At 39.7% G+C, this 114918-nt stretch carries 132 protein-coding genes, 1 tRNA gene and 7 pseudogenes (1 of these 140 only partly in view); 57 read left to right on the top strand and 83 right to left on the bottom strand.

Features of this window, described 5'->3' with window-relative positions; translation table 11 throughout:
• The 40 genes and pseudogenes from BMX01_RS06120 to BMX01_RS05935 all read right to left on the bottom strand — a co-directional run.
• Window positions 1-89 carry the 5' portion of a tape measure protein gene (locus tag BMX01_RS06120; protein WP_234946419.1) on the bottom strand. It extends 3139 nt beyond the left edge of the window, so 89 of the gene's 3228 nt are visible here — the first part of the coding sequence; it begins with the start codon at window positions 87-89; the stop codon falls past the left edge of the window.
• A 115-nt stretch (window positions 90-204) separates the two neighbouring features.
• On the bottom strand, window positions 205-390 hold the full coding sequence (locus BMX01_RS06115; protein ID WP_126497614.1) for a hypothetical protein: 186 nt from the start codon (window positions 388-390) through the stop codon (window positions 205-207).
• A gap of 23 nt (window positions 391-413) precedes the next feature.
• On the bottom strand, window positions 414-818 hold the full coding sequence (locus BMX01_RS06110; RefSeq protein ID WP_064082117.1) for a DUF6631 family protein: 405 nt from the start codon (window positions 816-818) through the stop codon (window positions 414-416).
• Between the two features lie 47 nt (window positions 819-865).
• Window positions 866-1612: a phage tail tube protein gene (locus tag BMX01_RS06105; protein WP_074647970.1), complete on the bottom strand. Its 747-nt coding sequence runs from the start codon at window positions 1610-1612 to the stop codon at window positions 866-868.
• Window positions 1612-1791: a DUF7210 family protein gene (locus BMX01_RS06100; RefSeq protein WP_172592909.1), complete on the bottom strand. Its 180-nt coding sequence runs from the start codon at window positions 1789-1791 to the stop codon at window positions 1612-1614. The genes BMX01_RS06105 and BMX01_RS06100 overlap by 1 nt, the downstream gene beginning before the upstream one ends.
• Window positions 1767-2228, bottom strand: a complete 462-nt coding sequence (locus BMX01_RS06095) for a DUF1834 family protein (RefSeq protein WP_064082119.1) — start codon at window positions 2226-2228, stop codon at window positions 1767-1769. Before BMX01_RS06095 ends, BMX01_RS06100 begins: the two co-directional genes overlap by 25 nt.
• A pseudogene (locus tag BMX01_RS06090) lies at window positions 2228-2608 on the bottom strand (gp436 family protein); the annotation flags it as partial. The pseudogene BMX01_RS06090 and the gene BMX01_RS06095, both read right to left, overlap by 1 nt.
• Window positions 2560-2913, bottom strand: coding sequence for an HI1506-related protein (locus BMX01_RS06085; protein ID WP_074647968.1), 354 nt, complete (start codon window positions 2911-2913; stop codon window positions 2560-2562). The pseudogene BMX01_RS06090 and the gene BMX01_RS06085, both read right to left, overlap by 49 nt.
• A 78-nt stretch (window positions 2914-2991) precedes the next feature.
• Entirely contained in the window at window positions 2992-3918 is a 927-nt protein-coding gene (locus BMX01_RS06080; RefSeq protein ID WP_064082121.1) for a Mu-like prophage major head subunit gpT family protein, read from the bottom strand.
• Window positions 3918-4991 carry a phage protease gene (locus tag BMX01_RS06075; protein ID WP_074647966.1) on the bottom strand — a complete coding sequence of 358 codons (1074 nt, stop codon included), beginning with the start codon at window positions 4989-4991 and terminating at the stop codon, window positions 3918-3920. The genes BMX01_RS06080 and BMX01_RS06075 overlap by 1 nt, the downstream gene beginning before the upstream one ends.
• 217 nt (window positions 4992-5208) lie before the next feature.
• Window positions 5209-5643 carry a phage virion morphogenesis protein gene (locus tag BMX01_RS06070; RefSeq protein WP_064082123.1) on the bottom strand — a complete coding sequence of 145 codons (435 nt, stop codon included), beginning with the start codon at window positions 5641-5643 and terminating at the stop codon, window positions 5209-5211.
• A 124-nt stretch (window positions 5644-5767) separates the two neighbouring features.
• Window positions 5768-7102 (bottom strand): phage head morphogenesis protein, encoded by a 1335-nt coding sequence (locus tag BMX01_RS06065; protein ID WP_074647963.1) that lies wholly within the window; start codon window positions 7100-7102, stop codon window positions 5768-5770.
• Window positions 7089-8655 (bottom strand): annotated as a pseudogene (locus tag BMX01_RS06060) (DUF935 domain-containing protein). The gene BMX01_RS06065 and the pseudogene BMX01_RS06060 overlap by 14 nt, the downstream one beginning before the upstream one ends.
• An 8-nt stretch (window positions 8656-8663) precedes the next feature.
• Window positions 8664-10226 (bottom strand): annotated as a pseudogene (locus BMX01_RS06055) (terminase large subunit domain-containing protein).
• Entirely contained in the window at window positions 10226-10795 is a 570-nt protein-coding gene (locus BMX01_RS06050; RefSeq protein WP_064083349.1) for a DUF3486 family protein, read from the bottom strand. Before BMX01_RS06050 ends, BMX01_RS06055 begins: the two are co-directional and overlap by 1 nt.
• A gap of 33 nt (window positions 10796-10828) precedes the next feature.
• Window positions 10829-11122 carry a VpaChn25_0724 family phage protein gene (locus BMX01_RS06045; protein WP_064082126.1) on the bottom strand — a complete coding sequence of 98 codons (294 nt, stop codon included), beginning with the start codon at window positions 11120-11122 and terminating at the stop codon, window positions 10829-10831.
• Between the two features lie 5 nt (window positions 11123-11127).
• Complete coding sequence (locus BMX01_RS06040) at window positions 11128-11457, bottom strand: DUF2730 domain-containing protein (RefSeq protein WP_231087430.1); 330 nt, start codon at window positions 11455-11457, stop codon at window positions 11128-11130.
• Window positions 11454-11681, bottom strand: coding sequence for a TraR/DksA family transcriptional regulator (locus BMX01_RS06035; protein WP_064082127.1), 228 nt, complete (start codon window positions 11679-11681; stop codon window positions 11454-11456). The genes BMX01_RS06040 and BMX01_RS06035 overlap by 4 nt, the downstream gene beginning before the upstream one ends.
• On the bottom strand, window positions 11681-11818 hold the full coding sequence (locus BMX01_RS06030) for a hypothetical protein (protein WP_200769377.1): 138 nt from the start codon (window positions 11816-11818) through the stop codon (window positions 11681-11683). The genes BMX01_RS06035 and BMX01_RS06030 overlap by 1 nt, the downstream gene beginning before the upstream one ends.
• The gene (locus BMX01_RS06025; RefSeq protein ID WP_064082129.1) at window positions 11811-12077 is read right to left on the bottom strand and encodes a DUF2681 domain-containing protein; all 267 of its coding nucleotides are present in this window, start codon (window positions 12075-12077) and stop codon (window positions 11811-11813) included. Before BMX01_RS06025 ends, BMX01_RS06030 begins: the two co-directional genes overlap by 8 nt.
• The gene (locus BMX01_RS06020) at window positions 12077-12313 is read right to left on the bottom strand and encodes a DUF2644 domain-containing protein (protein ID WP_064082130.1); all 237 of its coding nucleotides are present in this window, start codon (window positions 12311-12313) and stop codon (window positions 12077-12079) included. The genes BMX01_RS06025 and BMX01_RS06020 overlap by 1 nt, the downstream gene beginning before the upstream one ends.
• Window positions 12303-12536, bottom strand: coding sequence for a hypothetical protein (locus tag BMX01_RS06015; RefSeq protein ID WP_064082131.1), 234 nt, complete (start codon window positions 12534-12536; stop codon window positions 12303-12305). The genes BMX01_RS06020 and BMX01_RS06015 overlap by 11 nt, the downstream gene beginning before the upstream one ends.
• Before the next feature lie 2 nt (window positions 12537-12538).
• Window positions 12539-13084, bottom strand: a complete 546-nt coding sequence (locus tag BMX01_RS06010; protein ID WP_064083350.1) for an N-acetylmuramoyl-L-alanine amidase — start codon at window positions 13082-13084, stop codon at window positions 12539-12541.
• Between the two features lie 88 nt (window positions 13085-13172).
• Window positions 13173-13595, bottom strand: a complete 423-nt coding sequence (locus BMX01_RS06005) for a Mor transcription activator family protein (RefSeq protein WP_064082133.1) — start codon at window positions 13593-13595, stop codon at window positions 13173-13175.
• Window positions 13596-13763: 168 nt separating this feature from the next.
• The gene (locus BMX01_RS06000) at window positions 13764-14306 is read right to left on the bottom strand and encodes a hypothetical protein (protein ID WP_074647962.1); all 543 of its coding nucleotides are present in this window, start codon (window positions 14304-14306) and stop codon (window positions 13764-13766) included.
• A complete protein-coding gene (locus BMX01_RS05995) occupies window positions 14293-14835 on the bottom strand; it encodes a gp16 family protein (protein ID WP_074647960.1) in 543 nt (180 codons plus the stop codon). Before BMX01_RS05995 ends, BMX01_RS06000 begins: the two co-directional genes overlap by 14 nt.
• Window positions 14836-14838: 3 nt before the next feature.
• Complete coding sequence (locus BMX01_RS05990; protein WP_064082136.1) at window positions 14839-15150, bottom strand: hypothetical protein; 312 nt, start codon at window positions 15148-15150, stop codon at window positions 14839-14841.
• A 32-nt stretch (window positions 15151-15182) separates the two neighbouring features.
• Entirely contained in the window at window positions 15183-15428 is a 246-nt protein-coding gene (locus BMX01_RS05985) for a DUF551 domain-containing protein (RefSeq protein ID WP_064082137.1), read from the bottom strand.
• Window positions 15429-15447: 19 nt separating this feature from the next.
• Window positions 15448-15687, bottom strand: coding sequence for a hypothetical protein (locus BMX01_RS05980; protein ID WP_064082138.1), 240 nt, complete (start codon window positions 15685-15687; stop codon window positions 15448-15450).
• Window positions 15688-15696: 9 nt separating this feature from the next.
• Complete coding sequence (locus BMX01_RS07860; protein WP_169828941.1) at window positions 15697-15870, bottom strand: hypothetical protein; 174 nt, start codon at window positions 15868-15870, stop codon at window positions 15697-15699.
• A gap of 9 nt (window positions 15871-15879) precedes the next feature.
• The gene (locus tag BMX01_RS05975) at window positions 15880-16068 is read right to left on the bottom strand and encodes an ANR family transcriptional regulator (protein ID WP_064082139.1); all 189 of its coding nucleotides are present in this window, start codon (window positions 16066-16068) and stop codon (window positions 15880-15882) included.
• Window positions 16069-16141: 73 nt separating this feature from the next.
• Window positions 16142-16330, bottom strand: a complete 189-nt coding sequence (locus BMX01_RS05970; protein WP_064082140.1) for a hypothetical protein — start codon at window positions 16328-16330, stop codon at window positions 16142-16144.
• A complete protein-coding gene (locus BMX01_RS05965; protein ID WP_064082141.1) occupies window positions 16330-16854 on the bottom strand; it encodes a host-nuclease inhibitor Gam family protein in 525 nt (174 codons plus the stop codon). Before BMX01_RS05965 ends, BMX01_RS05970 begins: the two co-directional genes overlap by 1 nt.
• Window positions 16855-16864: 10 nt before the next feature.
• Complete coding sequence (locus BMX01_RS05960) at window positions 16865-17128, bottom strand: hypothetical protein (protein ID WP_064082142.1); 264 nt, start codon at window positions 17126-17128, stop codon at window positions 16865-16867.
• Window positions 17125-17373, bottom strand: coding sequence for a hypothetical protein (locus tag BMX01_RS05955; RefSeq protein WP_064082143.1), 249 nt, complete (start codon window positions 17371-17373; stop codon window positions 17125-17127). The genes BMX01_RS05960 and BMX01_RS05955 overlap by 4 nt, the downstream gene beginning before the upstream one ends.
• A gap of 12 nt (window positions 17374-17385) precedes the next feature.
• Window positions 17386-17697: a hypothetical protein gene (locus tag BMX01_RS05950; RefSeq protein WP_064082144.1), complete on the bottom strand. Its 312-nt coding sequence runs from the start codon at window positions 17695-17697 to the stop codon at window positions 17386-17388.
• 2 nt (window positions 17698-17699) lie between these two features.
• A complete protein-coding gene (locus BMX01_RS05945) occupies window positions 17700-18617 on the bottom strand; it encodes an AAA family ATPase (protein ID WP_064082145.1) in 918 nt (305 codons plus the stop codon).
• Window positions 18618-18675: 58 nt separating this feature from the next.
• A complete protein-coding gene (locus tag BMX01_RS08010) occupies window positions 18676-19194 on the bottom strand; it encodes a Mu transposase C-terminal domain-containing protein (protein ID WP_231087467.1) in 519 nt (172 codons plus the stop codon).
• A gap of 57 nt (window positions 19195-19251) precedes the next feature.
• Window positions 19252-20658, bottom strand: a pseudogene (locus BMX01_RS05940) (transposase domain-containing protein); the annotation flags it as partial.
• A 9-nt stretch (window positions 20659-20667) separates the two neighbouring features.
• The gene (locus tag BMX01_RS05935) at window positions 20668-20886 is read right to left on the bottom strand and encodes a helix-turn-helix domain-containing protein (RefSeq protein ID WP_064082146.1); all 219 of its coding nucleotides are present in this window, start codon (window positions 20884-20886) and stop codon (window positions 20668-20670) included.
• Window positions 20887-21036: 150 nt separating this feature from the next.
• Here BMX01_RS05935 and BMX01_RS05930 point away from each other — a divergent pair, with 150 nt between their 5' ends.
• The 5 genes and pseudogenes from BMX01_RS05930 to BMX01_RS05910 all read left to right on the top strand — a co-directional run bounded on the left by BMX01_RS05930 (window position 21037) and on the right by BMX01_RS05910 (window position 25793).
• The gene (locus tag BMX01_RS05930; RefSeq protein ID WP_064083352.1) at window positions 21037-21714 is read left to right on the top strand and encodes a helix-turn-helix domain-containing protein; all 678 of its coding nucleotides are present in this window, start codon (window positions 21037-21039) and stop codon (window positions 21712-21714) included.
• A gap of 221 nt (window positions 21715-21935) precedes the next feature.
• Window positions 21936-22466: pseudogene (locus BMX01_RS05925) on the top strand (biotin/lipoyl-containing protein); the annotation flags it as partial.
• Window positions 22467-22477: 11 nt separating this feature from the next.
• The gene (locus BMX01_RS05920; RefSeq protein ID WP_064082149.1) at window positions 22478-23785 is read left to right on the top strand and encodes a sodium ion-translocating decarboxylase subunit beta; all 1308 of its coding nucleotides are present in this window, start codon (window positions 22478-22480) and stop codon (window positions 23783-23785) included.
• 116 nt (window positions 23786-23901) lie between these two features.
• On the top strand, window positions 23902-24225 hold the full coding sequence (locus BMX01_RS05915; protein WP_074647957.1) for a zinc ribbon domain-containing protein YjdM: 324 nt from the start codon (window positions 23902-23904) through the stop codon (window positions 24223-24225).
• 164 nt (window positions 24226-24389) lie between these two features.
• On the top strand, window positions 24390-25793 hold the full coding sequence (locus BMX01_RS05910; protein WP_064082151.1) for a cytochrome c peroxidase: 1404 nt from the start codon (window positions 24390-24392) through the stop codon (window positions 25791-25793).
• 105 nt (window positions 25794-25898) lie between these two features.
• On the opposite strand, the gene yggU is transcribed toward BMX01_RS05910, so the two are convergent.
• The 8 genes from yggU to yceD all read right to left on the bottom strand — a co-directional run bounded on the left by yggU (window position 25899) and on the right by yceD (window position 30779).
• Window positions 25899-26192: a DUF167 family protein YggU gene (gene yggU / locus BMX01_RS05905; protein WP_074647955.1), complete on the bottom strand. Its 294-nt coding sequence runs from the start codon at window positions 26190-26192 to the stop codon at window positions 25899-25901.
• Window positions 26192-26725, bottom strand: coding sequence for a YggT family protein (locus tag BMX01_RS05900; RefSeq protein WP_064082152.1), 534 nt, complete (start codon window positions 26723-26725; stop codon window positions 26192-26194). Before BMX01_RS05900 ends, yggU begins: the two co-directional genes overlap by 1 nt.
• A 138-nt stretch (window positions 26726-26863) precedes the next feature.
• Complete coding sequence (locus BMX01_RS05895) at window positions 26864-27205, bottom strand: YggL family protein (RefSeq protein ID WP_064082153.1); 342 nt, start codon at window positions 27203-27205, stop codon at window positions 26864-26866.
• 80 nt (window positions 27206-27285) lie between these two features.
• Window positions 27286-28035, bottom strand: coding sequence for a tRNA (guanosine(46)-N7)-methyltransferase TrmB (gene trmB, locus BMX01_RS05890; RefSeq protein WP_064082154.1), 750 nt, complete (start codon window positions 28033-28035; stop codon window positions 27286-27288).
• 9 nt (window positions 28036-28044) lie between these two features.
• Window positions 28045-29001 (bottom strand): beta-ketoacyl-ACP synthase III, encoded by a 957-nt coding sequence (locus tag BMX01_RS05885; protein ID WP_064082155.1) that lies wholly within the window; start codon window positions 28999-29001, stop codon window positions 28045-28047.
• 11 nt (window positions 29002-29012) lie between these two features.
• Window positions 29013-30044 carry a phosphate acyltransferase PlsX gene (plsX, locus tag BMX01_RS05880; protein ID WP_064082156.1) on the bottom strand — a complete coding sequence of 344 codons (1032 nt, stop codon included), beginning with the start codon at window positions 30042-30044 and terminating at the stop codon, window positions 29013-29015.
• A gap of 21 nt (window positions 30045-30065) precedes the next feature.
• Entirely contained in the window at window positions 30066-30236 is a 171-nt protein-coding gene (rpmF, locus tag BMX01_RS05875; protein WP_005598552.1) for a 50S ribosomal protein L32, read from the bottom strand.
• 18 nt (window positions 30237-30254) lie between these two features.
• A complete protein-coding gene (gene yceD / locus BMX01_RS05870; RefSeq protein ID WP_074647952.1) occupies window positions 30255-30779 on the bottom strand; it encodes a 23S rRNA accumulation protein YceD in 525 nt (174 codons plus the stop codon).
• 181 nt (window positions 30780-30960) lie between these two features.
• Between yceD and BMX01_RS05865 the strand changes: the two genes are divergently transcribed.
• The gene (locus tag BMX01_RS05865; protein WP_074647949.1) at window positions 30961-32235 is read left to right on the top strand and encodes an HlyC/CorC family transporter; all 1275 of its coding nucleotides are present in this window, start codon (window positions 30961-30963) and stop codon (window positions 32233-32235) included.
• 389 nt (window positions 32236-32624) lie between these two features.
• Here the strand turns inward: BMX01_RS05865 and BMX01_RS08005 are convergent, their stop codons facing one another.
• Complete coding sequence (locus BMX01_RS08005; protein WP_078179347.1) at window positions 32625-33503, bottom strand: YadA C-terminal domain-containing protein; 879 nt, start codon at window positions 33501-33503, stop codon at window positions 32625-32627.
• 422 nt (window positions 33504-33925) lie between these two features.
• Between BMX01_RS08005 and manX the strand changes: the two genes are divergently transcribed.
• The 4 genes and pseudogenes from manX to manA all read left to right on the top strand — a co-directional run bounded on the left by manX (window position 33926) and on the right by manA (window position 37957).
• Window positions 33926-34924: a PTS mannose transporter subunit IIAB gene (gene manX, locus BMX01_RS05855; RefSeq protein WP_074647946.1), complete on the top strand. Its 999-nt coding sequence runs from the start codon at window positions 33926-33928 to the stop codon at window positions 34922-34924.
• A 9-nt stretch (window positions 34925-34933) separates the two neighbouring features.
• Window positions 34934-35734, top strand: coding sequence for a PTS mannose/fructose/sorbose transporter subunit IIC (locus tag BMX01_RS05850; protein WP_064082160.1), 801 nt, complete (start codon window positions 34934-34936; stop codon window positions 35732-35734).
• 14 nt (window positions 35735-35748) lie between these two features.
• Complete coding sequence (locus BMX01_RS05845; RefSeq protein WP_064083014.1) at window positions 35749-36585, top strand: PTS mannose transporter subunit IID; 837 nt, start codon at window positions 35749-35751, stop codon at window positions 36583-36585.
• A 159-nt stretch (window positions 36586-36744) separates the two neighbouring features.
• Window positions 36745-37957 (top strand): annotated as a pseudogene (gene manA / locus BMX01_RS05840) (mannose-6-phosphate isomerase, class I).
• 104 nt (window positions 37958-38061) lie between these two features.
• On the opposite strand, the gene tpiA reads toward manA, so the two are convergent.
• Entirely contained in the window at window positions 38062-38832 is a 771-nt protein-coding gene (gene tpiA / locus BMX01_RS05835) for a triose-phosphate isomerase (RefSeq protein WP_064082161.1), read from the bottom strand.
• 284 nt (window positions 38833-39116) lie between these two features.
• On the opposite strand from tpiA, the gene truD reads away from it, so the two are divergent.
• From truD to yidD, 8 genes are all read left to right on the top strand, one after another.
• A complete protein-coding gene (truD, locus tag BMX01_RS05830; protein ID WP_064082162.1) occupies window positions 39117-40124 on the top strand; it encodes a tRNA pseudouridine(13) synthase TruD in 1008 nt (335 codons plus the stop codon).
• Between the two features lie 5 nt (window positions 40125-40129).
• The gene (gene surE / locus BMX01_RS05825) at window positions 40130-40891 is read left to right on the top strand and encodes a 5'/3'-nucleotidase SurE (protein ID WP_064082163.1); all 762 of its coding nucleotides are present in this window, start codon (window positions 40130-40132) and stop codon (window positions 40889-40891) included.
• The gene (locus BMX01_RS05820) at window positions 40892-41476 is read left to right on the top strand and encodes a YqaA family protein (RefSeq protein WP_064082164.1); all 585 of its coding nucleotides are present in this window, start codon (window positions 40892-40894) and stop codon (window positions 41474-41476) included.
• Window positions 41477-41487: 11 nt separating this feature from the next.
• Window positions 41488-42066 (top strand): LysM peptidoglycan-binding domain-containing protein, encoded by a 579-nt coding sequence (locus BMX01_RS05815; protein ID WP_064082165.1) that lies wholly within the window; start codon window positions 41488-41490, stop codon window positions 42064-42066.
• 84 nt (window positions 42067-42150) lie between these two features.
• Window positions 42151-43269, top strand: coding sequence for a peptidoglycan DD-metalloendopeptidase family protein (locus BMX01_RS05810; protein WP_064082166.1), 1119 nt, complete (start codon window positions 42151-42153; stop codon window positions 43267-43269).
• A 291-nt stretch (window positions 43270-43560) separates the two neighbouring features.
• Window positions 43561-43695, top strand: a complete 135-nt coding sequence (gene rpmH / locus BMX01_RS05805) for a 50S ribosomal protein L34 (RefSeq protein ID WP_005599701.1) — start codon at window positions 43561-43563, stop codon at window positions 43693-43695.
• Between the two features lie 32 nt (window positions 43696-43727).
• Window positions 43728-44099: a ribonuclease P protein component gene (rnpA, locus tag BMX01_RS05800; RefSeq protein ID WP_074647944.1), complete on the top strand. Its 372-nt coding sequence runs from the start codon at window positions 43728-43730 to the stop codon at window positions 44097-44099.
• Window positions 44051-44347 (top strand): membrane protein insertion efficiency factor YidD, encoded by a 297-nt coding sequence (yidD, locus tag BMX01_RS05795; RefSeq protein ID WP_064082168.1) that lies wholly within the window; start codon window positions 44051-44053, stop codon window positions 44345-44347. Before rnpA ends, yidD begins: the two co-directional genes overlap by 49 nt.
• Before the next feature lie 49 nt (window positions 44348-44396).
• Here yidD and glnA read toward each other — a convergent pair whose 3' ends face one another.
• From glnA to BMX01_RS05780, 3 genes are all read right to left on the bottom strand, one after another.
• Window positions 44397-45812 carry a type I glutamate--ammonia ligase gene (glnA, locus tag BMX01_RS05790; protein WP_074647941.1) on the bottom strand — a complete coding sequence of 472 codons (1416 nt, stop codon included), beginning with the start codon at window positions 45810-45812 and terminating at the stop codon, window positions 44397-44399.
• A 219-nt stretch (window positions 45813-46031) separates the two neighbouring features.
• Entirely contained in the window at window positions 46032-46859 is an 828-nt protein-coding gene (gene cpdA, locus BMX01_RS05785; RefSeq protein ID WP_064082170.1) for a 3',5'-cyclic-AMP phosphodiesterase, read from the bottom strand.
• A 224-nt stretch (window positions 46860-47083) separates the two neighbouring features.
• On the bottom strand, window positions 47084-47824 hold the full coding sequence (locus tag BMX01_RS05780; protein WP_064082171.1) for a 4'-phosphopantetheinyl transferase family protein: 741 nt from the start codon (window positions 47822-47824) through the stop codon (window positions 47084-47086).
• Between the two features lie 171 nt (window positions 47825-47995).
• On the opposite strand from BMX01_RS05780, the gene nhaA reads away from it, so the two are divergent.
• Together nhaA and BMX01_RS05770 are read left to right on the top strand one after the other, a co-directional pair.
• On the top strand, window positions 47996-49180 hold the full coding sequence (nhaA, locus tag BMX01_RS05775; RefSeq protein ID WP_064082172.1) for a Na+/H+ antiporter NhaA: 1185 nt from the start codon (window positions 47996-47998) through the stop codon (window positions 49178-49180).
• A 145-nt stretch (window positions 49181-49325) separates the two neighbouring features.
• A complete protein-coding gene (locus tag BMX01_RS05770; RefSeq protein ID WP_231087429.1) occupies window positions 49326-49865 on the top strand; it encodes a lectin in 540 nt (179 codons plus the stop codon).
• A 66-nt stretch (window positions 49866-49931) separates the two neighbouring features.
• Here the strand turns inward: BMX01_RS05770 and dtd are convergent, their stop codons facing one another.
• Together dtd and BMX01_RS05760 are read right to left on the bottom strand one after the other, a co-directional pair.
• Complete coding sequence (gene dtd, locus BMX01_RS05765) at window positions 49932-50366, bottom strand: D-aminoacyl-tRNA deacylase (RefSeq protein ID WP_064082173.1); 435 nt, start codon at window positions 50364-50366, stop codon at window positions 49932-49934.
• A gap of 1 nt (window position 50367) precedes the next feature.
• Window positions 50368-51189, bottom strand: a complete 822-nt coding sequence (locus tag BMX01_RS05760) for a virulence factor BrkB family protein (protein ID WP_078179349.1) — start codon at window positions 51187-51189, stop codon at window positions 50368-50370.
• Between the two features lie 113 nt (window positions 51190-51302).
• On the opposite strand from BMX01_RS05760, the gene mutL reads away from it, so the two are divergent.
• The 4 genes from mutL (at window position 51303) to hflX (ending at window position 55860) form a co-directional block, all read left to right on the top strand.
• Window positions 51303-53099, top strand: coding sequence for a DNA mismatch repair endonuclease MutL (gene mutL / locus BMX01_RS05755; RefSeq protein WP_064082175.1), 1797 nt, complete (start codon window positions 51303-51305; stop codon window positions 53097-53099).
• A gap of 63 nt (window positions 53100-53162) precedes the next feature.
• Window positions 53163-54104, top strand: a complete 942-nt coding sequence (gene miaA, locus BMX01_RS05750) for a tRNA (adenosine(37)-N6)-dimethylallyltransferase MiaA (protein ID WP_064082176.1) — start codon at window positions 53163-53165, stop codon at window positions 54102-54104.
• 62 nt (window positions 54105-54166) lie between these two features.
• Window positions 54167-54472, top strand: a complete 306-nt coding sequence (gene hfq, locus BMX01_RS05745; RefSeq protein WP_064082177.1) for an RNA chaperone Hfq — start codon at window positions 54167-54169, stop codon at window positions 54470-54472.
• Window positions 54473-54549: 77 nt separating this feature from the next.
• Window positions 54550-55860, top strand: a complete 1311-nt coding sequence (gene hflX, locus BMX01_RS05740; protein WP_232008224.1) for a ribosome rescue GTPase HflX — start codon at window positions 54550-54552, stop codon at window positions 55858-55860.
• A 69-nt stretch (window positions 55861-55929) separates the two neighbouring features.
• Here the strand turns inward: hflX and crp are convergent, their stop codons facing one another.
• From crp to coaBC, 5 genes are all read right to left on the bottom strand, one after another.
• Window positions 55930-56607, bottom strand: a complete 678-nt coding sequence (gene crp, locus BMX01_RS05735; RefSeq protein ID WP_172592915.1) for a cAMP-activated global transcriptional regulator CRP — start codon at window positions 56605-56607, stop codon at window positions 55930-55932.
• 90 nt (window positions 56608-56697) lie between these two features.
• The gene (locus tag BMX01_RS05730; protein WP_010944700.1) at window positions 56698-56916 is read right to left on the bottom strand and encodes a YheU family protein; all 219 of its coding nucleotides are present in this window, start codon (window positions 56914-56916) and stop codon (window positions 56698-56700) included.
• 8 nt (window positions 56917-56924) lie between these two features.
• Window positions 56925-57533: a nucleoid occlusion factor SlmA gene (slmA, locus tag BMX01_RS05725; protein WP_064082180.1), complete on the bottom strand. Its 609-nt coding sequence runs from the start codon at window positions 57531-57533 to the stop codon at window positions 56925-56927.
• Between the two features lie 103 nt (window positions 57534-57636).
• The gene (gene dut, locus BMX01_RS05720; protein ID WP_041603414.1) at window positions 57637-58092 is read right to left on the bottom strand and encodes a dUTP diphosphatase; all 456 of its coding nucleotides are present in this window, start codon (window positions 58090-58092) and stop codon (window positions 57637-57639) included.
• On the bottom strand, window positions 58079-59323 hold the full coding sequence (coaBC, locus tag BMX01_RS05715) for a bifunctional phosphopantothenoylcysteine decarboxylase/phosphopantothenate--cysteine ligase CoaBC (RefSeq protein ID WP_074647935.1): 1245 nt from the start codon (window positions 59321-59323) through the stop codon (window positions 58079-58081). The genes dut and coaBC overlap by 14 nt, the downstream gene beginning before the upstream one ends.
• Before the next feature lie 212 nt (window positions 59324-59535).
• Between coaBC and radC the strand changes: the two genes are divergently transcribed.
• From radC to BMX01_RS05675, 8 genes are all read left to right on the top strand, one after another.
• Complete coding sequence (gene radC, locus BMX01_RS05710; RefSeq protein WP_064082182.1) at window positions 59536-60207, top strand: RadC family protein; 672 nt, start codon at window positions 59536-59538, stop codon at window positions 60205-60207.
• Between the two features lie 160 nt (window positions 60208-60367).
• Entirely contained in the window at window positions 60368-60604 is a 237-nt protein-coding gene (gene rpmB, locus BMX01_RS05705) for a 50S ribosomal protein L28 (RefSeq protein WP_074647932.1), read from the top strand.
• Between the two features lie 11 nt (window positions 60605-60615).
• A complete protein-coding gene (gene rpmG, locus BMX01_RS05700; protein ID WP_010944694.1) occupies window positions 60616-60786 on the top strand; it encodes a 50S ribosomal protein L33 in 171 nt (56 codons plus the stop codon).
• 327 nt (window positions 60787-61113) lie between these two features.
• Window positions 61114-62478: a diaminobutyrate--2-oxoglutarate transaminase gene (locus BMX01_RS05695; RefSeq protein ID WP_064082183.1), complete on the top strand. Its 1365-nt coding sequence runs from the start codon at window positions 61114-61116 to the stop codon at window positions 62476-62478.
• 156 nt (window positions 62479-62634) lie between these two features.
• Window positions 62635-64170: an L-2,4-diaminobutyrate decarboxylase gene (ddc, locus tag BMX01_RS05690; protein WP_064082184.1), complete on the top strand. Its 1536-nt coding sequence runs from the start codon at window positions 62635-62637 to the stop codon at window positions 64168-64170.
• A gap of 211 nt (window positions 64171-64381) precedes the next feature.
• Entirely contained in the window at window positions 64382-64714 is a 333-nt protein-coding gene (locus tag BMX01_RS05685) for a MaoP family protein (protein WP_010944690.1), read from the top strand.
• A 119-nt stretch (window positions 64715-64833) separates the two neighbouring features.
• Window positions 64834-65943, top strand: coding sequence for a tRNA (uridine(54)-C5)-methyltransferase TrmA (trmA, locus tag BMX01_RS05680; protein ID WP_074647931.1), 1110 nt, complete (start codon window positions 64834-64836; stop codon window positions 65941-65943).
• Window positions 65944-66048: 105 nt separating this feature from the next.
• Window positions 66049-66138: transfer RNA gene (locus tag BMX01_RS05675), tRNA-Ser, on the top strand.
• Window positions 66139-66250: 112 nt separating this feature from the next.
• Here BMX01_RS05675 and corA read toward each other — a convergent pair.
• Window positions 66251-67204 carry a magnesium/cobalt transporter CorA gene (gene corA / locus BMX01_RS05670; RefSeq protein WP_010944687.1) on the bottom strand — a complete coding sequence of 318 codons (954 nt, stop codon included), beginning with the start codon at window positions 67202-67204 and terminating at the stop codon, window positions 66251-66253.
• A 288-nt stretch (window positions 67205-67492) separates the two neighbouring features.
• Between corA and ubiE the strand changes: the two genes are divergently transcribed.
• From ubiE to BMX01_RS05635, 7 genes are all read left to right on the top strand, one after another.
• Window positions 67493-68272, top strand: coding sequence for a bifunctional demethylmenaquinone methyltransferase/2-methoxy-6-polyprenyl-1,4-benzoquinol methylase UbiE (gene ubiE, locus BMX01_RS05665; RefSeq protein WP_064082186.1), 780 nt, complete (start codon window positions 67493-67495; stop codon window positions 68270-68272).
• Between the two features lie 31 nt (window positions 68273-68303).
• Window positions 68304-68942 (top strand): ubiquinone biosynthesis accessory factor UbiJ, encoded by a 639-nt coding sequence (locus BMX01_RS05660; RefSeq protein WP_064082187.1) that lies wholly within the window; start codon window positions 68304-68306, stop codon window positions 68940-68942.
• Complete coding sequence (gene ubiB, locus BMX01_RS05655) at window positions 68939-70567, top strand: ubiquinone biosynthesis regulatory protein kinase UbiB (RefSeq protein WP_064082188.1); 1629 nt, start codon at window positions 68939-68941, stop codon at window positions 70565-70567. Before BMX01_RS05660 ends, ubiB begins: the two co-directional genes overlap by 4 nt.
• 128 nt (window positions 70568-70695) lie before the next feature.
• Entirely contained in the window at window positions 70696-70920 is a 225-nt protein-coding gene (gene tatA / locus BMX01_RS05650) for a Sec-independent protein translocase subunit TatA (protein WP_010944682.1), read from the top strand.
• A 3-nt stretch (window positions 70921-70923) separates the two neighbouring features.
• Window positions 70924-71412, top strand: coding sequence for a Sec-independent protein translocase protein TatB (tatB, locus tag BMX01_RS05645; protein ID WP_064083361.1), 489 nt, complete (start codon window positions 70924-70926; stop codon window positions 71410-71412).
• Window positions 71402-72151 (top strand): twin-arginine translocase subunit TatC, encoded by a 750-nt coding sequence (gene tatC / locus BMX01_RS05640; RefSeq protein ID WP_064082190.1) that lies wholly within the window; start codon window positions 71402-71404, stop codon window positions 72149-72151. Before tatB ends, tatC begins: the two co-directional genes overlap by 11 nt.
• Before the next feature lie 66 nt (window positions 72152-72217).
• Complete coding sequence (locus BMX01_RS05635) at window positions 72218-72577, top strand: DUF4870 family protein (protein ID WP_074647928.1); 360 nt, start codon at window positions 72218-72220, stop codon at window positions 72575-72577.
• A gap of 65 nt (window positions 72578-72642) precedes the next feature.
• Here the strand turns inward: BMX01_RS05635 and mutM are convergent, their stop codons facing one another.
• The 7 genes from mutM to mpl form a co-directional block, all read right to left on the bottom strand.
• Window positions 72643-73467 (bottom strand): bifunctional DNA-formamidopyrimidine glycosylase/DNA-(apurinic or apyrimidinic site) lyase, encoded by an 825-nt coding sequence (mutM, locus tag BMX01_RS05630; RefSeq protein WP_064082192.1) that lies wholly within the window; start codon window positions 73465-73467, stop codon window positions 72643-72645.
• A gap of 31 nt (window positions 73468-73498) precedes the next feature.
• Window positions 73499-74806, bottom strand: coding sequence for a branched-chain amino acid transport system II carrier protein (gene brnQ / locus BMX01_RS05625; protein ID WP_064082193.1), 1308 nt, complete (start codon window positions 74804-74806; stop codon window positions 73499-73501).
• Window positions 74807-74925: 119 nt separating this feature from the next.
• Window positions 74926-75651 (bottom strand): 3-oxoacyl-ACP reductase FabG, encoded by a 726-nt coding sequence (gene fabG / locus BMX01_RS05620; protein ID WP_064082194.1) that lies wholly within the window; start codon window positions 75649-75651, stop codon window positions 74926-74928.
• Between the two features lie 54 nt (window positions 75652-75705).
• Window positions 75706-76641: an ACP S-malonyltransferase gene (fabD, locus tag BMX01_RS05615; RefSeq protein ID WP_064082195.1), complete on the bottom strand. Its 936-nt coding sequence runs from the start codon at window positions 76639-76641 to the stop codon at window positions 75706-75708.
• A 133-nt stretch (window positions 76642-76774) separates the two neighbouring features.
• Window positions 76775-77521 carry an epoxyqueuosine reductase QueH gene (locus BMX01_RS05610; RefSeq protein WP_064083015.1) on the bottom strand — a complete coding sequence of 249 codons (747 nt, stop codon included), beginning with the start codon at window positions 77519-77521 and terminating at the stop codon, window positions 76775-76777.
• A 39-nt stretch (window positions 77522-77560) separates the two neighbouring features.
• Window positions 77561-78544 (bottom strand): octaprenyl diphosphate synthase, encoded by a 984-nt coding sequence (gene ispB / locus BMX01_RS05605; RefSeq protein ID WP_064082196.1) that lies wholly within the window; start codon window positions 78542-78544, stop codon window positions 77561-77563.
• A 213-nt stretch (window positions 78545-78757) separates the two neighbouring features.
• On the bottom strand, window positions 78758-80137 hold the full coding sequence (mpl, locus tag BMX01_RS05600) for a UDP-N-acetylmuramate:L-alanyl-gamma-D-glutamyl-meso-diaminopimelate ligase (RefSeq protein ID WP_064082197.1): 1380 nt from the start codon (window positions 80135-80137) through the stop codon (window positions 78758-78760).
• 123 nt (window positions 80138-80260) lie between these two features.
• Here mpl and fbp point away from each other — a divergent pair, with 123 nt between their 5' ends.
• Window positions 80261-81265, top strand: coding sequence for a class 1 fructose-bisphosphatase (fbp, locus tag BMX01_RS05595; RefSeq protein ID WP_064082198.1), 1005 nt, complete (start codon window positions 80261-80263; stop codon window positions 81263-81265).
• A gap of 109 nt (window positions 81266-81374) precedes the next feature.
• On the opposite strand, the gene BMX01_RS05590 is transcribed toward fbp, so the two are convergent.
• Complete coding sequence (locus BMX01_RS05590) at window positions 81375-82109, bottom strand: glutathione peroxidase (RefSeq protein ID WP_074647926.1); 735 nt, start codon at window positions 82107-82109, stop codon at window positions 81375-81377.
• Window positions 82110-82236: 127 nt separating this feature from the next.
• On the opposite strand from BMX01_RS05590, the gene oxyR reads away from it, so the two are divergent.
• The 5 genes from oxyR to tyrS all read left to right on the top strand — a co-directional run bounded on the left by oxyR (window position 82237) and on the right by tyrS (window position 88219).
• Window positions 82237-83130, top strand: coding sequence for a DNA-binding transcriptional regulator OxyR (gene oxyR, locus BMX01_RS05585; RefSeq protein ID WP_074647924.1), 894 nt, complete (start codon window positions 82237-82239; stop codon window positions 83128-83130).
• Window positions 83123-83749 carry an HTH-type transcriptional repressor FabR gene (fabR, locus tag BMX01_RS05580; RefSeq protein WP_074647922.1) on the top strand — a complete coding sequence of 209 codons (627 nt, stop codon included), beginning with the start codon at window positions 83123-83125 and terminating at the stop codon, window positions 83747-83749. Before oxyR ends, fabR begins: the two co-directional genes overlap by 8 nt.
• 1 nt (window position 83750) lies before the next feature.
• Window positions 83751-84266 carry a protein disulfide oxidoreductase gene (locus BMX01_RS05575; RefSeq protein ID WP_074647920.1) on the top strand — a complete coding sequence of 172 codons (516 nt, stop codon included), beginning with the start codon at window positions 83751-83753 and terminating at the stop codon, window positions 84264-84266.
• Between the two features lie 61 nt (window positions 84267-84327).
• The gene (rnr, locus tag BMX01_RS05570; RefSeq protein WP_064082202.1) at window positions 84328-86685 is read left to right on the top strand and encodes a ribonuclease R; all 2358 of its coding nucleotides are present in this window, start codon (window positions 84328-84330) and stop codon (window positions 86683-86685) included.
• A gap of 343 nt (window positions 86686-87028) precedes the next feature.
• Window positions 87029-88219: a tyrosine--tRNA ligase gene (tyrS, locus tag BMX01_RS05565; RefSeq protein WP_064082203.1), complete on the top strand. Its 1191-nt coding sequence runs from the start codon at window positions 87029-87031 to the stop codon at window positions 88217-88219.
• A 145-nt stretch (window positions 88220-88364) separates the two neighbouring features.
• Here the strand turns inward: tyrS and rpoD are convergent.
• The 7 genes and pseudogenes from rpoD to BMX01_RS05530 form a co-directional block, all read right to left on the bottom strand.
• Window positions 88365-90218 (bottom strand): annotated as a pseudogene (gene rpoD / locus BMX01_RS05560) (RNA polymerase sigma factor RpoD); the annotation flags it as partial.
• A 129-nt stretch (window positions 90219-90347) separates the two neighbouring features.
• Window positions 90348-92087 carry a DNA primase gene (gene dnaG / locus BMX01_RS05555; RefSeq protein ID WP_064082205.1) on the bottom strand — a complete coding sequence of 580 codons (1740 nt, stop codon included), beginning with the start codon at window positions 92085-92087 and terminating at the stop codon, window positions 90348-90350.
• Between the two features lie 187 nt (window positions 92088-92274).
• Window positions 92275-92490 (bottom strand): 30S ribosomal protein S21, encoded by a 216-nt coding sequence (gene rpsU / locus BMX01_RS05550; RefSeq protein ID WP_010944660.1) that lies wholly within the window; start codon window positions 92488-92490, stop codon window positions 92275-92277.
• Window positions 92491-92642: 152 nt separating this feature from the next.
• Window positions 92643-93527 (bottom strand): glucose-1-phosphate thymidylyltransferase RfbA, encoded by an 885-nt coding sequence (rfbA, locus tag BMX01_RS05545; protein WP_064082206.1) that lies wholly within the window; start codon window positions 93525-93527, stop codon window positions 92643-92645.
• A gap of 24 nt (window positions 93528-93551) precedes the next feature.
• A complete protein-coding gene (gene rfbB / locus BMX01_RS05540; protein ID WP_064082207.1) occupies window positions 93552-94592 on the bottom strand; it encodes a dTDP-glucose 4,6-dehydratase in 1041 nt (346 codons plus the stop codon).
• 75 nt (window positions 94593-94667) lie between these two features.
• On the bottom strand, window positions 94668-95567 hold the full coding sequence (gene lst / locus BMX01_RS05535; RefSeq protein WP_064082208.1) for an alpha 2-3-sialyltransferase: 900 nt from the start codon (window positions 95565-95567) through the stop codon (window positions 94668-94670).
• Between the two features lie 48 nt (window positions 95568-95615).
• Window positions 95616-96299, bottom strand: a complete 684-nt coding sequence (locus BMX01_RS05530; protein ID WP_064083016.1) for an acylneuraminate cytidylyltransferase family protein — start codon at window positions 96297-96299, stop codon at window positions 95616-95618.
• 218 nt (window positions 96300-96517) lie between these two features.
• Here BMX01_RS05530 and erpA point away from each other — a divergent pair, with 218 nt between their 5' ends.
• Window positions 96518-96862: an iron-sulfur cluster insertion protein ErpA gene (erpA, locus tag BMX01_RS05525; protein WP_010944655.1), complete on the top strand. Its 345-nt coding sequence runs from the start codon at window positions 96518-96520 to the stop codon at window positions 96860-96862.
• A 68-nt stretch (window positions 96863-96930) separates the two neighbouring features.
• Here erpA and BMX01_RS05520 read toward each other — a convergent pair whose 3' ends face one another.
• A complete protein-coding gene (locus BMX01_RS05520) occupies window positions 96931-97839 on the bottom strand; it encodes a 1,4-dihydroxy-2-naphthoate polyprenyltransferase (protein ID WP_074647918.1) in 909 nt (302 codons plus the stop codon).
• A gap of 98 nt (window positions 97840-97937) precedes the next feature.
• On the opposite strand from BMX01_RS05520, the gene tsaA reads away from it, so the two are divergent.
• The gene (gene tsaA, locus BMX01_RS05515; RefSeq protein ID WP_064082210.1) at window positions 97938-98672 is read left to right on the top strand and encodes a tRNA (N6-threonylcarbamoyladenosine(37)-N6)-methyltransferase TrmO; all 735 of its coding nucleotides are present in this window, start codon (window positions 97938-97940) and stop codon (window positions 98670-98672) included.
• Between the two features lie 70 nt (window positions 98673-98742).
• Window positions 98743-99456: an SIMPL domain-containing protein gene (locus tag BMX01_RS05510; protein WP_064082211.1), complete on the top strand. Its 714-nt coding sequence runs from the start codon at window positions 98743-98745 to the stop codon at window positions 99454-99456.
• A 72-nt stretch (window positions 99457-99528) separates the two neighbouring features.
• On the opposite strand, the gene BMX01_RS05505 is transcribed toward BMX01_RS05510, so the two are convergent.
• Both BMX01_RS05505 and BMX01_RS05500 read right to left on the bottom strand, forming a co-directional pair.
• Entirely contained in the window at window positions 99529-101499 is a 1971-nt protein-coding gene (locus BMX01_RS05505) for a site-specific recombinase (protein ID WP_074647916.1), read from the bottom strand.
• A gap of 208 nt (window positions 101500-101707) precedes the next feature.
• Entirely contained in the window at window positions 101708-102451 is a 744-nt protein-coding gene (locus tag BMX01_RS05500; protein ID WP_064082213.1) for an MlaA family lipoprotein, read from the bottom strand.
• A 192-nt stretch (window positions 102452-102643) separates the two neighbouring features.
• Between BMX01_RS05500 and metJ the strand changes: the two genes are divergently transcribed.
• From metJ to panF, 3 genes are read left to right on the top strand one after another with little or no spacing between them, the layout of a single operon-like run.
• A complete protein-coding gene (metJ, locus tag BMX01_RS05495) occupies window positions 102644-102961 on the top strand; it encodes a met regulon transcriptional regulator MetJ (RefSeq protein WP_064082214.1) in 318 nt (105 codons plus the stop codon).
• Between the two features lie 59 nt (window positions 102962-103020).
• Window positions 103021-103269: a YhdT family protein gene (locus BMX01_RS05490; protein WP_064082215.1), complete on the top strand. Its 249-nt coding sequence runs from the start codon at window positions 103021-103023 to the stop codon at window positions 103267-103269.
• Window positions 103262-104689 carry a sodium/pantothenate symporter gene (gene panF / locus BMX01_RS05485; protein ID WP_064082216.1) on the top strand — a complete coding sequence of 476 codons (1428 nt, stop codon included), beginning with the start codon at window positions 103262-103264 and terminating at the stop codon, window positions 104687-104689. The genes BMX01_RS05490 and panF overlap by 8 nt, the downstream gene beginning before the upstream one ends.
• Window positions 104690-104798: 109 nt before the next feature.
• Here the strand turns inward: panF and BMX01_RS05480 are convergent, their stop codons facing one another.
• The 3 genes from BMX01_RS05480 to BMX01_RS05470 form a co-directional block, all read right to left on the bottom strand.
• Entirely contained in the window at window positions 104799-107684 is a 2886-nt protein-coding gene (locus BMX01_RS05480; protein ID WP_064083363.1) for a valine--tRNA ligase, read from the bottom strand.
• A gap of 267 nt (window positions 107685-107951) precedes the next feature.
• Window positions 107952-108326 (bottom strand): hypothetical protein, encoded by a 375-nt coding sequence (locus BMX01_RS05475; RefSeq protein WP_064082218.1) that lies wholly within the window; start codon window positions 108324-108326, stop codon window positions 107952-107954.
• Between the two features lie 293 nt (window positions 108327-108619).
• Entirely contained in the window at window positions 108620-109057 is a 438-nt protein-coding gene (locus BMX01_RS05470) for a DNA polymerase III subunit chi (protein ID WP_064082219.1), read from the bottom strand.
• Window positions 109058-109330: 273 nt separating this feature from the next.
• Here BMX01_RS05470 and lysM point away from each other — a divergent pair, with 273 nt between their 5' ends.
• The 6 genes from lysM to cysE all read left to right on the top strand — a co-directional run bounded on the left by lysM (window position 109331) and on the right by cysE (window position 114363).
• Window positions 109331-109774 carry a peptidoglycan-binding protein LysM gene (gene lysM / locus BMX01_RS05465; protein WP_010944642.1) on the top strand — a complete coding sequence of 148 codons (444 nt, stop codon included), beginning with the start codon at window positions 109331-109333 and terminating at the stop codon, window positions 109772-109774.
• A 219-nt stretch (window positions 109775-109993) separates the two neighbouring features.
• Entirely contained in the window at window positions 109994-111295 is a 1302-nt protein-coding gene (tig, locus tag BMX01_RS05460) for a trigger factor (RefSeq protein WP_074647914.1), read from the top strand.
• A gap of 119 nt (window positions 111296-111414) precedes the next feature.
• Window positions 111415-111861 carry a rhodanese-like domain-containing protein gene (locus BMX01_RS05455; protein ID WP_074647912.1) on the top strand — a complete coding sequence of 149 codons (447 nt, stop codon included), beginning with the start codon at window positions 111415-111417 and terminating at the stop codon, window positions 111859-111861.
• 19 nt (window positions 111862-111880) lie between these two features.
• Window positions 111881-112399 carry a protein-export chaperone SecB gene (gene secB / locus BMX01_RS05450; protein WP_064082222.1) on the top strand — a complete coding sequence of 173 codons (519 nt, stop codon included), beginning with the start codon at window positions 111881-111883 and terminating at the stop codon, window positions 112397-112399.
• Between the two features lie 126 nt (window positions 112400-112525).
• Window positions 112526-113536: an NAD(P)H-dependent glycerol-3-phosphate dehydrogenase gene (gpsA, locus tag BMX01_RS05445; protein ID WP_064082223.1), complete on the top strand. Its 1011-nt coding sequence runs from the start codon at window positions 112526-112528 to the stop codon at window positions 113534-113536.
• Window positions 113537-113547: 11 nt separating this feature from the next.
• Window positions 113548-114363 carry a serine O-acetyltransferase gene (cysE, locus tag BMX01_RS05440; protein WP_064082224.1) on the top strand — a complete coding sequence of 272 codons (816 nt, stop codon included), beginning with the start codon at window positions 113548-113550 and terminating at the stop codon, window positions 114361-114363.
• 143 nt (window positions 114364-114506) lie between these two features.
• Here the strand turns inward: cysE and BMX01_RS05435 are convergent.
• Window positions 114507-114918 (bottom strand): EF-Tu C-terminal domain-related protein (locus BMX01_RS05435; RefSeq protein ID WP_459551237.1); only part of this gene is annotated, 412 nt, incomplete at its 5' end.

The raw sequence follows: 114918 nt of genomic DNA, 5'->3' as shown, positions 1-114918 counted from the left end.
GATTCAACACCAGCACGGGTTTTGCCAAGCTTTGATGCTGCCTTATCGGCTTGTTGTGCGTGCTTTTCGGGCAAGCGACCATCGGGCAAGCACTCGGATTAGGCACATTGACTTATCCGTTGATTGCTTTTATCATTGCAATTTTTAGATCGCCTTTTGCATTCTTATTAAGCTTAATATTTGCTCCTAAAATTTAACCTCGCACTATGTCGAGGTTAAATCGTTTAGATAACCGGTCACCTCTTTACCACCATTTACCCCATAAGCTACATCTACCGTGCGCGCAGCTCTTAAACGTCGCTCACGCAAAATCGATTGCTGATAAAACAGCGTTATCTGGCGTGCCGTGTAATACTGAATTTGGTTAAAATCATGTCCGCTTGCAATCAATTGTTCAATAAGCTCTGCCCAGTTTATTTCTGCTTCTGCGCTTGTTGCAGTACCGCTTTTTCTAACATCGGTTGCAGCGCCTGACGGGTAAAAAAATCACTATTGACCGTCCACCACATCATCAATACCGTTTCCGCATTCTCGCCGGTTAAGTTTTGCACCCATTCCAGCGGCTTATTGATAGATAAGCTCACCATGGTTAAAACATCTTGATAATGTTCTGCGAGCAAACTCATCAATGGGTCAAGTCCGAATTGCGTGTCAGCTTGTGAAAGCGTAGTGCGCAAATCCGTCACAAACGGCATAAACAAGGCTCGGTGTTGTAACTGTTGGATTAAAGAGTATTCTTTAACTTCGATTTCTTCACCGGCAATAGTCAATTTTTGGTGCGGGAAGAGTACATTTAATTCATCTTTTTCTTTTTGCATGACTGAAACCTAGAGAAAGCCCCTAAATACTAGGGGCAGAAAAAGCGTTATTTTTTAATTTTAACAACGCGCCCGAATCGACCAAGCGTGCTATCGCCCGTTTTAGTCGTATCGGCTAACACTTTGGCTTTCGCACTTAACGCATCAAGCGCATTTTCGTTGTTGATTAAATTTAATGCTTCCGTTGGGTTGAAGTTGATTTTGTACAACTCAACTAAGCTCCATTCATTCTCTTCAGCAAGGTTGATTCCCTCGAAACGCAGGAATAAGTCTTTCGGATTGGTGGTTAAAAGTGCAATCACATCAACATCACCGTAGTTATAGGCAACGGTTAATTTCTTGCTTTTTTGTTCTTTTAAAAACTCAATCGTCCCGAAAATCGCATCAACAACAAAATCCGTGTTTTCTTTTAATTCAGCAATTTTTACATCGCTCACATTTTGATGTGCCCACGCAATACGATCACCAACTTTAATATCGTCAGGCAATGCTTCTTTTGCCACATTACCCGCTTTGATTGTGCTGGCTTCGCCTAAGAGCATTAAGCTCAAATTCTCTTTGCTCATCTCGTGGAATTTAACGGAAACTTCGCCGGATTTGCCGGTGATAATTTTGCGCACTTCTTGGCGATTGCCCGAGTATGATTCTTTATGGGTAAAATCCTCGACGGTCAGTGAGACATTTAACTCTGATACATCACCGACCCAGCGAAATGCGCCAGCTTGCCCGTTTGGTAAACGTTCTGCAAGATAAACTTTACCTTGACCGTAGCTGTAAGTTTCGTTGCGTGCCATTATTCTTGATCTCCTTCTTTTTTGTTTTTTGCCGCTTTCGCTGCTTTCAAAGTTTCGCCGATTCGGTTTTTAATGATAAAATCGGCGTCTGATTGTTGTACGTCAATTACATCGCCTATTTGATATTGCTTGCCTGCGTGCGTATGCGCCACAGTCAACATGATTTTAATTTGTGCCATGATGTTAACCCCCCGTAATTTGGCATAGGTGCCTTGAAATACATACCGTAGACCGCAACGCCCATACCGCTTTGTGTGTCCGACCACAAGTTTTGTACGCTTAATAACTCAAAGGTACCGCTTGGCTCAAGCCGATAGCGGTGTAATCCCGCGCTTAACCGCTCAACCAATTGATAGATACCGATATTGTCTTCGCGCTCACCATCTAGTACATTCGCGACCAAATATATTGCCCAGCGAGCTTGTACAATACGCGGGTTTTCACCGGGCATATGTCCAAGCCAGGCAATATATGCAGCAGGCGGATTACTTACGATACGAGCCACCGCCGCATCATCCCAGTGCCCGGAATGTGTCGTTACTTCGTTTAAGACGTTGCCGCAAAGTGCTCTAATTCGCGCTTGTAATGCGTCACTGGTTTTAGCAATATTACTCATCAGATAAACCCCTTTGACTTATCTCGCGCCCAAATCGAGGGTGATGACTGTATAGTGATGATATTGTCACTCTCTATTGCATTACCGTCTTCGCTAACACCTAGTGATATAGTACCATTTGCCACTTTTTCTAAGTATTTAATGGTATCTTCGTAGTCGCAGCGTGCTTGCTTAGTCGCGATATTTTTTTCCAAAAAATAGCGTGCGATATAGCAGCAATGACGTTCTAACACCGCCGGCACCCTTTTTAAGGGCAGGCTATAACGTCCTGCTAAATAGCTATCAATCGTCTGCGACGCATCTTGCAGTGCTTCGGCAACTTTGGGACTATCTACGCCGCCGGCAAGCGTATCAAAGACTTTATCGCCATACCGTTTAACTCCGTTAGTTTCACTTTAAGTTGTTCTACGGTTAAGTCGGCTGGTAATACACCTTCTGGAAGCTGTTTGCCTTGTGTAGATGCAGTCTTACCATTTTCAGATAGCCTTTTGCTATCTTTTTCACCGCTTGCGGGTTCGGCTTTTTTAACCACCAAGCGTGGGTCGGCTTGGAGTTGTGCAAGCTGGTTTTCGGTGATGCCTTCAATTTTGCTTTCACCCGCTGCGAGACAGAGACCAGCACGGCGATAACCGTGTTTAATTTTGTTCGACACCACGACATCGTATAACGAAGTAGGGTTTTCCATTTCATTTAAATCCTCTTTAAATCGGGTTTAAAGTGCAGTCAAATTTGCAAAAAAATCACAAATTTCGACCGCTTGAGATTAGAGATACTCAGCAACAATCAGCTCTAAACGACCTTTAAATTCATTGTCTACCGTTGCACCGTTTTCGACACGGAATTCACGCTCTAAAAGCTGAGTAGCTTCTTTCTCAAGTGATGGCGGAACAACTAACACAGTCGGCTTGATACCTAAACGATGATCACCATCGCCACGCACCGCACGCATTGCAGTAATAGCTTTCCACAAGTTTTCAGCAGTTAATTGGCCTTTCACTGCATGAGCTTGTTGCCAGAATCCATAACCAACATTACAACGGCTATCCACACCATAGGTGTACACGTCCTCCTCAAATACTTTTTGAGCATTTGCATCTGTCATTTGTGCTGGTGTAGGTGGTTTGCGCTCTTGGAAAATAATCGGTTTTAATGCACGAGATGTGTCTAACAAATACCACGCATTTTCTTCCGTAACTCCAGTCCCATCATCCGTAATATTGCTCACAGATTTTGGTTCTGTTCCATCTACATTAGCCCCGACAGGGTGATCAGTGTCGAAGAAATACTGACCGTCATAACATGCCGTACTAAAACCCACCCTCAATGCGCCGAATACAAGCTCATCAGGTTGCGTACCTGCTGCTAGTCCCAAATCTTCAATAAGTGGGCTATACACGCCTTCGTTATCGTCTTCTACATCCGTGCGTTTAATTTGCACCCCGTTTGCAAAAGATTTATTTTCAATTGAATAACCGTGACTTTGGATTGCGGTAATCGTACGTTTACCAACCCATTCCGTCAGTTTCGGCATTTGCCCCAACCACGCATAGGAATTACTTGCCGTGCTTGATTTCACCACAGTTGCAATCTTGGTATATTGGCTAGGCGCTTTTGCCAAGCCATTTTTAAAGTTTTTAGCAAAGCCTACAAATAAGGCTTTTACAATTTCAGGAGTGACATTCTTAGCCATTAGTTACCTTCCATTTCTTCTTTTTGTTTCAAAAAATCCGCTTCGCTAAGACCTAAGCGTTGCGCCATATCTTTTTCAACTGCACTTAACACAGCAATCCCTTTTTCGGTTTTTTCCACCTTTTGAGTTTGGGTTTGCTGTGCAGATAACACTGCAATTTGCGGGCGGGCATCAAGCATTGCCGATAATGCAGCAACGCCTTGCTGTTTGCCGAATTGCTTCAGATAATCTACCTCCGCTTCAACTGCGCGTCCTTCATTACGAGCCTTACCGACTAATGATTCAATTTCGGTTTCTGTATTTTGAGCCGACAGTACTGCGACTTGATTAACTACAGCGTCATAAGTTGCTTTCGGCACATAAGCACTTAAGTCAACTTCTTTTGCGGCAGCACTTAATGCGGCTACTTTGTCATCAGCTGCGGTTTTATCAGCTTGCAAAGTTTCAAAAGCAGAAAAGGCAGTTTGTGCTTGTTCTTCCGTCAGTTCTGCACCTTCGGCGACTTCAACACCGAGTTTTGCGAGTAATTTACGCAATGATTCTGGCATTTTTGTGTTCTCCAGTTGTTCTGTGATTGCCGAAAGTACTGCAAGCCGTTTCATACCCGTAATACCGGGGTCATTTGTCAGTGCAGCCATTCGGATTTCGAGGGGTTCGCCATTTTCATTATAAGGGGAAACAGCACTTAAGAAAGCGTACTCACCATCTTTAATTTGCTGATAGGCTTTTGGTGTCCAGCGAGGCTTAACAAATAAGCCTTGTCGCTCTTCATCATCAAACCACTGCATTTCAACATTATTAAACCAACCCGCAGCGACTACATCCCCCTCATCAAGACCTTTTTTTGCCTTAAAAAGAGTGCCATGGTCATAATCGACTAAAATATCTTGCTTGATAGTTTTAGCTCTCTGGATTAGACGATTAGCAATGGTTTCATCTAAAAACCAATGCGGCACGTCATCTGGTCTGCCGTCTCTTGCTCTAAATTCGCCTTTAGGCAAAAGTTGTTGCCAACCGTCTGGACTGGTTAATTGTGCGGTTAAAACCGCAATGGGGGTTTTCTTTGCTTTCATGCAAACTATTGTGGCTTAAAAATCAGAGAGGTCTGTTTGCGATATATAAAATCAAAAAAGCCCACATTTCTGTGAGCTTTTAAACAATGAAGGGATTTAATAAACAAGATGGCGGTTAAATCGAATTTATAGCGTTTAAATAAATTAAATCTAAAACTATGCTTATTAAATTTAGAGCGTGCTTAGATTGTTTCTGAGGCGTTTTTCACATTCTACACTAAGATTGTACCGTTTTCGATAATTCTCGGTTTAAAATGGCTTTGATTTCTTCAATGCCATCATAGCTTAAACCTAAGAATGCGCGGGCAGGCATATTCTTTGTTCCGAACTGATGGTATTGACCGTAAGTTTCAGATACTCCAACAATGGCAATATTATCGGCATAATCAATATTTAAGCTTTTCACAAGGTCACCGGTTACTTGGAGAATATTGCCGGTATATCCAGCCGCATAACGGCGTTTCTTATAATTGCTATTTAGTTTTTCCCATTGTTCACCGTTTGGTGATGCTTCATTATCAAACGCACTTTCGGCTTCCTGTTGCAGTACACCTGCGACTTTTCGCATAATATGTGCGTTATGCTTCAGCATTGCAACCCGTTTTAAGGCTTGGCGAAGTTCATCGTCGTCGAATTCAAATTCAAAGTACATATATTGACATCCTTTAAAAATTGGCGTTAAATTAAGAATATTAAGCGGGCTTGTTGTCTAATTGGTAGGACAGCGTTTATTTTTAAATGCTCTGTGCGACTTCGATACTCGCCAAACCCGCAAACTATTCTTTTCCTTCCACAATTTTATATACACCAGAACGAATCTTATTTAACACATCACTATAATCAACTTTATACGCATTAATCACGGAATCGACATTCTGAGCTGGTTTTAATTTATCATTGCTCGGAGAATCAACGACAACTTTTATTGTTTTATCATCATTAAAATAAATTAAATTATGGTGACCACGTTCACTATCCCAAACAACTAAACTAGGATTTGCTACAATCCGTGAAATACTCGCATATTCTTCCGCGCTTAATCCAACACCTGTTTCGTGGTGTTTAATACTATTAGCGTGTGCTAAGCGTTTCTCACTCATTACTAACACCAATTCAGGTATTTTTTCACCATTTGAAAGTGCGGTCACTTTCTCAGCGATTTCTGTGCTTACAAAGCCTGCAGAAATATAACGATGGCTTGCGCCACGGTTGCCTAAATTAGATTTTACCCAGTTTTCAAATGCCTTATGTCGTGCTTCGCTATTATTAATAGCTTGTATTGTTTGGCTGCGTAAATCACGATTTGTAATTTGCTGTAGTTTACGCATTACTGCAATATCTGTGCCGAAAGCAGCTGAACCGACATTATAATTCCAGCCAGCACCCACTTTCATTTCACCTTGGTCAGTTTTAATTTTACTGACCGTAGTTCGAATTTCTTCACCTGTGTTTTTATTGATGCCGGCCACGGCAGTTTCTGTACTCATTTGCCCTTGGCTGTCAGATACCGCTAATCCTTGCTTTTTAAGTGCAAACTCACTTAACGCACGCACACGACAGCGACAATTCCAATCATTTGGTGGATACATTGTTTGCCAAATCGGATCATCAAGACGATATACCTTGCCATGTAAAGACAAATGGCTTGCACGTGTACGGCTATCTTTCAGTGCTACATATTGCCAATAGGGTTGCTCGTCGGCATTCTCCATTTGCTTAGCATAACGTGCGGCGTGAAATGCCGTAGATTTATTGGTGCGTAAAATCGTTTTTAAACGACGGGGGCTACCGAGTTGCACGGTGTTTCCGTCTTCATCCACGGTTTTCCCCCACCAACCCAGCGTTTTTAGCATTGGTTCAAGGTTTTTAATATATTCGCGCTCAGGCATACCTTCAGCAATCGCTTTCTCTGTCGCCCAACGTAGCGTGTCTAACACTTCTGCACGGGTGGCTTTGGCAACTGTAAACGCACGGGCGTGGGCTGATTCGAGTTGCTCGTGCCAGTCCCACGTAATATTTACGCCTTTTGCCCGCAAATAATCGACCGCTAATTCAGGCTCAAGGCGTAACACATACCCCATATCAATGCTTTTTTCGTTATCGGTTGGCATTAGCGCGTCCTAGTAATTCACTTACAAAAATTGCACGAGTTAGCATTTTTTCCAACTCATTATCGTCCATATCGGCATAGAGCGTTGCAATGCGTTCTTGCGCAAATTCGTAACCGCCTTTTTCCAATGCTTCTACTACAGGTTTTAGTATTGGGTCGATGATTTCTTGGTATGCTTCTGCCGTTGGCTCAAGTTCATCTAGTAAATCATCAGGATCACGGTTTACCGACAATATTGCCATTTTACCCCTGTCTTGAGCGGATAAAAGTGCGGTCGAATTTTGCAGATTTTTTCGTTCTAAAATTTCTTCATTTTCAGCCGCAATCGGCACTTGTAATTTGTCGTGCGCCCACTGTTTCGGAATTCTAAAACCCAAATCAACCAATGCCCCAAGACCAGTCCCAAAGCTCGTAATATCTTCGCTTTCAGAAATATCAAACTCAAAGCGCGGAATACGGCGAGCGTCATTAAATGACTTACAGTTAAGTGCATAAAGTGGATAAACCAAATCCCGTGTAAGTGTGGCTTGTAAGCGTTTTAAGTCTGCATTGCGAATTTCTGACCGCACTTCATTATGCACATTGCCAAGGGCATTAGTTGAGCTTGCACCATCGGCTTGTGATGTGAGCGTGCCACCTAAAATGGATTTACTCATTGACTTTTCAGCCCACTCAATCATCGTCATAAAAGCGGTGCTGTCGCCTTCTGCAGCTTTTTCAAATTCAATATCCATGCCTCGGGGAATAATACCACCTGCGTTATGCCCAATGCTCATTACAGCACGGAGCAAGGTGTTTTTCTCATTTTGCGTTGCCCCTTCGGGATATTTACCCAAACGTAATGGCAAGCCGTAGATTTCTAAAAATTCGGCAAAATCCCGAGCTGAGTAATTTTTATAAATAAACGGCCATACCAACGAACGTACTAAACCAATACGAGAAAGATAGCCTGTCTTCGCCTTAGCGATATGGTTCACCCAACCAAAGGGCTGTAAATCCACACCATTGGTTGAGCCGTCACGCAAACGCAGACTATTTCGCTCAAAAGTAGGCGTCATAAACCACGCCGGTTCACGCCAATGTACGTTTTTAATCAGTTTTAGGCCCCCCCACTAAACCTTGTTCCCACTCAATTTCTTGACAGCTAAAGCCTTTTAAAATGGCGTCGGTCGCATCAAAAATACAATCATCTAACCACACAGCGTCTTGTAGGATTTCATTTAGCATATCCGTATCACGCTGTTCTTCGGTCGTGGCATTGCGTGGGGCGATAATTTGCCAATCTACCGCCTGAATAGCGTTGCGACGCTTGCCAATTTCGGACTGCAAATGGGCATCTTTTTCTTCCATATCTTCCGCAAGTTCTGATTGCGCTACCAAATCGCCTTGTTCTGCCGCTCGCAAGATACTTGCCGCACGAGTAGGCGTTAGCCCACTGGTGGGGTGTTCGCTATAATGTTGGTGTAAATACCCCAACTGGCTATTATTTTCCGTTTGCACATCATCATCGAACACAAAAGGATTGCCGTGAATATCTAAAATTTTACTTTGCATAATTTGCCCTATACATTATCCCAATCCGAGCCGAATTGGGCGTTTAAATCGTCTATTTCGGCAGGATTGTAGAAAAAAACCTGCTCATTTTTGACCGCACTTGTATGCTTGGCTGGCAATGGAATATAGTCAATTTCACCACCGGTCATATAACTTGCTCTAACAGCCATACAGTACGCTACCGCCGAGTCGCCATGGCGTTTGCCTGATTTGCCTTGATTGCGAGATTTATCAATTTTTGGTACGCCGTTGATTACGACAATATGCCCTTGGTCTAAGATAGTTTCTTCATCTTTGGGAATACGGATTAAATCCGACTCGTAAAGTGCTTTATATTTTGGCATCCATTCCCAATACCATTTGTCATTAAGCATTACGGTTTCCACCATTGATGAGCCATAACGCAACAAGGCACTTTCTGCTAAATAACCGCCATTACCGGTAGCGTCAAATGCTGCCCCGATAAAACGGGGGAGTTTGGGTAAAAGAAACAGCATAATTTGCTTTTGCTGGTCGTAAGGGCAGTTACGAATTTCAAGGGTTAATTCAATATGGCGAGCGGTATTAGGCAAACAGGCACAAATACTAAATACACTCAAGTCGCCACTTCGTGCAAAGTCCACCCCAAAACTATGCCGATAATCTTTATTTAAGTTTTCAAGATGTGGCAAAACGTCTTTCAATAACCATTCCGTGGTCATCACAACACGTTCGTCTTCTGAATAAGTGATAAACTTATCATTGCATTCAAAGCGTAAAATCACCTTGCTTTCATCGGCTGCACGGTCAATCAAAGGGCGGGGGATATAGCCACCCGAGCTTTTCTTCGGCACACAGTAATATTCCTCCAGTGCGTCTTCTTCGCTTGCGGTATCTCGCAATAAATCATGTTTCCACGCCTCTTCTTTGGCTGGAGTCCATTCTTGCTTGCTTACTTAGCAAATGCGTTGATACAAGCCTTCACGACACGCATCATCGAGCGTAATGGTATGGATAGAGTAGCGTTTTCGCCCTGCACGGCTATCTAAAATCAGCTGATTAAATAGATTATCCACGCCATTATGGGTAGATATTAATCGCACTTTCGCACCCCACATTGTAAGAGCCAACGCCGCTTTTAAGACTTCGGCTAATTTTTCGTGGAAAGCGGCTTCATCAATACAAACCACCCCTTGCATACCACGTAAGTTCTTAGGGTTAGATGATAGTGCTTTAATTTTGAAACCTGAAGCAAAGTAGATAACGTAAGTTAAAATATCCTTATCTTCATCTTCGAAAATTTCTTCTTGAATTTGACCGGTTGCACGGTTGAATTTACTTGCCCACATTGCACAGGCGTCAATAAACTCACGTGCCATCTCTTTATTTGAACCGATGTAAAACACATCTGAGCCACCATCGGCTTTATTTCGGCTCGCAATCAACACATCATCCGCTGCCTCTGCCCACGTTAAACCCGTACGGCGAGATTTTTCGGCAATTTTGAGCTGGCTGTCATCAGCAATCCAACGTTTTTGATAACCGAGCAGCAATTCGTTAGGGTCAAAAGGGATAAAATCTGGTAATCTCATTACGCAATTCCTAAAATTTCGGCTTTAAGTTGATCTACGGTAGATTTAGATATACCCGCTTGCACAACCACTTTTTCAGCGGCTTCTGCTGCCTGTTGAGCCACCTCTTTGCGAATTTTTCGTTCACGTTCATAGCTTAAAGAAGCTGCGGCTTCTAATCGCTGTACTGTTACCGCAAGCATGGCTAATTCTTTCGGCTCTGCAATGCCGTTTTCCGCATATTGGGATGACATTTCAAAGGCAAGGTGTTTGACCAATTCAATCACCGTTTTACCAATATCAGATTGGGGCATTTCGCCAAATTGTTTCGTCCAGATTTCAGCCACTTCTCGGGCTTGACGAATTTTAACCCCGACTTTTTCCATTCGACTGGCATAACGATTTAAGCCCGTTTTGCTTAATTTCATTGCATCGGGTAGCCCGCAATCACGGATCAAGTCGTTAATTTCTTCTAAAATTTCAGCTTGGGAGAATTGCTTATCACGCAACATCATCGCAAGCTGAGTTTTGATATTCGGTGGGAGTAAATCGACTTTACTGGCACGTCCACGGGTTGTTTTTTCTGCCATTTAAACGCTCCTTAAATTTTGTTTAACAATCGTTTAAATCTTCGGGCGAGGACGTTTAACACCATCCACAAAGGCTTCGCCATTGGCAACATCTAACCCTCGCTGAGTGATTTTTGCGACCATAAAGTGACCTGATAAACGTTCAATTTGTACCAGTCCTTGTTCTTCCAGCCAATTTAAGTGATTGCGAACAAGATCTCGACTAATCTTATGCCCATAAAGTGCCAGGCAATCATCTAAAATACTTTCATTAGCGTCATAACCTGCGTCAGCTAAAGAGCGTAAAATAACTAAGCGTTGGTCTTGTGTTAATACTTCTTTAAGCATTTTTATTATTCCTTCAGTTTTGCTTCTAATAACAGCCCCAACTGGTGGCTTACGGCATCCATTTGTCGGCTGGTGGCTTTGGTGTCGCCCTTGACATCTGTGACCAGCGTTTTTAGACGTTCCACATCCACCGCTGTGGGTAAGTTTTCCACTTGCTTTTCGAGCATAGCAATACGGCTGTCGTGATTTTTAGCCACTTCCAGCAATTGCCCAACATCGTTTTTTTTCGCATATTTGCTGTCAAGCTTCAGCCAAAAAGTGCCTGCAACCACAGCAGCCACCGTGGAAATCACCCCAAAATTGGCACGCACAAATTCAAACAAATCATTCATCATCGTCCTGCCTCCCAGTCCTCTTGGCAACTGATACAGCGGTGTGCCATTGGCTCTACACGTAAACGTGCCGTAGGAATCGGTAAACCACATTCGCTACATTGACGGCCTGCTTGTGCAATGGCTTCGATTTCATCATCAGAGAGCGCCGTGTCTAAGTGTGGCGCAAGTTGCATTTCTAAAATCTGCTCTTCACGTTCAGAAATGCGGTCAAATAAATCAGGCATTACTTATCCTTTTGTGCTGCGTCTTTGCAGATTTGGCGATAGGTGGTGTTATGCACAAGGATCTGCGCTAACGTTTCGGTGGTGTCTTTACGACTTGCTTTAATAATACCAAAGCCTGCACAAGACGTATTAGTCACGTAGGTCTTTGTTGGCGTGCAAGCGCTCAATAACCCCGTCACGGCTAGTGCTACTAATGTTTTCTTCATTTTGTTTTCTCACTTCAAAATTCTTCACTTTGGTTTCAGCGACCACTTTAGCTGTTTTTAACTGTTCATTTTTCTGCAATAGCGCTTGATTTTTCTTTTTTTCTCGGCTGACTTGTACACTTTTAAATACGCCCCAGCCTCCAAGTAATGCCACCACCGATACAATAGCGGCAAGTTGAGTTGTAAACATTATTCTTCCTCCGTGTTGCTGTTGCGAGAACGCTGAAATGCGTTTACTGCGCCTTTTGTGGCAGCAGTGCCAACGCACGCAAATAAAAACGTGCTAAACAACTCTGGCACATACGATTTATCCATCCATACGCAAAACAGCATCACCACTAAAGCGGCTAAAAAACCAAAAAACTGGATGGTTGCCGTGGTCGATAAACGCCCGTCTGCGTTTGAAATTAGCTCTTTAATTGCCATTTTTTCCTAACTTTGTTTTCTCTAACGTACATTCATACACGTTATTCATCGAACTAAAATACCCAAAATCTTCACAATCTTGTGCTTTGCTTGTCACAGTGACTAAATAAGTTAATGCAGCAATCGCCACAAACATTGGTATATACCAAGGATCATCATAGCCAACTGACAAAATCAATGTCGCAACGATGCTTGCAATTAAAAGAAATACTGCAAAAACCATACTTATCCCTTAAATAAATGTTCTACGTTCACGACTTGCTCAGAATCAAGCCAAGACCATACGTCAAAACACGGACAGTCTTTTACCCATTCATTTGGGGTAATTGAGCCGTCGCCATTTAAATCGGGGGAGAGATCACGATGACCGCAGATTCGGGCATTAGGGTGTTTAGCTTCCAGTTCACGTAAAAGTTTGTGCAATGATTGCCACTGTGCTTTGGTATATTCAGCGTGATTTTTACTGCTTGCAGTAACACCACCGATTAAGCAAATACCTACAGAATTGCTGTTATGACCTTTGACGTGCGCCCCGATTTCGCCCACTTGGCGACCGGTTTCAATCTTGCCGTCGATGTCAATCACAAAGTGGTAACCAAGGCTAGTTAAATGTGAGTTAAAGGCTTTGATTGCACTTGTTGTGCGCTTAAAACCACGCTGTTTGTGCCAGCCGTCGAGAACTTGCGCAGACGTTTTATCCGCTTGTTTTAGTGATTTACCGTTTTGCGTTGCCGAGCAATGCACTACGATTTTGAAAATAGGCAAGGACATAAAAAAACTCCAACTATCAATTTTGTGTTGATAGTTGGAGTTTAATCTGTTGTAAGATTAGTTAAGTTTGCGACATATCAGTTCAAAGTTAGAATAAATCCGGTTGATGTCGCTTTCTTTGTAATGCACGTTGTTGGCGTAAGATCGCATAAATTGTTGTTTGAGACAATCGGTATTTTCTAATCAGTTCCGGAATATTTTTGCCATCAAACTCTTGATAAACTTGTACATCGCGTAATGCTTCTTTGATTTTATCGCCTGCCGGCAGATAAAACGACTTGCCACCAAAGTAATGTGCTATAACGCCGGCAAGTTTGCAAGCGGTCAATTTTGCATTATCTTCTGCAAATTTTTGACGAATAAGTTCTGCTTGCATCACATCAATTACTTCCGCTAACAACTGCGGCCAGCGATTCTGTACTTCACTTTCTGGGATATTATCTAAATTATCAAATAACGCCCCGATTTCCGCATGCTCATCATCAAAAAGTTCTGCTTGTCCTTTCTGCATAAAAAAATGCCTCAAAATCCATCAACTCATGGAACAAATTATAGTAATTTGTTGTGCAATAGAGTGAAAAATTTTAAGGCGATACGAGTTTAATGATTTATATATCATTGATATATATGATAAAAAAGGCTATTTTAGTAATTTTTAATTGCTTATTATTTAATCGGCTTATCTGTTGTTATATTTCAACCAAATTTGATAATCTGGGCTATTTTTAACAAAATCTTCTCGCCCTAAATCAACAAATCGTTGCACATATAACACCGCATTTCTAATTTGTTCTTCTTCAGCCTGTTGCGCTTTAACTTCTTCGCTCTGATGTTTACCTGTTCTCACTACCGCAAAATGCGGCTTTTGCGTTTCATAGACCGATTTTAAATAGTTATGATTAGTAAGCGGTTCGATTTTTTGCCCTGTTTGCAATGCTTGCTGGCGTTTTTTGCGGATACTTGCCACCGTTTCAGAGAGTGCGTGCGCCAGTAATAACGAACAAGAGTAAAGCGCCAAGACTTCATTCACAATTTTCAACGCTCGGGCGTTGTTAAGGTTGCTTTTGGTGGGTTTAAACAAGCCTAAATAAGCGACCATTGGTTGAGCAGTGCCGTGTGTCAGTTGGCTAATTTTACCAAGCAGTTCTCGTCCTGCATCATCTTCGATTAAGCCTTCTAAGTGAATATCGCTGTGGCAAATCGGGCATCTACAGAGTTTCATTGTAAGCCTCCACCATTAAATCGTAATCTTTACCCACTAACAGTAGCCCTTTTTCTTCTAATGTTTTTTTCATTACTCGAATGTGCCATTGTTTCAAGATTTCAAGAATTCTGCTTGCGTCATTTGCGTCTAACGCACCGACATTTAGCACTAATACCGTGCGGTTTTTATTGATGATTTTACGCACATACGCATTTAAAGCTTGCTCACTTGAATCTTTTAAAAAACCATGTTTACCCATACTGATCCAAACCGCTCTAATTTTGTGCGCTATCTCACTTTTTACTGGGGTTTCACCGGTAGCAGGGCTATAGGCGGTCGGTTTTTTCGTTTTTTTAGCAAACCATTTTACTTTTGCGCCTTTCTTTTGCAGTTCGTGTAACACTTTGTGTAGTTCTACGATAGTGCATTTTGTTGAGCTTTCTTTATTTGTTAATCGTTTAAGTATCTCACGATAGCTTGAGTCATCCACATTCAACTGACTTTTAGCTATGTGAATAAGTTGAATAAGTTTAGCCTTGTCGGTCATGCGTTATTCCTCATCATCAAAATAGATTTCTTCAGTATCTACGTACAATCTATATTGAATTGTTGCTTTATGTAGTTCCCATTCTTCATCACCGTATTTTCTTACAATGAGATACACATAATCATCTTCATCCCACATTTCCCAATTGTTATATCTCGCTTCAAGAATTTTTTGTGCAATCTCTTCTAACGAAGTGCTTATGTGGTAAGAAAAGAATGTCCATTCTCTTTTATCAGCTACGATTTCTAAGCACTTATCTTTTGTTGGTTCGTCGTCTTCAAAAACCGCTATATATTCATATAATTCTACTTTCATATTTCACTCCTATTTTTAAGAAAATAATGTACTTACTTCGTAGGTGGTTTTGGCAAATATTGCCAGTGGGTTACTTTGTAACATTCTCCATTTTCACTGTAGAATCGATTTCCAGTTATCATATAACCAATAAATTGATGCGGAATATCGTATTCTTCCTCTAACCCATACAATAAACAATCGCCTGTTTTCTCAAAAAATTCATAAATTGGGTTAATTTCTGGTAATGTATCTGTAACCGATATCCAGTTACTATTTTCTTGTTCTAACCATTGCATAACAGCTCCTTTATAAGATTTATTCTTTCGTAATATCCTTTCCAGCCCACCGCAAAAATGACTTAATTGATACGGTTTTTAGCGTAGCAACAATGCTGCAACTACATTTATTTCTACGTTCTTTTACTTCGCAATAAGTTACTAAGCCATCATCAGGATAAATCTTAAATATTTCTCTTTTTCCGAGTAAACTTTTGGTGATTTTCCCTGTTTTAGCGATGTATTTATGACCTTCGATTAAATCAGTTTCTTTTAACATTGTTAGCTCCTAATATTTTGCTAATACCATTCTCACTTTTGGCAACTGGTTTTGTGCATTGCCAATAAAGATTGCAGCGTGGGTAAATTCGTTTTTCCGAAGTGATTTTTGTGCTTGTTGAAGCTGTATAATTACTTCGTTTAGCTGGGTTTCTAACTCGGTTTTGCGTGAATCGGTCATCATAATTCATCCTTAAAATGGTTTATCTCGCATACGTTCGCAAAATGCTTGTCGTTGTTCTGTCCATTGAATATTGTTTCCTTTAGCTGACAGTCTGGCGACTTCCCATTTGAAGGCGGCTTCGGCATAATTGCCCTGCGCTTCTAGCTTTGCAGCCCCTTCTGAATAGTATTTGTAGCGGTCAAATTTTGGTGTACTCATAATGTTCTCCCGTGGTTTAAAACTTATTATGAACGCCCCTTAAAATTAGGTTTAAAGAGCGTTTAAATAGGCTTTAATCTTTTTGACCGTCATATTTTTGCTCTAACGCCATAAGTACCGCTCTTTGTAACCAATCAAGTTCCACAGGATTTTCGTATGCATACTTGATTTCGTGTAATGTTTCACGCTCTTGATCTGATATGCAGTACACTTGTAATAACTTCTCGGCTCTGTCATATTCGCCTTTTGTCGGTTTCCACATTATGCCGTCTCCTGCTCAAATGGTTTAATCACAAAATCTTCTACACCTTGCTTAATCGTAACCCCAGCAATCCCTTTTGCCACTTCAGGCTCAAGGAGTAGGGCTTCTTTGTTGATCTCTTTTTTGGTACGAATAAAGCGGTCAAATCCCATACGTTGCATAAACTCAAGCACAGCATCCGCTCCACGAATTGCCACCGACGGTGGACGTTGTCGCCATTGCACCTCACCTATCACAAAATTTGCTGTTTTACTTTTGCCGTTCTCAGTCAATTCATCTCGGTTTGCTTCACAGTATTCCTGCACTGCCTTTCGCAAAGGTTCGATTTCAGCTTGTAAACGCTTCAATTCTGGGGCGTAACGCTCGCTTGTTTCGGCGATTAAGTCATTCATTTCTGTGCTGAGGCGAGTATGCTCACGGCTTAAATCGCCAATTTCCTTAATTGCACTTTGTACTTGTTCTTCAGTAGTAAAACGCAACTTTGCGGGTTGTTTTACGCGTGTTTTAGTGGGTTGTTTTGCCATTTTTTATCCTTTATTCGTTATCAAATAATCCCATTGCTTCTGCCATATTCAACATGGCTTCGTACGTAACCAAACAAGATTTATCTTTTCCCTTAACCTTAATTTGCACACCAATTCCAATTCTTTCGCAAACTTCCACTTTAAAAGTTCTTCCGTGTAATTCTGTTGTTGCATTGCAAATATGTTTACTTATTGCGATTGGCAATTTTTCATACATTACCCCCAATTCTGTAAGCTGATTCTTACACTCTTCTTTTGTGATTTGCTCACTCATTTTTTACCTCCTAATGCTTCCAAAGCATGGATAAATTCGCTTGCTTCAACGGTGTTATCAAACACTCGTGCGGACTGTGCTAACACGAAGAAATAACGGTTTGATTTGTCTATTTTTTGCATTCTTACGCACCAATCACCTGCATCAGTGGTATCGATTACCGCATATTCATTACCGTCTTCAATGTCATCCCATAAAAGCGGTGGTGTAACGGCAAATTTGCCTATAATGACTTGTTCTGTCATGGTGTTCTCCTATTAGTTAATTGATTGTTTCCAACACACCCGAATGCCCTCAAGCATGGTGTAGTAGCCTTCCCATCTGCCTAAATCCTCACTTTTACCGAAGCTATAGCGATAGGCTTTGTTCTCTGATATAAGAATTTCAGCAATATGTTTGTTATTACCAACTTCCACTTCAATGCGTGGTTTAATACGAGTAAAATCAATGTTTAACACCGTAAAACCAAGGCTATTAAGGCGGATAATTGCTTTTTGAGTCTGTTTTAAAAATCTGCACGCCACTTGGTTTGTGCGGTTAATATTGTGGTTTGGTTTTAATGCTTTCATTGTTAATCTCCTTTCCCTAGTAACTCTTGGCGAGCTTGGATGATTAAATCTGCAGTAATTAACTTACCTGATCCTTTCGCTACCATGCCTGCAAGGCGTAGTGTTTGAGTTAAGATACGTAAGCCGCCACCGGTTTCGGTAATTGATTGCATGACTTTAAGTGCATCGCTGTCGTCGTCTAATCCCCATGCTTGAGCTACGGCTTTCGTGTCTGCTTGTTTCGTGCGTTGGATGCTTGTATTTTTCGCCACACGGCTCCAAAGTCGGGCATATTCGTGGTGAGGGCTAATACCGCCTTTCATTCGTGTGTACACTTTGTCGTTACCGACTAATACTAAGCCGATATTGGCTTCTTCCTGCATAATGCGTAACTCTTCGAGTGCTTCGTATGGCAAGTGATCCGCTTCATCAATAATCAGTAAGCCCTCTGTGCCGTTAATCTTGCGAGCGATTAAGCGTGATAACGTGCCCTTGCGACGTGGTGCGTCTGAAATACCTAGCTCAAGAGCGATTTCGTATAAAATCTCACTTAGGCTTGAGCGGCTTGGGCTTGCCGTAACTAGCCAAACGTTGGCACGACCTCTTTTAAATTCCTGAATCGCTTTCGTTTTACCTACACCGCTCATGCCGTAAACGGTCGCCATGCAGTTAGCAATTTGGGCAAATTCAAGGGTTTTAAAAATCTGTTTTGCTGTTGCGGTTTCAATAAACGCCGGTGCTTCTACAAACTCACGTGCTTGCACTTCTTTTTTCTCAAAGTAAGCGGTTAATTTTGCTTCTAAATTTGCAATATCTCCCTGATAATTACCGTTGAGATAGGCCGATAATGCGCCTGCATTAATGCCTGCTTCTTTTGCCAGTTTTGCCTGTGAGCCGTTGGTCTCGGCGATGTGTTGTTTGATTTTGTTGATTAATTCCATGTTTAAACTCCATTTAAATGTTCGTTTAAATGTTTAAATACAGTTTAAAGCGTTGTATTTACTTGCTTTTCATCGCAACCGCTTTCATAAATGCCTGTTCAAATTCGCTAATGTCTTCTTCCTCTTCTTCAACCGCTTGCACCGTTTGTACTTTGCGCATGACGTTGCCGTCTTTGATTGCCATTTCGATGATGTTCGGCTGAAGTTTCGGTTCTTCTTTTACTTCAGGCTGGAATTGCGCCACTTCGTTGGCTTCCATCAATTCCATATCTTTCGCAATACGTTTCATATTTTTAACGATACGTTCACGTAAGCGTTTTTGTGTACGTGCTGCTTCAGTATCGCCAAAGCCTTTTGCTTGATTACATTGCGCTTCTGCCAAAAACACGCCGTCTAAGCTGTACACATACACGGTTTCGTGGAGTTTCTCGGGGTCAAACCGCACCACCACTTCTTTGTGATGTGTGCCACGCAAACTTTCTGCAAAGTAGCTATTGGTTCTGCCGTACAACTTGCCACCGGCGTTGAGCGTGAACTCGCCATTTTTGGTTAAGCGTTGTTTTTCGCTGGTTAGCATTAACATTCTTAACTGCTCAGGGCTGGCTTTTCGTACGGTGGCTTGGGCGTAATCTCTTGCAAACACTTGGTCAAAGCTGAAAATTCCTTGGCAAATTTCGGTGTTTCGCCCCTCTCGGGTATTGAAGATTTCTACGCCTCTGGCAAGTGCTTGCATAAAGGTTTCGTAATCCACACCGTCTTTACCGCCGTTATAGTTATCAGGCTTGTCATACACATTCGCACCAGCGTAAAACCCTGCTAAGGCTGGGTCTTTATCAACTAATTCGCCCACACCACCGTGACTAAATGCACGTTCAATCGGCTTGGCTTGCCCGTGACCTGTGCCGGCGATTACGCTCGTCCAGTGCAACTGAATACTGAGTAGAGGAATAATCCCTTTTGGGTCATCAGGCTTCACTTTGAAGCGGTAGCGGTTTGGCACACCGCCTGTCATCCATTTATTCGCTGCTGCTCGGGTGTTATCTATCGTGATATGGCGTGGTATGCCATATTTGTAGATAACATCCATGAGTGCATAGCGTATGCTGTCTGTGTTTTCGCTAATATCGCAGCGATAACCCAAAATTTTTCTTGTGCGAATGTCTTGCCAAAACCACGTTTTAGGTCGAACAATTTCGCCGTTTTTCCACCGCACAAATACGTTGTGCTGATAACCGTCCCCGTTAATCCATTCCATTGCTTGAATATCTGCCACGGTTCGTTTCAAACTTGGCACTAATTGGGTGAGTGCATATTCTCCCTCTCGTTTTAACACTCGTACTTCATACGGCACATCACGTTCTAATTTGCGTTGCACCGTTTGCTAGCTTGGAATTTGCCAACCCATTTCTTGTGCTGAACGTTTAAGGCGTTCATAACAAGCAGCAAGTGTGGGTTTTTCCGGTCTGAGATAATCCGCCAAAAACACGTCCCAAGCTTCTAAATCAAATTCGGCTTTTAAGTGTTCCTTTGCCGTTTTGCCACTGCGTGTAAGCAAGACTGCAAGCCAGTCAGACTGCTCAAAGTTGCGTACTTTGTAATACCAATTTTTTAAAGAACCGATAGAAACTGCTTGGGCGTTTGCCACAATCTCGAGAGCTTCCATTAATGGAGTTTTCTCTCTCACTAAGTTTTCAACCGCCACGCAAGCGTGGTATTTAGTTTCCGCTTTGCTTTTCTGTTTTGCGGTTGCTTTATCAAACGGCTGCCATAAAGCTTCTTTTACATAACGTTCGGCTTTGCCTTTTTCAGCTTTATCCGTCACGTTTATTTCTGTTTTTAGGCTCTTCGCATATTGAATTTTGAGGGCCTGTTGGGTTTCAGGGGGAAGGCTGGTGAGGAGGTATTCGTATGCTTTGCCCTGTTTCCCTTCTTGCTGTTTCTTTTTCCATAGTTCCTGTCTGGCTTTTTTATTTACGCCTTGTGGAGAACTTGGCATTCCTGCTAAACCAGCTAGATCAGTAGCTGAGAACCATTCGTTCATAAAGCTCTCCTATTCGTAACGAGAAGGCCAAATCTCCTGTGGCGTTTTGCCAATTGCCTTTGCGATGATTTGCTCGCCTTTTGGATATTTCCGTTCTAATGCGTTATTCAGTGTTCTCGGATGTAACCCTGCTTCTGTTGATAGCCTTGCAAGAGTTGTTCCAGCCTTTCTTACTGACGCAACAATATCTGCTCGATGCATATCTTGATTTTTATTGCTCGTTGTCATTATGTGTTATCCTTATGTAGAAGAATTATTCTTTAGAAACTTTGGAAACTATACACTCAAATTTTCATAACCTCATTGTGAATATGTTTAAAATCAATAAGTTAGAGAATAATTATTTTTTAGAAACTGAGTTTCTGAAAAGGTTGATTTATGAGAAACTTTAAAGAATGGTTTTCAGCCAATGAACTGATAGGATGTGAAGGACTTCCAAATAGTCCGCAAGGGATAAATAAGAAAGCGAGAACGCAACAATGGAAGAAAAGAAATAAGGACGGGGTACAAGGAGGAGCTGTTAAATACCACTACACATCATTGCCAAAAGACGTACAGCAAGCATTAGGCTTTGATTTAAGCGTGGATAACCCCACGCCATCTATTCCAACGCTCACCGCCGTACAAAACGCAGATAGCTTAGAGCGTGTGCCGTTCTACAATATTACGGATTCAGCGGGCTTTACTGCGATTAGTGAGGGGACGTATGCACCAGATGATTACATAGGGCTAAGCAAGCGCTGGCTTAATTTACGGGGCTTTTATTTGAACCAGTTAGCTTTTATTACCGCTTCGGGCGATTCTATGTATCCTACGATCTATGATGGGGATATGCTTTTAGTAAATCTTGGCGCAAAGCAACCAAAGGACGGCAAGATCTATGTGTTAAGACAAGGCGAACAACTGTGGGTTAAACGTGTGCAGGGCATTATTAACGGTATTCGGCTAATTAGTGATAACAAAGAGATTTACAGCCCTGTTGATGTGATATTTAATGATGGCTTAGATTTCGAAGTTATTGGGCAGGTTGTCTATATTGGGCATGATTTAATTTAAATGGCATTTAAAGCCTTTTAAATGGTAGATGTGCATTTCGTTGTTTTAATGTGCAATTTCGCCATTTCAGCAAAATTTTTCGCAATTCATTATTTCTGCTTTTCTTTGAGTAAAAATAAAGGGGCTTTCATCACGAAGCCCCTATTTTCAATGGTTCACGTCCCACTTCTTCCCGTTTTTTCCCGCCAATTCCCTATATTTCTTTATTTCTTAATATTAATGGTTTTATACAATCAGAACATAACATTGATGATGTGCTAATTGTTGCACTTTTCCAACAAGTTGGCTGGAAATTCCTTGAAAATCGCCATAATCCAACCGCCTTTGAGCCAGCGCCTACCGCTAATCAAATAACAAACGAAGATCCAAAATCAAGTGTTGTACACAATACAAAAACACATGAAACAGCGGTCTATACTATAGAAGTAGAAGGTAAAACGTTTGTCGTTAAAGTAAGTGAAGGCGGGGATATTACTCAAATTACCCCCACAACACAGGCTAATCATACAACTGCGACTGAGCCACCCTCCGCCCAAAGCTCAGAACCTGTAACCGCGCCAATGGCTGGCAATATCCTCAAAGTAGCGGTCACGGAAGGCCAACAAGTTGCAGAAGGTGAAGTATTACTCATTCTTGAAGCGATGAAAATGGAAACGCAAATTTGCGCAGCTCACGCCGGCATTGTACAAACAATTACCGTGAAGCAAGGTGATGTTGTTGCCGTTGATCAAGTATTAATGAACCTAGCATAATAGGAGTACTTATGGAAAGTATCATTGCGCTATTTCAAGGCATGGGAATTATGCATATCACGCTAGGGCAAGTGATTATGATCATTGTCAGCCTCATATTACTTTGGCTGGCAATTGCTCGCCGTTTTGAACCGCTATTACTCTTCCCCATCGGCTTTGGTGGCTTACTATCCAATATTCCGGAAGCCGGGCTTGCAATGACCGCATTAGATCATTTACTGCACTATGCTCACACCGAACAACTCACCATCATTGCGGAAAAGGTAAATAGTAGCTCACTTGATGTGCACACGATTAAACAAGCCATCGCATTCGCTCCACCATCAGTTCAAAACGAATTAGAAGTGATTGCCAGTGATTTGGGATATAACGCAGGAATACTTGCACTGTTTTATAAAGTTGCTATTGGCTATGGCGTAGCTCCGCTCATCATTTTTATGGGAGTAGGCGCAATGACTGATTTTGGTCCCTTGCTAGCCAACCCACGCACATTATTACTTGGTGCCGCAGCACAATTTGGTATCTTTACAACAGTATTAGGCGCATTAGGATTAAATTGGTTAGGTATTATTGACTTCAGCCTACCACAAGCGGCTGCAATCGGCATTATTGGTGGTGCAGATGGCCCAACCGCTATTTACCTTGCTAGCAAACTCGCCCCTGAGCTATTAGGCGCCATTGCAGTAGCCGCCTATTCCTATATGGCGCTTGTTCCCTTAATCCAACCACCGATTATGAAAGCATTAACCACCGAACAAGAACGCAAAATTCGCATGGTGCAATTACGCACTGTCAGCACACGTGAGAAAATAGTCTTTCCGATCGTATTATTACTACTTGTTGCCTTATTATTACCGGATGCAGCACCATTACTTGGCATGTTCTGTTTTGGTAATCTCATGCGCGCCAGTGGCGTGGTAGAACGGCTGAATGAAGCCGCCCAAAACGCCTTAATCAATATTGTCACTATTTTCTTAGGCTTATCTGTAGGCGCCAAGTTAGTCGCTGATAAATTCCTACAGCCACAAACGCTCGGTATTCTACTACTAGGCATTGTTGCTTTTGCCATTGGCACGGCAAGCGGTGTGATTATGGCAAAAATAATGAATACATTTAGCAAACACAAAATTAATCCACTTATAGGATCAGCGGGTGTATCTGCCGTACCAATGGCTGCACGTGTATCGAATAAAATTGGCTTAGAAGCTGATAAACAAAACTTCTTATTAATGCACGCAATGGGGCCTAACGTAGCTGGCGTGATCAGCTCAGCGATTGCAGCAGGCATAATGTTAAAATATATCTCCACCATGATCTAAAATGGCTTAACTGTTAAGCGGTCTATTTCTCAACAAAATAGACCGCTTTTCTTTTACCTTTTTTAACCATTTCAGTATAAAATAACCGCTTTCTATTACCTAAAAGGACTTAATTTATGACATATCCAATTTGCCCAACGTGTAAAAGCGAAAACACCTATCACGACACTATTCAATTTGTTTGTCCTGATTGTGCCTATGAATGGGCGGGCGAAGAAATTAACACCGCCGATGAAGATCAACTAATCGTTAAAGACAGTAATGGCAACTTATTAGCCGATGGCGATAGCGTATTATTAATCAAAGATCTAAAATTAAAAAGCTCATCAGAAGTGTTAAAAAAAGGAACCAAATTTAAAGGTATCCGCTTAGTAGATGGCGACCACAATGTAGATTGTGGCAAAATTATGCTTAAATCAGAATTCCTCAAAAAAGCCTAACCCATCCTCTTATAGAAAGGCATTATCGTTACACAATGCCTTTCATCGACTTAACTTATCAATACAATAGATTTCATAAATTTACATTATTAACTAGAATGAGATTTTAATACTTTTAGTGATAAACACATTTTTAACTTTAGTTCCTTGTGGGGGATTTACCTATGAAAAAATATCTTCTTTCAGCATTAGCTGTTGGCGGTATTGGCTATTTTTCTTTAGTCGGCTATACATACTGGTTTGATACAGAACAAGCGCCCAAATTACTTGAAAAAGCAGCATTACCCGAATCACATCAAGCTGTCGCCAACATCATGTTTGAAAATGGCTGCCATTATTGCCATACGCCTGATGCAGAATTACCGGCTTACGCTAAATTACCTATCGCGAGTCAATTAATGGCACAAGACATCGAAAGAGGCATGCGCTTCTTCCGTTTCGACCGCCTACTTGACGGCATGAAAGATCCAAGCAAACTTTCTGAAGCTGACCTAGCGAAACTTGAACAAGTTATCCACAACGACGAAATGCCAATTGCCAAATATGTACATGTTCACTGGGGATCACGTCCTGACGAAACACAGAAAAAAGCCATTCTTGACTGGATTCACCAACAACGTAAAGCGCACTTCCTACCGAACGTAGAAAGTGCCAACGCAAACCGCCTTGTGCAACCGATTCCTGATCAACTAACCACGGATCCACACAAAGTTGCCTTAGGTGAAGCGCTTTATTTTGATGGCCGCTTATCTGGCGATGGTTCAATTCAATGTAATACCTGCCACCTACTCACTCAAGGTGGGGTAGATAATTTACCGGTTTCTGAAGGTATTGACGGCAAAAAAGGCGGGATTAATGCACCAAGCGTATTTAATGCTGCATTTAACAAATGGCAATTCTGGGATGGGCGAGCCAAAACATTAGCAGACCAAGCAGGTGGACCACCAACCAACCCTGTAGAAATGGGCTCAAAAACCTGGGATGAAATTTTAGCGCGCTTAGATCAAGATGAAGAATTTAAACAACGCTTCTTTGCCGTCTATCCTCACTTAACACAAGAGAGCGTAACTAACGCCATTGGTGAATTTGAGAAAACATTAATCACACCAAACAGCGCCTTTGACCGCTTCTTAAAAGGCGACCAAACCGCCTTAACAGATGTACAAAAACGTGGTTACGAACATTTCCAAAAAGCTAAATGTGACACCTGTCATACCGGCACGGCAATGGGTGGTCAATCCTTTGAATACTTAGGCTTATACGGCGATTACTTCAAAGATCGTGGCACACCATTAACTGAAGCAGATGAAGGCCGTTTTGCAGTAACCAAAGATCCAAGCGACAAACACCGCTTCAAAGTGCCTACATTACGTAACGTTGCCTTAACCGCACCTTATATGCACGATGCAAGCGCTAAAGACCTCAAAGAAGCGGTACGGATTATGGGACATTATCAAAGTAATAAAGACTTCTCAGAAACCGAATTAAACGAAATTGTCGCCTTCTTAGAATCGCTAACCGGCGAATACCAAGGTAAAACCCTAACTAACGAAAAAATGATCAAATAAAATCGTTAGTATACCCTAAAAAGCGGTGAAATATGCGGATTGTATCGCATATTCCACCGCTTTTTCATTCAATCATATACCACTAAACACTGACATTACACAAGCTCAAAGCCACTGCTCAATCTCCTTAGGCAACAGCTTTGGTGCTGGCACAAATAACTGCTTATGCCGTTGTAACTCACCTTTTTCCAACACAATGCTACTTTTGGGCACCTTAAATAACTTACTCAAATATTTAAGCAAATACGCATTAGCCGCCCCATCAACAGGCGGTGCAGTGATTGCAACCTTAAATTCATTATCATGCAACCCCACAATTTGATCGCGACTCGCTTTGGGCTGTAAAAAAATCCGCAGGCGAATACCGTACGGATTTTCAACAAACTCGACCGCTTTCATCAGGCAACCGCCCAAAAAGCACCGAATACACTATAAAATAGATTATTCAGCAATAACAAACCAAAGCCTAACAGCATCACCGAAAAATCTAACATCCCCGTACGAGGTAAAATTTTACGAATAATGCCTAATACCGGCTCCGTAATCTGAGCAATAACCTCATCTAAAGGATGATCACCGCGCGTAACCCAACTCATTAAAGCGCGAATAAGCGTAGTGAAAAAAAGAATCTGCCCAAACATCTTAATAATGCCTAACAACCCGACTAATACTGCCATAGTCAAAGGCAAACCTAATACCCCTTTCTCCACCGCTAACAACGCTAATGCAATTAACAATGCGGCAAAATTAATATTTTTAACGGTTGGAATAAACTTACTCACCGGATTAACCATAGGCGCGGTTAAACGTAATAATGATTGTGATAATGGCAAATAAGCACTAACTTGACAGAATTGCATCCAAGTGCGCAGCACTAGCACAAAACTCAAAAAACCAACCACAATCGAAATAATTGGTGCTAAAAATTGCATCTTACCTTCCTTTCAAACAACACAGACTCAAGCAATATGCCCTAAATAAACACGGAAGCAATGCATACAAGCGGTTTTTTTAGCAAAAATTCAAGCTCAACCTAAATACTTATACCCATCACTTCCGTGCATCAACCATTAAACTTCGGTTGGATAATCCCACCAAATATCGAATAGCTCACTGATCTCCACTTGGCTTAACCCATTACTTTCTGACCACTGTTTAACGATTTGCTGGTGTGAAGCCTCACACTTGCCTAATTTCTCTAAACAAACCAAACCTTCCCAATGTAAATAACCGCTACCCTCATAAGCAAGCCCATTTGGTTTAATTACCTCATTGATAAAACGATCAATGGTCGCATCAATTTGATCGATACCCGTATTCTCTGCAAATTGGAATTTCACCAAAAAACCTAACTCTTGGAATTCTGCCAAATGCATTTTTTTACGCTGACGCGCATTACGTTGAATAGCCATTTTTATTTCCTCTCAAATAAGTAAAGAATGAATAATGAAAAAGTAATCAAAAAATAGACCGCTTACTTACATACACAGCACTATTTTTTAACAAAATATAAATCCCAAACAGCGTGCCCTAAACGTTGGCCACGCGACTCAAATTTAGTCAATGGACGAAACGCCGGACGATCAATAAAATCACCCGTCGGCGACGTATTGACTAACGCAGGCGAAAATTGCCGTAATACCGCCAACATATGCTCTGCATAATTCTGCCAATCTGTTGCAAAATGAATAAAGCCGCCGGCAGTTAACTTGGTTAGCAACCGCATAACAAACTCAGTTTGCACAATCCGCCGTTTATGATGTTTTGATTTTTGCCACGGATCTGGAAAATACAACTGTAACCCCGCCAAGCTCCCATCGGCAACCGCATCGCGTAAAATTTCAGTCGCATCATGGCAAATTACCCGTAAATTATCCACTTGCTTTTCGACCGCATAAGCAATACAAGCGCCCACGCCCGGCGTATGGACTTCAATACCAACATAATTCCGATCTGGATTTTGCGCCGCCATCTCAACCAACGAACGCCCCATCCCAAAACCAATCTCTAAAACCACAGGATTAGCATTGCCAAAAATCTCAACAAAATCAAACGGACTCTTCTGATAATCTAAACCAAACTTTGCCCAATGATCATTCATCATATCGCGCTGAAAATCGCTTAAACGACCGGTACGCAACACAAAACTACGAACCTTACGCAAATAACGACCATCTTCAGTAAATTCAGCTTGCTCAACAGTCTTACGTTTTTGATCAGCAAAAGTGTATTTTTCTGACATACCACTACCTTAGAATCTGACTAATCCCGAACCCCAAGTCCAACCGCCGCCGAAAGCTTCCAACAGCAACAACTGCCCACGCTGAATCCGCCCATCTCGCACCGCTTCATCTAATGCCACAGGCACGGTTGCCGCACTATTATTACCATATTTCTCAACCGTTAATACCACCTGCGACATCTCCATTTCCAACTTCTTAGCTGTTGCCGCAATAATCCGAATATTTGCTTGATGAGGCACCAACCAATCCAAATCCGCCTTCTGCAAATTATTAGCTTGTAATGTCTCTTCTACCACATTTGCAAGCCGACTGACTGCCAGTTTAAACGTCGCATTACCTTGCATCTGAATAAAGCCAGATTGCGCATTTCCGCGTTCTTGAATCGGCAACGCCAACATATTTTCCGTATCGGCTGAAGAATGCAAATGAGTAGATAAAATACCCGCTTGTTCACTCGCTTGCAAAATCACCGCCCCTGCACCATCGCCAAATAACACCACAGTACCGCGATCTGCTTCGTCTAACACACGAGAATTGACATCTGCGCCAACCACCAACGCCGTCTTCACCTTACCGGCACGAATAAATTGATCTGCCACACTCAACGCATAAATAAACCCCGTACACGCCGCTGCCACATCAAATGCAATCGCATCTTCAATGGCCAACATGCCCTGAATTTGACACGCCGCGCTTGGATAAGCATGTGAATGAGTAGTAGTTGCTACCACAATCAACTCAATCTCATTCACATCAACGGCTGCCATTTCACACGCCTTATGAGCGGCGGCGGCGCCCATTGTGGCGACCGTCTCATCAGCGGCCGCAATACGGCGCTCTTTCATACCTGAACGAGTAAAAATCCACTCATCTGTTGTATCGACCATCTTTTCTAAATCAGCATTGGATCTTACTTGTTTTGGCAAGTAACTCCCCGTCGCAAGAATCTTACTGTAACTGTACATATACTTACTCTCTATAAATTCTGATGTAACTTTTGTAAACCGGCGGAAATTTTAACAGGTATTCGATTTTGGATCTGCTCAATTGCATGATTTATCGCATAAAAATACGCATTTACGCCCGCACTGCCATGGCTTTTCACCACCACAGAAGACAAACCAAGCAAAGTCGCGCCATTATGCCGTTCTGGATTAACCCGCTGCAATGCACGATAAACACGATGGTGCAACAAACGCCCCCACCAACTAGACAACCAATCCACAAAAAACGACCGCTTAGGCTGCTTAAATAGCGCCAAAAAATGACTTGCCACACCTTCTACCGCCTTCAACGCGATATTGCCACAAAAGCCATCACACACAATCACATCAGCTAAATGATTCATCAACTTATCACTTTCAATAAAGCCAATATAATGTAAATCTGCACGATTTTTCAATACATGATGCGCTTGCTGAATAGCATAGCGACCTTTTACTTCTTCCGTACCAATATTCAACAACGCCAAACGAGGCTTCGCTAACGACAAAATAGACTGTGCGAAAATATTGCCCATCTCAGCAAATTGCAACAACAATTTACTGTCAGCCTCCACATTAGCGCCCAAATCTAATATCACACTTGCTTGGCCATTTAAGGCAGGAATTAAACTCGCCAACGCAGGGCGATCAATACCGACTAACGGCTCGACAAACCATTTTGCCAAGCCCATTAACACGCCCGTATTACCGCCACTGACACAAGCCTGCGCTTCACCAGCGGCGACCGCCTCAATCGCCAAACGCATTGAACTGCCTTTACTTTGGCGTAATGCCTGACGCACTGACACATGCGGATCAACAATCCGCGAAGTATGCACAAAACGAATACGTTGTTGCTGTTCAGCAGGAAGGGAATGCAATAAAGGAATAGCGTGATATTGATCGCCAAATAGAACAAAAGATAGCATCGGCTGTTGTGCCAATGCTAGAGATAATGCCGGGATAGTAACACGGGGACCAAAGTCCCCGCCCATCACATCTAACGCAAGGGTTAGACGATTCAACTGACACCTCGAATATCGAGATTATTTGTTGATTACTTTACGACCACGGTAATAACCGTCAGCAGTAACATGGTGACGCAAATGCGTTTCACCGGTTGTTTTATCCACAGATACGGCTGCCGTTGTTAACGCATCGTGTGAACGACGCATATCACGACGTGAACGAGATTTTTTATTTTGTTGAACAGCCATGGGCTATAACTCCTAGATCTAGTTTTTCTTTAAATTAGCTAATACCGCGAACGGGTTAGGTTTTTTCGCCAATTCTGCTGGCAATTCACCGAACACCTGCTCACTCACAAACACTTCACAGTGTGCTTCACTATGCATCGGAACCAACGGTAACGCGAGGATAAATTCATCTTCAATCATATCCAGCAAATTTACTTCACCAAATGCATTGACTTCGATAGGCTCATAAATTTCGGGCAAATCGCCCGCTTGATCCAAATTACGCACGGGACTGAACAAAAAAGAACAGTCAATAACTTGTGTAAACGAGTTACCGCACCGTTGACAGCACAACTCCACCCCAACCTGTGCTGAGCCTTTAAGCACAGAAAGGCGTTGTGGATCGACATATAACGACAGTGTAACTTGCGCATCGTTTAGCACATTACATACTGATTCACCCAAACGAACAAGTTGCTTACTTGAAAAGTAACCAACATAATCGACTCGACGCGGAGCATCTTTAAATGGGTCAATAGTAAGGGGTAGTTTTACCTTCTGCATAGGGAGAGCATATTACAGATAGAAAGCAAAGTAGTCAAAGAGAAAATCCGCTTTCGAGCAATTCAAGCGCGCATTTTTGTCAGTTTATTCAAATTTATGCATTCTTTAGGTATAATAGTTGACCGCTTACACAAGCTAGCAAACGCCACATTTATTCATATTCATACAACAGGATTATATTTTGGACAGCATTCCACTAAGCAGTCTTTTTATCACACTCATCATACTCCTCCTTCTTTCCGCCTTTTTTTCCAGCGCAGAAACCGGCCTTATGTCGCTTAATCGCTACAAAATGCGCCATTTAGCCGCACAAGGCCACAAAGGCGCAAAACTCGCGGAAAAATTACTCAACAAAACGGACGTACTACTCAACCTAATCTTAATCTGCAACAACCTGATTAACATCGCCGCCTCCGCCATCGCAACAATGATCGGCATACGGCTAGCGGGCGACACCGGCATCGCGATTGCCGCCGGCATCCTCACCTTAGTTATGCTAGTGTTTTCGGAAATCTTACCCAAAACCATAGCGGTCATTTACCCCGAAAAAATCAGCTTTTTAGCCAGCTACATCCTCACCCCACTAAAAAAACTGCTGATGCCATTAGTGTTCTTAATGAACCTCATCATCAAATACCTAATGAAATTAATGCGCATTCGCCAACACGAAAAAAGCGGTCTGAGCGCCGAAGAATTACGCAGCGTAGTGCTAGAAGCGGGCAAATTTATCCCGACTGCACACCAAGAAATGCTTATCTCCATTTTAGATATGGAAAAAGTGACGGTTGAAGATATTATGGTGCCACGCAACGACATTGGCGGCATTGATATTGAAGACGACTGGAAAGCAATTATCCGCCAGCTCAACCACGCCGCCCACGGGCGTGTTGTGCTTTATAAAGGCAATATGGATAAAAATATCCTCGGCATTTTACGCATACGCGAAGCATTCCGCCTATTACTCGACAAAAACGAACCGAGCAAAGAAACCCTCATCCGAGCGGTGGACGAAGCCTATTTCATCCCGGAAGGCACCCCACTCACCACCCAATTAATGCATTTCAAAGCCAACAAAGAACGCCTTGGCTTAGTGGTGGATGAATATGGCGACATCAAAGGGCTAGTAACCTTGGCAGATATCTTAGAAGAAATTGTCGGCGAATTTACCACCTCCACCGCCCCAAGCTTAGCCGAAGAAGTTAAACCGCAGTCTGATGGCTCAGTGATTATCGAAGGCTCCGCCAATTTACGCGATTTAAATAAACTGTTTGATTGGCATTTACCGCTTAATGAAGTGCGCACCTTTAACGGCTTAATTTTAGAATATTTAGAAAAAATCCCGACAGAAGGCACGCAATTTAAGCTAAACCAACTTAATATCACCGTGTTAGAAGTGGCGGATAATATGGTCAAAAAAGCCAAAGTTGAACTAATTGAACAGACTGATAACGCATAACCTAGATAATATATAACTTAGCAACGCATCGCCTAACAAACAGCAAAGCTAGGCAAGGCTAAACTAATCACTAAACGCCGAAAGGCTGATAAAAGCACATAAACAAGCGGGCTTAATGTGAATAAAAACACAAAGCCCGATTTATGTTATACGAGCTTTAGGCAGCAAATAGCATAACGCCAATAGATAAAAGAAAAAGACAGGCAAAATAAAGATAAATAAGATAACAAAGCTAAGCAGGATAGATAAAGAAGATAAGATAAATCAGATAGGATAATAATCACCGGCGCTTTAGCGGGAATAACGTGGGTAAAAGAAGAGGCTAAATGTGAGGAGAGACATTTAGCCTTTTTATTATAACCAGAACGATTAATTAATAACCGTAATGATTAGAATTCATAACCTACAGACGCGCCGTAAGACATGCCGCCATTGTAAGTGTTGAATGCCACGCCCGCTTTAGCCGTGAATGCATCCGTAATACGTGAACCCACACCGATTGCTAACGCACTCTTACCTCTATAACCGCCAACTGCAGCAGACACGCTGGTTTTACCCACGCCATTTGGTTGCACTAACATCGATAATGCAGATTGGTTCGCTAAGCCCGTTTCTAGGTTTTTAGAAAGCGCATCAATACGTTGCGTGTTTTTAAAGATGTCAGCAGAATTTTTTGTTACACCTCCGTTTAAGAAAGCAAAAGCTCCTTCTGTATATTTTAGCAATGAATTGAGATGATTACCTACATTCAAAATCTCAGCACGATTCAATAAACTAGCACTCATTAACCTACTTTGTAAGAGTTCCATATTAAGCCTATTCTTCGCTTGTACATGAGCCTGTCTGCCAATTACGCGACCAAGCAAATAACCCCGGATAACAGATCGTCTTAATAATGGACCACGAATATATCTTGGCATGGTCAGCTTACCACTGTATCCTAATCCGCGGGCAATTCCGTTCCCAAGCGGATTTTTTTCCTTATAAATGAATGGACTACCAATCATAGAGCCAAGCTCATGATCAACGTAACTATAGTATTTTCTCTTAAAATCTTCATCACCAAGGCCTATCCCATCTCTAATATTCTTGTCAAGTTCATCAACTCGCTTAATAAAAGCATCAACATCAAAACTAACATCACCAATTTTAATGCGGCCAAGATCAAAATTTTGCGGTTGCATCTGAGCAGATAAAGAGCCGTTTGATGCCACTAACCCTACCATCAATGCAGTTAATTTCATTTTCATTTTCATTTTCATTTTCATTTAATCCCCATATAAATACAACCTGGCAGAATTCTGCCACTCCTTATTATACTTTTTATACAAAAAATAAGTCAACTACTTTTAGCGTAATTAAAGTTGTTAAAGTACGTTTTTTACATTGACGGCAACATAACCGCCGAAATAACGTCATTAAGAGCAAGGCACTTACTGCCAGTTAGCGCAGTTTAGCCGTCTGCGCTCGGCACATTGGATGGTATTTATTTAACATTGTAAAGAAATCACATTGCTGTCTTAATTATTATATTTGCTGTAATTGTTTCAATCCTTTACACAAATGCGATATAGATCACAAAAATAGAAAATAGCGATTGTATTCTAGCCATAAATGGTTAGAATTTACTCCATTATTCACTCTATTTGAAATAAGGTGGATCCTATTCATTGACTTAAGGAGTAACTCCATGCAGATTGGGATAATAATTGCAACTCACGGGCTAGCTGCCAAGCAGTTGCTCAACACCTGTGAGATGTTGATTGGCGAGCAGCAAGACGTGGCAACGGTCGATTTTGTCGCGGGCGAAAACGCCGAAACGATTATGGCAAAATATCAAGCCATTTTGGCAGACCCATTAGCCGAATGTGATTCGTGGCTGTTTTTAGTCGATACTTGGGGCGGCAGCCCGTTTAATGCGGCTAATCGGTTAATCGGTGGCGAGGCGAAGGCGAATATCGTAACAGGTGTGAACGTGCCTATGTTGGTCGAAACCTTTATGGCACGTGATGACGGTTTAACGTTAGCTGAATTAGTCGAGGTTGCCTTAGAAGCGGGGTGTTTGGGTGTGCGAGCGTTAAATGAGCCAAGCACCACAACAGATACACAAGCAACAGAAGCGTCCCAAGCGAGCCATAATTCGGCGCCAACCTCTACACCAACAGTTGCACCAACCGTTACACCAGCAGGCGGGCATTTAACCATTGGCTTGGCGCGGATTGACGATCGGTTAATTCACGGCCAAGTAGCCACGCGTTGGACTAAAGAAAGTAAGGTGTCGCGGATTGTGGTGGTGAATGATGAAGTGGCAAAAGACAGTGTGCGTTCCACGATGTTAAAAAGTGTCGCGCCGCCGGGAGTAACCACGCATGTGGTCGATGTCGCAAAAATGATTCGGGTATATCACAATGCGGAATACGCCAGCGAACGGATGATGTTGCTATTTACGAATCCAACTGATGTGGTCACGTTAATGGAAGCAGGCGTGGCGTTTGATTCCATTAATATTGGCGGTATGGCGTATAAAGAAGGCAAAAAGATGATTACCAGTGCGGTGGCAGTGGGCGATGAAGATATTGCTGCATTTAAGACGCTACACGAAAAAGGGATTGAATTAGATGTGCGTAAGGTTTCAAACGATACCCGCCAATATATGATGGATTTATTGAAGAAAAATCAGTTGATTTAAGGAAATAATATGGAAATTTCAACTTTACAGGTTATTTTGGTCTTTTTGGTTGCTTGCGCTTGTGGTGCGGGCTCAATTTTAGATGAATTTCAAACGCATCGTCCGTTAATTGCGTGTACCTTGATCGGGTTGGTGTTAGGCGATTTAACCACCGGTATTATTGTTGGCGGTTCGTTAGAGTTATTAGCCTTAGGCTGGATGAACATTGGTGCGGCGTTAGCGCCAGATACGGCGTTGGCTTCGGTGATTGCCACTATTTTGGTGATTGTAGGCAAGCAAGATATTTCGACCGGTATTGCGGTAGCCATTCCGTTAGCCGCAGCAGGGCAGGTGTTAACTTATGTGGTGCGTACGATTACGGTCGGTTTTCAACACGCGGCGGATAAGTCAGTGCTTGATGGTAATTTAGCCCGCTTAGATTGGATTCATTTCACGGCGTTGTTGTTGCAAGCGATGCGAATTGCTATTCCTGCGTTAATCGTGGCGTTAACCGCCGGTACAGATGCGGTGCAAATGATGTTGCAAGCCATTCCGGATGTGGTGACAACCGGTCTAAAAATCGCCGGTGGCTTTATTGCAGCGGTCGGTTATGCGATGGTGATCAATATGATGCGTGCCGGCCATTTAATGCCGTTCTTTTATGCGGGCTTTGTGGTCGCCGCCTTTACTGATTTTAATTTGGTGGCATTAGGTGTGTTAGGCACGATCATGGCGGTGATTTATATTCAAATTCATCCAAAATACCATAAGAGCCAACAGGTAGTCACGCTGCCAACCGCTAATAATGAACTTGATAATAGATTAGATTAATGGAGAATGCGACGATGACAACAGAAATTAAAAAAGTAACCAAAAGCGATTTAAACGCGGTTGTGCTTCGCTCTAACTTTTTCCAAGGTTCGTGGAACTTCGAAAGAATGCAGGCGTTAGGTTTTATGTATTCCATTTCGCCGGTGATTAAACGTTTATATCCTGATCCAAACTCTCAAGCGCGTAAAGATGCAATTAAGCGACATTTAGAATTCTTTAATACTCAGCCGTTTGTCGCCGCGCCGGTGTTAGGCGTGACCATTGCGATGGAGGAAGAACGCGCTAACGGTAAGCCTATCGATGATGCTGCCATCAATGGTATTAAAGTAGGGCTGATGGGGCCTTTGGCTGGGGTGGGCGATCCAATTTATTGGGGAACCGCTCGTCCGGTATTTGCTGCTTTAGGCGCAGGCTTGGCGTTAAGCGGTAGTTTATTAGGGCCGTTGTTATTTTTCTTTTTATTTAATGCGGTGCGCTTAGCGACTCGTTATTATGGCGTGATCTATGGCTATAAAAAAGGCTTAGATGTGGTGAAAGATATGAGCGGCGGCTTATTGCAAAAGCTTACGGAAGGCGCGTCTATTCTGGGTCTGTTTATTATGGGGGCGTTAGTGCAGAAATGGACAAGCATTAATGTGCCGTTGGTTGTTTCAACCATTAAAAAGCAGGACGGTACTGTTGAAGTGACGACAGTACAAAGTATTTTAGATAGCTTAATGCCGGGCTTGTTGCCGTTGTTGCTGACTTTTGCTTGTATGTGGTTATTGCGTAACCGTGTCAATGCGCTATGGATTATTGTCGGCTTCTTTGCAATCGGTATTTTAGGCGCTTGGGCAGGTGTCCTTGCTTAGTGGGTGGCCTTTGCAAACACTATTTGCAAAAATAAGCTAAAAAAGACCGCTTGTGGCAAAATGTGAGCTACAAGCGGTTTTGTTATTAGGATTTTATGATAAATATGCAATACGCTGATGATGTAGAGAAAGTGGTGATATTCTTTGGAGGCTATAACAATGATCTTTCAACTTAAAGGTAAATTTCAGCACTACCCTTGGGGAGGGCGTTATTTTATTCCCCATTTCCTTAAATTAACGGAGGTGGTCGATCAACCTTATGCTGAATATTGGTTAGGCGCTCATCCTGCTGCTTCCGCTACGATTAAATTTGGTGAGCAGTGGCTATCGTTGGCTGATGTGATTAAGCAAGCGCCTGAATTATTGGGCGAAAGAAGTCGGCAACAATTTGGGGATAATTTGCCTTATTTGTTGAAGATTTTGGATATAAAACAACCGCTTTCTATTCAGCTTCATCCCAATAAAGCGCAAGCAGAATATGGCTTTAATCAGGAAAACCGTCAAGGTATTCCGTTAGAAGATGTTCGTCGTATTTATAAAGATCGTAATCATAAGCCTGAGATGATGATTGCATTATCTGACTTTTGGTTACTGCACGGTTTTAAATCTATTACGGCTATTCAAGCTTGTTTGGCTAAGTATCCGTCAACAAGTGCGTTGGCTAAGTCGTTAGTCGAAAAAAGTTTGGCGGTCGTTTATGCGGAAATTATGCACGCCGATCAAGCTCAATTAGCGAGCTGGATACGGCCGATCATTGAGCAGCGGCGGGAGGATTATTTAGCTGATAAGCTGAAGCTGTCTGATCCTGATTATTGGTTGTTGTATATGACTGACGATTTGGCGGCGGATGCGCCGTTAGATGCGGGGTTGATGTGTTTTTATTTGTTTAATATTGTGCATTTGAAAAAAGGTGAGGGTATTTATCAAGCCGCTAATTTGCCACACGCTTATTTACGTGGGCAGAGCATTGAATTAATGGCAAATTCAGACAATGTGATTCGGGGTGGTTTAACGACGAAATGGGTTGATATTCCGGCATTGTTGCAATGCGGTTGATTATCGCCCTGTTCGTCCGCAAATTATTACTGCTTATCGTGATGATAAAACTGTCGATCAGAATTTTTATCTATACCCTACACCACAAGCGAAAGACTTCGCTTTACAGCAGTTGACGATCCTTCAATTAGTGGAAAATCGTTTTGTTACGGATAGTGCGTCAATGTTGTTAGTGATGAAAGGCAGTTTATATATTGATTTAGGCAATACGTCATTTCATCTTAATCAAGGTGATGCGGTATTTATTAGCGCGGATTGTCATGTAGAGCTGATCGGTGAAAATGATGGCTATGCGATTATTGCAAGTTTGCCATAAGCTAGCCGTTTGTTGTTGGCTGGCAAGCGGTTGAGGAGTAAAGCGGTCGAATTACATGAACATTCGGCCGCTTTTTATTGGTAAATTTATGTGTTGTACGTTGATTATGCTTTGGCTTTTTCAGCCGCTTTTACGATCTCTGCAAATGCGGTCGCTTTTAAGGATGCGCCTCCCACTAATGCGCCGTCAATATCAGGTTGGCTAAATAGTTCTGCGGCATTGGTGTCGTTTACGGATCCTCCATATTGGATAATTAGTTGGTCTGCTACGGCTTGCGATTTTTCTGCGATATGTTGGCGGATAAAGGCATGCACGGCTTGTGCTTGGGCTGACGTTGCGGATTTTCCTGTACCAATAGCCCAAATGGGTTCATAAGCGATAACGGCTTGATTAAATGCTTCAACGCCTAAGCTGTTAATTATGGCGTCAATTTGGCGTGCACACACTTGTTGTGTTTGGCCGGCTTCATTCTCTGCTTCTGTTTCACCAATACATAATACGGGTGTTAATCCTGCTGTTTTTAATGCGGCGAATTTTTTTGCAATAAATTGATCGCTTTCTGCGTGGTAAGTCCGGCGTTCTGAATGGCCGATAATAATGTATTTCGCACCAAACTCTTGTAACATTGTAGTGGAAATATCGCCTGTAAAGGCTCCTTGGGTATTTATATCAACATTCTGTGCGCCTAGGCGGATGGTCGATTGCCCTGCTAAAGCTATTTCCGCTTCTGATAAATACATTACCGGTGGTGCAATTGCTACATCACAACCGGTTATTTCAGCTAATTCTGTTTTTAATTCGGCAATTAGTTGTTGTGTAAATGCTTTACTGCCGTTTAATTTCCAGTTACCCATTACAAGTGGACGACGTGCCATTTTAGTTCTCCATGCGTTAACATTAAATAAAATAATGGTTAAAGTTTAACAAACTTTGTCCATGTTTTTGAAGCTTTTATGCTAATAATTACGACTTATGTCAAAGCTAAGCTGAAATTAATTTTGTTGATGGCGGTTGTTGTGTGTGCTAATTGCTACAAAATATAAGATTCCGGTTTAAAAAATAATGATTATTGGTAGAATAGTGAATTAAGATAAATAGCGAAAAAGCGGTGTTTATTGTGTGTAATATCGCTTTTTTGCTTAAACCAGCAGGATTGAATATGCAACTAAATTATTTGTTTGGCGCACCGTCTCAACAAGGCCGTCTTAAAGCAGAGTTTGAAGATTTTATCGTACGGGAAGCGTTGGGCTATGATTTTTCTGACGAAGGTGAGTTTGTGGTAGTTCACGTTCGTAAGACTAATGCAAATACGCTTTTTGTCGCGGAACAGTTAGCTAAATTTGTACAAATTTCGGCTAAAAATGTTAGTTATGCGGGCTTAAAAGATCGCCATGCCGTTACAGAACAGTGGTTCTGTTTACACTTAGCCGGTAAAGCCACGCCTGATTTTTCGGCGTTTAAATGCGATGGGGTGGAAATATTGGCGGTGAGACGCCATCACCGTAAAATTCGGGTCGGTTGCTTGCAAGGCAATCATTTTGAGATTTTATTGCGTGATGTTAAAAAAGATGCGGAGTTGATTAATCGTTTAGCGCATATTCAAGCGGTCGGTTTTCCAAATTATTTTACTGAGCAACGCTTTGGGCGTGATGGGTATAATTTAACACAAGCGTTACGTTGGGCAAGCGGTGAAATTACGGTAAAAGATCGAAAAAAACGGAGTTTCTATTTGTCTGCTGCGCGTAGTGAGGTGTTTAATTTGGTGGTTTCTGAACGAATTAGCGCACAATTAGTCAATCAAGTGATGGCTTACGATTTTGTGCAACTTGCCGAATCAAATAGTTTTTTTCACGTGCAAGATGAAGAAGTTGCCAGTACACAAGCACGTTTAGCTGCGGGCGATGTCTTATTAACTGCGCCATTAATTGGTGAGCATTCCTTGGAAATTGTGGCGAATCCTTTAGAGCAGGCGTTAGTCGCTCAACAAGCGGATTTAGTTCATTTAATGCAGAAAGAACGTGTTGCTGCAACAAGGCGTGCGATGTTATGTAAGCCTCAGCAATTTAATTGGCAATTTGAAGCGCTAGGCTTAAGGTTGCGCTTTTTTTTAGATTCAGGTAGTTATGCCACCGCATTAGTACGTGAATTAATTCAATTAACGGAATAATCAATATGAATATTTTACTCAGTAATGATGATGGTTATCACGCGGAAGGCATTCAAACGCTTGCGACAAGATTGCGTGAAGCGGGGCATTGTGTAACCGTCATTGCTCCCGATCGTAACCGTAGTGCTGCCTCTAGTTGTTTAACGCTGATGGAGCCAATCCGTGTTCATCAGTTGGGTACGTTTGATTATAGTGTGATTGCGGGCACGCCAGCTGATTGTGTACATTTGGCTTTAAATGGTTTATTTGAGACGTCTTTTGATTTAGTGGTGTCTGGCATTAATCACGGTGCGAATTTAGGCGATGATGTGGTCTATTCAGGTACGGTTGCGGCAGCATTAGAAGGGCGTCATTTGCGGTTGCCTAGTTTAGCGGTGTCGTTAGTTGGTAAACAATCGGAAGGGCATTTATTTGGTAATAATCACTTTGAAACTGCCGCACAGGTGGTGCTTGATGTATTGCCAAAATTAGTTGATATGGCATTACCACGTCAAATTTTGAATATTAATGTGCCCGATTTGCCTTATTCTGCGATTAAGGGCATGCTGGTCACGCGTTTAGGTCAACGTTCGCCGTCTGCTGAGATTTTAAAAAGCCAAGATCCTCGTGGTTCGACTATTTATTGGTTGGGTGAAAACGGTTCAGCCATAGACAATGGCGAGGGTACCGATTTTTATGCATTAGCGCATGATTATGTATCCATTACGCCTATCCATGCTGATATGACAGCCCATCACGCAATAAAAGTGTTGTCTGAGACGCTATAAATGAGATTATTTGGCCCGCTTTATGATAAAACCATGGAATGGTCAAAGCATCGCTTTGCAAGCATTGCGTTAACGGTGGTTAGTTTTATTGAGGCGATTTTTTTTCCTATTCCACCGGATGTGATGTTAATTCCGATGGCGATGAGCAAACCAGATAAGGCTATGCGTTATGCAATCTATACCACGGTTGCTTCTATTTTAGGCGGTATGATTGGTTATCTTATTGGTTTATATGCGTTTGAAGCAGTGCGTTCGATTATTGTGGATTGGGGAATGTTAGCTAAATTTGAGCTGGCAAAATCTTGGTTTGAAACTTGGGGCGTTGCGGTGGTATTTTTAACGGGTTTTTCTCCGATTCCATACAAAATATTTACTATTTGTGCTGGCGTGATGCAAATGGCCTTTTTTCCGTTTATTATGAGCGCTGCAATTTCGCGTTTTCTTCGCTTTGCGTTAGTCGCAAAACTTTCAGCGTGGGGAGGCGAAAAATATGCGGCAAGAATCCGTCAGTCAATCGAATTAATTGGTTGGGCGACCATTATATGCGCCATAATCGCTTATCTTACTTATCAAATATTTAAATAAAAGGATATACAATGAAAAAATTATTTATGTTATTACCCTTAGCGGTCTCATTTTCTGCATTAGTAACCGGTTGTACTTCTTCAGAGAGTGCTACAGTAACAGACGTTGAAACACAGAGTCCTGATGGTATTCCACCTGCTGAGGCAATACCAGGTTGGCAAACAAATGATGGTATTCAATACACTGATATTCCGGCGACCATGAATTCAGCACCAATGCATACGCTTGGACAAGCACAAAGCGTTTACAACAATATGCAAAACAATGTACAAACGGGTTATAACCAAGCAGTGAATACTTATAATAATATGCAACAACAAGTTCAAAGCCAAATGGTACCGGTTACTATGCCTGCACAAACACCAATGATGCAAGCATCTTGCCAAGTAGTCCGTGATGTAACAGGTGCGCCAATTTATGCTCAGATTATTAAAGGTTGCTATACAGAGAGTAGTTATATTGTCGGCAAAGGCGATACAATGTACCTTATTTCTTATTTAACCGGTCAAACACCTGATCAAATTGCAGCACTGAATAATATGACGCCAGATACAAAACTAATCGTTGGACAAGTGTTGCGTGTAAGATAATCAGTTACTGATGTTAAATGGCAGTCGTAGCTATGGCTGTCATTTTATTCATTATAGAGAATTTTTAAGGATAATACTTCAAATATGAAATCATCATTTCTGCTATTACCTTTGGCTACATTGATCATTACTGCATGTAGCGCAAATACACCGGCTCCGATTATGAATGCGAGTAATCAAAACGCTATAGCGCAAAATGACTATAATCAGGAGTGGCAAACTGATCTGCCGTCTGCGCCAATGGAGAATACTATGGCGATGCCTGAAACAATGCCTACTATGCCGATGCCAACCACTAGGACAGTACCCGCGCAAGTATTAATACCAAGCCAACCTATAGGCTCAATTAATAACGATATGCCACTTGCAACGCAAAAGGTGAATCAGGATTTTGTTATTCCGCGTGATGCTAATAATGTACCGGTCTATAGCCAAATTCAAAAAGGCTTTTATGATGGCGATAGTTATACGGTACGAAAAGGCGATACCATGTTCTTAATCGCTTATATTGTTGGCAAAGATGTGAAAGAAATCGCTCGATTAAATAATATGCAAGAACCTTATCATTTAGCGGTAGGTCAAAAAATTAAAACCGGTAAAAAATTAGCAGTTACCACGCCCACTAGCCCGCCACAAATGATCCAATCTGCAAATACGATGCAAAATCATTCCGTTAAGCCTTTTATTACTGCTGAGCCAATGGCAAAAGTTACCACTAATAATACTCCGGCGACTATGCCTGTAACTTCGCCAGCAGCTAATAAGGCGGTAACTAAACCGGCCATAACGCCAGTTAAGGTAACGACAGTGGCAAATTCACCAAACGCTACATTTAAATGGCAATGGCCAACAGTAGGCCGTATTCTTGCCGCTTTTTCGGCTACAGAAGGCGGAAATAAGGGGTTAGATATTGCAGGCAATAAAGGGCAAGCAATAAAAGCGGCGGCTGATGGTAAGGTTGTGTATGCAGGTAATGTGTTAGAGGGCTATGGGCATTTAATTATTATTAAACATAGTAATGATTTTTTGAGTGCTTATGCGCATAATGAAAGTATAAAAGTGAAAGAAAAGGATATGGTCAAAGCCGGGCAAATTATTGCTAAAATGGGGAATACCGGCACGAATACTCATAAACTTCACTTTGAAATTCGTTATAAAGGTAAATCTGTCGATCCGATCCGTTATTTGCCGATCCGACCATAAGATCAGGTAAAATTTGGCAGAAAAAGACCGCTGTTCTTGCTTGAAAAATAGCGGTCTTTTTTTATGATTGTTATGCAAATATGTGCTGTTTTTTTAAAGCCTTTCATTCGTTATTTAGCTTCAATCTAAGCCTTTACGCTATCAGGAAAATTTTGCCACAATCGAAAGGTATTTTGCTTTCTTTCTTGATTTTTGTTTCTTTTATCGGTAAAATCGCAGTTCTTTTTTATAGTCCTCGTTTGGCTAAGATGTAATTCAAGCCAACATATTTCAATATTTAGGTAGATAGCAATGAAACGTACATTTCAACCTTCTGTATTAAAACGTGCTCGTACTCACGGTTTCCGTGCTCGTATGGCTACTAAAAATGGTCGTCAAGTTTTAGCACGTCGCCGTGCTAAAGGCCGTAAATCTTTATCTGCATAATTTGCAGTTAAAGTGTCAGCAAAGTCACGTCAGTGAATAAGCTAACGTTTTCTCGGGAGCTACGTTTGTTAGCTCCCATTCAATTTAAAGCTGTGTTTGAACAACCATATCGTGCTAGCACGGCTGAACTTACTATTCTTGCTCGTCAAAATTGCGTTAATACGCCTCGTCTTGGGTTAACCGTTGCTAAAAAGCATTTAAAACGTGCTCACGATCGCAATCGGATCAAACGTATTGTGCGGGAAAGCTTCCGTTTAAAACAACATCAATTACCTAATTTTGACTTTGTCTTTGTTGCCAAGCATGGGATTGGTAAACTAGATAATGCTACGCTTTTCGCAACCATAGATAAATTATGGACTCGTCATATTCGCCTCAGTCAACAAGCACAAAACAAAAATTAAGTGTCGCTGCGCGTCTTTTACTGTTACCTATCTATTTTTATCGCTATGCGATTAGCCCGTTAATTGGCCCTCGTTGTCGTTTTTATCCTAGCTGTTCAACTTATGCTGTACAAGCAATTAAAGTGCATGGTGCTTTACGTGGTGGTTGGTTGGCAATAAAGCGTATTTGTCGTTGTCATCCTTGGAATGAGGGGGGCAAGGATCCGGTTCCGGCTTGCTGTCAACAGTCGAATAAAGATAAGCAATAAAAAAAGCGACTCATAAGCGGTCGCTTTTTTATTATTTTAGTCCGCTATGTTATGCGTAATACATTTCAAATTCTACTGGATGTGGCGTCATATTTAAGCGCTCGACTTCTTTACGGCGAATGGCAATGTAAGCATCAATAAACGCTTTTGAGAATACATTACCTTGTGTTAAGAAAGTGAAGTCGGTTGATAGCGCATCAAGGGCTTCTGCTAATGAACTTGCAACCGCAGGAATATCTTGCAATTCTTCTGGCGGTAAATCATATAAATTTTTATCCATTGTATCACCAGGATGGATCTTATTGATAATACCATCAAGCCCTGCCATTAGTAATGCCGCAAAACATAAGTATGGGTTCGCCATTGGATCAGGGAAGCGAGCTTCAATCCGTGTTGCTTTTGGGGTTGTGACGGCTGGAATACGAATAGATGCGGAACGATTACTAGCAGAATATGCTAATAAAACTGGTGCTTCAAAACCTGGCACTAAACGTTTATAAGAGTTGGTGGTTGGGTTTGTGAATGCATTTAATGCTTTGGCGTGTTTAATAATACCGCCGATATAATATAAGGCTGTTTCAGACAATCCTGCATATTTATCACCCATAAAGATATTTTTACCCGCTTTACTTAAGGACATATTACAATGCATACCTGAGCCATTATCTCCAGCAAACGGTTTTGGCATAAAGCAAGCCGTTTTAGCGTGTGCAATCGCTACATTTTGCACTACATATTTATAAATTTGCGTTTCATCTGCTTTTAGCGTTAGGCTATTAAATTTAGTCGCGATTTCATTTTGTCCGGCTGTAGCCACTTCGTGATGATGTGCTTCAATAATTAATCCCATTTGTTCCATAATTAAGCACATTTCTGAACGAATATCGTGTGCGTTGTCAAGCGGAGCAACCGCGCAATAGCCGCCTTTTTTCAATGGGCGATAAGCGTTATTGCCGTCTTCATATTTGCGGTTGGTATTCCACATCGCTTCAATATCATCGATTTTATACGATACATTATTGGCTTCAGTAGCATATCGTACATCATCAAATAAGAAAAATTCTGGCTCGGGCCCAAACATTACGCTGTCTGCAATACTGGTCGATTTTAAGAAGTTTTCTGCTCGCGATGCAATTGAACGTGGATCACGATCGTAAGGTTGCATGGTATTTGGTTCATAGATACTGCAACGGATCGTCATTGTTGGAATCTGTGCAAAAGGATCAACCACTGCCGTTTCAGCAATCGGCATTAATAACATATCGGCTTTATTAATGGCTTTCCATCCTTCAACAGAAGATCCATCAAACATTTTGCCTTCTTCAAATAGTACTTCTAGATCATCAACAACCAAGCTGACTGGTAATGAAACACCGTGTTCTTTACCTTTAATATCGGTAAATTTTAACATAACAAATTTAATGTCGTTTTCTTTAATTAAATCAAGTACTCTGTTTACAGACATTGGGAGATTCCTTCAAGCGGGTGGATTTTCACAAGAATTTGCGAAATGAGAAAGATACAAGAATTTGAATAAATTTAAAATAGGCAATGCATATAATTTATAAGAAATTTGTCTTGTGCTAAGAAATTGATAACAAAGTAAAGGTAATCGTTTGCTTATTTCAGAATGATGAAAATAAGCTAAGCTTTTCGCTAGCCATCTTAAGGCATAGAAAAAAGCCTAATAACCTTTGGATTGAAAGTCAGGTAAGAATTGATTAGAGGCTAGCCGTTTGACAGTGGTTTCGATGCTGCCATCTTCTAATAGACTAATTTCTCGCCAACCTTGTGGTAACATATCTAATGTAAAATCACGACAATTGGGTTTAAACTGAATGCAGGTCGATGGCGTGGCTAATACGCGATAGCCTTGCCATACGCGATCAACTTCTTGATGAATATGCCCGTGTAAAATGGCTTTAACGTTGCGATACGATTTTAATACTTTTGCTAATTGTTCACTATTTTTCAAACAATGTTGATCTAACCAGGCTGAATTGGTTGGCAAAATATTATGGTGCAAGACGACTAAAGCATAACGATCAAGGTGCTTTGCAAGTTTACTATTTAACCAAGCAAGCTGACCTGCTGAGAGATAACCACTCGGCGCGCCCGCTACTTGGCTATTTAACAGTAAGATCTGCCATTTTTCTCCCGCTAATAACTGTTTTTCAGGCTGAATATGCGGGTATTTGCCTAAATAAAGGCTCATTTGTGGTTGTTGATCATGATTGCCTTCTAACCAAAATAACGGTTTAACAAACTGCTTCGCCATTTCTGCAAAACGATGGTACGCTTCGGGATTATGATCCTGAATTAAATCACCGGTTGCCAACACTGCATCATACGCAAAATCCGTTTGATGAATGTGTTCGATCACCGCCTGAAAAGTTTTAGTGGTGTTAATACCCAATAAACACTCACTTTCTGATGAAAAAAGATGGCAATCTGTAATTTGAAGTAATCGTATGATAGGTTCTTTTTTCCCTAGCGAGTAAAAATTGCCCATATATTCTCCTTATGTCAACAATTACTTAGCAATCAATTGAAAGTATACTTTACTGACTTTATCTGAATTTATCAGCTAGAGAATATTAAAAATGCGGCATACGCCACATTTTTACTATATTTGCCGATCAAATGGACATTTCTAACACAGTTGGTGCTTATAAAAAAAGCAATATATTCACATTATCTGACCTTTAAGCCTATCATTCAAGCGTGGCAATATGATTAATTGTCCGCTTTCTGTGGATTAACTTGATAAACAAGCGGTTCAATATGATCTATGGTTTGCCATTTTCCTTGTTGCCATTGCATTAATTTAGGTTGGCAATACTCAATCGCTTCATAAAAATAGCAAAGATAAAAAGGCAGTTGATGATAAAAACAAAGTTTACCGGTTGGGCAATGGGCTGATTCAATCAATCGTTGTTGTGGCAAATGACAAACTTCGGATAATTTAACAATTCCTACGCCTTGTGATTTCAAAACCGCTTCGCGAATACACCAACTCAGATAAAAACGATCGATTAATGCCGTAAAAGGGGTGTGATTTTGGTGTAACAATCCTTCAATTTCTTCAGGGTTGGCATAATGCTTTAATAAGTCTGCATAGCGCCGTGATCGCTGCGGATGTTCAATATCAATACCAACGCATTTTTTAGGCGTAGCTGTAGCGGCTTCTTTTTTACATAAAATAACCGCTACCCAATCACCTGAGTGGCTAATATTAAAATCAATGTTCGGATGAGCCACAAATGGGCGACCGCTTGTGGTGAGTTGTATGTTGTCTAATAATTGCGTTACTAATTGGTGTTTTTCAAAGAGTTTGCCTAATAAAAAATTAGCAAGGCAACGGCTTTTCCACCGCTTAAATTGACGTTCGGAAAGCGCTTTAGGTAAAGGGGATAATGGAATGGCTTCATCATAATGAGCAAAGGCCACTTCAATAATAGTTGCGGTTTTGGGCATAAAAATGTACAGGATTAACAAGCCGTCAAAAAGTAATGTTGTTGATTAAATCATCGATTAATAGTGATATAATTCTCAATTATCACAAATTATAGGCGTTTTTTCTTTTTTATTTAGTTAAAATGATGTTGATTAAAATTTTACATAACCTCGGTGGTAAAAGGGAGTGTCATGATCGAGAAAATTCAGAAATTTCTAAAATTAGAAGCCGCGGGCGGCATTTTACTGTTAATTGCTGCATTATTAGCCATGCTATGTGCAAATTCTGTATTTAGCCCATATTATTTCGAATTTTTACAAACACAAGTCGCTGTAAAATTAGGCGCTTTTAGTATTGATAAACCGCTATTAATGTGGATTAACGATGGCTTTATGGCGGTCTTTTTTATTCTAGTCGGTATGGAAGTAAAACGTGAGCTGTTAGAAGGTTCATTATCGAGCTATCAAAAAGCGATTTTCCCTGCTTTTGCTGCAATTGGTGGTATGGTTGTACCGGCCCTTATTTATTGGTTTATTAACCGTGATTATCCAGAATATCAGCAAGGTTGGGCAATTCCAATGGCAACAGATATTGCCTTTGCCTTAGGGATTGTGGCGTTATTAAGTAAACAAGTTCCTGCGACATTAAAGGTCTTTTTACTTGCATTAGCAATTATTGACGATATTGGCGCTATTATCGTGATTGCATTATTCTTTTCTAATGAGTTAAGTATGCTAGCACTTATCATTGCTAGCATTGCTATTATGGTTTTAATTACAATGAATCGTTACAAAGTAACCGGTATCATTCATTACGTGATTGTAGGCACGATTCTATGGGCTTCTGTCTTAAAATCAGGCGTACACGCGACACTTGCGGGGGTAATTATCGGCTTTTGTATCCCATTACGCGGTAAAAAAGGCGAAACTCCGTTACACGATTTAGAACATACGCTTGCGCCTTGGTGTGCTTTCGCTATTTTGCCTTTATTCGCTTTTTCAAATGCGGGCGTCTCTCTAGCCGGAATGAGTTTAGCTAAATTAACGTCTCCCTTACCGTTGGGCATTACATTAGGTTTATTAATTGGTAAACCGGTTGGCGTCTTCTCTTTCTGCTATCTAGCTGTACGAGCGGGCTTAGCCAAACTGCCAGAAGGTATCAACTTTAAGCAAGTGTTTGCGATAGCGGTATTATGTGGCATTGGTTTTACGATGTCTGTTTTTATTGCGGGATTATCATTTGGTGAAGAACACCCAGATGAAACGATCCTTGCGTTATCTCGGTTAGGCATTTTAATTGGAACCAGTATTGCGGCGATTGTTGGTTATATTTTGCTAAAAAAAACCACAAATAAACCGCTTGTACAAGCGGGCTAATTTACAAAAATAGCGGATTAATCCGTTCAATTTAAGCAGTTTTTAGTGGTATAAGCCCATTTTAATGTAAATTTTTTCCTAAAAGCGAACTTTTATGCTAAAAAGTTGTTTTAATTCCATACAAAAATAAACAAAGGAAACTAACATGAAAACATTAGGCCTATTTAGCATTATTGGCTTGCTGTCTGGTTGTGTATATGCACCTCCCGCGGTCGATAACCCGATTGAGGATACTGTCGTTATTCAATCAGAGCATCACCACATGATTTATCACGAAAGCGATAAGTATGATCGTGATAAATATGATAGAAATGACCGCTATCCACATTACCATTACACCGGTGAGATTCGCACCTATTGGGGCAAATGTTTAGATCAAAGCCGTTCCAACTATAAAGGGATTATTAGCTATCGTTGCCATGGTGGAGATAATCAGCGCTTTACATTCTATCGCGATAGTATCCGTGTTAATGGGCAATGTTTAGATGTCGGCAGCGAAAACAAATTTGATGGCGCTCGTATTATTGCTTATCGTTGTCACGGTGGCAAAAACCAGCGTTGGTTCCGTCAAGGGCATCAAATTCGTAGTGAAATGAATGGAAAATGTTTAGAAGTGGGCAGAGACCGTAATAAACTCACGCTACAACAATGTGATGGTAGCCGTAGTCAACAATTTTTCTATTAATCACGCGGTTGCATAACCGGTAAAAAGTGCGGTCTTTTCCGCACTTTTTTTACATTATAATACCGCTTAAACTTGTAACCAAAACGTCACCGGCCCATCATTTTGTAAGCTGACTTGCATATCAGCAGCAAATTGGCCTGTTTCTGTATGGATATGCAATGCTGCCTGTTGATGAAAATAGTCATACAACGCTTTTGCATCTGCGGGAGATGCGCCACGTGAAAAGCTAGGCCTTAATCCTTTTTGCGTATCTGCTACTAGGGTAAATTGAGATACAACTAACAAACTGCCACCAGCTTGTTGTACGTTGAGATTCATTTTGCCTTTTTGATCAGCAAAGACACGGTAATTTAACACTTTTTGCAATAATTTATCCGCTTTGCTCTGATCATCACCTTGCTCAACACCAAGAAAGACTAATAGCCCTTGTTCAATTTGACCTACAATTTGTTGTTCAACTCGTACATTAGCCGATTTTACCCGTTGTATTAAGCCGATCATACTAACGCTCATTCTCCTTAGTCATATTGATTTCTTTTAAAACAGCCGCAAATTGCCCACCTAATAACACAACTTGCCAGCTTAGATGAATCCAAACAATCATAATGGGTAACACAGCTAAAGTGCCATAAATCGCTTGGTAAGAAGGAAAAGTTACTACATACCAAATAAATGCCTGTTTGCCTAACGTAAAAAAACTCGCCGCAAATAATGCGCCAATAGTTGCATGTCGAAAAGCCACAGTTGTATTTGGCACGATCCAATAAACTAAAGTGAATAATAACCAAACCAAAAAGAATGGCGCATATTCCAATAAGTAGTGGCTAAATGAAAAAATGCCGTTTTCGCTGAATACTTCAAACGACATAATATAGGTAGTAATTGCAATACTTGCCCCCGCTAATAATGGGGCAAAAATTAGAATCAGAATATAGAGCAAAAAAGAGAGCAAAAGTGCGCGCTTACGGGTATTATGCCAAATATCATTCAAGCTTTGATCAATGCTTGAGATCAGCATCACTGCCACAATAAACAGCCCTAACATACTGACTAGCCCCATTTTCTTTGAATTGCTCACAAACAGCTCAACATATTCTTCTACAACATTGCCCGCATTGGGTGCAAAATTATCGTAAACGAAGGTTTTCAATAATTCCGTGGCTTCAGTGAAAATAGGAAAAAATGTAAACACCGAAAAGACCACCATCACTAATGGCACTAAGGCTAACATTGTGTTATAGGTTAAATAACCTGCTGATATAGAAATTCTGTTCTGTTGCCAACGCTTAAAAAAAATACTGCCAAATAATATTAATTTATTCATAACCATATAAAACCAAAGTATAAAAATAGTTATCAGTGTACCATAGCCTATTAAATATAAAGAATTTTCGTTAAAATAAGGTAATTTTTCGCTCAAAATCAATCTTAATTATTATGACTCAGCATCTTATCCATATTCTACCGCCTCAGCTTGCCAATCAAATTGCCGCCGGTGAAGTCGTAGAAAGACCTGCTTCTGTGGTCAAAGAATTAGTAGAAAATAGCTTAGATGCGGGTGCTAACCATATTCAAATTGATATAGAAAAAGGCGGTGTTCAATTAATTCGTCTCCGTGATAACGGTTGCGGTATTGCTAAACAAGATCTCACGCTTGCATTAACTCGCCACGCCACGAGCAAAATAGCCACTTTAGCAGATCTAGAAATGATTCTAAGCTTTGGTTTTCGTGGCGAAGCATTGGCCAGTATCAGTTCTGTTTCACGCTTGACCTTAACCTCTCGCACCGCAAACCAAACAGAAGCGTGGCAAGCTTATACCCAAGGGCGTGAAATGAATGTCGAAATTCAACCCGCTTCACATCCTGTTGGCACCACTATTGAAGTGGCTAATCTATTTTTCAATACGCCGGCTAGGCGCAAATTTTTACGCACCGACAAAACTGAATTTAATCATATTGATGAAGTGGTCCGCCGAATTGCATTAGCCAAACCTACGATCAGTTTTACATTAACGCACAATGGCAAAATCATTCGCCAATATCGTAAAGTCGCCGATCAATCAGTCGCACAACAACAAAAACGAGTAGCTGCTATCTGTGGCAATCATTTCTTACAACAAGCCACTCATATTGAATGGCAACACGGTGATTTACATTTATACGGCTGGGTGGGTTCACCACAATTGGCACGCCCGCAAAATGACTTGAGTTATAGTTATGTCAATGGCAGAGTAATGCGAGATAAAATCATCAATCACGCAGTCCGCCAAGCCTATGCTGAACTCATTCCAACAGGCGATCAGCCCGCCTTTATACTCTTTTTGGATTTAAACCCGACTGAACTAGATGTCAATGTTCACCCTGCAAAACACGAAGTGCGATTCCATCAAGCACGGCTGATCCACGACTTTATACTGCAAGGTGTACAAAACGCATTGCAAGCACAATTAGCATTAACGCCGACTGATAACCAAACGGATAGTGTTGCAGAAACAAAGGCTTGTTACACTGCTGATAACAATCGAGCCGCCGCAGGTAGTAATATATTCTCAAGCACGCCCTATCCACCCTATTCAGGTGCAACAAACAGGCCAACTAAAACCGCACAACAATGCTATGCTGAATTAATTAACACTGACAAAAATGATAACACCAACGTTGCACCGATAATTTATGCCGAACCATTAACCACGCAAGCAACACCGGCTATAACAGAAACGGCTGCTCCTTATCCACATCATAGCCAAGTGTTAGCGCTAGTGGAAAACAAAGCGTTATTATTGAAAGAACAAGAACATTTCTATGTCGTGCCGTTAAAAAAATTAGCACAGCTTCAATTAACCTTATCATTGGCTGAGAAAAAATCACAGCCACTTTTAATTCCGTTAAGTTTGAGCTTAGATCAAACACAAACAAAACGCTGGCAACAGTATCAAGCACAATTACTTGACAATGGTTTTGAAATTAAGCAAAAACATTGGCAAGGGCAAACTCGCTTAAGCATCATTGCTGTGCCACAATGCTTACGTCAACAAAATTTACAGCTGTTATTATTGCAACTATTCAATCAACACACCGATGATTTAGCGGGTTTTTTTGCTAAAAATAGTGAATTAATGACCACTTATAGTTTATCGGAAGGAATCCGTCTGATCGCAAATATTGAACAGCAGGCAAAAACGCAATTAGCCGATCTGAAACTAGCGGTCGATTTTTCAGCTTACTTAACCTAAACATTCACAACCAATGGATCACCTAAGATCTGGTAGTTTTCACTTTATAAGACCATCAAAATAATGAATAAACCTGTTGCAATTTTTTTAATGGGACCGACCGCTTCTGGTAAAACAGATTTAGCTATCGCATTACGTAAACAACTGCCCGTTGAAGTCATTAGTGTCGATTCTGCCCTCATTTATAAAGAAATGGATATCGGCACAGCTAAACCGACTGCAGCGGAACTCGCACAAGCACCGCACCGCTTAATTGATATTTTAGATCCTAAAGAAAGCTATTCAGCAATGCATTTTCACGCTGACGCATTACACGCAATGGCAGATATTACAGCAAGCGGCCGTATTCCACTCTTAGTAGGTGGCACCATGCTCTATTACAAATCGCTACTAGAAGGGCTTTCTCCTTTGCCATATGCCAATGAACATATTCGTACAGAAATTGAAGCTCACGCCAACCAATATGGTTGGGCGAGTTTACATCAACAATTAACCAAAATTGATCCGCTAGCCGCCAGCAGAATTAATGCAAATGATAGTCAGCGGATCAACCGAGCATTAGAAGTATTTTACCTGACGGGCAAAAATCTGACTGAATTAACCGCACAACAAGGTGAACACTTACCTTATCAAGTTTTACAATTTGCCATTGCTCCGCAAGAACGTGCCGTATTACATCAACGTATCGAACAACGTTTTCACAAAATGATGGAACTTGGTTTCTTAACTGAGGTCGAAAAGTTATACGCGAGGGGCGATCTACACCCCGACTTACCCGCAATTCGTTGTGTTGGTTACCGTCAAATGTGGCAACATTTAGCGGGTGAAATTTCGTTAGATGAAGCAATTTATAAAGGAATTTGTGCCACCCGCCAATTAGCTAAACGCCAGCTGACGTGGTTACGAGGTTGGCGGAGTGAAATTACGTGGTTAGACAGTTTAGATCCGACCAGTTCACAAGAAAAAATGATTCAAAATTTAGAGCAAAACTTCATAAAATTGTGATAATATCTCATTGCTCTTAGTAGCAAAATAATATTAACAAACAAAATAAAAAGGAAAAGAGAATGGCAAAAGGTCAATCACTCCAAGATCCATATTTAAATGCACTCCGTCGAGAGCGTATTCCCGTCTCAATTTATTTAGTAAATGGTATAAAATTACAAGGTCAAATTGAATCTTTCGATCAATTTGTCATTTTATTAAAAAATACTGTAAGCCAAATGGTTTATAAACACGCTATTTCAACAGTGGTACCTGCACGTTCTATCTCACATAACAATAACGGCTCATCGCAAGCACAAGCTCCTCAACAAGCCGTACAAACTACACAACCTGTTGAAGCAACCGTAGCTACAGATAAAATGGAATAATAGACTTATTACTATCGAAATTTTAACTACTGAATCAATGTCAAATACAGAATCAACCCCCTGTATTTGACGTTTGTTTGTCTGAAAAATCTTTTTCACACGCTCAAGATAAAGCGATCTTAATCCACGTTTTTCTCTCCCAAACGAAAGATATTGATAACTTAACCGAATTCCAAACACTTGCCGAATCCGCAGGTGTCGAACTGCTCTCAACCTTGACCACCTCTCGTAATGCTCCACATATCAAATATTTTGTTGGCCAAGGAAAAGCCGAAGAAATTGCACAAGCGGTCGAAAATTTAGGTGCCACAGTGGTGCTGATTAATCATCAATTAAGTCCTGCACAAACACGTAATCTGCAAAATCTATGCGGTTGCCGCATAGTAGATAGAAGCGGGCTAATTTTAGATATTTTTGCCCAACGGGCACGTTCACACGAAGGGAAATTACAAGTTGAATTAGCACAACTACGCCATTTATCTACCCGCTTAGTGCGAAGATTAGGTAACCAAGACCAACAAAAAGGCGGATCTGTCGGTTTACGTGGGCCGGGTGAAACACAGCTTGAAACCGATCGCCGTTTAATCAAAGTACGGATTCAACAATTACAAAACCGGCTAGATAAAGTTAATAAAAAACGCCATCAAAATCGTAAAACGCGCCAAAAAGCCGATATTCCTACCGTTTCATTAGTTGGCTATACCAACGCTGGCAAATCGACACTGTTTAATGCCATTACACAAGCGGGTGTTTATGCTGCCGATCAACTCTTTGCAACACTTGATCCAACATTACGGCGTATGCAAATCCAAGACGTTGGCACAACGATTTTAGCTGATACCGTTGGCTTTATTCGTTTCTTACCACACGATTTAGTGTCTGCTTTTAAATCTACGTTGCAAGAAACCACCGAGGCAAACTTATTACTCCACGTAGTGGATATAGCCGATGAACGCAAAAATGACAACATTACAGCAGTTAATCAAGTATTAGATGAAATAGGTGCTCTCACGTTACCAAGCTTATTAATTTATAATAAAGTCGATAAAATTACCGACATCACGCCACATATTGAACGTAATCAAGAAGGTAAGCCGGTCGCAGTTTATCTTTCTGCGCACACCAACCAAGGTATTGATCTACTCTACCAAGCCATTCGTGAATGTTTACGCAATGAGCTTGTATGCCAAAAAATATTATTACCCACAACGGCAGGGCAGATTTATGCACAAATTCGCAATCAAAACTGCATTAAACAAGAACACTTTAATCAATTTGGCGATAGATTAATCGATATTGAAGTCAATGCCGTACAATGGCAAAAATGGCTTAAACCATATCCGGCACTGATTGAATATGTTGCATTTGCAAAATGGGAAAATGAGTAATATTGAGCAACGCTTCATAATAAAAAAGCCTCGTAAATACGAGGCTACACTATTGGCTAGAGACTTGATTTAACGCGTACCATAAACAACTATGGTCTTCCCATGGGCTGAGATTAAACCTTCATCTTCTAACATTTTTAAAATGCGTCCCACAGTTTCACGTGAGCAGCCCACCATTTGCCCAATTTCTTGGCGAGTAATTTTAATTTGCATTCCTTCAGGATGCGTCATTGCTTCAGGCATTTTGGCTAAATTCATCAATGTTTGCGCAATACGACCGGTAACATCTAAAAAAGCAAGATTACTTACTTGACGCGAAGTTTGACGTAAGCGACAAGCCATTTGAGCAGCAAGATACATTAAAATGTCAGGATTTACATGTACTAATTGTTTAAATTTTTCATAAGAAATTTCTGCAATTTCGCAAGCATCTTTCGTTTTTACCCAAGCGGTTCTTGGCTGTGTATTTTCTTCAAATAAACTAATTTCGCCGACAAACTCTCCTTGTCCTAGATGTGATAAAATCATTTCTTTGCCTTCATCGTCTTTAATAAAGACAGCCACAGAACCACTGACAATATAAAACAGGGAATTTGCTTCTTCACCTGCGTGAATTAAAGTATATTTTGAAGGATAGCGATGAATATGGCAGTGCGTTAAAAACCATTCTACCGCAGGATCATGAATCGAAGGAGGCGGGGAAACCTCTCCATCAAGCCGAGGTGTAGAAATAGAAATATCTTGCATTTGCATAAATAAAAACCTCTATAAATTATTTATCTTATTTATCGTTATGAGTAATCACACTGATCTAGAATTGTAGCATGATATAAACAATTAACCCAAGAAAGATTGCTTATCTTTAATATCTAAACTTTGATGTAATTCAGACCACACAATCACGACTTTATCTGCTTGCAATTGTTGCAACAAGCAAGCGCGCTTTTCTTCTAGTGAAAGCTCGTATTCACCATAATCAGTGCCTTCACGTAAAATAAAAGCATCCAATACATTATTTAATGTTGTTATCTCAAGATCTTGCCAAGGAATAATCATCTATGTAGTTACTCAAAAAGAGGCTTAATTAATGCCCATTGTTTTTCAAAATGTTGGTGAGGATTAGAGCTAAAATTAGAACGCACTAGGCGCAAAAATTGCCCTTCGCAAAAAGTGACTAAATACCCCGCTAATGCACGTTCATCTTGAAAGGCTTTTCCTTCACGCAGTTTTCGCATTTGTAAAATATTGACAAACTGTAATTCTAAACCATCAAAAAATTTTGCTACACGCAACTTAAGCTCACTATTTTCAAACATTAATGCGTGGCCAGTTAAAATCCGTGTAACACCGGGATTTTTACGAGCAAACTCAATCACTGTGTAAAGAATAGCTTTTACCGCTAAAGCGGTTGAATTTTCTTTGCGTTTACTCGCATTAATATAGCTAGTTAATGTTTGTTCAATTCGCTCAATCAAGGCCTCAAACATTTTACTTTTACTTGGAAAATAACGATAAAGCGCACCTTCCGATACACCAACAGCTTTCGCCAATCGTTCAGTCGTAACACGTTGCATTCCTTGTTCTGAATTTAACAAACCAATTAATACTTCAAGCACCTGTTGTTGACGTTCTCTAACTGATTTTTTGGGCATTTTAATGAGTGGTTCTGTCATAATATCCTCATCTTGTAACCAAGGCTAAACTTCAAAATAAGCGGATAATTTTAGCGTATAATTAGCCGATAAGTTCCGCTTATTTTGATACACTATCCTTCCACTATTGTTTACCTGAATGGCCAAAACCACCTTCCCCGCGTGAAGTTTGTTCAAAATCAGTCACAATATTAAAACTCGCTTGTACCACCGGCACAAAAACTAACTGTGCAATTCTATCGCCTACTTCAATGGTAAAAGGCTTATCACTGCGATTCCAAATAGAAACCATTAATGGCCCTTGGTAATCACTATCAATTAACCCCACTAAATTACCCAACACAATACCATTTTTATGCCCTAAACCTGAACGCGGTAAAATAACCGCAGCAAGGTTTGGATCAGCAATATAAACCGAAATACCGGTAGGAATTAATACGGTTTGTCCCGCTTCCACAGTAATGGCTGAATCAATTAATGCCCGTAAATCTAACCCCGCCGATCCCGTAGTTGCATAAGTCGGTAATGGAAATTCACGACCAATTCGGTTATCTAAAATTTTTAAATCAATGTGTTTCATCATTTTTCCTAAGCTGAGTGATTTTAAATAAGTTAACGATTTCTTCGACTAAACTGACCGCTAAATCGCGTTTATTGGCAAGCGGTAATATTTTTTGATGTTCTTGTCTCCCTTCAGTTCGCCAAAAAAGGTGCAAAGCATTTTGATCTTGTCCAAACACTTGACCATTTGCAACATTATTTGCACAAATTAAATCTACCTTTTTGCGCACCAATTTCTGTTTTGCATAATGTTCAACATTTTGCGTTTCCGCAGCAAAACCAACAGTGAAAGGGCGGCGTTCTGCTAATTGAGCAACAGAGGCGATAATATCCGGATTTCTGACTAATTTTAGTGTCAACGATTCATTATCATCATTTTTCTTAATTTTTTGCTGAGCAACCTCCGCAACACGATAATCCGCCACTGCCGCACACCCAATAAAAATAGCGGATTTTTGAGCTAATTCAACCGTTTTTCCTGCCATTTCAACCGCTGATTGCACATTAATACGATGTACATTAATTGGCGTGGCTAGATTTACCGGCCCAGCAATTAAATTGACAGTCGCTCCACGTTTCGCAAAAGCAGCTGCAATCGCAAAGCCCATTTTGCCTGAACTATGATTACTAAGATAACGCACAGGATCAATAGGCTCACGCGTAGGCCCCGCAGTAACAGTAACTACCATATTCTGTAAATCCTGATTAACCTGGAAATGATCACAAATAGCTTGTAATAACTCATTTGGCTCAGACATGCGCCCTGCACCAACATCACCACACGCTTGCACTCCACTATTTGGCCCAATCACTTTTACCGCTCGATCGACTAATTCAGCCAAATTTTGTTGTGTTACCTTTTGATGAAACATATGTTGATTCATTGCAGGAGCAATAAAAATAGGCGCCACCGTCGCTAAACAAAGAGTAGTAAGTAAATCATTCGCCATACCCGCTCGCAAACGCGCAATAAAATCCGCTGAAGCGGGCGCAATTAAAACTAAATCAGCCCATTTAGCTAACTGAATATGTCCCATTGCTAATTCAGCGTGTGGATCAAGCAAACTATTTGAAACAGGATTAGCCGAAATAGCTTGCAACGTTAATGGAGTCACAAAAGCTTCTGCAGCAGGCGTTAATACTACTCGAACATTAGCATTTGCTTTTTTCAAAAGGCGAATTAAATCAATCGTTTTATAAGCAGCAATACCGCCGGTAATACCAACTAAAATGTTTTTATTAGTGAGCATTCTCAATCCCTTTTCTTGCAAATATTCTAGCACTATAAGTTAAATATAATCATGATTATAGGCTATTTTACCCTAATAAGTATCCGCTCACAATAAAGCTAATTTTGCGATCTCCCTCGAAAAACAGGAAATTCCCTTTTTCTTCAATCTATTAGCTTGATTATGCTTTTGCTTATCATCTATTTTTTAGTTAACTGAATAGCCGTATAACAATGACCCCATCAGAATTAATGCCACGTGAAAAATTATTAACGTATGGTGCAAACGCACTCACCGATCAAGAATTATTAGCCATTTTCTTACGCACTGGGATTAAAGGACTACCCGTAATGCAATTAGCTAACCAAGTATTAACCACATTTGGCTCATTACGTGCCTTACTCACCGCCGACCTAAACGCCTTTTGCCAAATTAAAGGCTTAGGGCAAACACAATTTATTCAATTGCAAGCCAGCAAAGAAATGACTAAACGCTACTTAGCCCAACAAATGCAAATGTGTGAAACAATTAATACACCGCATTTAGCAATAATGTATTTTCAAGCGGAGCTAGAATTTGAAGAACGTGAAGTGTTTATGGTGTTATTTCTTGATAATCAAAACCGCTTAATTAAAAAAGAAAAAATGTTCTATGGCACCATTAATCAAGCAACCGTCCACCCACGGGAAATTATTAAAGAAGCATTAAAATGTAATGCCGCAGCAATTATTGTCGCGCATAACCACCCGTCTGGAAATTACACCGCAAGCCAAGCAGATCGACAACTTACACAAAAAATTAAAGCCGCGTGTCACTTAGTTGAGGTGCGCTTTGTCGATCATATTATCGTGGGTAAAGGTAGCTATTTCTCCTTTGAAGAAGAGCGCTTTCACCAAAATAATTAATAAATTGAAGCTTGAATAAGCAAGTAAATATGAGTATAATCTCTGGTCTTTAAATATGACTTTGGTTGGGTTGATGCCTGACGAGGCAATTAGATCAAGCTAAAATTAGTCCTAATCGCCCGAACCATTTAAACATTACTTAAGTAATTGGAGAATTAAAATGTCAAGAGTTTGCCAAGTAACCGGCAAGCGTCCAGCAGTTGGTAACAACCGCTCACACGCATTAAATGCGACTCGTCGTCGTTTTTTACCTAACTTACATACTCATCGTTTTTGGGCTGAAAGTGAAAACCGTTTCGTGACTTTACGCTTAACCGCGAAAGGTATGCGCATTATTGATAAAAAAGGCATTGATGCAGTATTAGCTGAAATCCGTGCTCGTGGCGAAAAAATCTAAGGAGCTAACCAATGGCAGCTAAAGGTAATCGTGAGAAAATCAAATTAGTTTCAACTGCTGAAACTGGTCACTTCTACACAACAACAAAAAATAAACGTAATATGCCAGAAAAAATGGAAATCAAAAAATTTGATCCTGTTGTGCGTAAACACGTAATTTATAAAGAAGCTAAAATCAAATAATTTTGTTTTTAACCTTTAATAAGACCTAGCTAGTGCTAGGTTTTTTTATACCGATTTATTAGAGACAAAATAATAAAATTCACTTTCATTTTTTCAAAAAAAATGTACTATTAGCCGTCTTTAAATGTAACCCTACATTTAAACTTGTTTCCAACCTATCCTCATCTAGCGTGTTCCATAGGGTAAAAACAAAAAAGCTGAAACGCTTTTTTTAATAAGTAGCGAGTCAAATGCCCCATCGCATCTGTTTTTTAGAACAGAAAGCTTAGGCTTACCGCAAGGCACCCGACTTATTTTTTTCACCTTTTTTAGAAGGTTTAATTTCAAATGACAATTACTACTCCTATTAAGGCGGTTCTTGCCTCCAACCAACATTTCTTAGATCGCCAAGATAAAATGGAATCTAATGTACGCAGTTATCCACGTAAACTGCCATTTGCATATGCCAAAGCACAAGGATGTTGGGTTACAGACGTTGAAGGAAATGAATATCTTGACTTTTTGGCAGGTGCAGGAACATTAGCATTAGGCCATAATCATCCGATACTAATGCAATCTATCAAAGATGTATTAGATAGCGGTTTACCATTACATACTCTTGATTTAACTACGCCATTAAAAGATGCCTTTACAGAAGAATTATTATCTTTCTTCCCTAAAGATGAATACATTCTACAGTTCACCGGTCCATCAGGTGCCGATGCCAATGAAGCGGCCATTAAATTAGCCAAAACTTACACAAACCGAGGAAATATTATCGCTTTTTCCGGAGGTTTCCACGGCATGACGCACGGTGCATTATCTTTAACCGGTAATCTTGGCGCCAAAAATGCGGTACAAAACCTAATGGCAGGAGTGCAATTTATGCCTTATCCACACGAATATCGTTGCCCATTTGGTATTGGCGGTGAAGCGGGTGCAAAAGCTGTTGAACGCTATTTTGAAAACTTTATTGAAGATATTGAAAGTGGCGTAGTTAAACCAGCCGCGGTGATCTTAGAAGCCATTCAAGGCGAAGGCGGAGTGGTGCCAGCACCGATCAGTTTCTTACAAAAAGTCCGTGAAGTAACTCAAAAACACGGCATATTAATGATTGTAGATGAAGTCCAAGCAGGTTTCTGCCGTTCAGGAAAAATGTTTGCTTTCGAACACGCAGGCATTGCACCAGATATTGTGGTTATGTCAAAAGCCATCGGTGGGAGCCTACCATTAGCCGTCTTAGCGATCAAAAAACAATTTGATGCTTGGCAGCCTGCTGGCCATACAGGCACATTCCGCGGTAATCAGCTAGCTATGGCAACTGGCTATGCCTCATTAAAAATTATGCGACAAGAAAACCTAGCGCAGAATGCACAGGCACGTGGTGAATACTTAACCAATGCCTTACGTGAATTAAGTAAAACATTTGCTTGTATTGGTAATGTACGTGGTAAAGGTTTGATGATGGGTATCGATATTGTGGATGAACGTCAAGCACAAGATGCCACAGGCGCTTATCCACAAGATTGTGAATTAGCTATTGCGATCCAAAAATGCTGCTTTAATAACAAATTATTACTAGAACGTGGCGGTCGTGGTGGTAATGTAGTCAGAGTCCTTTGCCCAGTAAATATTAATCAAACAGAATGTGAAGAATTTATCAAACGTTTCACACAATCAGTCGCTGATGCAATTAAGGCGGTTAGAGGTTAATCAACTAACCTCAATCATCAAAATAAGCGGACTAATTTTGCAATAAATAGACCGCTTAACAAGCATAATATGCAAGCGCGAGATTTCCCCTCGTGCTTTTTTATATAAGCTTAAGCACAATATCGCTTATGCACGCAAATAAAATGGAACATAACAATGACAGATATTTCAAAACATAGACAGGCTCTTTTCTGTAGTGATGCCCAATCTATTGCAAATTATCAAAATGCAATGAATAATGCAGTGTTAGCCGTAAGTGAGTGGTTAAAAAACGATAAAATGTATACGGGCGGTTCAATCAAACAAATGCGTACACTAATTGATGGTTTTAATCCGTCAAAAAATGGGGTTGGTGTGCAGAAATCGCTAGAGAAGTTGGTAGAAATTTTCTTAAATCCAAGCTTAAAAGTCCATCACCCCCATTCACTTGCTCACTTGCACTGTCCAACAATGGTTACCAGCCAAATTGCCGAAGTATTGATTAATGCCACTAATCAATCAATGGATTCTTGGGATCAAAGTCCAGCCGGATCGATTATGGAAGAACATTTAATTGATTGGTTACGTCATAAAGTTGGTTATGGCCAAGGCACTGCTGGCGTTTTTACATCAGGTGGCACACAATCAAATTTAATGGGCGTTCTATTAGCACGTGATTGGGCGATTGCTAAACATTGGCAACATGATGATGGTACAGAATGGTCAGTGCAAGCGAACGGTATCCCCGCAGCGGCAATGCAAACCGTTAAAGTAGTATGTTCTGAAAATGCACATTTTTCTGTGCAAAAAAATATGGCCATGATGGGAATGGGTTTCCAATCAGTTGTAACAGTACCATCTAATGCCAATGCCCAAATGGATCTCGACGCGTTAGCCAAAACATTAGCTGATTTAAAAGCCTCAGGCAATATTGTCGCGTGTATCGTTGCCACTGCAGGCACTACAGATGCAGGTGCAATTGATGATTTAACCGCTATTCGAAAACTCGCAGATGAATACCAAGCGTGGCTACACGTTGACGCTGCTTGGGGCGGTGCTTTACTATTATCTAAAGATTTCCGCCACTTCTTAAATGGCATTGAATTAACTGATTCGATTACCCTCGATTTTCATAAACACTTCTTCCAAAGCATCTCATGTGGCGCATTCTTACTTAAAGATCCAGCAAATTATCGCTTCATTGACTATAAAGCAGACTATTTAAATTCAGAGTATGATGAAGCCCACGGCGTGCCAAACCTAGTCGCAAAATCATTGCAAACGACTCGTCGTTTTGATGCGCTAAAATTATGGTTCACCATAGATGCATTAGGTGAAGATTTATATGCCTCTATGATTGATCACGGCGTTTATTTATCTCGACAAGTTGAAGCATATATCAATGCAACAGATAACTTAGAAATGCTTGTTCCTGCACAATTTGCATCAGTATTATTCCGAGTGGTGCCAAAAGACTATCCGCAAGAATTAATTGATACCTTAAACCAAAATGTGGCTGATGAATTATTCGCGCGTGGTGAAGCAAATATTGGCGTAACTAAGGTAGCTGATAAGCAATCACTCAAAATGACGACATTGAGTCCAATTGCTACTTTTGAAAATGTTAAAGCATTATTAGAGCAAGTCTTAGCCAAAGCAGAACGGATTAAAGATGCCATTGCACAAGGTACTTATGTACCACCGATCGATTAACAACACACAAATATAACCGCTTGCTTATAGCCCTTAAGCACGCTTTTCATCCTAATGAGTAACTATGAACGGGGTTTATCGGCAAAATAGCCAAAATCCTCATAAAATCAACTAAATTTAATGATAAGACCTTGACTTATTTTTATTAATTGATTTAATCATAGACCAATTTTTTCCTTGATAAATTCAGCAATATATAAAGAGGCATATTATGGCAGAGAGTTTTAGCGTTACGCGCCGTTTCTTTGATGACAAAAATTACCCACGAGGCTTTGCTCGTCATGGCGATTACACTATTCGTGAATCACAAACTTTAGAGCAATTTGGTCAGGCGTGTTTAGCGTTAGAAACAACCGAACGGAGTCCAGTAACCGCAGAAGAAGAACGTTTTGTAGCGGTAATGAAAGGTGATGAAATTGCTGAAAGTGTTATCGAAAAAGCCTGGTTAAAATACCGCTCACTGACTAGCAAAACAAAACGTATTTATACCCTTTCTGGCAATGCGGGCAACGATTCTGGTGATGACTTCAGTGCCGCTGAATAATTAACAACTATCAAGCTACTTAATAAATTAGCCACGAAATACCGAAAAACAACACAACGTTTGCCGAGTATTTTGTGGTTTGTTTTTACTCTTATCTTTTACATTTTGAGGTAAAAAGCGTGAGCCTTCCTATCGAGCAATACCCTGAATTACTCGCCCAAAAAGTCGATAATCTGACCGCGTTACTAGCACCCTTTAATCCACCACCCTTTGATATTTTTGCATCAGAAACTAGCCACTTTCGTATGCGGGCAGAATTTCGTGTTTGGCACCAAAAAAATGAACAAGGCGAAAATGATCTCTATCATATTATGTTCGATCCAACGACCAAACAACGCTATCGTGTTGATCAATTGCCCATTGCAAACCAGTTGATCAATACCATGATGCAAAAACTGCTGACTCACATTCAAGGCATCCCACTACTGACACATAAACTATTTCAAATTGACTACTTAACCACCTTAAGCGGTGAAATAGCCATCTCCCTCCTCTATCACAAAAAATTAACGGATGAATGGCTTGTGCAAGCAAAATTACTCAAACAACGTTTAAGTGAACCCGGCTTAACCGTGCACATTATTGGCCGCGCTAGCAAACAAAAAATTGCAATAGATTGTGATTATGTCAAAGAAAAATTAAATGTCGCAGGTAAAACATTAATTTATCGTCAGGTAGAAAATAGTTTTACCCAGCCAAATGCCAAAATGAACATTAATATGCTTGAGTGGGCACAAAAATGTACCGAAAATAGCCAAGATAGTGATTTATTAGAATTATATTGTGGAAATGGCAACTTCTCTATTGCATTAGCGGGCAATTTTCGCAAAGTACTCGCAACGGAAATTTGCAAATCATCAGTTCATTCCGCCCAATATAATATTGCACAAAATGGCATCGATAATCTGCAAATTATTCGAATGTCGGCAGAAGAATTTACTCAAGCAATCAACGGCGTGCGTCAATTTAACCGCTTGCAAGGCATTGACTTAAGCGCATATCAATGTAATACGATCTTTGTTGATCCTCCTCGTGCAGGTTTAGACCAAGCAACACTCAATATGGTGCAAAACTATCCACGAATTTTATATATTTCCTGTAATCCCGCTACACTGGCGGACAATTTACGGCAATTAACGACAACACACCGAATTGAACGTGTGGCGCTTTTTGATCAATTCCCTTATACCCATCATATAGAAAGCGGAGTTTGGTTGATCAGGAAATAAACTAAACCAGCCATTAATGTTGAAAAAAAGCTCACTTAACGCCTTTTAACTATTTTTCGCTTGACCATACAAAACAAAATCGATATTATGTGAGACGTTTTCAACGGAGGAATGGTCGAGTGGTTGAAGGCACCGGTCTTGAAAACCGGCGAGGGTTTACGCCCTCCGTGAGTTCGAATCTCACTTCCTCCGCCATCACATAAAAAAACCGCTTATAATCAACGTTATAAGCGGTTTTTTATTACGTATTTTTTACACTCTTTTTGCTCACAGCATCAAAAAAGCGAGCATTAAGCTCGCCTAATATTTATAACCAACCTCTGCGTTTAAAGTAGAGATACGGCGTTATCGCTGCCGTGATCATCATACACAAGGCTGTTGGATAACCGTAATCCCATTGTAGTTCTGGCATAATTTCAAAGTTCATACCATATATTGAGGTCACTAATGTCGCCGGTAAGAACATTACTGACACGACAGAGAAGAATTTCATAATTCTATTCTGTTCAATGTTGATAAAGCCCATTGCCGCTTGCATTAAAAAGTTCACTTTGTGAAATAACGACTCGTGATGCGGTTGTAGAGATTCAATATCTCGCATAATATCTCTAGCTTGTTCCAGCTGGTTGTTTGGCAAACGTGTTTTACGTAATAAGAAACTTAATGCACGCTGTGTATCCATTAAGCATAGTCGAACTTTCGAGCTAATATCTTCTAATTCAGTTAAATCTGATAAAACTTGATTTAAACTTTCCGCTTCCTGTTTACCGTCTAAAATAACGTGGCTGAATTTTTCTAAACTAGAATAAACCGTTTCAAGTACGCCAGCAAGTTGCTCAATTTTTGTTTCAAACAAATCAAGCAGTAATTCATAAGCGTTACTATCGATTAATTTTTCACGGCGCGCTCGCATGCGATATAAACGGAAAGCGGGTAAATCTCGTTCACGTAATGTAAACAAACGCCCATCGCGAATAGTAAAGGCAACCGTAGCGATATCGGCATAATCATCGTCATCTAAGCAATAAAAAAATGAGTGCAGATGTAAACCATCTTCATCTTCAAAAAAGCGCGCAGAAGCTTCTAAATCTTCTAATTCCAGTTCTTCCGCTAGCGTTTGGTCTAAGCCTAATTTCAACACGCTACGTTCATCTTCTGAAGGATCAACTAAATCAATCCAAACAGCGTCGTTAAGTTGGTCTGGTGAGTTTTCATCAAGGCTCACAAGACGTGCGTTATCTAATGCAAATGCACGAATCATTTCATACTCCCAAAAAGTTGTATGAGGCAATGAACAAAAAAAGATACTGATGAGAGTTACCGACCATATCGGCAACTTAGAGGCCGGACAAGGTGGGTTAATCTGATAAGTATCGACTATGACTGTCCAAAATAGGTATCCTCAAGAAAAAATAGTAAGCCTATGGTACAACTCCAATGGCTCGCCGTCAAGTAAGTAATAATTTACTTGATTTATTTTGCAAAATTTTAAGGAAAAACGACCGCTTTTTTGCTATGGTTACATCTTATTTTAGGTAATGAGAATTTTATGACAAAAGATACACAATCTACTGCTGAAAATCAGGCAAATGAAACCACCCATTTTGGTTTTAAAACGGTTGCGAAAGAAGAAAAACAGCAATTAGTCGCCAATGTCTTCCATAGCGTTGCCGCTAAATACGATCTGATGAACGATTTACTCTCCTTTGGTATTCATCGCATTTGGAAACGCTTTACCATTGATTGCAGTGGCGTACGTAAAGGGCAACAAGTGCTAGATTTAGCCGGTGGTACCGGTGATTTTAGTGCAAAATTTTCGCGGATTGTTGGCGAAACAGGGCAAGTGGTTCTAGCGGATATCAATAGCTCAATGTTAGAAGTGGGACGCGATAAATTACGCAATTTAGGCGTGGTAGGTAATATTAATTATGTACAAGCCAATGCTGAACATTTACCTTTTGCTGATAATACTTTCGATTGTGTGGTGATCAGTTTCGGCTTACGCAATGTAACAGACAAAGATAAAGCATTAAAATCAATGTATCGCGTCTTAAAGCCAGGCGGTCGTTTATTAGTCTTAGAATTTTCCAAGCCGATTTTTGATCCCATCAGCCAATTATATAATTTTTATTCTTTCAATATCTTACCTAAAGTCGGTGAGATTGTCGTGAATGATGCGGAAAGTTATCGTTATCTAGCAGAATCGATTCGTATGCATCCTAAACAAGATGAATTAAAAACAATGATGGAACATGCGGGGTTTGAGAGTGTTAATTATTACAATTTGAGTGCTGGGATTGTCGCCTTACACCGTGGCTATAAATTTTAATCTTGCTTATCGATAAAATGAGTAGAGGACAATGATGTTACTCGATCAACTTAAACAACAGCTTATGTTGCCACAATTTAGTCTAGCAGCATTAGAAACCCTATTAAATGCTTTAATTAAACGCTCACCACACGTCAAAGCACCTTTAGGTAAATTGCATAACCGCATTTTACAAATTGAATTAAGCTGGCCTAAAGTAAACCTATTTTTCTTTTTCAGTCATAATCGCATTGATTGTTTATCTGATTATCCGGCTAACGCCGATTGTTGTATTCAGCTTGCGTTGGATACCTTGCCACAATTGGCGGATAAACAAAAATTAACAGAATTAATCAATCATAAAAAACTCGTGCTGACAGGTGATCTTGAAGTATTACAATATTTCAACACGCTATTATCGGAACTCGAACAAGATCCTGCTGAATTACTTTCCCCTTTTGTTGGCGATGTCCTTGCCCAAAGCTCAACAGATTTTGCACAGCGACTATTCCGTAATATTAAAAAGCGTATCAAGCAAAATAACCAACACTTAATAGATAATCTTATGCAGGAACGCCCTGTATTAGTCCACCGCCTACAAGCGGTTCACTTTTATGATCAAATTGCCGATCTTGAACAGCAAGCCAAACGTTTAGAACAAAAGCTAGCCCAATGTGAGAAAAATAAATGATATTTAAAAATACTCGCCGTTCATATCAAATTATTGCAACCTTTTTACGTTATGGCATTGATGAAATCATTCCGGATATTCCATTCACTTATTCTGCCCGCTTAACCCGTAAAGCATTTTTTTGGTTGCAAAACGAACACAAAGATCAACCTTTTGGTGTACGCCTGCGTTTAGCCTTACAAGAATTAGGCCCTGTATGGATTAAACTTGGTCAAATGCTCGCAACTCGCCGTGATTTATTTGAACCCGCATTAGCTGATCAACTTGCACTCTTACAAGATTCTGTTGCTCCCTTTGATGGCAAGTTAGCACGTAAAATTATCGAACAAGCATTGGGTAACACGCTAGAAACTTGGTTTGATGATTTTGATGAACAAGCACTTGCCTCTGCTTCTATCGCCCAAGTACACACGGCAACATTCAACAAAAATCAACCGCTTGCAGGCCAAAATGTAGTACTAAAAGTTATCCGGCCAGATATTGAACCCATTATCAAAGCGGATATCGCTCTGATGTACCAACTAGCCAAACTGATTCCCTATTTATCTGATGATGCAAAACGTTTACGAGCAACTGAAGTGGTACGCGAGTATGAAAAAACGCTACTAGACGAATTAGATTTAACACGCGAAATGGCAAATTCGATTCGCTTACGCAATAATTTTGAAAACAGCGAAATGCTCTATGTGCCGGCAATGTATCCCGATTTTTGCCATAAAAATGTAATTGTAATGGAGCGTATCTACGGCATTCCTGTATCTGATATCGCCACCCTCACAGAGAACGGCACGAATATGAAATTATTAGCAGAACGTGGTGTACAAGTCTTTTTCACCCAAGTGTTTCGTGATAGTTTCTTTCACGCAGATATGCACGCCGGCAATATTTTTGTTAATCCAAACCACCCTGAAGATCCACAATATATTGGCATCGATTGTGGCATTGTTGGCACATTAAATCAAAATGACAAACGTTACTTAGCAGAAAGCTTTGTCGCGTTTTTTAATCGTGATTATCGTCGCGTTGCATTAATGCATATTGAATCAGGCTGGACACCTGCTGATACTGATGTTGATGCTTTTGAAGAAGCATTTCGAACAGTCTGCGAACCGATTTTTGCCAAACCATTAGCTGAAATTTCTTTTGGTCAAGTGCTATTAAATTTATTTAATGTAGCCCGTCAATTCAATATGGAAGTACAACCGCAATTAGTATTATTACAAAAAACATTACTCTATATTGAAGGACTCGGCCGTCAAGTTTATCCTGCATTAGATCTATGGCAAACCGCTAAACCATTCTTACAAAAGTGGCTAGATCAACAAGTTGGTTTCAAAGCCATTTTACGTGATTTAAAACAACAAGCGCCCCAATTCCGCGAACATTTTGCCCAATTTCCTGAAGCCGTTTTTAATGCATTACAGCAACAAAAACACATTAATTACCGCTTAGCAGAATTAAATAAAACATTACAATCACAAGCGGATAATAAAACTTATAATGTCAAAATGATCATCATGGGTAGCATTATTCTTAGTTTATTATGGCAGTTCAATAGTTTACCACTTTGGTTAAGTTTACCTATTTTAACTATGCTATGTTTAGCATTATGTAGACGAAAATAATGCGCTTGATCAAGATGATGCAAGTTAATAAGCGACTTTCCTATCTTTTTTTGGCAATATAGTTAAAGTAACATATAATAGAAAACCATTTTTACTCGTCCAATTTATATTTCAATAGAGGAACTCCTATGGGTGGAATTAGCATTTGGCAACTACTGATTATTGTTGCAATTATCGTTTTACTGTTCGGCACTAAAAAATTACGGACTTTAGGGACTGATTTAGGTGAATCAGTAAAAGGCTTTAAAAAAGCAATGGCAGAAGATAAATCTCAAGATGCCAATTTTGATAAAGTAGAAGCAAAAGAATCAACTTCTACCACCGAGAAAACAAAAGAAAAAGAGCAGGCATAATTCGTGTTTGATATCGGTTTTTCTGAATTAATACTGATTTTTGTTGTGGGGTTAGTCGTACTAGGTCCGCAACGTTTACCTGTTGCGATCCGAACTGTAATGGGTTGGGTTAGAACTATCCGCAGTTTAGCAACAAATGTACAACACGAATTATCACAAGAATTAAAGCTACAAGAATTACAAGAAAGTATTAAAAAAGCAGAAGCAATGAACTTAACGACACTTTCACCTGAATTAACCCAAACAGTGGAAGATTTAAAACAATCTGCTCAAAAAATGCAAAATGATCTGAATAACGCGAATCAAATCGGTAAACTGACCGATGAACAAGTCGCTGATATTCAGCAAAATATTGCCAACGCACAGCCCTCTGAAATAACCGAAGCTAACGAATTAGATGAATCTAAACTGACTGCCTATTATCCACCAGATGATGATTTAGTTTCCCCCTCAACTACCAAACTAGAACAGGATAAACAGAATGTCAATTGAAGAATCACAGCCTCTGATTAGCCACTTAGTTGAATTAAGAAACCGCTTATTGCGTGCAATTGTTTGTGTTTTGGTTGTTTTTTGTATGTTGGTGTATTGGGCAAATGATATCTATACATTGCTTGCTACACCGCTCACTGAAAACTTTCCTGCGGGCGCAACAATGATTGCAACCAATGTTACTACGCCTTTTTTTACTCCACTTAAGTTAACCGGCGTAGTGGCAATCTTCTTGTCCGTGCCATTTATTTTGTATCAAATTTGGGCATTTGTCGCACCAGCACTCTATAAGCACGAAAAACGCTTGGTTTATCCATTACTCGTGTCTAGTACATTGTTATTTTATACTGGGGTTGCTTTCGCCTATTATGTTGTATTTCCACTAGTATTTGGCTTTCTGACCAGTACCGCACCTGAAGGTGTACAAGTAGCCACTGATATCAGTAGCTATTTAGATTTTGTCTTAACTATTTTCTTAGCTTTTGGTATTTGCTTTGAAGTGCCTGTAGCCATCATTTTGCTTTGTTGGTCTGGCGTAATTTCAGCTGATGATTTACGAAGCAAACGTCCATATATTATTGTCGCTGCATTTGCAATTGGTATGTTATTAACACCGCCTGATGTTTTTTCTCAAACGTTGTTAGCCATTCCAATGTGTTTATTATTTGAAGTTGGCCTATTCTTCTCTAAATTCTATAAGCCTCGTGATGAGCAATCACCAACAGAAAATATTGAATAATTAACAAGCAGTCTACTTTCTAACTTTTTACGATTAATAAACCTGATAATGGCTTAGGAGGCTTTAATGAACGATCCTTTTTTATTGAATTCTGATGATGCAAAACGTAAAATGATGTATCTCATTTATGCTTTATTTGGTTTAGGCATTATTTTTGGTGGCATTCCCACTATCGCAGGCGTAATCTTGGCTTATATTAAACGAGATAAAATGATTGGTACGCTTTACTATGATCACTTACGTTTCTTAATTAAAACCTTTTGGGGTACAGTAATTCTGTGCGGATTAGGCTTCCTATTAACCATTGTCTTCATAGGTGTTTTTCTCATTTGGGCAGTAGGTATTTGGTATATTTTCAGAATAATTTATGGCGCGGCTAGATTCTTTGATAATAAGCCTGTTACCCCAACAGGTTGGTTTATGTAACATTAAATATAATCATAAAAAAAGCGGTCAAATTTGACCGCTTTTTTACTATTTGGCTTTTTCTGTTATTTAGGCAACGGCTGACAATCAGGGCAAAAATAACTGTTACGTTGCCCAATCACTTTGGTTTGAATGAGCGTACCACATTCTCGACATTCCTCACCTTTCCTACCATATACTTGTAGCACTTGCGCAAAATAGCCTGGTTTACCGTCTGGTTGAGTAAAATCTTTTAATGTGGTGCCGCCTTGAATAATCGCTTTGGTTAATACGGCTTGAATCACATTCCTTAACTGTACACATTGTTTTTCAGTTAGATTTTGCGCCGCTAATTCAGGATGAACCCCCGCCATAAAAAGCGATTCAGAGGCATAAATATTTCCCACACCAACAACAATATCATTGTTCATAATAAAATTTTTTACCGCGACGGTTTTGTTACGACTTTTTTTGAATAAATAATCGCTTGTAAAAGTATCCGAAAGAGGCTCAGGGCCTAATTTTGTGATCAGTGGATAATTTTCCGCTTGTTTAGCCCATAACCAAGCACCAAATTTACGAGGGTCATTGTAACGTAAAATGATGCCTGCTTCTGTAATCAAATCAACATGGTCGTGTTTGCTTGCTTTTGTTGGTTGAGATGAATTCAGAATGGTGAGTGAACCTGACATACCAAGATGTACCAAAATATCACCGCGTTCAGTGTGTATAATTAAATATTTTGCACGGCGAGACAGTGCCAAAATTTTTGCGCCTGACATCGCACACAATTCAGCAGAAATTGGCCAACGTAACTTTGGTGTACGTATTACAATCTGCTGAATAGTTTGCCCTGCTAAATAAGGCTCAATACCGCGTAGGCACGTTTCGACTTCTGGTAATTCTGGCATTTTTACTCCAAAAAATCAGCAAAAGGTAATATTAAGCAACTTTTTGTCCGCTTAATTTACTCATTAGCAGCCCAACAATAGTGCCGATCACCGCAAAGGGTAACCATTCCATTGAATACACTCTCAATGGTAACTGCTCAGTAAAACTTAAACCAATAACCGATGAAACCGCGATAATAGTTACTAATAACAATGCAATACGTTGCGCCATTAATGGTAATTTAATAAATAAATTAATTAATAAAAGTAAGATGACGGTCATTGCAATTGGATAAAGAATTAATAGCACAGGAATAGATTTGCTAATTACTTCCTGTAAACCTTGGTTAGCAATAATAAAACTAATCACCGTAAATAACACTACATACATTTTGTATGAAATTTTTGGGAAAATTTCATTGAAATATTCACTGACTGAAACCGCTAGCCCCACCACTGTAGTTAAACAAGCAAGAGACACAATAATGCCTAATACCGCACTACCTAATTCACCAAATGCCTCTGTCGTAATCATATTCAGAATATAAGTACCTAAATCTAATTGTTTCTCAGCAAGCATACTTAAGGTTGCTTGATCAATCGCCATATGATTACCAATCCACCCTAATCCAATATAAATAAGTGCTAATGCTACTGCTGCTACTAATGCTGCAAAAATAGTTTGACGTTGTAATGAACTGTTATTAGTCAAACTTTTACTTTGAATCGCATTCAATACAATAACTGAATACGCCAATGACGCTAATGCGTCCATAGTTAAATAACCATCGACAACACCTTTAAAGAAATAAGAGTTCTCAGTCACCGCAGGTGCTTGTAATTGAAATACTTCATCACTGCTCAATAAAAAGACCGCTTTTACTACTAATGCAATAATAGCCAATAATAATACTGGTGTTAGAATAGCACCGATGCGATCAACGACTTTAGTTGGATTCAAACTTAACCATAATGCTACACAGAAATAGACTAAGGTAAAAATCAATAATGATAACTGCCCGACTTCACTAATAAATGGCATTATAGCCATTTCGTAAGCGGTGGCTGCGGTTCTAGGACCTGCGAAAAATGGCCCTATCGCTAAATAAATGGCAATCAAGAAGATCGCTGAAAACCATGGATGAATTTTATCCAAAACGGCTTTATAACCGCCCGGATAAAACGCGCTGACAATAATCCCTAATAAGGGTAAACCAACACCGGTTAATACAAAGCCGGAAACAGAGGAAACAAACTCAGCACCACTCTCAAAGCCAAGCTTTGGTGGGAAAATAAGGTTCCCTGCACCAAAAAATATTGCAAATAGCATAAAGCCAACAACCAATGTATTTTTATTCATAAAATAACACTTCCTTTAAAACTTGTGCATTGTTGCACATTATCGAAAAAAATGACCCGAAAAAAGCAAAGCCGAGCTTTGCGATGAACAAAGCTCGGCTAAACAACCTATACAAACAATTAGTTCATATATAAACCGCCATTCACATGGATTGTCTCGCCTGTGATATAGCTTGCCTCATTTGAGGCTAAAAATGCAACTACTTTCGCAATATCTTTTGCGGATCCTAATTTTCCTGCTGGAATTTGGCTTAAAATTGCATTTCTTTGATCTTCATTTAACTCATCTGTCATATCTGTCGCAATAAACCCTGGGGCCACTACATTAACGGTAATACCACGCGAAGCCACTTCTTTTGCCAATGCTTTAGAAAAACCAACCAAGCCCGCTTTTGCTGCACAATAGTTTGTTTGACCAGGATTGCCACTTGAACCCACTACAGATCCAATCGTCACAATACGACCGCCTTTTTTCATCATTGGGCGTAATACCGCTTTTGATAAACGGAAGACAGAAGTCAAGTTTGTTTCAACAATATCGTACCAATCTTGATCTTTCATCCGCATTAATAAACCATCGCGGGTAATGCCTGCGTTATTTACTAAAATATCTACCTCACCAAATTGTGCTTTAATTTCTGCTAACACCGTTTCAATTGATGCAGGATTTGTGACGTCTAAAACAAACCCCTTGCCTGTTTCACCTAAATAAGCTGAGATAGTTTCAGCCCCTTTTTCTGATGTTGCTGTACCAATAACGATCGCGCCTTTTGCACTTAATTCCTCGGCGATAGCTTTACCAATACCACGTGTTGCGCCTGTTACTAATGCGATTTTACCTTGCATATTTTATTCCTTTTCATTATCGATAAATTTCTCTATATAGAGAAGATTAATAGATTAAGCCTGTACAGCCGCTAATGAGGCAATATCATTGATTGCTTTTGCCGTTAATTGTTTAGCAATCCGTCCAGCTAAACCGGTTAATACTTTATTCGGTCCCATTTCAAAGAGGGTATCTATACCTTGTTCTGCCATTTTTTCAATAGTTTCGCTCCAACGAACGGGACTATAAAGCTGTTCAACCAATCGCTCGCGAATAGCATCTACATCTGTTTCAACAGCGACATTCACATTATGAATAACAGGTATAAGCGGTGGATTTAATGAAATATTTTGCAATGCAGCGGCTAGCTTTTCTGCGGCAGGCTTCATGAGTGAGCAATGTGAAGGCACACTTACTGCTAATGGTAATGCCCGTTTCGCACCAGCTGTTTTACATAATTCAGCCGCTTTTTCTACCGCAGTTTTACTCCCAGCGATAACCACTTGACCTGGACTATTAAAATTAACCGCTGAAACCACTTCGCCCAATTCAAGCTGTGCTTGTTGGCAAGCATTAATAATCGAATTATTCTCTAAACCAATAATCGCATACATAGCACCGCTACCTGCAGGTACTGCCTGTTGCATAGCATTACCACGTAATTCAACTAATTTGATGGCGTCTTGGAAATCCAATACGCCAGCACACACCAAAGCTGAATACTCTCCTAAACTATGTCCAGCCATCATAGCGGGTTTCAACTCAGGGTATTTTTGTTGCCAAACACGATAAATTGCAACTGATGCGGCTAATAATGCAGGTTGTGTGCGTTGTGTTTGACTTAATTCTTCTGCTGTACCATGCTGAACAAGCGCCCATAAATCATAGCCCAAAACCTCACTGGCTTCGGCAAATACTTGTTCAACAATAGGAAATTCCGTTGCAAGTTCTGCTAACATACCAACCGCTTGTGAACCTTGACCTGGGAATACCATTGCAAAATTTGACATTGTTTTTTCCTCTTTGTACTAAACAGATATTCAGACGAATGGTAGCGCTTGTTTATCTGCTCAATTATTTTACGAAAACTGACCGCTTTTACTGCTCTGACAAGCTAACCTTTTTATTATTAACGATCAAAGATTAATCTGCCGAATAATATAATTTACCAATCTCAATTCTTGGCCGCCCCGTTTCTAAACGCCATTTATTTGAATCACGTAATGAATAAATACAGCCACAATATTCTTGCTGATAAAAGCGTTCGCGTTTGCTAATTTCAATCATGCGTTGCGAACCGCCATTTTTACGCCAATTATAATCCCAATAAATAACGTCTTGATAAGCTTCTGCCGCACGATGACCACAGCCATTGATTTGTTGCATATCTTTCCAACGTGAAATACCTAAACAGGACGTGAACACTGGAAAACCATGTTCATGAGCATACTTAGCAGTTTTCTCAAACCGCATATCAAAACACATTGTGCAACGTACTCCTCGCTCAGGCTCCCACTCCATACCTTCCGCTTTTTTAAACCATGTTTTCCGATCATTTTCATAATCATCATCTACATCAACAAATGGAAGACCATGTTTTTCAGCAAATCGAATATTTTCTTCTTTACGAATTAAATACTCTTTCATTGGGTGGATATTAGGATTGTAGAAATAAATAGTAAATTCAATCCCGGAAGCTAAAATAGCCTCCATGACTTCGCCTGAACAAGGTGCACAGCAAGAATGAAGTAATAATTTATTATGCCCATCTGGCAAAGCTAATTTTTCTCGCACAAAAGGTGCATTCGGATCTTTGCCTTTACGTGTCAATTTTTTCTTTTGTTGCAATGCTTGCTGATGCGCCAATGGCTGTTGATTTTGTTGTTCTATCATTTTAAAAATTCTATATAAAATAACCGCTTAGGTAACTTAATAACGCCGATCCACCGACAAATATGCCAATGAAATCAACGCTTTTTTATATTCGGTATCTGCTAAAATATCCAATGCTGCTACCGCTTTTTGTGCTTCTTGCTTAGCACGTGCCATTGCATATTCCAATGATTTATGCTCAGCCATAATCGCCAACACCATCGGAATTTTTGCACGTTCGCCACCATGCTCAATCACTTCGCGAATCATCCTTGCTTGTGCTTCATTTGCGTGTTGCAAAGCATGCAATAATGGCAAAGTTGGTTTACCTTCTACAAAGTCATCGCCTACATTTTTCCCAAATTGTTCTGCTTTTGCTGAATAATCTAAAATATCATCAACTAATTGAAAAGCTGTGCCTAAATAGCAACCATAGGCTTTTAAAGCCTGTTCAATCTGTTGGCTAGCACCGGCAACTATCGCTACACATTGTGTAGCAGCTTCAAATAAGCGGGCAGTTTTATTATAAATGACTCGCATATAATTTGCTTCGGTAGTATGCGGGTCATTAATATTCATTAATTGTTGCACTTCACCTTCAGCTAATGCATTGGTGGCTGCTGACATCACTTTTAATACTTCCAGTGAATCAACCGACGTCATCATTTGAAATGAGCGTGTATAAATAAAATCGCCAACTAAAACACTTGCTGCATTCCCAAAAATTGCATTCGCCGTTTCACGTCCACGCCGTAAAGCCGATTCATCAACAACATCGTCGTGTAATAAAGTGGCAGTATGTACAAATTCAATAAAGGCGGCACAAGTCAAATGCTTACGCCCTGTGTAACATAAGGCATTGGCTGCTAATACGGCAATCAATGGACGAATACGTTTGCCACCGCCACTAATAATGTAATGGCCTAATTGATTAATGAGTGGCACTTCAGAATTCAGCTGAGCAAGAATCTCTTGATCAACGGCTTGCATATCTTGCTGTGCAAGAGCTTGGATCTGTTCAAGTGTTAATTGCGCTGTCATGATATTTCTCAATGCAATATAAAAATAATTGTCGATTTTACCTTAAATTTAGCCTGCTTCAAAAAATAATCTAACAAAGCGGACTATTCCTCGCATTTTTTTACAAAAAAATCAAAAAACGACCGCTTAACTTAGTAAAGCTAGCCTTTGTTTATTCATTGGTACCCATTATTTTTATGTTAGAGGCATTTTATGCGGTGTAAATTCTAGGGTTTATGGGCTAAATAGGCATGCATTAGCTAATGCGATCAGTAATTTCTGATGAATACCGCCAAAAGCACCATTACTCATAATTAAAATATGATCATTAGGCTTCGCCTGTTGCACAATGCGCATCACTAATTCATCAACATCATCAGCCGATATTGCAGGTTGCGCTAAATTAGCAAGCACTTCAGAAACCTGCCATTCAATTGTGGGCGGTTGATAAATAAAAACTGAATCCACATCTTGTAAGCTAGTTGCCAATTCATGTTTATGTACCCCCATTTTCATCGTATTTGAACGAGGCTCTAACACCGCCAAAATCCGCTGTTGCCCTACTTTAGCACGCAATGCATTAATAGTTGCCGCAATCGCCGTTGGGTGATGGGCAAAATCATCATATACAGTGATATTATTAACCACGCCTTTTACTTCTAAACGACGTTGAACATTCACAAAAGACGCCAACGCCTGACAAGCACCTGTAATGGAAACACCACTATGATGGGCAGCTGCAATCGCCATCAAAGCATTGTGCATATTATGTGCACCAATAACATTCCATTGCACTTGCCCTGCTTTATTACCTTGATAATGCACCTCAAATGCTGAACAATCCGCCACTAAAGGCTGAGCAAACCAAGTTTGATCTTGCCCGCTAAATTGTAATTCGCTGTAATTTCCCATCTTTAATACAGCTTGCGTATTCTGATCCGTAATTGAAGACAAAATACACCCAGATTGTGGAATAGTCCGCACTAAATGATGGAACTGACGTTGAATCGCCGCTAAATCTACAAAAATATCTGCGTGATCAAATTCCAAATTATTAATAACTAATGTTCTAGGCGAATAATGAACAAATTTCGACCGCTTATCAAAAAAGGCTGAATCATATTCATCTGCTTCGATTACAAAAAATTTAGTTGAGCCAATCCGCGCTGAAATCCCAAAATTACCCGCTACACCACCAATTAAAAAGCCTGTATCTATGCCATTTTGATCTAAAATCCACGCCAACATTCCAGTGGTAGACGTCTTGCCATGCGTACCCGCCACCGCCAATACCCAGCAATCTTTCAATAAATGATCGTGTAACCATTGTGGCCCTGAGGTGTAATGTAATTGATGTTCCAACACATATTCTACGCAAGGATTACCTCGACTAATCGCATTGCCAATCACCACCATATCAGGCTCCGGTTGTAGTTGACTGACATCGTAATTTGGAATGATCTCAATTCCCTGCTTATCTAAAAAAGTACTCATCGGCGGATAAACATTGGTATCTGAACCGGTTACTTTATAACCTAGCTGGCGCGCAATCATCGCGACGCCTCCCATAAAGGTTCCGCAAATGCCAAGAATATGAATATGTTTTTGCCTCATAAATCCACCTTTAATGTAAAAACATTGTGATCAATGTTACAAAATTGTTTGAGTCGGTTAAGGTTGTCAATAATTTCTTTCTATAATAAAGTTAGCTATTTTAGCATACCATAAGGAGAAATTATGAAAACGCTTGGCGAATTTATCATTGAAAAACAAGCCGAATATCCTGAAGCAAAAGGAGAATTAAGTGGCATTTTGGCCTCTATCCGTTTAGCCGCCAAAATCATTCACCGCGAAATTAATCGTGCTGGCCTAAGCCAAGATATTCTTGGTTTTGCCGGTTCAGAGAATGTACAAGGTGAAACACAAATGAAGCTAGATATTTTTGCCAATGAAACCATGAAAAAAGCCTTACTTGCTCGTGAAGATGTAGCAGGCTTTGCTTCAGAAGAAGATGATAATTTTATTGCTTTTGATAGCGAACGAAATAGAAATGCCAAATATATCTTAATGACAGATCCGCTAGATGGCTCTTCCGACATTGATGTAAATGTTTCGGTCGGCACTATTTTTTCTATTTATAAACGTGTCTCGCCGATCGGCTCTCCCGTAACAATTGAAGATTTTTTACAAGAAGGGAGTAAACAAGTTGCAGCGGGTTATGTGACTTATGGTTCATCAACAATGTTGGTTTACACGACAGGCAATGGTGTAAACGGCTTTACTTACGATCCATCGCTTGGCTTATTTATTCTTTCTCATCCAGATATGAAAATGCCCGCTGAAGGTAAATATTATTCAATCAATGAGGGGCAATACGTCACATTCCCTCTGGGTGTGAAAAAATTTATCAAATATTGCCAAGAAAATGATGAAGCAAGCAAACGGCCTTATTCATCTCGTTATATCGGCTCACTAGTTTCTGATTTTCACCGTAATTTACTCAAAGGCGGTATTTATATTTACCCAACCTCAACGGTTTATCCACAAGGCAAATTACGGCTACTGTATGAAGGCAATCCAATGGCATTTTTAGCTGAACAAGCTGACGGTATGGCAACCGATGGTTTCCAACCGATTTTAGATATCAAACCAACCGAATTACACCAACGTGTACCGTTCTTTATTGGTTCTAAGACAATGGTCAAACAAGCTAACACCTTTATGCAAACTTTCACTGAATAGTCGTCCATAAATCAAGCGGTGGTAAAGTATCCTTCCTTTACCACCGCTTTTCAAACAAAAAAAGCCAGTTCAATGAACTGGCTTCTGTGTAAGCGCTAATTTTCAACTATTATTTTGCAAAATACGCTGTTAATTCATCACTACCACCGATATGTTTACCGCCGATGAATACTTGTGGTACAGCGGTTTTACCTGTAATAGCACGAACAGAAATAGTTGATGCATCACGACCTAATACGATTTCTTCAAAAGCATAACCTTTCGCTTTTAAGGTTTCTTTTGCTTTAGCACAGAATGGGCAACCTGGTTTAGTAATGATTGAAACAGATTCTTTTGCTTGCCAACCCGCGACTAAATATTTCATCATCGTATCTGCATCAGATACTTTGAATGGATCACCGGGCTCTTGTGGTTCAACAAACATTTTTTCAACTACGCCGTTTTTCACTAGCATAGAATAACGCCATGAACGTTTGCCAAAGCCTAAATCTTCTTTACCCACTAACATTCCCATACCTTCAGTAAACTCACCGTTACCATCTGGTATAACCATTACATTTTCTGACTCTTGGTCGGCTTTCCAAGCGTTCATTACAAAGGTATCATTAACAGAAACACAGAGAATACTATCAACACCCACAGCTTTAAACTCGCAAGCCAATTCGTTATAACGCGGTAAATGAGTTGATGAGCAAGTTGGCGTGAATGCACCAGGCAGAGAAAAAACAACTACGGTTTTGTTATCAAACAACTCAGAAGTAGTAACATCTACCCAAGCATCGCCTTGACGTGTATGAAATGTCACGTTAGGAACTTTTTGACCAGTCATATCTTTTAACGACATAAAATTCTCCTGTTTAGTAATGTTTTAATTAAAAATTCTATCTATTGTACACCTAATTATGCCATAATTCAGCCTATTTAATCGATAGGGGAAATAGTCATTCTTCAATCTACTTTTAGGGGAACCCGTGAATATCAGAGATCTAGAATATTTAATTGCTTTAGCTGACTATAAACATTTCCGACGTGCCGCAGACGCCTGTAATGTGAGCCAACCTACATTAAGCGACCGAATTCGCAAACTAGAAAACGAGTTAGGCACAATATTGCTTGAACGAACCAGTCGAAAAGTATTATTTACCCAAGCAGGTTTAACGCTTGTTGAACAGGCCAAAGCGGTATTACGTGAAGTGAAAATACTCAAAGAAATGGCAAGCAATCAAGGCAAAGAAATGTCTGGCCCATTGCACGTCGGTATCATACCAACACTAGGCCCATATTTATTGCCCTTTGCATTACCCGCACTAAAATCTGCTTTCCCAGAATTAGATCTCTATATTTACGAGCTTCAGACGTCACAATTGATTGATCAACTTGAAGCAGGTCAATTAGATTGTGGTATCTTAGCGTTAGTCAAAGAAAGTGAACCTTTTATTGAAATTCCTATCTTTAATGAAGAAATGCTACTTGCAGTACCTAAACAACACGAGTGGGCTAAACAGTCAAGTTTAACAATTAATGCATTGAAAGATAAAGAATTACTTTTTCTAGATGATGGCCACTGTTTACGTACCCAAACATTAGATTATTGCCTATCAGTTGATGCCAAGGAAAGTACGCATTTTAAAGCCACCAATTTAGAAACCTTACGTAATATGGTCGCAACCAATGCCGGAATGTCCTTAGTTCCTGAACTTGCGGCTAAACAAAATGCTAACATTCATTATCTAACCTTTGAGAATCCACAACCTTACCGAGCTATCGGTTTAATATATCGTCCTGGCTCCCCCTTACGTATTCGCTATGAACGTTTAGCCAAAGAAGTTGCCTATATTATGACAAAAGAAGGTAAAAATGAGTAATCTTGGCGTTAGAGCCTTGCAAAAAGAAAAAACACGCCGTGCATTAGTCGATGCGGCATTTAATCAGTTAAGTGCGGAAAAAAGCTTTTCTAATCTAAGTTTAAGAGAAGTCGCACGTGAAGCTGGTATTGCCGCCACTTCATTTTACCGCCATTTTAAAGATATGGACGAACTCGGCTTAGCGATGGTCGATGAATCTGGTTTATTACTGAGGCAACTGATGCGCCAAGCGCGCAAACGAATTGCTTTTGGCGGCAGCATAGTAGCGGTTTCTACCGAAACATTTTTTGAGTTGATTGCTGACCGTCCAAATGTGTTTCGTTTATTATTACGTGAAAGCTCAGGCACATCACAGGCTTTCCGTACAGTGGCATCGCGTGAAATTCAACATTTCATTGCAGAATTAACGGATTATATTATGACTAAAGATCCACACAGTTGTCGTGAAATTGCCTATATTCAAGCAGAAGGGCTTGTCACCATCGTATTCACTGCAGGTGCTTATGCATTAGATATGAACACACAAGAACGTGAAAAACTGAAAAAGCGGGTTATTATGCAATTAAGAATGCTAGCCAGAGGTGCCGCATCTTACACTTACAGTCATAAAAGAAATTAGAATGGCAAAAAAATCCGTTTTATTGACCCGCTTTATCAAAAATATTTTAAGCTATGGCCTGATCTTTATTATACTAAGCGTCATAATTGATTGGTATCGTAAACCGACTGAACCACATCAGTTTGCCCAACAGGTACTATACGATCTTGATCAACACCCGCGCATTATTGTACAATTAAGCCACCAACAACCCATGCTACTTTATTTTTGGGGGACTTGGTGTCGCTACTGTCAATTCACTTCCGCTGCAGTTCAACAATTAGCGAATGAAAATATTCCCATCTTAACCATTGCTCTTAAATCAGGCGATGAGAAAGATATCTCTAACTACTTAACCCAACAAAAATATACTTTTCCTACCATCAATGATCCTGATGGTAACATCGCAAAAAATTGGACAATTCAAGCTACACCTACGATTATCTTTATAAAAGACGGCAAAATCGTTGAATATACAACAGGACTAACTAGCTATTGGGGCTTAAAAAGTCGCCTTTGGCTAGCAAATTTAAACTAAAACAAGCAGTCTACTTTAGCTTTTTTGAGCAAATTAGACCGCTTAATATGATGAGAAAAAAATGATCACTGATCCAAATTATCAACAAGAACGCGAAAAATACGCCAACCCTATCCCTTCTCGTGAATTTATTTTACAAACTATCCGCCATTTTGATGCCCCAATGAGCTGTGAAGCATTATTAGCTACGTTTAATATCAATGATGAAGAACGCAGTGAAGCAGTCCGCCGTCGTTTACATGCAATGGAAAATGATGGGCAACTGATTTTCACTAAACGGAAATCTTACGCATTGCCTGAAAAAATGGATTTAATCAAAGGCACCGTAATGGGCCATCGTAACGGCTATGGCTTTTTACAAGTTGACGGCAATGAAAAAGATTGGTTTATCCCCAATAATCAAATGAATCAGATTATGCACGGTGACTTTGTGTTAGCACAACCCAATGGTACAGATCGCCATGGCCGCCGTGAAGTGCGTATAGTTCGCGTGCTTGAAGCCGGTAAAAAACAAATTGTCGGCCGCTTTTTCATAGAAAGCGGTATCGCTTTCGTTATGCCCGATGATAGCCGTATTACCCGCGATATTCTCATTCCAGCCGAACATTGTATGGGGGCAAGAATGGGGCAAATTGTAGTGGTTGAATTACAAGAGCGTAAAGCCAGTTTAAGCCGTCCTATTGGCTTTATTACCGAAATATTAGGTGAAAATCTCGCGCCGGGTATGGAAATCGAAATCGCCTTACGTAATCACGATATTCCACATCATTGGAGTGACGACGTCAAAAAACAAATTCGGCAATATAATGATCAGGTTCCTGAAGTCGCCAAACAAGACCGAATAGACTTACGCCACTTACCCTTAGTCACCATTGATGGTGAAAGTGCCTGCGATTTTGACGATGCCGTATTCGCAAGAAAAGAAGGCGATCAATGGCGTTTATGGGTAGCTATCGCTGATGTAAGCTATTATGTTCGCCCTAAAACAGCATTAGATTTAGATGCCGCTAAGCGTGGTAACTCCGTTTATTTTCCTAACCGGGTGATTCCAATGCTACCTGAAGTATTATCAAATGGTTTATGTTCGCTTAACCCACAAGTTGACCGCCTCTGTTTAGTAGCAGAAATGACCGTTTGCCAGTGTGGTGAATTAACCAGTTATCAATTTTATGAAGCCGTGATGAATTCACACGCCCGTTTAACTTATAACAAAGTTTGGAAAATATTAAATGGCGATCAAACACTACACAGCCGTTATGCTTCATTAGTACCGCATTTAGTAGAATTGAATAATATGTTCAAAAGCCTAACTAAAGCACGCCAAAAACGTGGTGCCATTGAATTTGAAACCATCGAAAATCCGTTTATCTTTAATCCACAAGGCAGAATTGAACGAATTGAACCACTGATCCGTAATGATGCACATAAAATCATTGAAGAATGTATGATTTTAGCCAACATCTCCGCTGCACGCTTTGTAACACAAGCAAATGAACCTGCGTTATTCCGTATTCACGATAAACCAAGTGAAGAAAAGCTCACTAGCTTTAAATCCTTCATTCGTGAGCGTGGCTTAGTATGGAATGTAGGGCGTGATCCCACCCCCAAAGATTATGCTGAATTACTAGCCATGCTAAGCGAACGACCTGATCGGGAACTGATTCAAACAATGCTATTACGTTCATTAAAACAGGCCGTTTATGCTGCCGATAATATTGGTCATTTTGGTTTAGCCTTGAGTGAATATGCTCATTTCACCTCTCCTATTCGTCGTTACCCAGATCTTCTATTACATCGTTCAATTAAATATTTAATTGAAAAAGAAAAAGGCAACACACGCAATTACACCAATGGTGGTGGCTATCACTATAAACTAGATGATATTGATCAATTTGGCGATCAATGTTCTATTACTGAACGGCGAGCTGATGAAGCCGCTAGTGAAGTTGCTGATTGGCTGAAATGTGAATTTATGCAAGATCATCTCGGCAAAGAATTTAAAGGCGTTATTTCAAGCGTTACTGGCTTTGGTTTATTCGTCAAGCTCAATGATTTACTGATTGATGGCTTAGTTCATATTTCTACACTAGATAATGACTACTACCATTATGATGCAGATCGCCAACGACTCGTCAGTGAAAGCGGGCTAATTTATCGTTTAGGCGACCCAGTTAACGTTAAAGTTATCAACGTTAATCTAGCGGATAAAAAGATTGATTTTGCTTTACTGAATAACTTACGCAAAGGCATTGCTGTAGGTAAAACCGCGAAACAAAAAGCGAAAAAGGCTACTCATCCACCAAGGTTTAAAGAACTTAACACATTGACCGCAACGAACAATAACGAAAAACGAACAAAAAAAAGAAAAGCAAATACAAAATATTCAAAAAAAGCTTCACGAATTAAAAAGAATGGTTAAACTCAAGTTAACCAATAATAAGCGGTCTAATTTACTCAAAACTGACCGCTTATTGCTTAAATCACACCCACTAAATCTGATATTTAAGCGAACCTGTTTGGCTCATCATAAATAATAACCATTCTTATTTGTAAGTTTTTGTAAATTTATTTGCTTAATGCATTGAGAATCATTATCATTAACTCAATTCAAAAATAATAGGTAATCACTCCAACTCTTTACGCCTCATTCCCCCACAAAATGAGGCGTTTTTTTTTGCCTATCGCCTTTTTAGCGCTATCAATTTCAATTCAGCCCGTTATAATAGACCACATTTTATATGTTAATCAGAAAAGGAATACAAATGGCTCAATCTATTGAAGCAATATTAGCCGAACTTAAACGTGGTGTCGAAAATATTTATTCTGAAGAAGATTTAATTGCAAAACTAAAAGAAAATCGTCCATTACGGATTAAATTAGGTGCCGATCCAACAGCACCCGATATTCACTTAGGCCATACGGTTGTTATCAACAAGCTACGTCAATTCCAACAATTAGGCCACGAAGTTATCTTCTTAATTGGTGACTTTACCGGTATGGTGGGCGATCCATCAGGCAAAAACACCACTCGCCCGCCATTAACACGTGAAGATGTACTGCGTAACGCCGAAACTTACAAACAACAATTATTTAAAATCTTAGATCCCAACAAAACACGTGTCGTATTTAATTCTGCGTGGTTAAATGAATTAGGCACAGAAGGAATGATTCGCTTAACGTCTAATTATACCGTGGCACGTATGCTAGAACGTGATGATTTCAAAAAACGTTTCACTAATAATCAACCTATCGCTATTCACGAATTTATCTATCCATTATTACAAGGTTATGATTCCGTCGCATTGCAAGCCGACGTAGAATTAGGTGGCACAGACCAAACTTTTAATCTATTGATTGGCCGTGAATTACAAAAATCAGCGGAACAGAAGCCACAAGTCGCCATCACCTTACCATTATTAGTCGGCTTAGATGGTGAGAAAAAAATGTCTAAATCATTAGGAAATTATATTGGTGTTACCGAAGCACCTAATGAAATGTTTGGCAAAGTAATGTCCATTTCTGATGAACTGATGTGGGATTGGTATAACTTACTTTCTTTCCGACCACTAGCTGAAATTACTCAATTAAAAGCAGACGTTGACGCTGGAAAAAACCCTCGTGACGTGAAAATTTTATTAGCTAAAGAAATTATTACCCGCTTCCATAGTGAAGCTGAGGCTGACCTTGCTGAACAACACTTTATTAACCGCTTCCAAAAAGGCGCCATTCCTGATGAAATGCCAGAATTCTGTTTCAACGGCGAAATCGGGCTTGCCACTTTATTAAAAGAATCGGGCTTAGTTGCCTCAACGTCTGAAGCGATCCGCTCTGCACAACAAGGTGGAGTTAAAATCGATGGACAAAAAATTGATGATGTCCGCGCCAATGCTCAACCAGGGACATTCGTCTATCAGGTAGGCAAACGTAAATTTGCTCGTGTTACCGTAAAATAATTATCAGAACAAGCGGTCTTATTTTATCGAAAAGTTGCTAAATAGTGACAAAAATGATGAATATGGCAAATAATGATATTTATCTTACAAATAATAAAAAGCCCAAGCAATTTACTTGGGCTTTTTCATAAGCATATCATTACATTTAATCATCTAAGAAACTACGTAATGTTTCAGAACGGCTCGGATGGCGTAATTTACGCAACGCTTTAGCTTCAATCTGACGAATCCGCTCACGGGTAACATCAAATTGCTTACCCACTTCCTCTAACGTATGGTCGGTATTCATATCAATGCCAAAACGCATACGCAATACTTTAGCTTCACGCGGTGTTAATCCTTCTAACACCTCATTCGTCGCCAAACGTAAACTCTCTGCCGTAGCAGAATCTAATGGCAGTTCAAGGTTTTCATCTTGAATAAAATCGCCTAAATGTGAATCATCATCATCACCAATAGGGGTTTCCATTGAAATAGGTTCTTTTGCAATCTTCAACACTTTACGAATTTTATCTTCTGGCATTCCCATTCGTTCTGCCAATTCCTCTGGTGTCGCCTCACGCCCCATTTCTTGTAAACATTGACGGGAAATACGGTTCAATTTATTAATCGTTTCAATCATATGCACAGGAATACGAATAGTACGAGCTTGATCAGCAATTGAACGTGTAATCGCCTGACGAATCCACCAAGTCGCATAAGTTGAGAATTTATAACCGCGACGATATTCAAATTTATCGACCGCTTTCATTAAACCAATATTACCTTCTTGGATCAGATCTAAGAATTGTAAACCACGATTAGTATATTTTTTAGCAATTGAAATAACCAAACGTAAGTTAGCTTCCACCATCTCTTTTTTCGCACGGCGAGCTTTTAATTCACCACTGGCAATACGACCGCCAATCTCGCGGATCTGTGCCACTGTCAAGCCAGTATCTTGCTCCATACGTTGTAAATTACTAATATTAATGCGAATTTGTTCAACATAGTTAGCTAGTTTTGGCGCGGCTCCTTTTCTAGCATTAATCGCCTTGTCAATCCATTCTTCGGAGGTTTCATTCCCTTGAAATAGCTTTAAAAAATCGGCTTTCTTCATTTGAGCATATTCAACCGCATAACGTTGAATTTGACGTTCTTCAGCACGAACTTGTTTCATCATTCTTTGCATTGATTCAACCAGCAAATCAAATTGTTTTGGCACTAAACGGAACTCGCGGAAAATATCGGACAATGCTTGAATATGCTGTTTCGATTTTTTATGTGATCGGCCGTGTTTTTGAATTACTTGTAACGCTTTTTCATGTTGCTCACGTAATGCATAAAATTTCTCACGGGCTAACTCCGGATCAATTGAGTTATCATCCGTATTATCCGCACTGCCATCACTTTCTTCATCTTCGCTTTCATCATCAACATCTGCGACCACATCTGATGCTTCTTCGTCTAAATCTGAATCTAATTCAACAACGTCTTCTTCAGCTTGAATATTAGGATCAACGAAAGCGGTCACTAAATCCGAAAGACGCATAGTGCCTTCTTCAACTTGCGCATAAAAACCGATTAATTCTGTTAACGCTTCTGGATATTCGGCCACCGCACACTGTACTTCATTAATACCTTCTTCAATACGTTTAGCGATATCAATTTCACCTTCCCGCGTTAAAAGCTCAACAGTTCCCATTTCACGCATATACATCCGCACAGGATCCGTCGTCCGGCCAAGTTCTGATTCTACTGTAGAAAGCACTTTTGTCGCTTCTTCTACAACATCTTCATCCGCGATATTCTCTGCAAGCATTAGCTCATCAGTATCTGGGGCTGTTTCTAATACTTTAATCCCCATATCGTTGATCATTTGAATAATATCTTCGATCTGCTCAGCATCAACCAATTCTTCTGGTAAGTGATCATGTACCTCTGAGATGGTCAAATAACCTTGTTCACGCCCTTGAGCAATCAGAAGTTCTAATTGAGATTGTTGTTCCATATTCGTTTCCGTTTTTTGCGAGCAAAAATAGTGTTAGATTATAACATTATTTGAAATTTTCTTGATAGTTTTGCCAAAAATTTCTTGAAAATGAGCGCTTGTTCAAGCCTACAAGAGCTGATCTATCAAAAAATAGCCTCACTGGCTAATTAACAAAGCAAGTTCTTGTTTTTCTGCAGCATTTAATCCATGCATACGATCTTTGGCAATCAGAGCTTCTATCCGCTTTTCAACTAGTTTAGCGTACAAAAAATCAAGCGTTTCAATAAAAGTACTTTCCACATTTTCAGGCGTCACTAGGTGATCCCAATTAGCCAACCGTTCTAATGTACGGTAATGTGGCTTATCTCGCCAATGTTCTAATAACACTCCCATTGAAATACCGACTTTTTCGCGACACACTTCGATCAATTCGACTAGCAATTGGAAACCGGGTTCTTGTAAGCTTTGTAGCGCTGAAATATCGGGTACAAACTGGACTAATTCTGGGTTCTGCAACAATAATGCTATCAATAATCGCATGGGTGTCCGCTTAATCGGCAAGGCTTGTGCGATTGATTTACGGTTTGCAGGTACTTTAGCGGGCAAAATAGCTTCTAATTGTGCAGGATCTAAAATGCCTAGTTTTTGACCTAACATATTACGTAAATAAACGCGTAACATTTCGCCTGGAATGCGATTGATTAACGGTACTGCAATCGCCGCCAACTTGGATTTGCCCTCTTTACTTGATAAATCCACTTGTGCGACCAAATTATCGAATAAAAAATCGCTGAGCGACATTCCCGCTTGCAAATACACTTCAAAGCCGGCTTTACCTTGTTGCCGAATAAAACTATCTGGATCTTCACCATCCGGTAGAAAAATAAATTTTAATTGACGGCCATCTTGTAAATAAGGCAAAGCATTTTCAAACGCTCGCCAAGCGGCTTCTCGACCGGCACGATCTCCGTCATAGCAACAAATAACTTGCTCAGTACAACGAAACATCTGCTGAATTTGCTCACCCGTAGTGGCTGTCCCTAAAGACGCTACCGCATTGTTAACACCAAATTGCGCAAGCGCTACAACATCCATATAGCCTTCGACTACTAGCAACGCCGCCGGATTCTCATTTTGTTGCAATGCTTGAAACAGACCGTAAAGCTCATTGCCTTTGTGATAGGTTGCTGACTCAGGAGAATTAAGGTATTTAGGTTTTTCATCGCCCATTACTCGTCCGCCAAAAGCAACCACACGCCCACGCTTATCGCGAATTGGGAACATTACTCGATTACGGAATTTATCGTAAACTCGCCCACTATCATGTTGGCTGAGCATTCCCGTATCAAGCAATTTCTGTATCTCGTCACGATTAATACCAAATTTACATAGGACAGCATCCATTGAATTAGGGGCAAATCCAATCTCAAAACGGCTAATAATCTCAGCAGAAAGCCCTCGCTGTTGCAAATAAGCTTGACTAGCAGAGTCTTGCACTAAATGTTGTTGGTAAAATTGGCTAATTTGCGCCAATAATTCATATAGATTCCGCTTCGCTTGATAACTCACCACTGATTTAGCTTGATGAGTGGCATTTTCACGTGGGACTTCTAAGCCTTGCATTGCAGCTAATTCTTCAACCGCTTCCGGAAATTCTAACTTGTCATATTCCATCAAAAAACTGATCGCATTACCGTGTGCACCACAGCCAAAACAATAGTAAAACTGTTTAGTCGGGCTTACCGTAAATGATGGGCTTTTTTCATGATGAAAAGGACAACAGCTTTGATACTCCCTGCCTGCTTTTTTGAGTTTAACGCGACTATTGATCAGTTCAACGATATCTGTGCGAGCGACAAGATCATCAATAAATGAACGAGGTATGCTACCTTTCATCGAGATCTCCTTATATAAATAACGAGAATAACGTACGGAATACGTAAGTTAATGTTGCCTAAAATGCGAGAAAATTTACCGCTTAGCATAGATAACTGCAGATAAAAAAGAGAGACAAAAATGCAAAAACCGCGATTCCCAAAGGTTTCACGGTTTTAGCCATCAACTAAAAAGCAACGTTTGCTAATTAGTATAAGCGAGTGTTACGTGCATTCTCACGTGCATTACGTTTAGCGTGACGTTTTGCTAAAGATGCTTTCTCACGTTTACGAACTGTGGTTGGTTTTTCATAGAATTCACGTGCACGAACTTCAGCTAATAAACCCGCTTTTTCGCAAGAGCGTTTAAAACGACGTAATGCAACGTCAAATGATTCATTTTCACGAACTTTAATTACTGGCATATGCCATCACCTCAGGAAATAATGTTTAAATAATAAAGTCGCACATCAATTTTTGGCGACATAGGCTAAAATAAGGTGTCGTATTCTAACGTAGCTTATATTTAAAGTAAAGGGTAATTTCATCTAGGATCATGATTCAAACTTCGCTTCTTTTAAGCCTTATATTTACGCTGTTGTTGTACTAAAGCTAATAAGTACTGACCATATTCATTTTGTATCATCGGCTCAGCCAAAGCGATTACATCAATATCAGTCAACCAACCTTTACGCCACGCAATCTCTTCCAAACAAGCTACCTGTAACTTCTGCAAATGCTCAATAGTTTTTACAAAAGCGGCCGCTTCGTGCAAGCTATCATAAGTGCCGGTATCAAACCAAGCAAATCCGCGACCAAGCAATTGCAAATGTAGCATACCTTCTTGTAAATAGCGTTGATTAATATCCGTGATTTCAAGTTCTCCACGTGCTGAAGGGGTGACTTGCTTAGCAAACTCAATGACGCGATTATCATAAAAATAAAGACCGGTAACCGCCCAATCAGATTTAGGCTCCTGTGGCTTTTCTTCCAATGTTAAAATACGTAAATCTTGATCAAACTCCACAACGCCAAAGCGCGCGGGATTATTCACTTGATAACCAAAAAGAGTAGCGCCTTGCTGGCGATTTGCCGCAACCGATAGAATTTGAGTAAAACCTTGCCCATAAAAAATATTATCGCCTAATACCAAACAAACATTATCTTTGCCGATAAATTGCTCACCAATAATAAACGCTTCTGCTAATCCTGCAGGCTTAGTTTGAATAGCATAATCAATGTGAATACCGAAATGACTGCCATCTCCTAATAATGCTTTAAAATGCTGATGATCCACGGGTGTGGTGATCACTAAAATCTCTCGGATCCCTGCCAACATTAATACTGAAAGTGGATAATAAATCATTGGCTTGTTATACACCGGCAATAACTGTTTAGAGATCCCGCGAGTAATTGGGTATAAACGTGTGCCAGATCCGCCCGCTAAAATAATCCCTTTCATCATTGATCCTTATGTTAAACAATCTTACTCACAAACAGGGTGCTGAATCATTTGCCACCAGTTTTTATGCGCTAAATACCACTCTACGGTTTTTCGTAATCCTGTAGCAAAACTTTCTTGCGGTTGCCAACCAAGCTGTTGCGTTATTTTGCTTGCATCAATTGCATAGCGTAAATCATGGCCAGGACGATCTGCTACATGTGTAATTAACGCTTGATATGTTTTAATTCCATTAGGTTTAACCGGCACTAATTCATCTAATAACTGACAAATAGCTTGCACAACTTCAATATTGGTTTTTTCATTACTGGCACCAATATTATAGCTTTCCCCTACGCGACCTTGTGTGATCACTTTATACAATGCGCGAGCATGATCTTCAACAAAAAGCCAATCTCGAACTTGTAAGCCATCGCCATAAACAGTCAATGGTTTACCAGATAAGGCGTTTAAAATGGTTAATGGAATTAATTTTTCCGGAAAATGATAAGGTCCATAGTTATTTGAACAATGGCTAATCACTGTTGGTAAGCCATAAGTACGATACCAAGCTTGCACTAGATGATCACTCGCTGCTTTTGACGCAGAATAAGGACTGCTCGGCATATAAGCACTTTGCTCAGTAAACCGTTGAGGCTGATGAGCTAAATCACCAAAGACCTCATCCGTTGAAATGTGGTGAAAAAGAAATTGTGCTTTTTTTTGCTGATCTAGACTTTGCCAATAGGATCTTGCTGTTTCTAATAATGTATAAGTGCCGATGATATTAGTTTGTATAAATGGTGCAGATCCTTCAATGGATCGATCTACGTGGCTTTCAGCGGCTAAATGCATTACTTTATCAGGCTGATAATGGTAAAAAATTTCAGCAATCCGTCCGCTATCATTAATATCTACCTGTTCAAAAGTATAGCGTTTATGCTGACTCACTGATGACAGCGAAGCTAAATTGCCCGCATAGGTCAATTTATCAACATTAATCACTTCATCGTCAGTATGATTAATAATATAGCGAATCACTGCCGATCCAATAAAACCTGCTCCACCTGTAATTAAAAGCTTCATACAATTACAACTCACTATAGCCGTTAATAAATCAATTTCTTTTTTAATCGAAATTGGGGGTAATATATTTCCTATTTACAATGTGATTTCATCAAAAAAATCTAATAATTTTGGATGAACCGCGGTACCATAAAAATCAATCTTTTCTTTAGGATAATCAAATACTGCTGTGGAAAATAACGTAATGACTTTATTAAAATTCACACCTAATAAAGTTAATAATTCTGAAGGGTAAGTGCCCTCCATCACATAAGCATCAGGAAACAGTTGTTTATAATCTGTTTTATCTCTTGGATGCGGTTTAATCACAGTTTGTGAATGGTTATATTTAGTTAAAATAGTACGATATATATCAATCTTTTCTGCTTCTGTCAGAAGTTTATCTTCCGAAAGTGGTTGCGTATAGAGAATAAAACTTCTGTTTTTAATCACGGATATTTCTTGCATATCTATTTCAAAAAAAGAAAGTATTTTAGTCTTTTCCGTAACTGTCTTAGCTTGCCATAATGTTTTGATATTAATGATTTCTCTTTTATGCGCAATTTGATCCGGTATCGGATTATCTTTGGTCAAAAAAATAGTCTTTACGTTTGGATGAAAACCACCCGGCAAAATAACCGGATTTCTTATTCTAAAAAGTGAAAACGCATACATATTTTTGGAATAATTCATCATTCCATCTTCCACCACAAAAAATCGGTGTCTTTCAAGAAAAAACTTAGCGCCTTTAATATGATCTGCGCCATAAACATCTAAACCACGTAACCTATATTTACAGGATATAAAATTAAAATAAAAGAAATCATAACATTCTGATTTAGAATGATCTAATACAATAAAATGAGGTATGCTAGTGAGATTATTCGGCATAGCTCCTTTTTCAAAAATAAAGAAAACGTCTTCTAAATTTTTATTAGTCAGTAAACAATATAAAAAAAACATTCTTTGATTGCTAATAATGGCAATTTCTTTCATCGTTATTTGATCCAAAAATAATCCGTTTTAATTAAATTTAGTATTAAACTAAATAATGGCATGCTCATGTTGTAGCAATAACTCTGCCATTTTAAGATCAATAATTGCATCAATATCAATCGAACGATCTTGTGGCATCAAATAAAACTGCATCGGTTCAACAAAAAATCTTTTTTGTTGAATAAGTGCTGCAATATCATTGATATAAATCGCTCCATTTGCCCGATAGGCTTTCGGTAATTTTTGTCGTGGCACTTCAAAATCGTTGATATCTGTTAATGGAATAATATTATCTTGTTCTAATAAAAAACTTTTATAAGGATGATGTTCACACTCACAAGCAGAAATTACAGCGTGATACTTCCCTTCTAAAAAAAGTGCCATCGCGTTTTTAATATCAATCTCTGATCGCAACGGGCTAGTTGGTTGGATAAGTACCACTATTCCATCGCTAAACTGTAATGCCTCCAAAGCGTGAAGGATCACATCAATGCTTTTTGTCTCACTTTGCGCTAAATAAGAAGGTCGCTTTAATGTTTCTGCTTGATAACGTTCCGCCTCTTTTAAAATATGATCGCCATCCGAACTGACAATAATATGATCAAAAATACCCGCTTGCTGAGCGGCGATAATCGCTCGACCAACCAATGAAATACCACCAACTAATTGTAAGTTTTTATCCTTGATACCTTTTGAGCCGGCACGGGCAGGGATTATTGCAATCTTCTTCATCGTCATCTATTCAATGTATAATTAATAAAAAGTAACCTCTATGGTACATAAAATAATGCCACTATACTATGAATAGTCCGTTTATTGCATTTTAATGTATAACATTTAAACATTCTTACGATCTTATAGACAATAATCTTTATCATAAATGCTATTGCTCAACCAATCAGATTGGTAGATAATGGCAAAATGATCTGATTTTTATGTGGGAAGATTGAATGAGCGATATCGATCAAATTCCTCTTACCTTTACAGATGCGGCAGCAAAAAAAGTTAAGAGTTTAATTGAGGGAGAAGATAACCCCAACCTACGTTTACGCGTTTACATCACAGGGGGTGGCTGTAGTGGTTTCCAATATGGCTTTACTTTTGATGATAAAATTAATGAAGGGGATTTAACGATTGAAAATCAAAATGTTGGTCTGATCGTTGACCCAATGAGTCTACAATACTTAATCGGCGGTTCCGTTGATTATACTGAAGGTTTAGATGGCTCACGTTTTGTCGTACAAAACCCTAATGCGAGCTCAACTTGCGGTTGCGGTTCATCATTTAGCATTTAAACACTGAAACAATAAAAAAGACCGCTTAAGATAATCTGTAAGCGGTCTTTTTTTACCAAATTTTACGCCTAACCTAACATAATGCCGATACTGAATAATACATTCGTCAGCAATGCCAAAGCAGCCATTCTACCTAACATAGGTCGCAGTTCAATAGGATCTTGATAGCGATAAACAAATAACGCATGTTGAGCCAACAAAGGCACCGCTAATAAAAAAAGATAATTATACCAATGATTGCCTTCAATTATGGCAAAAATCAAGTAGCAAATGACCGCTAAAGTTAATAACAACATATGGTAAATTCGCCCATTATCGCTACCAATCCGGACAATTAAGGTATTCTTTCCGGCTTGTCTATCTTGGTTAATATCACGTAAATTATTGATATTCAACACAGCCACTGACAATACGCCACACGCAAACGCCGGTAGTAAAATAATGATCGGAATGCTATGCGCTTGCAGATAAAACGAACCAATAACCGCCACAAAGCCAAAGAAAATGAGTACAAACAGATCACCTAACCCCAAATACCCATATGCCTTTTTACCAACCGTATAGCTAATCGCCGCAATAATCGATATCACACCCAAACTAACAAACACCAATAGATCTTGTAAAGATTGATAGGCATAAATGGTTAATATCAATCCTGAGATAAACGACAGAAAACTTAAGAATATGACCGCTTGCCTTAACTGTTCGCCGGTAATGTTACCTTGTTGAATGGCACGTAATGGCCCAATCCGTTCTTGCGTATCAGAGCCTTTGACATAGTCGCCATAATCATTCGCAAAGTTTGATAAAATTTGTAACAGCATAGTAGTGATAATGGCTAATAAGTTCGTTACCCAATCAAATTGCCCCACCCAATTAGCTAATGCAGATCCAACCATAATTGAAGCCAACGCTAAAGGTAACGTTTTTGGTCTTGCTGTGATAAACCAGTTCGAAAAAATAGAACGCTTATTCATAAAAGTAATAATGGATTAAATAAAAAGATATAAAACAACGTATTTTAGTATAAAATACCCGTGTTGATTTTGATTTATAATAGAAAAAGTGCATTTTTATGACGAATCCACAACCTCTAGTGTTAAATCCGATTGGTGTTATTGAAAGCTCCTATGATGAAAAATTTTCTGTGCCACGTCAACCCAATTTAGTGGCTCAAGGAAAAGGAAACCTTACTTTATTCCCCCCCTACAATTGTGCAGAGGCGGTACGCGGTTTGGTACAATTTAGTCACTTATGGCTAATTTTTCAATTTCATCAGCTCCCTGCACGGGAATGGCATTCAACCGTTCGCCCGCCACGTTTAGGAGGTAATCAACGTATTGGTGTTTTTGCTTCTCGTGCCACTCATCGCCCGAATCAGATCGGGTTATCTAAAGTCGCATTAGAAGCGATCGAAATACATCATGGAAAAGCACAGTTAAAACTTGGTGGTGTTGATTTAGTCAATGGTACGCCTATTTGGGATATCAAACCTTATATTGCTTACGCAGACAGCGAACCAGAAGCAATCTCAGGTTTTGCTCAACATAAACCACCGGCGATGTTAAGCGTAGAATTTACGCAACAAGCATTACAAGCCATTAATTTCTGTAATAATTTTGCAAAATTTGGCATAACACAACCGCTTGTTTTTATTCAACAATTAATCGAACAAGATCCTCGCCCTGCTTATCAACAGGGGAAAATAACCTCCCGCATTTATGGTATGCGGTTGGCAGGCTATAATATTCGTTGGCAAATATGCGAATCGGATCCCAATAAAGCGATGGTTATTGCGATTAACCACTGAACTAATAAACAAATTATATCTCTAAATAATATATTGCAACACTATGCATATAACAAAGGAACCCTACTCAATGAAACTAAAACAAATTTGCCTAATTTTACCGCTAATGGTAACAAGTATCACCGCTACCGCTAACCAAATGCCAGCGAATCCGCCAAAAACCGTTTTTGAGTTTTCGACCGAGATTAATCGTACTATTGAAAAAGACGTAATGCAGGCTGTGGTTTATAGCCGTAAAACCGGCAAACAATTGCCTGATCTCAAAAAATCTGTTTCTCTACATTTAAATAAAGTGATTGATAACGCTAAAAAGCAATCTGATATTGAATTAGAAGCAAATGGCGTGCGTAATTTTGTCAATTACGACAACAATAATAAACCGGACGGCTGGGTTGCTGAAGGACAAGTTTACCTTAAAAGTAAAAACTTTGAAGCACTTGCAAAAGTATTAGAACAACTTGATTCAGAAGTAGCCATCAGTGATATCTATTTCAACGTATCTCCAGAAAAAGCAAAAACATTAGAAAATGAAATGATTTTAGATGTTCTAAAACAATTCAAACATAAGGCGGAAGTTGTGCAAGCGGGTCTAAATGCGAAAAATTATGTATTAACCGACGTTAAATTAGACACGCCAAATGGTAATCTTGATCAATTTGAAGTAAGAAGTTTTGCTATGATGGCAAGATCAGTCAGACCTGCTTCAGCAAAAGAAGAGCTTTCACTTGAACCGGGTAAAGCAACCCTTTCTGCTCGTGCATCTGGCAAAGTGCAATTTGAATAAGCCATAGCTCACTCAATCATAGCGGTCAGAAAATTTGTTTGATAAGCAAACTTTCTGACCGCTTTATTCCAATTATTTATGATGTAATTGGAACGGTAACAATAAACTCAATGGTCGTTTTCGCACAATCTCACAAATACATTTCAAAATAGCGGTCCAACTATCAATCTCAGTATTACGTGAACGTAATGCCACCCATAACGTCAAGGAAAAACTCACAATTAAATTGACCACACCAATTAATAATACAAAACCTAAGCTCTGCATAAAAATTTGCCAACCTAATTCCTCGCTAACCACTGCATAACCAACATTAGCTGATGAAAAGGCGACGTGGCGGATATCTAATGGTAAATCTAACCAATAACCTATCACTCCCGTTAAACCTAATAACATACCAAAGCATATATTACCGATAATAGATCCCGAATTATCATGGATATAATCAGCTAAACATTCGCGTAAACGTTGTGGTAATAATAATTTCAACACTGGATGCTGACGTAATCGCATACGCGTGTTTAAATAATTACTGCGATTATCAAAATAACCGGAAATAATACCCGAACAAAACAACCATAAGCCGGCAATAGCCGCAAACCACAGTGTGCCTTGCGAGGGATCAATAGAATGTAACTGATATTGCACCATCTCTGATGTTAACAACGGCTGCCCCATGTGAGAGGCATAGAGATAAGCAATACCTGCAGAAACAGAAACTGACACCAACACATTCCCGAATACCGCCGCACTTTGCGAACGCAATACATCCACTAATAATTGTGCTAATTTCATATTCACTGCTCTACCTTGTGAATTTCGTTCGACCGCCTCAGCAAAGCGAGAAGCGGTCATTGCAGGCTGTTTTGTAGCAACCGTAAAATGCAACATAAAAATAATGGCAAAACCAATGCCATAATTCAGACCTTCAGCCACGCCCTTCCAAACTTTATCATCAATAATATGACCTAAATAAATTTTAAACAGCGCCATTAATGCAATTAATACTCCACCGCCTGCGGCAGAAAAAAACATACTAAAATATTCTTTCTTATCGCGTGTAATATAGTGTTCACCGTGATCACTAGTTTGCTGAGTAATACTGCGAGAAAGCATTTTAATGCTCTGTTTCCATAAGTCCGAAATACTGTGTTTATTTGCCGCTGCTTCTGCTAACATTTTCGTAATTTTCAATACTCTTAACCTAGCAACGCGTTTTGCCGCTAACAAGTCCATCAACATGGCTAAACGATCTAAGGTTTGGCATAAGCGTTCTAATAAATATGCTACGCCCATTGAAGATCCCGCGGTTTCCCCTTTCTTTTGCAAACGGCCGACTAATTCTCGCGATTGCGTCAACATAACGTGTAAATGACTATCGTCGTAATACTGATGTTGATGGCGAGCATTTAACCACAACCCGACTTCTTTTTGTAACGCCACGAATGGCGAATCTGCATCCAGTAATGTTGGATCCAAGCGAATTAATTCAGGTTCTAAATCTTCCGCAGCAATCCAAATGGACAGCATTTTAATCGCAAAAAATCCTTCGTGGCGAATATGATCGTATAACCAATTGCGATCTTGTTCAGTAACAAAACGATCTAAACAATGCAATAATGACAGCCAATATTTATTTGGAATGGCATTCATCCATTGCATATCTTTACGTTGGCGGAATAACAAGAAAAAAACATCCCGTAAATCATTGACATCTTTAAACGCAGGGTTAATTTTTTCATATAGACGATGTCGCATTTCTCTGCCAAACCCTTCTCTACCTAAAATACCGCCACTCACTAGAATCGGATAAAGTCGCATTTTGCATAACCAACGACACAATAATGTTGCAACGGCTTGTCCAACAGCCGGTTGTTGTTTTAAATACGTGGTAAAAAAATCTAATTTTGCTGCCGCTTGGTGTGGGCTACCTTTACGTAACCATTTGCAAATACCACTTAATAGTGCAAACGCATCATTTTGTTGAACTTGATATTCAATAAAAGCGGGCAATTTTTGTTCATCTACATACATTTTAGCCATACCTTATAATGAGTTACTCCTATTTCTATTAAATAAAACAGCATACAAAAACAAAAACGGTAGGCTACCCTACCGTTTTTAACATATTAACGCAGTTTGTTATTAACTATCAAACTTTCGCTGATAAAAAATTACTTTAAACGCCAAATTAGCAAGCTATTTTTACATTCCATTTAAAATCAAGATTTGACAAATATAAAAAATTACATTAATCGATTTGGTCTAATTCTTCTTGAGAAAGCTGTTCTTGAATATCAGATACATCACCATCTTTAACTTTAAAACGTAAATTTTGGAAATATGCCTCACGGAAAGAGATATAAGGATCAGCAGAATTTGTTAACAAAGCTTCTTGATTAATAAACTGCGCCCGCGTATCAATACTTTGCACAAAGAATTTAGTCAACATCCAAGGGGTTGCAAGCATTGATAACATCGGATAAACCGAATCGACTACTTTTCCGACCGCTTGGCGTGGTGTAATAGGCCCATAACCTGGAGCCATAATATAGCTACCGGCGGGCACACCATAATGGCCTAAAGTATCACCAAACTCACGATTGCCATTCTCTAATTTTAACTCTTTAATTTGGCTTGCCCAATCAATTAAACCGGCTAAGCCAAAGGTAGAATTAATCCAAAAACGCGTAAAATGCCTCATCGCTTTCTGACCATCACCTTCAACTAAACGGTTCACAAAACTAGCTGGTTCATCTAAATTATTAGCAATATTCACCAAACCTCGTTTAATTGGGGCGGGTACGTAATCTCGCCAACCTTTCGCCACAGGTTTGAAAACATGAGGATCAATCACTTCATAATTAATTTTCCACATTGCGCGATTAAAATTTTCTAGCGGATCTCGACCTTCTCCATTGGAAGGATTAATGTTTGAGGCACAAGCGGTTAACATTAACACACCAGTCCCTAAACATAATGGTTTTAAATTCATAAAATTCCTTTTACCTGAATTGATTTTATACGTCAATTTACGAGCATTGGCTATAAAAATAATTTTAATTTTAGCGGACTACATAAAAAACACAAATTAAAAAATTTAAATATGGGTGCTAAACGGCTAGATTGCGGGAATAATTAATTTTGATTACAATACCGCCAATTTAAAATAACCTAGGAATTACCCATGATAAATTGGAGTGGCAAATACATTAGCCCATATGCAGAACACGGAAAAAAAAGTAAACAAGTCAAAAAAATCACTGTTTCTATTCCAATAAAAGTATTGGAAATCCTCACTAATGAAAGAACTCGCCGCCAAATCAATAACCTACGCCACGCCACCAACAGTGAACTATTATGTGAGGCGTTTTTACATGCTTTTACCGGTCAGCCGTTACCCACAGATGAAGATTTAATGAAAGAACGCTACGACGAAATCCCCGAAAAAGCAAAAAGCAGAATGCGCGATCTTGGTATTGATCCAGACGAATGGCAATACTAAGATTGCTCAATGGCCTCACACTGGTAAGGCTTTTTTATTAACTAAAGGATGTAATTATTATGCAACAACAAAATTTAACTTCTCAATTAAACAAAGAAGCTAAATGGGCTTTCTGGCTATCTTTATTCTATTTAGTCGGTTGGGTATTTTTTGCCTATTTTTCCTCAAGTAAACGAGGTATTTTCGGTTTTCCACTTTGGTTTGAACTCTCTTGCATTTTTTTACCGCTTGTTTTTACTGGCATCGTCTATTTCGCTATTAAAAAAGTGTATTGTGATATTGATTTAAACGGAGCAAAAGATGAATAACGAAATGCTACTTCCTTTAATTGCTTATCTGCTGTTTGTGTTTGGTGTGGCTTTTTATGCTTACCGCCAACGGCAAGGTAATAGTTTTTTATCTGAATATTATGTTGGCAGCCGTTCAATGTCAGGGTTTGTGTTGGCAATGACAACCGCCGCAACTTACGTTGGCGCCAGTTCATTTATTGGTGGCCCCGGTGCGGCCTATAAATATGGTTTAGGTTGGGTGTTGTTAGCAATGATTCAAGTGCCTGCTGTCTTATTAGGTTTAGGCGCATTGGGTAAAAAATTCGCTTTATTAGCACGCAAATACAACGCGGTAACAATTAATGATATGTTATTAGCCCGCTATAACAATAAATTAGTCGTGTGGCTTTCTAGTTTAGCATTATTGCTTTCTTTCTTTGCCATGATGAGCGTGCAATTTATCGGGGCGGGACGTTTGTTGGAAATCACACTAGGTATACCTTACCAAACCGCGATTATTATTTTTGCGGTCACCGTTGGCATTTATACTTTTATCGGTGGCTTCCGTGCTATCGTATTAACGGACACGATTCAAGGTGTTATGATGTTATTAGGAACCTCATTGTTACTCGGTGGCGTAATTTATGCAGCCGGTGGCATTGAAAATGCAATGAATACATTAGCAAATATCAATCCGCAACTAATTGAGCCTTATGGCATTGATGAACATCCACTTGATTTTACCTTTATGACATCATTTTGGGTATTAGTTTGCTTTGGTTTAGTAGGCTTGCCGTCATTAGTGGTACGCAGTATGGCATATAAAGATAGTGCCTCATTACATAAAGCATTAGTAATCGGCACATTAGTGGTGTCGTTATTGATGTTTGGTATGCATCTAGCGGGCGTATTAGGCCGCGCGGTAATTACAGATTTAACCATTCCCGATCAAGTGATACCAACGTTAATGCTTCAAACCTTACCACCCGTAGTTGCAGGTATTTTCTTAGCCGCCCCTATGGCAGCAATTATGTCTTCGATCGATTCACTCTTGATTCAATCTTCTTCTACGTTAATTAAAGATTTATACCTTGCGATTAAACCTGATGCCATCAACAATGAGAAAAAATTAACATACTTTTCGACTATTACTACGTTAACCTTTTCCGTGCTATTAGTTTTTGCTGCATTAAATCCACCGGATATGTTGATTTGGCTAAAATTACTATCATTAGGTGGTTTAGAAGCAACATTCTTATGGGTTATTGTGTTAGGGCTTTATTGGGATAAAGCGAATGCTCTCGGTGCGATTAGTTCTATGGCAGCCGGGTTATGCAGCTATATGATTATGGCTACATTCAAAATTAGCATTTTCAGCTTCCATGCCATTGTGCCCTCTCTAATCATTAGCTTGGTGGCATTTTTAATCGGTAATCGTTTTGGCAAACAAGCGAGCTAATTTCGCAATTATTTAACCACCACTTGCACGGTTATGTATATTAATCCGTGCCAAATAAAAAAACCAGACTTTACAAGCCTGGCTTTTTAACTACTGAAATGACTATTAATTATAGCGCTTCAATCGCTTTAAATTGCGCTTGTAATTTTTCAATACCGCTTTGGTATTCCGCCATTTTAGCACGCTCTTTGCTGATCACAGCTTCAGGCGCTTTTGCAACAAAGGCTTCATTACTCAACTTGCTTTCAATATGCGTGACTTCATTATGTAGCTTATCAATTTCCTTGCTTAAGCGGGCTAATTCTGTATCTTTATTAATAAAACCAGCCATTGGCACTAATACTTCCACTTTACCAACTAATTTAGCGACAGAAAGCGGTGCTTGTTCGCTCGCGGTTAACACAGAAATAGAGGTTAATTTTGCCATTGCTGTCAGTAATAATTGATTTTCACTTAATATAACCGCTTGTTGTTGCGTTACATTACGCACTAACAGATCTAATGCTTTACTTGGTGCAATATTCGCTTCTGCCCGAATATTACGTACGGCAATAATCAACTCTTTCAGCCAATTAATTTGTTGCTCGGCATCAGCATCCAATTTTGCTTGTTCGACTATTGGGAATGGTTGCAACATAATGCTATCACCTTCCACACCCGCAAAATGCTTAACTTTCTGCCAAATTTCCTCAGTTATAAATGGCATAATTGGGTGGGCTAATCGCAACAGCTTTTCTAATAAGCTAACTAATGTTTTACTGGTGGCTCGTTTTTGTGCATCACTGCCATTAGCAAACACCGGTTTAGTTAATTCTAAATACCAATCGCAGAATTGGTTCCAAGTAAATTCATAAATCGCATTGGCTGCTAAATCAAAACGGTATTGTGTTAATGCTTCACGGAATTCACCCACAGTACGGTTAAAACTTGATTCAATCCAACGATCCGCTAATGAACACTCTACTTCGCCAGCGGATAGATCTAATTTGTCGTTGGTCAGCACAAAACGGCTAGCATTCCATAATTTATTACAGAAATTGCGATAGCCCTCTAAACGCTTCATATCCCAGTTAATATCACGCCCATTTGAGGCTAATGCCGCCAATGTAAAACGTAATGCGTCCGTACCGTGAGCCGCAATACCGCCTGCTGGTAACGTTGGTGTAGCAGCAAATTCTTTACGGGTCACTTTAGCAATTTTCTCTGCTAATTGTAGTTGCATCATATTACCGGTGCGTTTTTCTAGCAAATCTGCAAGACTAATGCCATCGATCATATCAATCGGATCTAAAACATTGCCTTTCGATTTCGACATTTTTTGACCTTGTTCATCACGAATCAGCCCGGTTACATACACCGTTTTAAATGGTACTTGCGGTTTACCATTTTCATCTTTGATAAAGTGCATCGTAAACATAATCATACGCGCAACCCAGAAGAAAATAATATCAAACCCCGTGATCAACACATCCGTTGGGTGAAACATTTTCAATTCTTTTGTTTGTTCTGGCCAGCCTAACGTTGAGAATGTCCATAAACCAGATGAGAACCACGTGTCCAATACGTCTTCATCTTGTGTTAATGGTAAATCAAGCGGTAAATTATGCTTAATACGAACTTCTGCTTCCGTACGCGCTACATACACATTGCCACTTTCATCATACCAAGCCGGTATACGATGTCCCCACCACAATTGACGAGAAATACACCAATCTTGAATATCACGCATCCAAGAGAAATAGAGATTTTCATATTGTTTTGGCACAAATTGAATTTCACCATTTTCTACCGCTTTTGTAGCAACTTCAGCAAGCGGTTTTACACTTACATACCATTGATCTGTTAACATCGGCTCAATCGGAACACCACCACGATCGCCATAAGGCACTTTTAAATCATGCGGTTTAATTTCATCTAATAATGCCAATGCTTCAAAATCAGCAACCACCTTTTTACGTGCCGTAAAACGTTCCAAACCTTGATAATCAGCCGGAATAATTGCTTGATAAGTGTTAAGCGGTTTACCATCAGGACCAAGTACTTCGGCAGTTTGACGAATATCCGCATTCATCGTCATTACATTGACCATCGGCAAAGCATGACGCTTACCGACTTCATAGTCGTTAAAATCGTGAGCGGGGGTAATCTTCACCACCCCCGTGCCAAATTCACGATCAACATATTCATCCGCAATAATTGGAATCTCACGGTTAGCAAGCGGTAATAAAACCGTTTTACCAATTAATGATTGATAACGCTCATCTTCAGGGTGAACTGCAACTGCCGTATCCCCCAATACCGTTTCAGGACGTGTCGTGGCAACAATCAAATAATCTTTACCGTCTGCCGTTTTCACGCCATTCGCTAATGGATAACGGAAATGCCAAAGTGAGCCTTTGCTTTCTTTGTTTTCTACTTCTAAGTCAGAAATCGCCGTGTGTAATTTTGGATCCCAATTGACTAAACGCTTACCACGATAAATCAAACCTTGTTCGTGCAAACGAACAAATACTTCTTTAACCGCATTGGATAAACCATCATCCATCGTAAAACGTTCACGTTGCCAATCAATTGAATTACCTAAACGACGCATTTGTTGGCTAATAGTACCGCCTGAATAGGCCTTCCAATCCCAAATTTTATTGATAAATGCTTCACGCCCATAATCGTGGCGTGTTTTGCCTTCTTCAGCGGCAATTTTACGCTCAACGACCATTTGTGTAGCAATACCCGCGTGATCAGTACCCGCCTGCCATAACGTGTTATTGCCTTCCATTCGATTAAAGCGGATCAATGTATCCATTAATGTTTGTTGGAAAGCATGCCCCATATGTAATGAACCTGTTACATTTGGTGGTGGAATGGCAATGCAGTAGCTTGGTACCGCTGGATTTTCAGAAGGTTTAAAATACCCCTGTTCTTCCCAGTGCTGATAAAGTGCTTGCTCTACCGCCGATGCATCAAAGCGATCTGCCATTTCAAATTTTTGTGTCATTGTTTTTTCTCTATTACGTTTTTTAATAAATAAATGAATCTCTAAAGATTTTTCAGTTCATTTGCAATATCATCAATTTTTATATATTTAGTATCTAATAATTTTTTTGCTAATAGTTTAATTAAATCCGAAATATTTATTTCCCTAACCTTAACTAACAAATCACTTTCTGAATTCTCTAACTGTTCTTCTGAAATAGTTCTTGTAGCGTTCTTTGTTATTATCCAAATTTGTTTCTCAGAATTATTATTAAATAAAATTGATGTTTTAATTTTTTTTTATATATCGCTCAATAAACTCATAATCTATATTCATCGAATTTTTGCAAATCTGAGTTACATAATTAGCAATCTGCTGCTTTTTCTTCTCTTCCCATCCAGAATAAAGCGTACAATCATAAATAACTTCTAATTTAGGTGTATTATTAGAGATATTTGAAACTTTAAATACGCCATCTGCCCTACCTGCTGCATTATTTCTTGGCACCGCATAAATTTCAGATATTCCTAAGGACTTTAATACAAATAAAGTGAAATCCTCAAAATCTTGACTATTCGAAATACTCGCTAAAGTTGACTCTAATTCTTTAATAAATTTATTAGTAAACATCAAAATACTACGTTCATACTTAACGTTTGGCATAATAGTTACCCGCTTTTTCTATAGCTATAAATGACACTCTATCACCTTCTTTTAAAGTATCCAGTTGCAAGTGTTCTAAATATTTAATATAAAATTCTTTTTTACAAATGAAATCTTTTGTTTGCTTATCATTTAATTTATTGATGATTATTTCACCTTTTATTAAATCTATAGATTTAATAGTAGACTACTATAGCCATTATTTCCTCTTTCCTCTGTATAATTTAACATCTACTAAAAATGCATTAAGCCATTAAGTTTAATTTATTGATATCTTGGTAGCGCATTTTTAGTTATGCCTGTTCAGTCACTAATTGCCAACCTAATTGCCGGTATTGCTTATACCGTTCACGCGCTTGGGCCTTTTCCTTTTCATCTATGGGTACAAAATCAATGATTTGGGTAAAAGTATTAATATAATCAGGCAAGTTTGTTTGTAATGAAATCAGAAAATCGCGACGTTGTGCATTCCGTTTGTTTTGCCAACAGATTTCAATCGGTGTTGCATATTGTGTAAATTCACCCGCTAGGTTATGCGGTACAAATGAATCAGGCTCACGCACCCATAAGGCTTCATCAATATTTAAGGCTTGTTGTTCTGTTTCACAAGCAATTAATACTCGCTTTCCCGATCGCCAAGCTTGTGCAGCTAATTCACACGCCATTGCTTCAGCAGCAGAAAGATCATCACTGCCTAATTGGCTCAGTAAATAGAATTTAACTTGTTTCACACTATCCCTTGAAGAAGTCCACAATAAAGGCCTATGATTTTAGCTGAAAATGTAAAAAATTGAAATGTAAGCGGGCTTTTTGAGGGTAAATTCTGCTAAAATAGGTCGCTTAGTTGCAGGAAATCGGCCAAATCTTCCTTTTGAACTTATCTACATTGCAAGATTCTAAAATAATGATGAGGCTATTTCAATCATCACACTATGATGTAAAACAGTAGTTGACTTCATGCTACTTATTCTCAAACTAATATTGAATAAAATAAGGAATTTACGATGGGTTTATTTGATTTTGCTGCTAATATCGGTAAAAAATTATTTACTAAAGAAGAAGATGCTTCCCAAGCAGTCACTAAACATTTAACTGACGATAATCCGGGTGTAGAAAATGTGCAAGTTACTGTAGAAAACGGTGTAGCGCATTTAACTGGTATTGCAGCGACCGCTGCTGCAATAGAAAAAGCGGTATTAATGGCAGGCAACATTGAAGGTATTGCTAATGTAAACGTTGACGGTGTTCACATCGCCAATGGTGAAAAAATCGCTAGTGATGATCAATTTTATATCATTCAAAAAGGCGATACCTTATGGGAAATTGCTAGCAAAGCATACGGCAATGGCGCAAAATATAAAATGATTGTTGAAGCCAATAAACAAGTGATCAAAGACGAAAATAAAATTTTCCCGGGTCAAAAAATCCGTATTCCAAAAGACTTATAATATATCGGCCATAATCTAAGGAGAGTGTTTTCTCTCCTTCTTACATTTACAAAAATCACTCAAAAACCCACCGCTTTCACACAAATTAATTATTTTTAATGCTTCGGTAAGCTTAACTGTCGATTAAACACACAATAGCGCTCGACAGCCCATCGCCATCACGTTAAAATGTTAGTCTATTTCTATATCTTTTATATACCCACAACTTGAGGTTTAAGAATGTCAATTTCTATTGAAACTTTAGAAGGCTTACAACGCCGTGTTACTCTCACCGTAAATGCAAACAAAATTGAAGCTGCATATAAAGAACAATTAAAAGGCTACGCGAAAAACGCACGTGTAGACGGCTTCCGTAAGGGTAAAGTACCCCACTCCATTATCGAACAACGCTTTGGATTAGCAGCACGTCAAGAAGTCTTATCTGAAGAAATGCAACGCACATTCTTTGATGCTGTTATCTCAGAAAAAATTAACCTTGCTGGCCGTCCAACATTTACACCAAACAATTACCAATTAGGTCAAGATTTTAGCTTTACCGCAACTTTCGAAGTATTCCCAGAAGTTGAATTAAAAGGTCTAGAAAATATTGAAGTTGAAAAACCTGTTGTTGAAATTACCACTGCTGACATAGACAAAATGATTGAAGTATTACGTAAACAACAAGCCACTTGGGCTGAATCTGACGCGACTGCAACAGCTAATGATCGCGTAATCATCGACTTTGTTGGTTATATTGATGGTACTGAATTTGAAGGCGGTAAAGCAACTGAATTCACATTAAACATGGGACAAGGCAGTATGATTCCAGGTTTTGAAGAAGGGATCGTTGGCCACAAAGCGGGTGAACAATTTGATATCGATGTCACGTTCCCAGAAGAATATCACGCAGAAAATTTAAAAGGTAAAGCAGCAAAATTCGCGATCACGCTTAACAAAGTAGAAAATATGATTCTGCCTGAATTAACTGAAGAATTTGTCAAAAAATTTGGCACGGCAAAAACTGTTGAAGAATTACGTGCGGAAATTGAAAAAAATATGCAACGTGAACTTAAAAATGCCATGACTGCACGTATTAAAAATCAAGTGATTAATGGCTTAGTTACACAAAATGATATTGAAGTTCCTGTTGCTGCCATTGCTGAAGAAATTGAAGTATTACGCCGTCAAGCTGTTCAACGTTTCGGTGGCAAACCAGAAATGGCTGCTCAATTACCAAGTGAACTGTTTGAGGCTGATGCAAAACGCCGTGTACAAGTAGGCTTATTACTTTCAACTGTCATTGCTAGCAATGAAATAAAAGTAGATGAGCAACGTGTACAAAAAACTATTGCTGATATCGCATCAGCTTATGAGCGACCAGCAGAAGTCATCGCTCACTATGCTAAAAATCAACGTTTAACAGATAATCTCCGTAACGTTGTATTAGAAGAACAAGCGGTTGAAATCGTGCTTGAAAAAGCAAAAGTGACGGAAAAAACACACTCTTTTGATGAAATCATGGCTCAGCAAGCTCAAGGTTAATTTCTCTATAATATAGCTTGTCAATGCAAGCTATTTGATAGGCTTTTCAAGCGGGTAATTTTGGGAAATGCTTTTCTAAAACTAACCCGCTTTTATTTTAATAAAGTGAGAATTTTCCTATGGACTTAACATTTACTCAGCAACTACAACAATTTGTAAGTGCTCATTCCATTCTTGTGGCTATTTGGATAGGGTTATTTGTTACTGTTATCTTTAATTTTTATAAAGCTGCTACTAGCAAATTTAAAATTATTGATCACCCTCAAGCAACCCAGTTAGTCAACAATGAAGAAGGTGTTTTTCTTGATCTGCGCACCGAAGACCAATTCCGCGCAGGTCATATTGTAGGCAGTATTCATATTCTGCCAAGCGAGATAAAAGCACTAAATACTCACCATATTGATAAATATAAAGATCGCCCCGTGATCTTAGTTGACGGTAATGGCTTTTCTGCTGGAGCAGATACCGACTTACTTGTCAAACAAGGATTTAATAAAGTTTACGTTTTAAAAGCAGGAATATTAGGCTGGAAATCAGCTAATCTTCCAACCGTAACACATAAATAACTCAATAAAAGGTAATATTATGTCAGAAGAAAATCAAGTTGCTGCTACAGAAGCAGAAGAGCAAACTCCATTTGAACTTCAAATTCAACGTATCTACATTAAAGATGTTTCATTTGAAGCACCCAATTTACCAACCATTTTCCATCAGGAATGGAAACCACAATTAGGCTTTGAGCTTGATACAGAAACCGTTAAACTAGCTGATGATCTGTATGAAGTAATATTACATATCAATGTATCAACTACTTTAGAAGACAGTGGCGATACGGCATTTATCTGTGAAGTAAAACAAGCTGGTGTCTTTACTATCAAAGGTTTAGAAGACATTCAATTAGCACATTGTTTAGCATCACAATGCCCTAGCGTACTTTATCCATACGCACGTGAATTAATTGCAAGCTTAGTAAATCGAGGCACATTCCCTGCATTAAATTTATCACCGGTTAATTTTGATGCATTATTTGTCGATTACTTACAACGCCAAGAACAAGAAGCGGCTGAAGCTGCAGAAGAAACACCAGCACCAGCAAGTAACTAAATTAAATCGGTTAAGATCATAAGGTATGCCTTGGCATACCTATTTTTTTATCCTTAAATGCCAAATTTAGAATATTATAGCGCTCAAATTTAGTCATAAACTTACAATAAAAGGATAATTCTCCCAATGACTACAGACGACACTAGACCCATTGCTGTACTTGGTGCAGGTTCTTATGGCACCGCACTTGCAATAGCACTTGCGCATAATGGACAACGGACTCACCTTTGGGGACATAATCCCGATAAAATGGTTAAAATGGCTGAACAACGTATGAATACAGAATCTCTGCCAGCAATACCATTTCCTAACGCATTAATTATTGAAAAAGCATTAGCGCACACACTGCAACAAGCGCAAGATATATTAATTGTCGTTCCAAGCCACGCTTTCGCCGATATCCTACACCAAATAAAACCGCTCTTAATGGCACAACATCGGATTATGTGGGCAACTAAAGGACTAGAACATAATACAGGCCGACTATTACAAACTGTTGCAACAGAAATAATAGGAGAGCAACATCCATTTGCAGTCTTATCTGGCCCTACATTTGCCAAAGAATTAGCCTTAGGCTTACCGACTGCCATTACATTAGCCTCACACGATGCAAAATTCGCAGATGAAATGCAACAACGAATCCATTGCTCAAAAGCATTTAGAGTTTACCTAAATACTGATATGATTGGCGTCCAACTAGGTGGCGCGATCAAAAATGTTATCGCGATTGGTGCAGGCATTTCAGATGGAATGGGATTTGGCGCCAATGCACGAACAGCACTTATTACTAGAGGGCTCGCCGAAATCAGCCGTTTAGGTGAATCTTTAGGTGCAAATCCAAAAACGTTTATGGGAATGGCCGGATTGGGCGACTTGGTCTTAACGTGTACAAATAACCAATCACGAAATCGCCGTTTTGGCTTAGCATTAGGCCAAGGCAAATCAGCAGAACAAGCGATTGCTGAAATTGGACAAGTTGTAGAAGGTTTTTATAATACAAAAGAAACCTATTTATTAGCACAACGTCAAAACATTGAAATGCCAATTGTAGAACAAATCTACCAAATGCTCTTTTGCAACAAAAATGCCAATAACGTTGTCACCAGCCTACTTGAACGGCAACGAAAAAAGGAATAACAGAGGTCAAAATGAAGCACATTGAACTTAATCAAATGTGGCAAAAAATCCGGCAAGAAGCCCAACAATTAGCCGATCAAGAGCCGATATTAGCCAGTTTTTTTCATGCTACAATCCTTACTCACCATAATTTGGGTAGCGCACTTAGCTACATTTTAGCCAATAAACTAGCTAATGCAATTATGCCCGCTATTGCATTAAAAGAAATTATTGAGCAGGCTTATGAAGCAGATCCCCAAATTATTGAAAGTGCCGCTTATGATATTCATGCGGTCACAACACGAGATCCCGCCGTAGATAGATGGACAACACCACTCCTTTATTTAAAAGGTTTCCACGCCTTACAGAGCTATCGTGTTACCCATTATCTTTGGCAACAAGGACGTCGCGATCTTGCAGTTTATCTACAAAATCAAATTTCCGTCGCGTTTGATGTCGATATTCACCCTGCCGCACGCTTAGGGCATAGCATTATGTTTGACCACGCGACTGCCATCGTTATTGGCGAAACCGCTATCATTGAAAATGATGTTTCTATTTTACAAGGCGTAACATTAGGTGGGACAGGCAAAGAACACGGCGATCGCCACCCCAAAATCCGTGAAGGCGTAATGATCGGTGCAGGTGCCAAAATCCTAGGCAACATTGAAATTGGCCGTTATTCTAAAATTGGGGCTAACTCAGTAGTCTTACAAACCGTACCGGATCACGCTACCGCAGCAGGTATCCCCGCTCGCATTATAGGACGAGCGCCACAACAAAAACCCGCATTCGATATGAACCAATATTTTGAAGAAATTGAAGGTACAGATGGTGATGGCATTTAATGAGTATCAGCAAATCAATAAAAACACCTTTATAAGCGGTTTTTTTATTTAAAAATTTACCGCTTTCAATAAAAGCCTATCTGATATAAAGAAATAGGCGTATCACAAGATACGCCTTTTAAAATAAAATAAGCAATTGCTAATTATTTAATGATTTTCGCAACAACGCCGGCACCTACAGTACGACCGCCTTCACGAATAGCGAAACGAAGACCTTCGTCCATCGCGATAGGGTGAATTAAGCTTACTGTCATCTTGATATTATCACCAGGCATTACCATCTCAACATCTTCAGGTAATTCAATCGTTCCTGTTACGTCCGTTGTGCGGAAGTAGAACTGAGGACGATAACCTTTGAAGAATGGAGTATGACGACCACCTTCTTCTTTTGATAATACATAAACTTCTGATTCAAAATCAGTGTGTGGTGTAATTGTACCTGGTTTCGCTAATACTTGACCACGTTCGATTTCTTCACGTTTAGTACCACGTAATAAGGCACCTACGTTTTCACCCGCACGACCTTCGTCTAATAGTTTACGGAACATCTCAACA

The sequence above is a fragment of the [Haemophilus] ducreyi genome (assembly GCF_900109315.1).
In the GTDB taxonomy this organism is placed as follows: domain Bacteria; phylum Pseudomonadota; class Gammaproteobacteria; order Enterobacterales; family Pasteurellaceae; genus Haemophilus_B; species Haemophilus_B ducreyi.
This window is presented reverse-complemented; position numbering and strand designations above follow the sequence as displayed.

Coding starts and splice junctions, on each gene's coding strand:
- BMX01_RS06110 (WP_064082117.1), bottom strand. CDS start 818: ATGCAAAAAGAAAAAGATGAATTAAATGTACTCTTCCCGCACCAAAAA.
- BMX01_RS06105 (WP_074647970.1), bottom strand. CDS start 1,612: ATGGCACGCAACGAAACTTACAGCTACGGTCAAGGTAAAGTTTATCTT.
- BMX01_RS06100 (WP_172592909.1), bottom strand. CDS start 1,791: ATGGCACAAATTAAAATCATGTTGACTGTGGCGCATACGCACGCAGGC.
- BMX01_RS06095 (WP_064082119.1), bottom strand. CDS start 2,228: ATGAGTAATATTGCTAAAACCAGTGACGCATTACAAGCGCGAATTAGA.
- BMX01_RS06085 (WP_074647968.1), bottom strand. CDS start 2,913: ATGGAAAACCCTACTTCGTTATACGATGTCGTGGTGTCGAACAAAATT.
- BMX01_RS06080 (WP_064082121.1), bottom strand. CDS start 3,918: ATGGCTAAGAATGTCACTCCTGAAATTGTAAAAGCCTTATTTGTAGGC.
- BMX01_RS06075 (WP_074647966.1), bottom strand. CDS start 4,991: ATGAAAGCAAAGAAAACCCCCATTGCGGTTTTAACCGCACAATTAACC.
- BMX01_RS06070 (WP_064082123.1), bottom strand. CDS start 5,643: ATGTACTTTGAATTTGAATTCGACGACGATGAACTTCGCCAAGCCTTA.
- BMX01_RS06065 (WP_074647963.1), bottom strand. CDS start 7,102: ATGCCAACCGATAACGAAAAAAGCATTGATATGGGGTATGTGTTACGC.
- BMX01_RS06050 (WP_064083349.1), bottom strand. CDS start 10,795: ATGGCAGAAAAAACAACCCGTGGACGTGCCAGTAAAGTCGATTTACTC.
- BMX01_RS06045 (WP_064082126.1), bottom strand. CDS start 11,122: ATGCTTAAAGAAGTATTAACACAAGACCAACGCTTAGTTATTTTACGC.
- BMX01_RS06040 (WP_231087430.1), bottom strand. CDS start 11,457: ATGATGAATGATTTGTTTGAATTTGTGCGTGCCAATTTTGGGGTGATT.
- BMX01_RS06035 (WP_064082127.1), bottom strand. CDS start 11,681: ATGCCTGATTTATTTGACCGCATTTCTGAACGTGAAGAGCAGATTTTA.
- BMX01_RS06025 (WP_064082129.1), bottom strand. CDS start 12,077: ATGTTTACAACTCAACTTGCCGCTATTGTATCGGTGGTGGCATTACTT.
- BMX01_RS06020 (WP_064082130.1), bottom strand. CDS start 12,313: ATGGCAATTAAAGAGCTAATTTCAAACGCAGACGGGCGTTTATCGACC.
- BMX01_RS06015 (WP_064082131.1), bottom strand. CDS start 12,536: ATGGTTTTTGCAGTATTTCTTTTAATTGCAAGCATCGTTGCGACATTG.
- BMX01_RS06010 (WP_064083350.1), bottom strand. CDS start 13,084: ATGTCCTTGCCTATTTTCAAAATCGTAGTGCATTGCTCGGCAACGCAA.
- BMX01_RS06005 (WP_064082133.1), bottom strand. CDS start 13,595: ATGCAGAAAGGACAAGCAGAACTTTTTGATGATGAGCATGCGGAAATC.
- BMX01_RS06000 (WP_074647962.1), bottom strand. CDS start 14,306: ATGAAACTCTGTAGATGCCCGATTTGCCACAGCGATATTCACTTAGAA.
- BMX01_RS05995 (WP_074647960.1), bottom strand. CDS start 14,835: ATGACCGACAAGGCTAAACTTATTCAACTTATTCACATAGCTAAAAGT.
- BMX01_RS05990 (WP_064082136.1), bottom strand. CDS start 15,150: ATGAAAGTAGAATTATATGAATATATAGCGGTTTTTGAAGACGACGAA.
- BMX01_RS05985 (WP_064082137.1), bottom strand. CDS start 15,428: ATGCAATGGTTAGAACAAGAAAATAGTAACTGGATATCGGTTACAGAT.
- BMX01_RS05980 (WP_064082138.1), bottom strand. CDS start 15,687: ATGTTAAAAGAAACTGATTTAATCGAAGGTCATAAATACATCGCTAAA.
- BMX01_RS07860 (WP_169828941.1), bottom strand. CDS start 15,870: ATGATGACCGATTCACGCAAAACCGAGTTAGAAACCCAGCTAAACGAA.
- BMX01_RS05975 (WP_064082139.1), bottom strand. CDS start 16,068: ATGAGTACACCAAAATTTGACCGCTACAAATACTATTCAGAAGGGGCT.
- BMX01_RS05970 (WP_064082140.1), bottom strand. CDS start 16,330: ATGTGGAAACCGACAAAAGGCGAATATGACAGAGCCGAGAAGTTATTA.
- BMX01_RS05965 (WP_064082141.1), bottom strand. CDS start 16,854: ATGGCAAAACAACCCACTAAAACACGCGTAAAACAACCCGCAAAGTTG.
- BMX01_RS05960 (WP_064082142.1), bottom strand. CDS start 17,128: ATGAGTGAGCAAATCACAAAAGAAGAGTGTAAGAATCAGCTTACAGAA.
- BMX01_RS05955 (WP_064082143.1), bottom strand. CDS start 17,373: ATGACAGAACAAGTCATTATAGGCAAATTTGCCGTTACACCACCGCTT.
- BMX01_RS05950 (WP_064082144.1), bottom strand. CDS start 17,697: ATGAAAGCATTAAAACCAAACCACAATATTAACCGCACAAACCAAGTG.
- BMX01_RS05945 (WP_064082145.1), bottom strand. CDS start 18,617: ATGGAATTAATCAACAAAATCAAACAACACATCGCCGAGACCAACGGC.
- BMX01_RS08010 (WP_231087467.1), bottom strand. CDS start 19,194: ATGCTAACCAGCGAAAAACAACGCTTAACCAAAAATGGCGAGTTCACG.
- BMX01_RS05935 (WP_064082146.1), bottom strand. CDS start 20,886: ATGACAACGAGCAATAAAAATCAAGATATGCATCGAGCAGATATTGTT.
- BMX01_RS05930 (WP_064083352.1), top strand. CDS start 21,037: ATGAGAAACTTTAAAGAATGGTTTTCAGCCAATGAACTGATAGGATGT.
- BMX01_RS05920 (WP_064082149.1), top strand. CDS start 22,478: ATGGAAAGTATCATTGCGCTATTTCAAGGCATGGGAATTATGCATATC.
- BMX01_RS05915 (WP_074647957.1), top strand. CDS start 23,902: ATGACATATCCAATTTGCCCAACGTGTAAAAGCGAAAACACCTATCAC.
- BMX01_RS05910 (WP_064082151.1), top strand. CDS start 24,390: ATGAAAAAATATCTTCTTTCAGCATTAGCTGTTGGCGGTATTGGCTAT.
- yggU (WP_074647955.1), bottom strand. CDS start 26,192: ATGAAAGCGGTCGAGTTTGTTGAAAATCCGTACGGTATTCGCCTGCGG.
- BMX01_RS05900 (WP_064082152.1), bottom strand. CDS start 26,725: ATGCAATTTTTAGCACCAATTATTTCGATTGTGGTTGGTTTTTTGAGT.
- BMX01_RS05895 (WP_064082153.1), bottom strand. CDS start 27,205: ATGGCTATTCAACGTAATGCGCGTCAGCGTAAAAAAATGCATTTGGCA.
- trmB (WP_064082154.1), bottom strand. CDS start 28,035: ATGTCAGAAAAATACACTTTTGCTGATCAAAAACGTAAGACTGTTGAG.
- BMX01_RS05885 (WP_064082155.1), bottom strand. CDS start 29,001: ATGTACAGTTACAGTAAGATTCTTGCGACGGGGAGTTACTTGCCAAAA.
- rpmF (WP_005598552.1), bottom strand. CDS start 30,236: ATGGCTGTTCAACAAAATAAAAAATCTCGTTCACGTCGTGATATGCGT.
- yceD (WP_074647952.1), bottom strand. CDS start 30,779: ATGCAGAAGGTAAAACTACCCCTTACTATTGACCCATTTAAAGATGCT.
- BMX01_RS08005 (WP_078179347.1), bottom strand. CDS start 33,503: ATGAAAATGAAAATGAAAATGAAAATGAAATTAACTGCATTGATGGTA.
- manX (WP_074647946.1), top strand. CDS start 33,926: ATGCAGATTGGGATAATAATTGCAACTCACGGGCTAGCTGCCAAGCAG.
- BMX01_RS05850 (WP_064082160.1), top strand. CDS start 34,934: ATGGAAATTTCAACTTTACAGGTTATTTTGGTCTTTTTGGTTGCTTGC.
- BMX01_RS05845 (WP_064083014.1), top strand. CDS start 35,749: ATGACAACAGAAATTAAAAAAGTAACCAAAAGCGATTTAAACGCGGTT.
- tpiA (WP_064082161.1), bottom strand. CDS start 38,832: ATGGCACGTCGTCCACTTGTAATGGGTAACTGGAAATTAAACGGCAGT.
- truD (WP_064082162.1), top strand. CDS start 39,117: ATGCAACTAAATTATTTGTTTGGCGCACCGTCTCAACAAGGCCGTCTT.
- surE (WP_064082163.1), top strand. CDS start 40,130: ATGAATATTTTACTCAGTAATGATGATGGTTATCACGCGGAAGGCATT.
- BMX01_RS05820 (WP_064082164.1), top strand. CDS start 40,892: ATGAGATTATTTGGCCCGCTTTATGATAAAACCATGGAATGGTCAAAG.
- BMX01_RS05815 (WP_064082165.1), top strand. CDS start 41,488: ATGAAAAAATTATTTATGTTATTACCCTTAGCGGTCTCATTTTCTGCA.
- BMX01_RS05810 (WP_064082166.1), top strand. CDS start 42,151: ATGAAATCATCATTTCTGCTATTACCTTTGGCTACATTGATCATTACT.
- rpmH (WP_005599701.1), top strand. CDS start 43,561: ATGAAACGTACATTTCAACCTTCTGTATTAAAACGTGCTCGTACTCAC.
- yidD (WP_064082168.1), top strand. CDS start 44,051: ATGGACTCGTCATATTCGCCTCAGTCAACAAGCACAAAACAAAAATTA.
- glnA (WP_074647941.1), bottom strand. CDS start 45,812: ATGTCTGTAAACAGAGTACTTGATTTAATTAAAGAAAACGACATTAAA.
- cpdA (WP_064082170.1), bottom strand. CDS start 46,859: ATGGGCAATTTTTACTCGCTAGGGAAAAAAGAACCTATCATACGATTA.
- BMX01_RS05780 (WP_064082171.1), bottom strand. CDS start 47,824: ATGCCCAAAACCGCAACTATTATTGAAGTGGCCTTTGCTCATTATGAT.
- nhaA (WP_064082172.1), top strand. CDS start 47,996: ATGATCGAGAAAATTCAGAAATTTCTAAAATTAGAAGCCGCGGGCGGC.
- BMX01_RS05770 (WP_231087429.1), top strand. CDS start 49,326: ATGAAAACATTAGGCCTATTTAGCATTATTGGCTTGCTGTCTGGTTGT.
- dtd (WP_064082173.1), bottom strand. CDS start 50,366: ATGATCGGCTTAATACAACGGGTAAAATCGGCTAATGTACGAGTTGAA.
- BMX01_RS05760 (WP_078179349.1), bottom strand. CDS start 51,189: ATGAATAAATTAATATTATTTGGCAGTATTTTTTTTAAGCGTTGGCAA.
- mutL (WP_064082175.1), top strand. CDS start 51,303: ATGACTCAGCATCTTATCCATATTCTACCGCCTCAGCTTGCCAATCAA.
- miaA (WP_064082176.1), top strand. CDS start 53,163: ATGAATAAACCTGTTGCAATTTTTTTAATGGGACCGACCGCTTCTGGT.
- hfq (WP_064082177.1), top strand. CDS start 54,167: ATGGCAAAAGGTCAATCACTCCAAGATCCATATTTAAATGCACTCCGT.
- crp (WP_172592915.1), bottom strand. CDS start 56,607: ATGCAAGATATTTCTATTTCTACACCTCGGCTTGATGGAGAGGTTTCC.
- BMX01_RS05730 (WP_010944700.1), bottom strand. CDS start 56,916: ATGATTATTCCTTGGCAAGATCTTGAGATAACAACATTAAATAATGTA.
- slmA (WP_064082180.1), bottom strand. CDS start 57,533: ATGACAGAACCACTCATTAAAATGCCCAAAAAATCAGTTAGAGAACGT.
- dut (WP_041603414.1), bottom strand. CDS start 58,092: ATGAAACACATTGATTTAAAAATTTTAGATAACCGAATTGGTCGTGAA.
- coaBC (WP_074647935.1), bottom strand. CDS start 59,323: ATGCTCACTAATAAAAACATTTTAGTTGGTATTACCGGCGGTATTGCT.
- radC (WP_064082182.1), top strand. CDS start 59,536: ATGACCCCATCAGAATTAATGCCACGTGAAAAATTATTAACGTATGGT.
- rpmB (WP_074647932.1), top strand. CDS start 60,368: ATGTCAAGAGTTTGCCAAGTAACCGGCAAGCGTCCAGCAGTTGGTAAC.
- rpmG (WP_010944694.1), top strand. CDS start 60,616: ATGGCAGCTAAAGGTAATCGTGAGAAAATCAAATTAGTTTCAACTGCT.
- BMX01_RS05695 (WP_064082183.1), top strand. CDS start 61,114: ATGACAATTACTACTCCTATTAAGGCGGTTCTTGCCTCCAACCAACAT.
- ddc (WP_064082184.1), top strand. CDS start 62,635: ATGACAGATATTTCAAAACATAGACAGGCTCTTTTCTGTAGTGATGCC.
- BMX01_RS05685 (WP_010944690.1), top strand. CDS start 64,382: ATGGCAGAGAGTTTTAGCGTTACGCGCCGTTTCTTTGATGACAAAAAT.
- corA (WP_010944687.1), bottom strand. CDS start 67,204: ATGATTCGTGCATTTGCATTAGATAACGCACGTCTTGTGAGCCTTGAT.
- ubiE (WP_064082186.1), top strand. CDS start 67,493: ATGACAAAAGATACACAATCTACTGCTGAAAATCAGGCAAATGAAACC.
- BMX01_RS05660 (WP_064082187.1), top strand. CDS start 68,304: ATGATGTTACTCGATCAACTTAAACAACAGCTTATGTTGCCACAATTT.
- ubiB (WP_064082188.1), top strand. CDS start 68,939: ATGATATTTAAAAATACTCGCCGTTCATATCAAATTATTGCAACCTTT.
- tatA (WP_010944682.1), top strand. CDS start 70,696: ATGGGTGGAATTAGCATTTGGCAACTACTGATTATTGTTGCAATTATC.
- tatC (WP_064082190.1), top strand. CDS start 71,402: ATGTCAATTGAAGAATCACAGCCTCTGATTAGCCACTTAGTTGAATTA.
- BMX01_RS05635 (WP_074647928.1), top strand. CDS start 72,218: ATGAACGATCCTTTTTTATTGAATTCTGATGATGCAAAACGTAAAATG.
- mutM (WP_064082192.1), bottom strand. CDS start 73,467: ATGCCAGAATTACCAGAAGTCGAAACGTGCCTACGCGGTATTGAGCCT.
- brnQ (WP_064082193.1), bottom strand. CDS start 74,806: ATGAATAAAAATACATTGGTTGTTGGCTTTATGCTATTTGCAATATTT.
- fabG (WP_064082194.1), bottom strand. CDS start 75,651: ATGCAAGGTAAAATCGCATTAGTAACAGGCGCAACACGTGGTATTGGT.
- fabD (WP_064082195.1), bottom strand. CDS start 76,641: ATGTCAAATTTTGCAATGGTATTCCCAGGTCAAGGTTCACAAGCGGTT.
- ispB (WP_064082196.1), bottom strand. CDS start 78,544: ATGACAGCGCAATTAACACTTGAACAGATCCAAGCTCTTGCACAGCAA.
- mpl (WP_064082197.1), bottom strand. CDS start 80,137: ATGAGGCAAAAACATATTCATATTCTTGGCATTTGCGGAACCTTTATG.
- fbp (WP_064082198.1), top strand. CDS start 80,261: ATGAAAACGCTTGGCGAATTTATCATTGAAAAACAAGCCGAATATCCT.
- BMX01_RS05590 (WP_074647926.1), bottom strand. CDS start 82,109: ATGTCGTTAAAAGATATGACTGGTCAAAAAGTTCCTAACGTGACATTT.
- fabR (WP_074647922.1), top strand. CDS start 83,123: ATGAGTAATCTTGGCGTTAGAGCCTTGCAAAAAGAAAAAACACGCCGT.
- BMX01_RS05575 (WP_074647920.1), top strand. CDS start 83,751: ATGGCAAAAAAATCCGTTTTATTGACCCGCTTTATCAAAAATATTTTA.
- rnr (WP_064082202.1), top strand. CDS start 84,328: ATGATCACTGATCCAAATTATCAACAAGAACGCGAAAAATACGCCAAC.
- tyrS (WP_064082203.1), top strand. CDS start 87,029: ATGGCTCAATCTATTGAAGCAATATTAGCCGAACTTAAACGTGGTGTC.
- dnaG (WP_064082205.1), bottom strand. CDS start 92,087: ATGAAAGGTAGCATACCTCGTTCATTTATTGATGATCTTGTCGCTCGC.
- rpsU (WP_010944660.1), bottom strand. CDS start 92,490: ATGCCAGTAATTAAAGTTCGTGAAAATGAATCATTTGACGTTGCATTA.
- rfbA (WP_064082206.1), bottom strand. CDS start 93,527: ATGAAAGGGATTATTTTAGCGGGCGGATCTGGCACACGTTTATACCCA.
- rfbB (WP_064082207.1), bottom strand. CDS start 94,592: ATGAAGCTTTTAATTACAGGTGGAGCAGGTTTTATTGGATCGGCAGTG.
- lst (WP_064082208.1), bottom strand. CDS start 95,567: ATGAAAGAAATTGCCATTATTAGCAATCAAAGAATGTTTTTTTTATAT.
- BMX01_RS05530 (WP_064083016.1), bottom strand. CDS start 96,299: ATGAAGAAGATTGCAATAATCCCTGCCCGTGCCGGCTCAAAAGGTATC.
- erpA (WP_010944655.1), top strand. CDS start 96,518: ATGAGCGATATCGATCAAATTCCTCTTACCTTTACAGATGCGGCAGCA.
- BMX01_RS05520 (WP_074647918.1), bottom strand. CDS start 97,839: ATGAATAAGCGTTCTATTTTTTCGAACTGGTTTATCACAGCAAGACCA.
- tsaA (WP_064082210.1), top strand. CDS start 97,938: ATGACGAATCCACAACCTCTAGTGTTAAATCCGATTGGTGTTATTGAA.
- BMX01_RS05510 (WP_064082211.1), top strand. CDS start 98,743: ATGAAACTAAAACAAATTTGCCTAATTTTACCGCTAATGGTAACAAGT.
- BMX01_RS05505 (WP_074647916.1), bottom strand. CDS start 101,499: ATGGCTAAAATGTATGTAGATGAACAAAAATTGCCCGCTTTTATTGAA.
- BMX01_RS05500 (WP_064082213.1), bottom strand. CDS start 102,451: ATGAATTTAAAACCATTATGTTTAGGGACTGGTGTGTTAATGTTAACC.
- metJ (WP_064082214.1), top strand. CDS start 102,644: ATGATAAATTGGAGTGGCAAATACATTAGCCCATATGCAGAACACGGA.
- BMX01_RS05490 (WP_064082215.1), top strand. CDS start 103,021: ATGCAACAACAAAATTTAACTTCTCAATTAAACAAAGAAGCTAAATGG.
- panF (WP_064082216.1), top strand. CDS start 103,262: ATGAATAACGAAATGCTACTTCCTTTAATTGCTTATCTGCTGTTTGTG.
- BMX01_RS05480 (WP_064083363.1), bottom strand. CDS start 107,684: ATGACACAAAAATTTGAAATGGCAGATCGCTTTGATGCATCGGCGGTA.
- BMX01_RS05475 (WP_064082218.1), bottom strand. CDS start 108,326: ATGCCAAACGTTAAGTATGAACGTAGTATTTTGATGTTTACTAATAAA.
- lysM (WP_010944642.1), top strand. CDS start 109,331: ATGGGTTTATTTGATTTTGCTGCTAATATCGGTAAAAAATTATTTACT.
- tig (WP_074647914.1), top strand. CDS start 109,994: ATGTCAATTTCTATTGAAACTTTAGAAGGCTTACAACGCCGTGTTACT.
- BMX01_RS05455 (WP_074647912.1), top strand. CDS start 111,415: ATGGACTTAACATTTACTCAGCAACTACAACAATTTGTAAGTGCTCAT.
- secB (WP_064082222.1), top strand. CDS start 111,881: ATGTCAGAAGAAAATCAAGTTGCTGCTACAGAAGCAGAAGAGCAAACT.
- gpsA (WP_064082223.1), top strand. CDS start 112,526: ATGACTACAGACGACACTAGACCCATTGCTGTACTTGGTGCAGGTTCT.
- cysE (WP_064082224.1), top strand. CDS start 113,548: ATGAAGCACATTGAACTTAATCAAATGTGGCAAAAAATCCGGCAAGAA.